91 protein-coding genes, 6 tRNA genes, 3 rRNA genes and 1 other RNA gene (1 of these 101 only partly in view) are annotated in these 100109 nt (G+C 38.9%); 40 read left to right on the forward strand and 61 right to left on the reverse strand.

What is annotated here, in order from left to right; genetic code table 11:
- The 15 genes from qoxC to ABC361_RS20210 form a co-directional block, all read right to left on the reverse strand.
- A protein-coding gene (gene qoxC, locus ABC361_RS20140) for a cytochrome aa3 quinol oxidase subunit III (protein WP_413075608.1) crosses the window boundary here: on the reverse strand, nucleotides 1-518 show its 5' portion. Its footprint begins 85 nt before the window's first position; the window shows 518 of its 603 coding nt (coding positions 1-518); its start codon is at nucleotides 516-518; its stop codon lies beyond the left edge, outside the window.
- A gap of 2 nt (nucleotides 519-520) precedes the next feature.
- Complete coding sequence (qoxB, locus tag ABC361_RS20145) at nucleotides 521-2464, reverse strand: cytochrome aa3 quinol oxidase subunit I (RefSeq protein WP_413075609.1); 1944 nt, start codon at nucleotides 2462-2464, stop codon at nucleotides 521-523.
- Between the two features lie 21 nt (nucleotides 2465-2485).
- Nucleotides 2486-3439 carry a cytochrome aa3 quinol oxidase subunit II gene (gene qoxA, locus ABC361_RS20150; RefSeq protein WP_413075610.1) on the reverse strand — a complete coding sequence of 318 codons (954 nt, stop codon included), beginning with the start codon at nucleotides 3437-3439 and terminating at the stop codon, nucleotides 2486-2488.
- A gap of 207 nt (nucleotides 3440-3646) precedes the next feature.
- Entirely contained in the window at nucleotides 3647-4483 is an 837-nt protein-coding gene (locus ABC361_RS20155) for a Mur ligase family protein (protein ID WP_413075611.1), read from the reverse strand.
- 216 nt (nucleotides 4484-4699) lie between these two features.
- A complete protein-coding gene (locus ABC361_RS20160) occupies nucleotides 4700-6148 on the reverse strand; it encodes a murein hydrolase activator EnvC family protein (RefSeq protein WP_413075612.1) in 1449 nt (482 codons plus the stop codon).
- 199 nt (nucleotides 6149-6347) lie between these two features.
- On the reverse strand, nucleotides 6348-6905 hold the full coding sequence (locus tag ABC361_RS20165) for a copper resistance CopC family protein (RefSeq protein ID WP_413075613.1): 558 nt from the start codon (nucleotides 6903-6905) through the stop codon (nucleotides 6348-6350).
- Between the two features lie 42 nt (nucleotides 6906-6947).
- A complete protein-coding gene (locus ABC361_RS20170; protein ID WP_413075614.1) occupies nucleotides 6948-7562 on the reverse strand; it encodes an SCO family protein in 615 nt (204 codons plus the stop codon).
- Complete coding sequence (locus ABC361_RS20175; protein WP_413075615.1) at nucleotides 7559-8611, reverse strand: flavin-containing monooxygenase; 1053 nt, start codon at nucleotides 8609-8611, stop codon at nucleotides 7559-7561. The genes ABC361_RS20170 and ABC361_RS20175 overlap by 4 nt, the downstream gene beginning before the upstream one ends.
- A gap of 85 nt (nucleotides 8612-8696) precedes the next feature.
- Nucleotides 8697-10844, reverse strand: a complete 2148-nt coding sequence (locus tag ABC361_RS20180) for a heavy metal translocating P-type ATPase (RefSeq protein ID WP_413075616.1) — start codon at nucleotides 10842-10844, stop codon at nucleotides 8697-8699.
- A 161-nt stretch (nucleotides 10845-11005) separates the two neighbouring features.
- Entirely contained in the window at nucleotides 11006-11713 is a 708-nt protein-coding gene (locus ABC361_RS20185; protein ID WP_413075617.1) for a cytochrome c biogenesis CcdA family protein, read from the reverse strand.
- A 12-nt stretch (nucleotides 11714-11725) separates the two neighbouring features.
- Nucleotides 11726-12922, reverse strand: a complete 1197-nt coding sequence (gene ccsB / locus ABC361_RS20190) for a c-type cytochrome biogenesis protein CcsB (RefSeq protein ID WP_413075618.1) — start codon at nucleotides 12920-12922, stop codon at nucleotides 11726-11728.
- On the reverse strand, nucleotides 12906-14570 hold the full coding sequence (gene resB / locus ABC361_RS20195; protein ID WP_413075619.1) for a cytochrome c biogenesis protein ResB: 1665 nt from the start codon (nucleotides 14568-14570) through the stop codon (nucleotides 12906-12908). Before resB ends, ccsB begins: the two co-directional genes overlap by 17 nt.
- Before the next feature lie 11 nt (nucleotides 14571-14581).
- Complete coding sequence (resA, locus tag ABC361_RS20200; protein ID WP_413075620.1) at nucleotides 14582-15106, reverse strand: thiol-disulfide oxidoreductase ResA; 525 nt, start codon at nucleotides 15104-15106, stop codon at nucleotides 14582-14584.
- A gap of 324 nt (nucleotides 15107-15430) precedes the next feature.
- On the reverse strand, nucleotides 15431-16849 hold the full coding sequence (locus tag ABC361_RS20205) for a sensor histidine kinase (protein ID WP_413075621.1): 1419 nt from the start codon (nucleotides 16847-16849) through the stop codon (nucleotides 15431-15433).
- A gap of 9 nt (nucleotides 16850-16858) precedes the next feature.
- Nucleotides 16859-17539 carry a response regulator transcription factor gene (locus ABC361_RS20210; protein WP_413075622.1) on the reverse strand — a complete coding sequence of 227 codons (681 nt, stop codon included), beginning with the start codon at nucleotides 17537-17539 and terminating at the stop codon, nucleotides 16859-16861.
- A 191-nt stretch (nucleotides 17540-17730) separates the two neighbouring features.
- Here ABC361_RS20210 and ABC361_RS20215 point away from each other — a divergent pair, with 191 nt between their 5' ends.
- From ABC361_RS20215 to ABC361_RS20235, 5 genes are read left to right on the forward strand one after another with little or no spacing between them, the layout of a single operon-like run.
- A complete protein-coding gene (locus ABC361_RS20215) occupies nucleotides 17731-18429 on the forward strand; it encodes a DsbA family protein (RefSeq protein WP_413075623.1) in 699 nt (232 codons plus the stop codon).
- The gene (locus ABC361_RS20220) at nucleotides 18426-18857 is read left to right on the forward strand and encodes a disulfide oxidoreductase (RefSeq protein ID WP_413075624.1); all 432 of its coding nucleotides are present in this window, start codon (nucleotides 18426-18428) and stop codon (nucleotides 18855-18857) included. Before ABC361_RS20215 ends, ABC361_RS20220 begins: the two co-directional genes overlap by 4 nt.
- A complete protein-coding gene (locus ABC361_RS20225; protein ID WP_413075625.1) occupies nucleotides 18854-19612 on the forward strand; it encodes a cytochrome c oxidase assembly protein in 759 nt (252 codons plus the stop codon). Before ABC361_RS20220 ends, ABC361_RS20225 begins: the two co-directional genes overlap by 4 nt.
- 35 nt (nucleotides 19613-19647) lie before the next feature.
- On the forward strand, nucleotides 19648-19941 hold the full coding sequence (locus tag ABC361_RS20230) for a hypothetical protein (RefSeq protein ID WP_413075626.1): 294 nt from the start codon (nucleotides 19648-19650) through the stop codon (nucleotides 19939-19941).
- 44 nt (nucleotides 19942-19985) lie between these two features.
- Nucleotides 19986-20864 (forward strand): cation diffusion facilitator family transporter, encoded by an 879-nt coding sequence (locus tag ABC361_RS20235; RefSeq protein WP_413075627.1) that lies wholly within the window; start codon nucleotides 19986-19988, stop codon nucleotides 20862-20864.
- An 853-nt stretch (nucleotides 20865-21717) separates the two neighbouring features.
- Here ABC361_RS20235 and ABC361_RS20240 read toward each other — a convergent pair.
- The 4 genes from ABC361_RS20240 to ABC361_RS20255 form a co-directional block, all read right to left on the reverse strand.
- Complete coding sequence (locus ABC361_RS20240; protein ID WP_413075817.1) at nucleotides 21718-21951, reverse strand: TraX family protein; 234 nt, start codon at nucleotides 21949-21951, stop codon at nucleotides 21718-21720.
- A 403-nt stretch (nucleotides 21952-22354) separates the two neighbouring features.
- Nucleotides 22355-23290: a metal ABC transporter solute-binding protein, Zn/Mn family gene (locus ABC361_RS20245; protein ID WP_413075628.1), complete on the reverse strand. Its 936-nt coding sequence runs from the start codon at nucleotides 23288-23290 to the stop codon at nucleotides 22355-22357.
- Nucleotides 23291-23302: 12 nt separating this feature from the next.
- A complete protein-coding gene (locus ABC361_RS20250) occupies nucleotides 23303-24193 on the reverse strand; it encodes a metal ABC transporter permease (protein ID WP_413075629.1) in 891 nt (296 codons plus the stop codon).
- A 4-nt stretch (nucleotides 24194-24197) separates the two neighbouring features.
- Complete coding sequence (locus ABC361_RS20255; RefSeq protein WP_413075630.1) at nucleotides 24198-24932, reverse strand: metal ABC transporter ATP-binding protein; 735 nt, start codon at nucleotides 24930-24932, stop codon at nucleotides 24198-24200.
- 1115 nt (nucleotides 24933-26047) lie between these two features.
- Between ABC361_RS20255 and ABC361_RS20260 the strand changes: the two genes are divergently transcribed.
- A complete protein-coding gene (locus tag ABC361_RS20260; RefSeq protein ID WP_413075818.1) occupies nucleotides 26048-26521 on the forward strand; it encodes a VanZ family protein in 474 nt (157 codons plus the stop codon).
- 520 nt (nucleotides 26522-27041) lie between these two features.
- Nucleotides 27042-27239 carry an NAD(P)H-binding protein gene (locus ABC361_RS20265; RefSeq protein WP_413075631.1) on the forward strand — a complete coding sequence of 66 codons (198 nt, stop codon included), beginning with the start codon at nucleotides 27042-27044 and terminating at the stop codon, nucleotides 27237-27239.
- A 167-nt stretch (nucleotides 27240-27406) separates the two neighbouring features.
- On the opposite strand, the gene ABC361_RS20270 is transcribed toward ABC361_RS20265, so the two are convergent.
- The 25 genes from ABC361_RS20270 to ABC361_RS20390 all read right to left on the reverse strand — a co-directional run bounded on the left by ABC361_RS20270 (nucleotide 27407) and on the right by ABC361_RS20390 (nucleotide 46952).
- Nucleotides 27407-27550, reverse strand: coding sequence for a hypothetical protein (locus tag ABC361_RS20270; RefSeq protein ID WP_413075632.1), 144 nt, complete (start codon nucleotides 27548-27550; stop codon nucleotides 27407-27409).
- A 428-nt stretch (nucleotides 27551-27978) separates the two neighbouring features.
- Nucleotides 27979-28458, reverse strand: a complete 480-nt coding sequence (rlmH, locus tag ABC361_RS20275; RefSeq protein WP_413075633.1) for a 23S rRNA (pseudouridine(1915)-N(3))-methyltransferase RlmH — start codon at nucleotides 28456-28458, stop codon at nucleotides 27979-27981.
- 113 nt (nucleotides 28459-28571) lie between these two features.
- The gene (locus ABC361_RS20280) at nucleotides 28572-28721 is read right to left on the reverse strand and encodes a CxxH/CxxC protein (RefSeq protein WP_413075634.1); all 150 of its coding nucleotides are present in this window, start codon (nucleotides 28719-28721) and stop codon (nucleotides 28572-28574) included.
- 111 nt (nucleotides 28722-28832) lie between these two features.
- A complete protein-coding gene (locus tag ABC361_RS20285) occupies nucleotides 28833-30056 on the reverse strand; it encodes a S1C family serine protease (RefSeq protein ID WP_413075635.1) in 1224 nt (407 codons plus the stop codon).
- A gap of 192 nt (nucleotides 30057-30248) precedes the next feature.
- Complete coding sequence (locus ABC361_RS20290) at nucleotides 30249-31043, reverse strand: MBL fold metallo-hydrolase (RefSeq protein WP_413075636.1); 795 nt, start codon at nucleotides 31041-31043, stop codon at nucleotides 30249-30251.
- A 47-nt stretch (nucleotides 31044-31090) separates the two neighbouring features.
- Entirely contained in the window at nucleotides 31091-31960 is an 870-nt protein-coding gene (locus tag ABC361_RS20295) for a two-component system regulatory protein YycI (RefSeq protein WP_413075637.1), read from the reverse strand.
- Nucleotides 31957-33300: a YycH family regulatory protein gene (locus ABC361_RS20300; RefSeq protein ID WP_413075638.1), complete on the reverse strand. Its 1344-nt coding sequence runs from the start codon at nucleotides 33298-33300 to the stop codon at nucleotides 31957-31959. The genes ABC361_RS20295 and ABC361_RS20300 overlap by 4 nt, the downstream gene beginning before the upstream one ends.
- Nucleotides 33297-35171 carry a cell wall metabolism sensor histidine kinase WalK gene (walK, locus tag ABC361_RS20305; protein WP_413075639.1) on the reverse strand — a complete coding sequence of 625 codons (1875 nt, stop codon included), beginning with the start codon at nucleotides 35169-35171 and terminating at the stop codon, nucleotides 33297-33299. The genes ABC361_RS20300 and walK overlap by 4 nt, the downstream gene beginning before the upstream one ends.
- An 8-nt stretch (nucleotides 35172-35179) precedes the next feature.
- Nucleotides 35180-35887 carry a response regulator YycF gene (gene yycF / locus ABC361_RS20310; RefSeq protein WP_413075640.1) on the reverse strand — a complete coding sequence of 236 codons (708 nt, stop codon included), beginning with the start codon at nucleotides 35885-35887 and terminating at the stop codon, nucleotides 35180-35182.
- A gap of 193 nt (nucleotides 35888-36080) precedes the next feature.
- Nucleotides 36081-36153, reverse strand: a tRNA-Thr gene (locus ABC361_RS20315).
- 3 nt (nucleotides 36154-36156) lie between these two features.
- Nucleotides 36157-36232: transfer RNA gene (locus ABC361_RS20320), tRNA-Phe, on the reverse strand.
- Nucleotides 36233-36275: 43 nt separating this feature from the next.
- A tRNA-Asp gene (locus tag ABC361_RS20325) sits at nucleotides 36276-36352 on the reverse strand.
- 25 nt (nucleotides 36353-36377) lie between these two features.
- Nucleotides 36378-36449, reverse strand: a tRNA-Glu gene (locus ABC361_RS20330).
- Nucleotides 36450-36459: 10 nt separating this feature from the next.
- Nucleotides 36460-36535: transfer RNA gene (locus ABC361_RS20335), tRNA-Lys, on the reverse strand.
- Between the two features lie 212 nt (nucleotides 36536-36747).
- A complete protein-coding gene (locus ABC361_RS20340; protein ID WP_413075641.1) occupies nucleotides 36748-38034 on the reverse strand; it encodes an adenylosuccinate synthase in 1287 nt (428 codons plus the stop codon).
- Between the two features lie 117 nt (nucleotides 38035-38151).
- Nucleotides 38152-39513, reverse strand: coding sequence for a replicative DNA helicase (dnaB, locus tag ABC361_RS20345; protein WP_413075642.1), 1362 nt, complete (start codon nucleotides 39511-39513; stop codon nucleotides 38152-38154).
- Between the two features lie 69 nt (nucleotides 39514-39582).
- The gene (gene rplI / locus ABC361_RS20350) at nucleotides 39583-40026 is read right to left on the reverse strand and encodes a 50S ribosomal protein L9 (protein ID WP_413075643.1); all 444 of its coding nucleotides are present in this window, start codon (nucleotides 40024-40026) and stop codon (nucleotides 39583-39585) included.
- On the reverse strand, nucleotides 40023-41993 hold the full coding sequence (locus ABC361_RS20355; protein WP_413075644.1) for a DHH family phosphoesterase: 1971 nt from the start codon (nucleotides 41991-41993) through the stop codon (nucleotides 40023-40025). The genes rplI and ABC361_RS20355 overlap by 4 nt, the downstream gene beginning before the upstream one ends.
- 33 nt (nucleotides 41994-42026) lie before the next feature.
- On the reverse strand, nucleotides 42027-42962 hold the full coding sequence (locus tag ABC361_RS20360) for a DUF2232 domain-containing protein (protein WP_413075645.1): 936 nt from the start codon (nucleotides 42960-42962) through the stop codon (nucleotides 42027-42029).
- Between the two features lie 164 nt (nucleotides 42963-43126).
- Complete coding sequence (rpsR, locus tag ABC361_RS20365) at nucleotides 43127-43360, reverse strand: 30S ribosomal protein S18 (RefSeq protein ID WP_035396877.1); 234 nt, start codon at nucleotides 43358-43360, stop codon at nucleotides 43127-43129.
- A gap of 25 nt (nucleotides 43361-43385) precedes the next feature.
- Nucleotides 43386-43868, reverse strand: coding sequence for a single-stranded DNA-binding protein (gene ssb / locus ABC361_RS20370; protein WP_099304843.1), 483 nt, complete (start codon nucleotides 43866-43868; stop codon nucleotides 43386-43388).
- Between the two features lie 38 nt (nucleotides 43869-43906).
- Nucleotides 43907-44194 (reverse strand): 30S ribosomal protein S6, encoded by a 288-nt coding sequence (rpsF, locus tag ABC361_RS20375; RefSeq protein ID WP_413075646.1) that lies wholly within the window; start codon nucleotides 44192-44194, stop codon nucleotides 43907-43909.
- Between the two features lie 316 nt (nucleotides 44195-44510).
- Nucleotides 44511-45611 (reverse strand): redox-regulated ATPase YchF, encoded by a 1101-nt coding sequence (ychF, locus tag ABC361_RS20380; protein ID WP_413075647.1) that lies wholly within the window; start codon nucleotides 45609-45611, stop codon nucleotides 44511-44513.
- A gap of 50 nt (nucleotides 45612-45661) precedes the next feature.
- On the reverse strand, nucleotides 45662-45859 hold the full coding sequence (locus tag ABC361_RS20385; RefSeq protein ID WP_099304849.1) for a DUF951 domain-containing protein: 198 nt from the start codon (nucleotides 45857-45859) through the stop codon (nucleotides 45662-45664).
- A 64-nt stretch (nucleotides 45860-45923) separates the two neighbouring features.
- Nucleotides 45924-46952, reverse strand: a complete 1029-nt coding sequence (locus ABC361_RS20390) for a YkvI family membrane protein (RefSeq protein WP_413075819.1) — start codon at nucleotides 46950-46952, stop codon at nucleotides 45924-45926.
- Nucleotides 46953-47036: 84 nt separating this feature from the next.
- Here ABC361_RS20390 and yyaC point away from each other — a divergent pair, with 84 nt between their 5' ends.
- The gene (yyaC, locus tag ABC361_RS20395; RefSeq protein WP_413075648.1) at nucleotides 47037-47666 is read left to right on the forward strand and encodes a spore protease YyaC; all 630 of its coding nucleotides are present in this window, start codon (nucleotides 47037-47039) and stop codon (nucleotides 47664-47666) included.
- Between the two features lie 2 nt (nucleotides 47667-47668).
- Here the strand turns inward: yyaC and ABC361_RS20400 are convergent, their stop codons facing one another.
- From ABC361_RS20400 to rpmH, 11 genes are all read right to left on the reverse strand, one after another.
- Complete coding sequence (locus ABC361_RS20400) at nucleotides 47669-48811, reverse strand: aminotransferase class V-fold PLP-dependent enzyme (RefSeq protein WP_413075649.1); 1143 nt, start codon at nucleotides 48809-48811, stop codon at nucleotides 47669-47671.
- A 46-nt stretch (nucleotides 48812-48857) separates the two neighbouring features.
- On the reverse strand, nucleotides 48858-49724 hold the full coding sequence (locus ABC361_RS20405) for a ParB/RepB/Spo0J family partition protein (RefSeq protein ID WP_413075650.1): 867 nt from the start codon (nucleotides 49722-49724) through the stop codon (nucleotides 48858-48860).
- Nucleotides 49717-50478 (reverse strand): ParA family protein, encoded by a 762-nt coding sequence (locus tag ABC361_RS20410; protein ID WP_413075651.1) that lies wholly within the window; start codon nucleotides 50476-50478, stop codon nucleotides 49717-49719. The genes ABC361_RS20405 and ABC361_RS20410 overlap by 8 nt, the downstream gene beginning before the upstream one ends.
- 124 nt (nucleotides 50479-50602) lie before the next feature.
- Entirely contained in the window at nucleotides 50603-51460 is an 858-nt protein-coding gene (noc, locus tag ABC361_RS20415; RefSeq protein ID WP_413075652.1) for a nucleoid occlusion protein, read from the reverse strand.
- A gap of 120 nt (nucleotides 51461-51580) precedes the next feature.
- Nucleotides 51581-52294 (reverse strand): 16S rRNA (guanine(527)-N(7))-methyltransferase RsmG, encoded by a 714-nt coding sequence (gene rsmG / locus ABC361_RS20420; RefSeq protein ID WP_413075653.1) that lies wholly within the window; start codon nucleotides 52292-52294, stop codon nucleotides 51581-51583.
- Between the two features lie 10 nt (nucleotides 52295-52304).
- Entirely contained in the window at nucleotides 52305-54194 is a 1890-nt protein-coding gene (gene mnmG / locus ABC361_RS20425) for a tRNA uridine-5-carboxymethylaminomethyl(34) synthesis enzyme MnmG (RefSeq protein WP_413075654.1), read from the reverse strand.
- A gap of 49 nt (nucleotides 54195-54243) precedes the next feature.
- A complete protein-coding gene (mnmE, locus tag ABC361_RS20430) occupies nucleotides 54244-55614 on the reverse strand; it encodes a tRNA uridine-5-carboxymethylaminomethyl(34) synthesis GTPase MnmE (RefSeq protein ID WP_099304926.1) in 1371 nt (456 codons plus the stop codon).
- Between the two features lie 131 nt (nucleotides 55615-55745).
- Nucleotides 55746-56378, reverse strand: coding sequence for an RNA-binding cell elongation regulator Jag/EloR (gene jag, locus ABC361_RS20435; RefSeq protein ID WP_413075655.1), 633 nt, complete (start codon nucleotides 56376-56378; stop codon nucleotides 55746-55748).
- Nucleotides 56379-56392: 14 nt separating this feature from the next.
- A complete protein-coding gene (yidC, locus tag ABC361_RS20440) occupies nucleotides 56393-57211 on the reverse strand; it encodes a membrane protein insertase YidC (protein ID WP_413075820.1) in 819 nt (272 codons plus the stop codon).
- Between the two features lie 49 nt (nucleotides 57212-57260).
- Nucleotides 57261-57623, reverse strand: a complete 363-nt coding sequence (gene rnpA, locus ABC361_RS20445; RefSeq protein WP_413075656.1) for a ribonuclease P protein component — start codon at nucleotides 57621-57623, stop codon at nucleotides 57261-57263.
- A 65-nt stretch (nucleotides 57624-57688) separates the two neighbouring features.
- Complete coding sequence (rpmH, locus tag ABC361_RS20450) at nucleotides 57689-57826, reverse strand: 50S ribosomal protein L34 (RefSeq protein WP_035396906.1); 138 nt, start codon at nucleotides 57824-57826, stop codon at nucleotides 57689-57691.
- A gap of 547 nt (nucleotides 57827-58373) precedes the next feature.
- On the opposite strand from rpmH, the gene dnaA reads away from it, so the two are divergent.
- From dnaA to gyrA, 7 genes are all read left to right on the forward strand, one after another.
- Nucleotides 58374-59726, forward strand: a complete 1353-nt coding sequence (gene dnaA / locus ABC361_RS20455; RefSeq protein ID WP_413075657.1) for a chromosomal replication initiator protein DnaA — start codon at nucleotides 58374-58376, stop codon at nucleotides 59724-59726.
- A gap of 177 nt (nucleotides 59727-59903) precedes the next feature.
- On the forward strand, nucleotides 59904-61046 hold the full coding sequence (gene dnaN / locus ABC361_RS20460; RefSeq protein WP_099304874.1) for a DNA polymerase III subunit beta: 1143 nt from the start codon (nucleotides 59904-59906) through the stop codon (nucleotides 61044-61046).
- A gap of 163 nt (nucleotides 61047-61209) precedes the next feature.
- On the forward strand, nucleotides 61210-61428 hold the full coding sequence (yaaA, locus tag ABC361_RS20465; protein WP_413075658.1) for a S4 domain-containing protein YaaA: 219 nt from the start codon (nucleotides 61210-61212) through the stop codon (nucleotides 61426-61428).
- 2 nt (nucleotides 61429-61430) lie between these two features.
- Nucleotides 61431-62549: a DNA replication/repair protein RecF gene (gene recF / locus ABC361_RS20470; protein ID WP_413075659.1), complete on the forward strand. Its 1119-nt coding sequence runs from the start codon at nucleotides 61431-61433 to the stop codon at nucleotides 62547-62549.
- Between the two features lie 3 nt (nucleotides 62550-62552).
- Nucleotides 62553-62834 carry an extracellular matrix regulator RemB gene (gene remB, locus ABC361_RS20475; protein ID WP_413075660.1) on the forward strand — a complete coding sequence of 94 codons (282 nt, stop codon included), beginning with the start codon at nucleotides 62553-62555 and terminating at the stop codon, nucleotides 62832-62834.
- Nucleotides 62835-62861: 27 nt separating this feature from the next.
- Nucleotides 62862-64784, forward strand: a complete 1923-nt coding sequence (gene gyrB, locus ABC361_RS20480) for a DNA topoisomerase (ATP-hydrolyzing) subunit B (RefSeq protein ID WP_413075661.1) — start codon at nucleotides 62862-62864, stop codon at nucleotides 64782-64784.
- Between the two features lie 45 nt (nucleotides 64785-64829).
- Entirely contained in the window at nucleotides 64830-67331 is a 2502-nt protein-coding gene (gene gyrA / locus ABC361_RS20485; RefSeq protein WP_413075662.1) for a DNA gyrase subunit A, read from the forward strand.
- Nucleotides 67332-67367: 36 nt separating this feature from the next.
- Here gyrA and ABC361_RS20490 read toward each other — a convergent pair whose 3' ends face one another.
- Entirely contained in the window at nucleotides 67368-67532 is a 165-nt protein-coding gene (locus ABC361_RS20490; protein WP_413075663.1) for a hypothetical protein, read from the reverse strand.
- Between the two features lie 123 nt (nucleotides 67533-67655).
- On the opposite strand from ABC361_RS20490, the gene ABC361_RS20495 reads away from it, so the two are divergent.
- From ABC361_RS20495 to rrf, 4 genes are all read left to right on the forward strand, one after another.
- Nucleotides 67656-68627 carry an SDR family oxidoreductase gene (locus ABC361_RS20495; RefSeq protein ID WP_413075664.1) on the forward strand — a complete coding sequence of 324 codons (972 nt, stop codon included), beginning with the start codon at nucleotides 67656-67658 and terminating at the stop codon, nucleotides 68625-68627.
- Between the two features lie 355 nt (nucleotides 68628-68982).
- Nucleotides 68983-70530, forward strand: a 16S ribosomal RNA gene (locus ABC361_RS20500).
- Between the two features lie 281 nt (nucleotides 70531-70811).
- A 23S ribosomal RNA gene (locus tag ABC361_RS20505) occupies nucleotides 70812-73764 on the forward strand.
- 67 nt (nucleotides 73765-73831) lie between these two features.
- A 5S ribosomal RNA gene (gene rrf, locus ABC361_RS20510) occupies nucleotides 73832-73947 on the forward strand.
- The 16S, 23S and 5S rRNA genes sit together here, the layout of an rRNA operon.
- A 200-nt stretch (nucleotides 73948-74147) precedes the next feature.
- Here the strand turns inward: rrf and ABC361_RS20515 are convergent.
- Nucleotides 74148-75080 (reverse strand): YaaC family protein, encoded by a 933-nt coding sequence (locus tag ABC361_RS20515; protein ID WP_413075665.1) that lies wholly within the window; start codon nucleotides 75078-75080, stop codon nucleotides 74148-74150.
- 126 nt (nucleotides 75081-75206) lie between these two features.
- Between ABC361_RS20515 and guaB the strand changes: the two genes are divergently transcribed.
- The 12 genes from guaB (at nucleotide 75207) to ABC361_RS20575 (ending at nucleotide 89437) form a co-directional block, all read left to right on the forward strand.
- Nucleotides 75207-76664 carry an IMP dehydrogenase gene (guaB, locus tag ABC361_RS20520; protein ID WP_413075666.1) on the forward strand — a complete coding sequence of 486 codons (1458 nt, stop codon included), beginning with the start codon at nucleotides 75207-75209 and terminating at the stop codon, nucleotides 76662-76664.
- A 102-nt stretch (nucleotides 76665-76766) separates the two neighbouring features.
- Nucleotides 76767-78104, forward strand: a complete 1338-nt coding sequence (locus ABC361_RS20525; RefSeq protein ID WP_413075667.1) for a D-alanyl-D-alanine carboxypeptidase family protein — start codon at nucleotides 76767-76769, stop codon at nucleotides 78102-78104.
- 87 nt (nucleotides 78105-78191) lie between these two features.
- Nucleotides 78192-78974, forward strand: coding sequence for a carbon-nitrogen family hydrolase (locus ABC361_RS20530; protein ID WP_413075668.1), 783 nt, complete (start codon nucleotides 78192-78194; stop codon nucleotides 78972-78974).
- A 29-nt stretch (nucleotides 78975-79003) separates the two neighbouring features.
- Nucleotides 79004-80689, forward strand: coding sequence for a PucR family transcriptional regulator (locus tag ABC361_RS20535; protein WP_413075669.1), 1686 nt, complete (start codon nucleotides 79004-79006; stop codon nucleotides 80687-80689).
- Nucleotides 80690-80875: 186 nt separating this feature from the next.
- Nucleotides 80876-82066, forward strand: coding sequence for a M24 family metallopeptidase (locus ABC361_RS20540; protein WP_413075670.1), 1191 nt, complete (start codon nucleotides 80876-80878; stop codon nucleotides 82064-82066).
- 22 nt (nucleotides 82067-82088) lie between these two features.
- A complete protein-coding gene (locus ABC361_RS20545) occupies nucleotides 82089-83288 on the forward strand; it encodes a cystathionine gamma-synthase family protein (protein WP_413075671.1) in 1200 nt (399 codons plus the stop codon).
- Between the two features lies 1 nt (nucleotide 83289).
- Nucleotides 83290-84483 (forward strand): M20 metallopeptidase family protein, encoded by a 1194-nt coding sequence (locus ABC361_RS20550; protein ID WP_413075672.1) that lies wholly within the window; start codon nucleotides 83290-83292, stop codon nucleotides 84481-84483.
- Nucleotides 84480-85550: a homoserine dehydrogenase gene (locus ABC361_RS20555; RefSeq protein WP_413075673.1), complete on the forward strand. Its 1071-nt coding sequence runs from the start codon at nucleotides 84480-84482 to the stop codon at nucleotides 85548-85550. Before ABC361_RS20550 ends, ABC361_RS20555 begins: the two co-directional genes overlap by 4 nt.
- A gap of 13 nt (nucleotides 85551-85563) precedes the next feature.
- Nucleotides 85564-87000 (forward strand): aldehyde dehydrogenase family protein, encoded by a 1437-nt coding sequence (locus ABC361_RS20560; RefSeq protein ID WP_413075674.1) that lies wholly within the window; start codon nucleotides 85564-85566, stop codon nucleotides 86998-87000.
- A 212-nt stretch (nucleotides 87001-87212) separates the two neighbouring features.
- Complete coding sequence (locus ABC361_RS20565) at nucleotides 87213-88019, forward strand: transporter substrate-binding domain-containing protein (protein WP_413075675.1); 807 nt, start codon at nucleotides 87213-87215, stop codon at nucleotides 88017-88019.
- Nucleotides 88020-88079: 60 nt separating this feature from the next.
- Complete coding sequence (locus ABC361_RS20570) at nucleotides 88080-88715, forward strand: amino acid ABC transporter permease (RefSeq protein ID WP_413075676.1); 636 nt, start codon at nucleotides 88080-88082, stop codon at nucleotides 88713-88715.
- Entirely contained in the window at nucleotides 88715-89437 is a 723-nt protein-coding gene (locus ABC361_RS20575) for an amino acid ABC transporter ATP-binding protein (protein ID WP_413075677.1), read from the forward strand. The genes ABC361_RS20570 and ABC361_RS20575 overlap by 1 nt, the downstream gene beginning before the upstream one ends.
- Nucleotides 89438-89473: 36 nt before the next feature.
- On the opposite strand, the gene ABC361_RS20580 is transcribed toward ABC361_RS20575, so the two are convergent.
- The 4 genes from ABC361_RS20580 to ABC361_RS20595 are packed head-to-tail and all read right to left on the reverse strand — an operon-like array spanning nucleotide 89474 to nucleotide 93383.
- Nucleotides 89474-90493 (reverse strand): ABC transporter ATP-binding protein, encoded by a 1020-nt coding sequence (locus ABC361_RS20580; RefSeq protein WP_413075678.1) that lies wholly within the window; start codon nucleotides 90491-90493, stop codon nucleotides 89474-89476.
- Nucleotides 90459-91484, reverse strand: coding sequence for an ABC transporter ATP-binding protein (locus ABC361_RS20585; protein WP_255224318.1), 1026 nt, complete (start codon nucleotides 91482-91484; stop codon nucleotides 90459-90461). Before ABC361_RS20585 ends, ABC361_RS20580 begins: the two co-directional genes overlap by 35 nt.
- 30 nt (nucleotides 91485-91514) lie before the next feature.
- Nucleotides 91515-92465 (reverse strand): ABC transporter permease, encoded by a 951-nt coding sequence (locus ABC361_RS20590; RefSeq protein ID WP_413075679.1) that lies wholly within the window; start codon nucleotides 92463-92465, stop codon nucleotides 91515-91517.
- A gap of 21 nt (nucleotides 92466-92486) precedes the next feature.
- Nucleotides 92487-93383, reverse strand: a complete 897-nt coding sequence (locus ABC361_RS20595; protein WP_413075680.1) for an ABC transporter permease — start codon at nucleotides 93381-93383, stop codon at nucleotides 92487-92489.
- 438 nt (nucleotides 93384-93821) lie between these two features.
- On the opposite strand from ABC361_RS20595, the gene ABC361_RS20600 reads away from it, so the two are divergent.
- The 9 genes from ABC361_RS20600 to ABC361_RS20640 all read left to right on the forward strand — a co-directional run bounded on the left by ABC361_RS20600 (nucleotide 93822) and on the right by ABC361_RS20640 (nucleotide 99894).
- Nucleotides 93822-95444, forward strand: a complete 1623-nt coding sequence (locus tag ABC361_RS20600; RefSeq protein ID WP_413075681.1) for a glutathione ABC transporter substrate-binding protein — start codon at nucleotides 93822-93824, stop codon at nucleotides 95442-95444.
- Between the two features lie 90 nt (nucleotides 95445-95534).
- Nucleotides 95535-95627 (forward strand) — tRNA-Ser (locus tag ABC361_RS20605).
- Nucleotides 95628-95701: 74 nt separating this feature from the next.
- On the forward strand, nucleotides 95702-96187 hold the full coding sequence (gene tadA / locus ABC361_RS20610) for a tRNA adenosine(34) deaminase TadA (protein WP_413075821.1): 486 nt from the start codon (nucleotides 95702-95704) through the stop codon (nucleotides 96185-96187).
- A gap of 81 nt (nucleotides 96188-96268) precedes the next feature.
- An RNA gene (ffs, locus tag ABC361_RS20615) (signal recognition particle sRNA large type) lies at nucleotides 96269-96535 on the forward strand.
- A gap of 149 nt (nucleotides 96536-96684) precedes the next feature.
- Complete coding sequence (gene dnaX / locus ABC361_RS20620) at nucleotides 96685-98361, forward strand: DNA polymerase III subunit gamma/tau (RefSeq protein ID WP_413075682.1); 1677 nt, start codon at nucleotides 96685-96687, stop codon at nucleotides 98359-98361.
- 12 nt (nucleotides 98362-98373) lie between these two features.
- On the forward strand, nucleotides 98374-98685 hold the full coding sequence (locus ABC361_RS20625; RefSeq protein ID WP_413075683.1) for a YbaB/EbfC family nucleoid-associated protein: 312 nt from the start codon (nucleotides 98374-98376) through the stop codon (nucleotides 98683-98685).
- Nucleotides 98686-98697: 12 nt separating this feature from the next.
- Nucleotides 98698-99297, forward strand: coding sequence for a recombination mediator RecR (gene recR, locus ABC361_RS20630; RefSeq protein ID WP_099305837.1), 600 nt, complete (start codon nucleotides 98698-98700; stop codon nucleotides 99295-99297).
- 10 nt (nucleotides 99298-99307) lie between these two features.
- On the forward strand, nucleotides 99308-99532 hold the full coding sequence (locus tag ABC361_RS20635) for a YaaL family protein (protein WP_413075684.1): 225 nt from the start codon (nucleotides 99308-99310) through the stop codon (nucleotides 99530-99532).
- A gap of 101 nt (nucleotides 99533-99633) precedes the next feature.
- Complete coding sequence (locus tag ABC361_RS20640; RefSeq protein ID WP_413075685.1) at nucleotides 99634-99894, forward strand: pro-sigmaK processing inhibitor BofA family protein; 261 nt, start codon at nucleotides 99634-99636, stop codon at nucleotides 99892-99894.
- Nucleotides 99895-100109 lie beyond the last annotated feature (215 nt).

The raw sequence follows: 100109 nt of genomic DNA on the forward strand, positions 1-100109 counted from the left end.
AAAAACTTAGATGTCGTTTTAGGGTTTAAACCATGCTTTATTAATTGATAAGCCAATACCATCATCCATATAATTCCGAACAAAACATGGAGTCCATGCGTGCCTAATAATACAAAAAAAGCAGACCAGAACGCACTTGTTGAAATTGTTGCTCCTTCATGAACATATTCAAAAAACTCGTAGATTTCTAATCCGATAAACCCTAATCCTAATAACAGCGTTATGCCAATCCACCAAAGCGTTCGTTTTAAACGCCCTGCTCTCATCTCATGAATAGCGAGGCCACATGTAAACGAACTTGTAAGCAGTATAAAAGTCATCACAAGTACAAGTGGTAGAGAAAATAAATCAGCTCCACCTATATCTCCTGCCGTACGATCTATGAGAACGAAGTAAGCAGCAAAAAGAGTGGAAAATAAAGCAAACTCAGCACCTATAAATATCCAAAATCCTAAGATGTTATTCCGCCCTTCGGCAGATTGATACTCAAGTGGTTTTTGTTCAGTGTCTTGCGTCATTATTACACTTCCTTCGCTTTTCTTTCAGTCTCTTCAATCTCTTCAATGCTCACATAATAACCATCACTCTGATCTAGAGAGCGGATAATCATAAGAACACCAATCCCTATACCTCCAGCAATTGCTAAGTAGTACCATTCAAAAATGAGAGCAAAACAAGAAACAAACATAAAGAAACTCATAACTGGAGACACCCATGTATTACTCGGCATATGAATTTTTTCATAATGAGTATTTGAATTAGGGTCTATATTATTCTCTTTTAAATTCCAGAATGCATCTCGATCGCGTACCTCAGGCACTTTGGCAAAATTATAATGAGGCGGTACTGCCGAAGACGTTGCCCATTCCAATGTGCGACCATTCCATGGATCACCAGTTGTTTCTCTCTTGCTATACCGATAACTATAATAAATGTTATAAACAAAGATCATAAAGGCAATTCCCATTAAATAAGCACCTACTGTTGAAATTGCATTCAAAGTGAACCAACCTTCCTCAGGCAGGTAAGTGTAAATTCTTCGCGGCATTCCGTCTAAACCTAAGAAGTACTGCGGAAAGAAACAAACATTAAAACCAATCGTAAATATCCAAAAAACCCACTTACCAATTCGTTCATTTAATCGGTGACCAAACATCTTTGGATACCAATATATCAAACCAGCAAAACAAGAAAAAACAGTTCCTGCAATTAACACGTAATGGAAATGAGAAACTAAGAAGTACGTATTGTGATATTGATAGTCCGCAGCTGCCATCGCCAACATAACACCTGTAACACCACCAATAACAAAGTTAGGAATAAATCCGACGGCCCACAACATTGGTACAGTAAACCTTATTTTTCCTTTATGCATAGTAAACAGCCAGTTAAATATTTTAACTCCCGTAGGAATTGAAATTGCCATAGTTGTTATAGAGAAGAATGAATTTACCATTGGACTATTACCCATTGTGAAGAAATGGTGTACCCATACTAAAAAGCTCAAAAAAGATATAACAACAATTGATAAGACCATAGCATTGTAGCCAAAAAGACGTTTTCTCGAGAAAGTAGCAATAATTTCTGAGAAAATACCGAAAGCGGGTAATGCAACAATGTATACCTCGGGATGGCCCCATATCCAGAAGAAGTTAGCCCATAGCATATCCAAGCCTTCACCTTGCAAGGTGAAGAAGTGTGAGCCAAACAATAGATCAAATGTCATCATGGCTAAAGCAACCGTTAAAACTGGAAACGCGAGAACAATGATAAAAGAAGTGACGAAAACAGTCCAAGTAAACATTGGCATCATCATCAAAGTCATACCTTTAGCACGCATACGCATAATTGTTACAATGAAATTAATCCCTGTAGCCAAGGTTCCTATACCAGACAATTGCAAGGACAGCGCATAGAAATTTTGTCCTGGACCTGGACTGAAATCATTTGAAGCTAACGGAAAATAACTTGTCCACCCTGCAGATGGTGATCCTCCCACTACAAAAGCGATGTTAAACAAGACCATACCAAAAAAGAATGTCCAGAAACTTAAGTTGTTTAGAAATGGAAAGGCCACATCTCTAGCCCCTATTTGCAATGGAACAACGACATTCATTAGTCCAATTAAAAAAGGCATGGCCATGAAAATAATCATGATTGTTCCGTGTGTTGTAAACACTTCATTGTACTTAATGCCTTCTAAAAATGTCATCTGAGGCGCGGCAAGCTGTGTCCGAATCATTAAAGCGTCAAGACCTCCGCGAAACAGCATTAGAAGCGCACATAAAAGATACATGATGCCTATTTTTTTATGGTCAACAGTTGTTATCCAATCTCTCCAAAGCCAACCCCATTTTTTAAAATAGGTTAAAGCAATTAATGCTAAAATTGTAGTTAATCCGATAGATATCTGGGCACCAAGAATTAATGGATCCCCAGTAACGATAAATTCATTCCATTTCAACGAAAACCCGCCTCTGTTTTTTTATTTATTTACTTCATACGTCCTTGTAGTATCAATTGGTTGTTCAAGATAGGGCAGTTCCTGAAGTTTCCCCTCTTTTGAATTCGGATTTAAAGCCTTATAACCTAGTTCCTCCCTTGCATCAAGAGCATATTCTGGGTCCCGTGCATGGTTAACAAAACGTAGATGCGTAGTTGAAAAGGTCATTTCACTGGCATGACCCGGAACCATTAAATGCTTGTATTCTTCTTCTGATAAAGAAGGTGCATTTTGTTGTACTTCTTGAACCCAATCATCATACTGGTTGACTGTAATCGCATTAACATCGAAACGTTGATCTGTGAATCCCTCGCCTGTAAAATTAGCATTTCTTCCTTTGTAAATCCCTTCATAGTCAGCTAAAAGATACAGCTGTGTTTCCATTCCTGACATTGCATATTTTTGTCCACCTAATTGAGGAACCCAAAATGACGCCATTGAATCCGCCGAAGTTAATTTAAATTCAATTGGCCGACCAACGGGTATATTTACGTAGTTGACGGTTTCAATCCCCTCTTCAGGATAGCTAAAGATCCATTTCCAATTAGCAGCAGTTGCATGAATGACAAGCGGTTCTTCTTGGACATCCTCTGCAGTAACTTCTGGTATTTCTTCTAAATTGTATATTGTCACGATCGTCGGAACCGAAAGAATGGTTACAATAACAATGGGGATAATGGTCCAAATTAACTCTAATTTATGACTCCCCTCAATGGTAGGATCATAATTATCATTGTTTTCACGATCACGATACTTAACTAAAATAATGGTTAATAGAACAAATACAACCAAGACAATTGCAAGCATAAACACAATCGATAAGTTAATAAGATCAGTTTGCTGACTTGCTACGGGTCCTTTCGGATCAAGTACAGCTAAGTTACATCCACTTAGAATAAAAACTAACGCTATAACACTCAGCGCTTTTATAAACATACGCATCCTTCTATTCCTTTCTTCTGTCAAGGTTTTCTCTTTCTTAAAACTTGCTTAATCCTACCAACGTAATGTGGAGATTATAAGGAGGAAGAAAGAATTAAATATGAGTTCGCTTTTTCGACAAAAAAATTAGAAGATTTCTTTACGTTTCATAAAAAAAAGACACGGCATCCACCGTCTCTTTTCTATTCACTGTCCCAGTAACTAAAATCTTTCTAAGACTGGTACAATATGCTCCGCTTTTATATTAAGAGATCTAGCAATTAAAAAAGCCAATGCCGCATTTATGACGTTGTGCTGCCCACGAAGGTAACGAAAATTCAAATGATACTTTATTGCCCCATCATAGAGAGAAACAGACAGATTCTTTTTTATGTGAACATCCGTAATTTTAGCCGCTGAATCTATTTCACCTAAGGTGTAAATTAATTTTCGCCCTTGAATTTTTAATTGTTTCAATAATTCCCTTCCCCATTGATCATAAGTGTTTACAATTGCTATTCCGCGAGGTCTTAATTGGTCAAATAAACTGTAGTACGCAGTTACCAAACTTGTATCACTTCGAACTGACTGTTTCATTGACGTAAAAAGACAATAATCAAGCTCAAGTAATTTATAATAACCTTTTTCAATACTCTCAGGTTTTATCTCTATGATTACATACGAGTCCTTACTCAGGGATAATTGTTTTTTCAGATAAGAAGCATTTACTTGGGATTTGATATTAGAAGAATAATCCCCATTAATGAAGCTGTAATCATCACCTATTATCGAACATCTTTTTCCAAAACTCTCTAGAATATGCTTAATCATATAAGCTGTAATCGTTTTCCCTTCAGCTCCAGTAATTCCGATAATAACCTTATCGTTTAACTGAGTAGCAAAGATGTCTTTTGATAGCAAATAAAATAGTTTATCGTCGTTCATACTTTTTTTATTAGCGGGTAAGGGAAAAAGCTCATATTCCGATTCAATTTTTTCAACTCCAGAAGATATCGGTGAAAGATTTTTATTATTAAAAGCAGTTAATTTTTTTTTCATTCTACTACCTCGTTTCTATTTAATAACTATCATAATTAAAAGGATAGTTATTAAGATTGTAGTAAATATGAAGTTCATTTTTATTGCATAATAGTCGTTAATTTGCGCTGCTTATTCCTATCTATTTCATAAACTAATTGAGTTAATTAACGTAATCCATATAAAAAATAGAGAAGCCCTTATGGCTTCTCTATTTTTTATATGGATTATTGGCATTTATATATATTTGTTAGGATTGACTGCATTACTCCTTGACCAGTTAAATGAACCTTCATGAACTTCGAAATGCAGATGCGGCCCAGTAGAATCGCCTGTATTACCCATGATGCCCATGCTTTCTCCTCGAGCTACCTTTTGACCCGCTTTTACATCTAATCGATCTAAATGTGCATACACGGTGGTCACTTGTTTTCCGTCAATTTGATGAGATACTAAAATCCAATTTCCGAAACTAGGATGATACTCTGCCGAAACGACTGTTCCTTCGTATGCTGCAACAATTGGGATATCTCCACTTCTTCCATTCTTCCCTATATCCATCCCCCAATGCATTCTTCCCCATCTCTGTCCATATTCAGATGTCATTCTTCCTGTAGTTGGACGAACAAATGAAGTTGAATTTACAGTTTCTTGTGCAGGCGCTTGTGCGCTTTCATTTTTTGCTGATGGGGTTTCTTTAGCTGGCTTAACTATATCCTCTTTAGGAGGTTGAGTCTGAGAATTTTCAGTTCTTTTTTGTTTCACTGGTTCACTATTTTGATTTGAATTTTGTTTATTTTCTTCATCAACCTTCTTTTCAGCGGCAATTCTTTCTTGTTCTTGTCTTTCTAGTCGTTCTTCTCGTTCCTCCTTTTCTTTCCTTTCTTGTTCCTCTTTCGCTATTCTTTCCTTCTCTTGTTCTTCAAATTCAATTATTTGCTCATTAAGAGTAACTTCCTGTTTTCTTAATAGCTCTTCATCTGAAACAATCTCATTTAGCTTTTCAATCAATTTACTTTCTTTATCTCTTAAATTTTCATTTATATTGTTAATTTGATTTATTTGATTCGCTATTTCTCTTTCAATTTCTTCTAGGGACACTTTTTTTGTTTCCAACTCGCTTTTATTTAGTTCTAATTCTTTTTCATTACTAATTAATTTCTCTTGATCTTCAATTTGCTCATCGATGATTTCTTGATCGCTTTGAGCAATGGTGTTAATGACACTGACTCTTTCAATGAAGTCTCCAAAACTTTTTGACCCTAATAAAACCTCTAAATAACTAATGCCACCATCTGACTCATATGAGGCTATAGCTCGATCTTTTAAAATTTCCGTACGTTCTTTTATTCTTTCACTCAGTAAATTAATTTCGTCTTGCAGTCTAGAAATATCATCTTCAAGCTCTAAAATTTCTGTTTTATTCTTCTCAATATCTTCGCTATTTTTATCTCTTTCGTCCGACACAGTAGCTAGCTCATTTTGAAGAATGCTAAGTTGTTCTTCCAATTCTTCAATTGCTGAAGTTGTTTCACTGTTTAGAAATTGATTTTCCTCTTGTTTTTCACGAACTTGGTCAAGCCGGTTTTTCAGTTCATTATTTGCTGAACTTGATTGCGTACCTGTTACAAAAAGGAGGGAAACTAACAGTGTAGATACTGTTAATTTAAACGTATATTTTTTCATAAATAACCTGCTTTCTAAATTTTAAAAGGCTACTATATTTGCTTTCGCCACTTCTCAACTATTTGTAATTTTATTGTGCAGTTGTGTGCAAATTATGTAGAAAAACAGGTTTAACAGATCAGAAACAACCTTGTAATGCAAACGTAATAGAATAGATTAAAAAAACCTGCTACACGTAACGTAGCAGATTCCTTATTAGTCAGGGTGAATTTCGCTTCTTTTTAATAAATAAAATCAATCCAGCTATTAAAGCTAAAAAAAGGACGATGCTAAAAGCTAGAATAATTGTTGCATTACTAGTGTCAGAAGATTCTTCTGTTTGATTATCCTCTTCAATTACATCTTCAATTGTCTCATTACTTATTTGCTCATCCGAACTCTCGTTATCACTTGTTTCTTGATTCTGTATTGTAAAGCCAATTGAGTCTTCTATTGGGTGCCCATCAGCACCAATAATTTTCCATGATACTCTATAAACTCCGTTTTGTAGTGTTTCTGGTACCGTAATTAACATCTTATCATCATTTACTTCTGTTCTAATTTCAATTTCGTTCCCATTCTCTTCGGAGATTAGCTCCGCTATACTTTGTTCCGCTACTGCTGTATTAAATGCAATTTCAATTTCATTTGGTGATTCTTCTAGAACAGCTCCATCAGATGGAGTAGAGGATTCAATAGCGGTATGCGCCTTTGCAAATTCGACATTAAGTGTAACTGTTAAAATGACGATAAGTGTTAATAATAAAATACGTTTCATATTTTCCTCCAATTCTGTGGTGCATAGTGTGCATTCTTTGTTTTATTCAGCTTCTTTAACTGTCGCAACCATGTCTTCTTTCACTTCGGTTAAATCATTCTCCATGCCGTTGTACATACGAACGATTTGTCCATCTTCATTTATTAAAAAGAATCTTGTGCTATGAATAAAATCATCCTCTACTTTTTGTACAGGAGAAAGAAATGATTCTTCTGCGAATCGAGTTATTTCTTCTAAATCATAGCCAGTTAAAAAATACCAGTAATCATCATTTACACCTATATTCTCTGTGTATCTTTTCAAATGATCTACAGTATCATTTTCTGGATCAACCGTAAAAGATACAAACTTCATGTTCAATTTTTCGTTTATAGCTGTGTCATGCAGTTCTTTCATATTTGGTGTCATTATAGGGCAAACAGTAGGACAACTTGTGAACACCATGTCCGCTAACCAGTAGTTTCCTTTTAAATCGGTTAATTGGACAGTTTCGTTATTTTGATTTACATATTCAAATTCCTTTACGTACATGTTTGCTTGGCTAGCATCAAATTCAAGGTTATCATTCTCCGATTTACCAAGTTCGTATATCCAAGAACAAGAAGCAAGTAGGAATCCTGTAGACATTAATAATGCCACCTTCCAAATTCTCTTCATTTATTTCTCCTAGTATTTAAGTTTTTGTCAATGTGTTTAGCAATAAATTCAGCATCTTCTGTTACCCCGTGAATCAGACCAGATGCTCGATTTCTCTGCCAACTAAGTCCTATGTAGTACAAACCAGAAATTGAAGATATACCTTGATGGTGATTTGGTTTCTGATCTATATCTAAAGCGTTCTCAACTTTAATCCAAGAATAATCATTTTTATAACCAGTAGCCCAGATAACCGCATCAGGTTCTAGAGAACTCTTACCTTTAAAGTAAGCAACCTTATTGCTAATTTCTTCTAACTTGCCATGTATTGAAACTGAGTTTAGCACCGTAACAAAATCATGTCCTATCAATGGTTCAGCTTTTCTAAGTTTTTCTCCTAATATGGTATTCGGTTTTAGTTTAAGAATCTGCAACTTGTCAAACCACCAAAATATGCTCTTACCAAGCAGAGTAGTAGATATCCTTTTTGGTTCCTTGCTGATTGAAAGATGAACTTCATGTGTAGAACTTAGTTCAGCAGCAATTTGTACTCCTGTATTCCCTCCCCCAACTATTAGAATTTTTCCTTCGGGAATCTGGTTTGCATTCCTGTAATTAGCAGAGTGTAACGTAATGGGTATTGATGCATCGTGTATGTCGGGTATAAATGGTGTATAAAAAGCTCCTGTAGCAACAATTACCTGATGAGCTTCTATGGTAGAATTATGCGTTACAATTGTGTAATTTCTATTTGCTTTTTGTGAAACTTTTATGACTTTCTCCCCATACATTACTTTTAGATTCTTCGATTTTTTAAATTCTTTTAGATAAAGTGCTACATCATTCTTTGTTGGAAATTCCCTTTCATCTCCTACATAATTGTGTTCGTATAATCGACTATACGCTTTAGGAGTAAACAGTTCCAAAGAGTCATATCTGTTTCTCCAAGAGTATCCCGTCTCCGAGTTTTCGTCTAGAATAATACAATCTAAGTTTATTCGTTTTAAAGCGTACGCCATAGCTAAACCAGCTTGGCCACCTCCAACAATTACAATATCAATATATTTCATTCAACCTCATCTCCTTTAAATTATAAAAATAACGAAACTCTCATTGGAAAAAAGGTATTCAGACCCCTGAACACCTTTTAACGTTTTAACTCTTATCCTTAACGCGCAACAACCTTAACCCGTTCGCTGTAACCAGCAATGTCGCTCCGACATCAGCAAGAATAGCAATCCACAATGTTAACCATCCTGGGACAACTAAAACTAACGCTAACAACTTGATTCCTAATGAAAACGTGATATTTTGCTTAATTATCCATAAAGCCTTTCGACTAAGTTTCATTGTATAAGGTAGTTTTTTGAGATCGTCTGCCATTAACGCAATGTCTGCCGTTTCTAGTGCCGTATCTGTTCCTGCACCACCCATTGCAATCCCAACAGTCGATGCTGCTAGTGCCGGAGCATCATTAACACCATCTCCAACCATTGCAACACGGCCGTATTTTTCTTGATAACTCTTAACAAAATTCATTTTATCTTCTGGCATAAGTTCAGCTGCAACATCTTTTACTCCTGTCAGATTACCTATCGCCATTGCTGTACTTTGATTATCACCTGTTAACATGATGGTTTCTTTAATTCCCAAATCGTGAAGCTGTTGAATGACTTGATTGCTATTTTCTCTAATCTGGTCCGCAACCGCGATTAGCCCCATTATCTCTTTACTATTTCCAATAATTAAAACTGTTTTACCTTGATTCTGCAATGTATTAATTTGCTGTGTAACAGTATCATCAACCTGCTTAGTATAAAGATTTTCAAACATTCTAAGATTCCCAATTTGATAAAGTTGATCTTCTATTACTCCCTTAATACCTTGGCCAGTTACTGAAGAGAATTCTTGTACGTTAGATTTTTTATAATTAATCTGTTTATTCTCCGCTTCTTTTAAAACAGCTGATGCTAGTGGATGTTGTGAGTAAGATTCAAGTGTGGCGGCTATATAGATTAATTCGCCATCATTTAAATCGTTATAGGAAACTACATCCGTAATCTCAGGAATACCTTTTGTTAAAGTTCCAGTCTTATCAAACGCTACAGCTTTTAATCGCCCAGCTTCTTCTAAATAAACTCCCCCTTTTATGAGCACACCGTTTTTAGCAGCATTTCCAATTGCAGTAACAATAGAGACAGGAGTAGATATGACAAGAGCGCAAGGGCAACCAACTACTAATACAGCGAGACCTTGATAAATTGAAGCTTCCCAAGGGGCATCAAAAAAAAGTGGCGGTAGTGTTGCCACAAAAAAAGCAACAATCATTATTGCAGGTGTATAGTACTTTGCAAATCGATCAATGAATGCCTGTGATGGCGCCTTTACAGCTTGAGCGTCTTCAACAAGTTGTATTACTTTTGCAAGCGTTGTATCATGTACTAATTTGGTGACTTTTACTTCTAGATAACCTTCTTCATTTAGCGTTCCGGCATATACAGAATCGTCTATTACCTTCTCAACAGGTATTGATTCTCCTGTTACAGCAGATTGATTGATAGAAGAATGTCCTTTTATAACAACACCGTCCATTGCTAACTTTTGGCCGGGTTTTACAATCATAATATCTCCTATTTGAATATCATCTACTGCGATTAGTTGCTCTCGATTATCTCTTCGAATTAAAGCCTCGTCGGGGGCAATATCCATTAGAGATTTTATTGAATTTCTCGCTTTATCCATTGAGAATCGTTCTAAAGCTTCACTGATTGCAAACAGAATGACTACAATTGAGCCTTCTAACCATTCACCAATAATAGCTGCTCCAATTACAGCAACTGTCATCAAAGTTTTCATATCAAATCGCAATTTTAGTAAATTCATAAATCCAATTTTGAACAGTTCATGACCGCCAATAACCATAGAAGTTGCAAAAGATAGTCCAGTTATTACATTATCTTCACCGTTAATATACAAAGACAATAACCCAAAAGACAAGAAAATTAATGCTCCAAAAACATTTTGATGCTTACGAAAAAACGACTCTGTTGGCCTAGAGTCAATCATTTTTTTCTTTTTTTCATGATCAGGTCTTACTTTAAGTTTTTCAAACGCTCCAGCTTTTTCTAACTCATTAACACTTGTTGAACCATAGACAGTTATTTTTGAAGCTCCAAAATTTACTTCAGCTGACTCAACCCCGGATAGATCTTTTACGTTCCTTTCAAATGTTTGTGCACAACTTGCACAAGAAAAACCTTCAACTCGAAATACTTGTTTATTGTCATTCTTAGGTGTACTCATAAGAACTTCCCTTCTCCCTGTAAGAATTCAAAACAAATACAATTAGACATTATTATATTCAAACGATCGTTTGATTATTATATTAATGTCACTGCTACATTATGTCAATAGACATTCAAACGTTCATTTGAATATCTATTGATTATTTCTTAGCATTCTCTTTAAAAACCCATAAAACCGTTAAAAACGTTATTTACAAGAAAGGATGTTAATCGAGTTAAGCCATCAAAATACAACAACACGCCAAAAAGAATCATCATGAATCCACCAATACGCATAATACTAGCTGAGTGTTTTGATAGCCAAGATACCCTGTTAATAAACAAAGTCATGATGATAAACGGAACGGAGAAACCTATAGAGTAGACAAACATATAAAATACGCCTGATTGGGGACTGCTAAGACTCAAGGCAATTACTGAAGCTAATATAGGACCGATACATGGCGTCCATCCTGCTGCAAAAGCCAGGCCAATTAAATAAGTCCCTACATACCCACTCGGGCGGCTACTCAAGGATAATTGTTTTGTTTTCATCATGAAGGTTGGTTTAACCAGCCCTATCGTTACTAATCCAAAGACAAGAATTATTACTGCTCCTATTTTTCTTATCAAATTATTATAATTAATAAACCACTCTGCAAAGAGAGTGGTCGACAGCCCAAGAACGACGAAAATGGTTGAAAACCCAGTAATAAAAACAAATGTGTGTAACAAAGCACCACTGGTTAGACCCTTTTTTTTCTTAATATCTGAAATTGAAATTCCGGTTATATAGGATATGAACATCGGATACAAAGGCAAATTACAAGGAGATAGAAATGACAGTATTCCTGCACCAAGAACAAAAATTAAATTAACATCTACCATATTAAAGACCCTTTATGCATAAGAGTGTAGTCCAGCAATTACTAAATTGACAACTAGCAGATTAAACATGATAATGCCAAATCCAATTACGAGGAGCCATGCGGATTTAGAGCCATGCCAACCTCGAGCTAAACGGAGGTGCAAGTATGCAGCATAAAATAAAAACGTGATGAGTGCCCATACTTCTTTTGGATCCCACCCCCAAAACCTTGTCCATGCAATCTGCGCCCAAATCATGGCAAAGACAAGACCACCTAGCGCAAAGATAGGAAAACCAATCAAGATTGATCGATAGCTAATCTCATCAAATAAAGCAGGGTTTACATTTTTTAAAAGAGGTTGAATACGGCTTGCTAATCGTTTACGCAATATCAACCTTAACCCTGAATAAAGAACAACACCCGATAAAACAGACCATAGAAACGTATTTAATTTACGAGGAGCTTCTACTCCATTCATCCATGAGGGTGCTTTAACTAAAGGTCCAAATTTGTCTTGATCCTCATTTAACACTTCGCCCTCATTGGGTGCAACTAATACAGGAAGCTCATACGTTAATTCGGCATCTACGTTTTGTTCATTCGTCCAGGAATACGTTACTTGATAATTTTGAGACGAGAAGATGCCAACTGCAATAGCTATTCCTATTGCAGCTAGAAGACTGAAGAGTATCGTTTCTAGCCAAAAAGTTTGTTTAGACCGTTTTGATTGATCAACTACTCGAATTAAATAAATCAGCCCTGCTATAAATCCTATACCTAATATACCTTGGCCGATTGCAGTTGTAATTACGTGTATATGAAGCCAGTATGATTGTAGTGCAGGAATTAAAGGAGATACCTCAGTCGGGAAAACGGAGGCATATGCAATTAACACAATGACAATTGGTAAAGTAAAAATACCTAATATCGATTTCCGATAAATTAAGTACAGGATTAGAAACGCTAAAACAATTGTCATGCCTAAGAACGTCAAATATTCGAACATGTTGCTAACTGGTGGATGTCCCGCGACATACCACCTTATACTAAAGAAACCCAATTGTAGAAGAAAACCTACAATCGGTAAAGTTAACCCGATTTTCCCCCAAATTTTTGTTGCTCTAATATTTTTTTTATTTTCATAAGACAACGTAATAAATAACGCAACAAATGAAATAATATATACAAAGAATGCTGCTAATAATAAATTACTACTCAATTGTACCATCCGTATTATCCCTTCTTTTCTCCGATTCAGCCCTATCATTAAGATCATTTAAATTTATTTCAGTAATCAACTGATCCACTTCTTTTTTAAAACTAAACCCATTCTTATTTGTATGGGCAGCTATTAAAGTAGACTGTTGGCATGTTGATTTAATCCAAATCCTACGATGAGTCCAATAACTCCCCTGTAACAAACCAACCATAAAAATGATTGCACCACCGATTAATATTGATAAGGTGTAATCTTTTCTGACTGTGAGATTAGATACATGCCTAGTTTCTACACCTATAAGGTTATACACATATTGGTTTGAGTCATTAATACTGTTTGAAGTTGCTACTCCCGACCAGAAACTAACTTCATTTTCCAATTCGCCAGGGCGAACTAATTCAAAAACAAACGCTGGATTATCAGGTATCGTTGACCTTGTGCTTGGAATACCCTCATTCAAATAAAAATTCGGGAAATAGTCCGTCACGTTAAGAATGTAGCCATTTTCAAGTTCGTAAGAAGCTTCTAAGTTGAAGAGATCTATATCAACGTACTCTAGAGAATTACCAGTTTGACTATCAACTAACTCAAACCTCATTTTACTCAATTCATTTAAGCGATAACTTACTTGATATAACGAGAATCCTGAAAAAGTTAAAGGATCATTAACCTGGATTTTATAATCTTGGACCTTCTCTAAATTAGGCTCTAAAGCACTTGTAATTACTAAATCATCTTTCTTAAATAAAGTTACAGAAGTTTCAAATGTCTTAATTACTTCTCCGCCTGACCGGGCAATGGCCTCTTGAAAAACGGCATCTTCCTCATCTTCCTCATCATATAGTTCCACTAAAAATTGGTCACTTTTCAAATAGTACTCACCATTTGTTCCCGGTACCGGCATCGTATCGCCATCTCTAATCCATAAAGATTCATCGACAAACATGCCTGGGACAAAACGAAGCATTCCACCAATAAGGAACAGAATTAGACCGATATGGTTTATATAAGGACCCCACCGACTAAATCTTCCTTTTTCAGCTAGAATGGCTTGCCCATCTGAACGAATTTTGTACTTTTTTTTCTTTAATGAATCAATTAAATCTTCTCTAACTAATTCCAATTCTACATTGGTCTCGCTTACAAAACGTTGCCTTTTCATAAAGTGATCATGCTTAACAACAGATTGATTTTTAAGAGATCGATATAAAGGGAAGAAACGATCAATGCTTGCAATAAGCAATGAGATTGTAAGAGCAGCTAACAACAGTAAGTACCACCAGGATGAATACAGATTATGGAAACCGAAGTTGTAATAGATTTTTCCTAACTGCCCGTATTCTTGTTGATAGTGCTGTGCTGGATTAACATTGTTAGGTATGTACATTTCTTGAGGAAAGATTGTACCAATTGCAGAAGCAATAACTAGAATAATTATGATGCTAACTCCAATTTTAACGGACGAGAAAAAGTTCCAAATCTTATCGACAATAGTTTTCTTATATTTCTGAGACCGACGAGCAGCACCTTCATACCGCATGTTTAAGATATTTTGCTGCTTCATATCCTCATCTAACGGTTTCCCGCATTTCCTACACAATAACGTTCCTTCACGGTTCTCGTTTGCACAGGAACTACAAACAATATTTTCATTCATTTAAATCACCTCTATGGCTTAATGCTCTCCATATATTTTTCTATATCTTCCTCTGTCATTGTTCCTGTAATCACCTGAGTTACAATCCCTTCTGAATTAATAAGGAATGTTGTTGGTAGTGGTATGACACCGTAGCGTTGAACAAGCTCTCCATCTGGATCCATAGGAATTGGAAACGATAAATCATACCGTTCAACAAACCTTTTTACCGGCAAATTTGTTTCTCTTACATTTACCGCCAAGATCTCAACTCCTTGATCTTTAAATATGTTATATTGATTTTCCATGTAAGGCATTTCTTTTTCACATGGAGGGCAATAGGTACCCCAAAAATTAAGGAATACACCCTTACCTTTTAAATCAGCTAACTCAATTTGATTTCCTTCTAAGTCATTTACAATAAAGTTAGGTGCTGTGTCCCCCACTCCAATAGCAGAATTCCCTTCACTAGTGAGGCTATATATTAGAAGTGCACTAACCATTGCGAGAATTGCCACCAAGATAGCACTACGCATAATAAGTCGTTTCGCTTTCATTCTTAATCTCCTTTCCATGCCATATAATCCTTACTGTATATAAAAAGTTTGTGTTAAATATGAATAAGAACAAAAAAAACAGACATTCAACTGTCTGTTTTATCTTTAATAAGCATTTGATTTAACTTCACATTTTTGCTTAATCTTTTTTTTATACCAAAAACTAAGTATGTTACAACTGCTAGTAGAATAGGTATAAATGTAATTAAACATATCTGGAAAAACAAAATTGTTACATGAGGGTGTTCACTAGTTGTCAACCAATGTGCCGATAAGGTTAAGCAAAGCAACCCTGCTACCACAAATAAAGTTACTATAATCCAGTCAATTTTCCTCATCTTCATATCGACTCAACCCTTTTTTTTCGTTTGGTAGCATAATACTAACAGAAGTTCCTATATCACGCTGGCTTTCAATACTAATTTGACCGTTATGCAACTGGACAAGCTGTTTAGTAATAGCAAGACCTAAACCGCTCCCTCCATAAGCTCTTGAGCGCGATTTTTCTACCCGAAAAAATCGTTCATAAATTTGATCCAAATGCTCTTTCTCCATACCTATCCCTGTATCAGAAACTTCAATTTTAATTAGATTAGCTTGTCCACTTAGGAATACATCAATAGTCCCATTCTTGGTATACCTTATAGCATTTTCTATTACATTAAGCAGCATTTGTTCAATTCGCAACTCATCGCCATTAAGAGTTACTTGATTCGGTAATTTATTGTGGAAGGAAATATTATTTCCATTTTGCTTTGCACGAATTCCTGCTTTTTCAACCAGTCTTTCTATAAGTTGTGCGATGTTCACTTTTCCAATTTGAAGTCTAAACTGTCCCTCATCCATTTTTGCTAAATCAAAAAGATCATTTATGAGTGTCGACAAACGGTCTGATTCTTCTTCTATGATTAATAAATAGCGATCTCTTTCTATCTCGTCATTCCATAATTTATTTCGTATTACTTTCGCATAACCTTTTAAATAGGTAATAGGTGTTTGCAATTCATGTGAGACGCTTGCCAAAAACTCTCTCCGTTGTTGATTAGCACGGTTTAAATCTGTCTGTAAATCATTTATAGCAGCAGCAAGAGAACCAAGTTGATCATTTGAGGTTATTGGAATTTTTACCCCCGCCTCGCCTTTAGCAATTCTCCTCGCGGCTTTCTCCATGGAGATTAATGGCATAGTAAACATTCTTGATAAGAAATAAGCCAAGCCAATTCCTAATAACATTGCTCCTACTATAGAAATAAGAATAAGTATTTGAGCTGTTTCTCTTGATTGTACAAGTACATCAAGAGACCTAAACATAATGATATGTCCACTTGCATTATTAGTGTCAATAGCTGCAGCACTTGCAAGTAATGTACTTCCATTGGAAACCTCTAATGAACTGCTTAAGTAATGATGGTCGGTTTGAGTATCTAGTAGCGTTCTGATATTATCAATATCATCTTGTGTCAAATCTATATTTACATAAGAAAGCAAGTTAACATTCTCATCCAAAATAAGCATCTGTTGATTGGCTATTCTTGCTGAAGCTTCTACAATCGACATGCTATTTTCTACATTATCATCGTTTATAATTGAGGCATACTGATTTGAAAGATCAATTGCTTCCTTCTGCAATTGTTGTACATGGAAACTAGAAAAAATCTGATTAAATACATAGCCTAAAGGTAGCAATATAATGACAACTAACAAAATCATTGATGCTCCTAACTTAAAATCAATACGGTTCATAAATTCTCCTTATACAAATTTATATCCCACACCCCAAACGGTCTCTATACGGTTACTTTTTAATCCTGCGTCAATTAATTTAGAGCGTATGTTTTTGACATGGCTATCAACCGTACGCAGGGCACCTACGTACTCTATTCCCCAGATAAGTTGCAATAAATCGTCTCGAGTAAAGACACGATTAGGAGCTGAAGCTAATTTGTAGAGTAAATCAAACTCTTTGAAAGTGAACTCAACCGAGTTACCTTTAACTGAAACAGTTCTCAATTTTAAACGGATTGCTAGCTCTTCAAAAACAAGATCCCCTTTTCTAAACTCATTTTCTGACCTTCTAATCAACGCATTTATTCGAGCGGTTAGCTCTTCCGGTTCAAAAGGCTTAACTAAATAATCATCCGCTCCTAAATTCAAGCCCTCTACACGATCCTGCCAATCTTTTCGAGCAGACAATATTAAAATAGGAATATCATAATTCTCTCTTACCATTTTACAAACATCATACCCATCCATTTCCGGCATCATTAGATCCAATAAAAGGAGATCACATTTCTCCCTGTTTATTGTTTCAAGAGCTTCTTTTCCATTTTTTGCTTCTATTACATCATAGCTATTATTCTGAAGATATATTTTTATTAAATTACGCATTGTCCACTCGTCGTCTACTATTAATATCTTTTTTCTATCACTCATTAGTTGCCCTCCCTTTTTTCATCATAAAACATTCAATCATAATGTAGTCAGGTTATCAAAAAAATGTGTAGATGCTATGAAGCCAAATATAAATAGTAGATAATTTTATCTTTCTCCATTATTTCTTCACAATTCTACGTCATTCTAATAATACTTTTAGGATAATTAAAATTTCTTAAGGAGCATAAAATATGAGCAAAAATACACGTAAAACAAACAGCAATTTAGTTCTAATTGTTTTTGGCGGAACGATTCTTGTTTCAATCATTGCTGGGTTTATCATTTTTAATCAAAGTAATGATGCAGAGGACTTAGCAAACGATAAACTCGAATCCCCTAGTATCACAAACCAACCGACACTAGGGGACTCGTCAGCACCTGTCCAACTTGTTGAGTTTGGTGATTTTAAATGCCCATCGTGTAAATACTGGGATGAGGTCATATTTCCTGTATTAGAAGAAGAATTTATAAGCGAAGGGAAAATTCAATATTCATACATTAACACTCCATTTCATGGAGAAGAGTCTACTTTAGCTGCACTCGCTAGCGAAGCCATTTGGAATAAAACCCCTGATCAATACTGGGCATTTCATCATGAATTATTTGCCCAACAACCTCCCGCCTCAAACCATGACGATGAGTGGATTACAATGGATAAAGTTATTGAGGTTGCAAATAATGTTGAACTTGAATTAGATCTAGATGGTTTGCGAGAGGATATTGAAAGCGCAACGTTTCAAGATGAGTTAAATTCTGATTTACGACAAGTCGAAGTTTTTAATGTATCTGCCACTCCTACAATTATGATTAACAATAATGTACTTGAAGATCCTTTTGACCTTGACATTATTAGAGAAATTATTGCAACCGAACTGGAGAATGCGGAATGATAAAAGAAACGAAAAACCAATTTTTGCTTTATTTCGCGTGGCTAGTATCCTTAATTGCCACTATGGGAAGTCTTTATTTTAGTGAAATAAGAGAGTTTATTCCTTGTGAAATGTGCTGGTATCAACGAATTCTTATGTATCCATTGGTTATTATACTAGGATTATCTATTTTGTATAAAGATGTAAAGATAAGAAGATATGTATTGCCAATATCGCTACTAGGAATAGCAACATCTTCTTATCACTACGCTCTCCAAAAATTCCCATCTCTCTTCCCTGTATCTCCTTGTCAAGAAGGCGTGCCTTGCAATATTGCATACATTAACTGGTTTGGTTTTGTGACAATTCCATTCCTTGCACTGACAGGGTTTACTCTCATCACGATTTTTCTCTTAACTATACAGGAAAAAAAGAGGGGAACTAAATGAATATAATCCTTGATGTAACCATAGTAAGTTCCATATTATATGTTATCTTTATTTATTTAAAAAATTCTCAAAATCATGAAAACCTTTCAATTGCAAAGAAGTTAGCTTTTATTATCGGTATTGTGTTTTTTGCTATTGCAAACATCAGCATCATAAGATCTTACGGAAACCAGTTTTTTTCTGTTTTTACGATGCAACAAACACTTTTGTATTTTGTTGTCCCTCCACTTATTTTTACAGGTTTAAACGATCAACTTTTAAAACCTCTTTATTCCAATAAATGGGTTAAACCAATTTTAAATCGTATGAGTAAACCAACATTGGCCATCATTGGTTTTAACCTAATATTTGTACTGCAATTCATTCCAATTATTTTTAATTTTATTTATGGAAATTCCTTTTTACAGTTCTTAATGATGTTGATACTCCTTCCATTGGCTTTTCTAATGTGGTGGCCAGTAATCTCACCTGCAACTAAGTTTCAAACCTTACAACCCTTTGCAAAGATTATTTATGTCATTGGTTTAGCTGTCATTATGACACCTTTAGTCGCTTTTTTCGTTATATCAACAACTGTGCTTTACGCCCCTTTTATTGAATTTCATTCTGAATCAATTGTTGTTTTAGACCAACAAACTGCTGGCGTTACAATGAAAATGGCACAAATTATAGTCTATTCAGCCGTAATTGGACATGCGTTTGTAGAAGCTAAAAGACTAGATGATTTACAAACCGAGAAAGATCATTTTTTATAGAAACTTCGTATATTTTTTAAAGAAAAGGAGATCATATGAAACGTTATAGATGGATGTTTGGTGTTTTAATAAGTATCATTATTGTATTAGCAGGATTTATTATTCCCATTACAGACGGTCCATCAAATGAAGAACGTGTCGTCATAGATTATACATTGAACTTGTATAGCTCAGCTGCATGCTTTGATACTGCTGGATTCACCAATAATATTGATGAATCCACTTACGGTGAAGTTAAGGATCACAATCAATTCCTCCCTGAGTCTTCGTGTACCGCAGTCGAATTCAAAAGCGTACTTGCACCTTTGTGGTTTGCATGGTTTTTATGAACTACTTATTATGATTAAAATGGTAATTAAGGAGAGACTGTAGTATGCAAAGCCACCAAGATGCTTCAAATCATACAAATAAAAAGAACCTAATTATTGCCATGATTATAATTGGGAGTTGGATGTTTATTCAACTAATTGGAGGGTTATGGACAGGTAGTTTGGCTTTACTTGCAGATGCCGTGCATATGTTGAATGATTTTGCAAATCTTGGGATTAGCTTAATTGCCTTAATAATTGCCAGAAAAGCCGCTTCTAAACATAGAACCTTTGGAAATTACCGATATGAAATTTTATCATCAGTCTTAAATAGTTTAGCTTTACTTGTTATATCATTTTTTATTCTCAAAGAAGCAATAGCTCGCATAACAGATCCTCAACCCGTATTAGGCGGATATATGATTATTATTGCTTTTATTGGGCTAATAGCTAATTTAGCTGCAATATATGTGTTAGTAAAAAGTGACGTTAAAGGAAATCTAAACATGCGGGGCGCCTACCTGCATGTTTTAAGTGATACATTAGGTTCTGTTGTTGCAGTAGGAGCAGGTATTATAATACTTCTAACAGGGTGGTATCTCGCCGATCCAATATTGAGTATTTTAATTGCAATTCTAATTTTAATATCAGCTATTCGACTATTAAAAGATACTTTACATGTCTTGATGGAAGCTGTCCCAAGAGAAATTAATATTGACGAAGTTAAATTAAGACTTAAAGACTTTAATGAAGTTATCGATGTTGATAATCTGCACATTTGGAGTTTAACGTCTGGTATTAACGGCATGAATGTACAACTGTTTGTCAGTAAACAAGTTACCATTTATAAGCAAATAAACTTGAAACAAGAAGTACGCCAATATGTAAGAGAGAATCTTAATGTTACTTTTTTGACAATTGAAATAGAATTTGTAGACTTATAATGAGAAAACAAACATAGGTGAAACAGCAATTAGAAAAACACGATTTTTTCTAATTGCTGTTTCAAAATCATGGGGTAATTATAATTTTGACTCTTTGATGTAACTGTCTCAGTAAAGACGGCCGAACTAGCGCTCAAATCATGTATTTCCGTGGGCATTCGATGTTCTGTGTAAGAGGTAATCTTATTTATTTTAAAATCACTCTTGAATGAGATCTGCAACATATGATTTTAATGCAAATTCTCATGTAATGACAACGGAACGGAGGTATATCCAGTCGCACCATATTGGTAACTCAAATTCACCATCATAATACCTTAAGTTCTAATTTAATAAATCAGGATTTAATTCTAAGTTTTTATTTATTTAGATGAGACATGTGAAGCATATAACAAAACTTTATTCTCTGGGGAAATGTTAATTACAGTTAAAGCTATTAGATACAAACACATTGCAAATAGTATTAAATTAATACACTTGTTCTTTATAGATAATTTCATCAAGAATGATTTTTTACCTTTTTCACCGTTATACATAATGAGTAATGGAATCACCAATAGAATTCCTAAACGAAATAAAGATTCCAAACCGTTATCATTGAAGCCTGGTATTATATAAAACACCAAACCGAAAATGGTAAAAACAATCATTTATTGTTTTTAATTATTTCTAAATAATTAAAATTTAAATACCCATAATACACCTATAAAATTTAAATCCGCTGTTCAGGCCAATAAACAACAGTAGAATAAGGGAGAGCTTAAAGAACCATGGTATAGATTTAGATTGGTTAATTGTCAAAGCCACTAACCCCATAAATAAATTCCAGAGCACGCTTGTGCCTTGCCACCATTCAATACCGAGATACAAAACAAACGGAAAAAGTGGAGTTCAATGCGGAAATGAATAATCTTTTGAGATACTTAGTATTGTTTGATGTGTGAAAGTAACCTTCAGCAATAAGATAGCACATAATTGGTGCTGCTAATCTACCGAAAGAGTGTAAAACACTGTCCAAAGTTGTCCCCTCAGAAACTATCCAAATGGACGTGTGATCAACTACCATTGCAAGTATGGCAACTATTATTCAGATTTAGATAAGTGATAGTATTATTAGTACTACTATTCTTGTGAAAAGTATGGAGTTGCTATTTTACTTATGTTTTACCAATAGGTGTTTAAAATCATTTCATCTTGTTCATCTAATTTTTAAGGTCTTATTTATCTTAATCTTAGAAAAGTAAACAAATAAAAAAAGCCACCTTTCTGCTTTCCTTGTGTTTATTCTCTTTAACACTACAAATTTTGTCTTAAAAATCTATTATCATCAAGTTCTTAAACAAGCAGGTACTTCTCTAATCAGCAATCTTCCATAGGAAATGATATCAGGTAGAATTACTTTATTCGTTTATTCAACTTTTTTTATTAAAAAACATAAAAGACCGCACGCGTTGAGCGAGAGGTCTTTAAGTGAAAGGGTTAGGTAACTGCTAATTACCTAACCCTTCTATGATTTTTTTAGTATTAAACTCCATCATCTTTAAATAAGTATCACCATCTGTACCTTCTTTACCTAACGAATCAGTGTAAATTGTATCAAAAATTGGAACACCTGTTTCGTTGGATAAAGTCTCCATGCTACGTGTATCAATACTCGTTTCTACAAAAAGTACAGGTACATTGTTATCTTGAATATAATTAATTGCATTTTTCATCTGTTGGGGTGAGCCTTGATTTTCCGAGTTAATTTCCCATATATATCCTTCTTGAATATCATATGCTTTTGCAAAATATTTAAAAGCTCCTTCGCTTGTTACAAGGTGTCGACTTTCTTCATCCAGAGCAGCAAATTCTTCCAAAGTACGTTGGTGTAAGTTCTCTAAATCGGTTATATAATTCTCAGCATTTTCTATATATATTCCCTCGTTTTGAGGGTCTATATTTATTAATGCATCACGAATATTCTCCGCATAAATTACTCCATTCTGTAAATCTAGCCAAGCATGTGGATCTTCTTCTTGTTCTAACCCTTGAGTTTCTAAATAGATCGGTTCAACTCTTTCACTTACACGAAAAACAGGTTGATTATCCCCTTCTTTACCAGCTACCTCAATTAATTTTGCAAACCAACTATTACCTTCTTCAAGATTTAATCCATTATAGAAAACTACATCCGCATCCGTCATTTTCTTTACATCCTCTGGTAGCGGGTCATATTCGTGTGGATCGGAACCAATAGGAGCTAAATTATAGATATTAGCATCATCAGTAGCTATGTTTCGTGTAATATCATAAATGATAGAGTATGTTGTGATAATTTCTAGACCGTCCCCTAAATCTAACTCATTCGTTTGACCGGAATCCCCACAAGCAACAAGAGTAAATGCGATAATTGGGGAACCTATTAGAAAAGTTATTTTTCTCACCTTAAATCCTCCTTACGATTGTTTTTTGGAATGTGAATGTAGTAATTTTGTTCTTTTTTTTCTAGCTCTTATTGTCCGCCATATTAGACCTTGCTTAGGGGATAAAAAGAAAGTTAATGCAAAAAGTACACTTGCCACAACAACAATAGTTGGACCAGATGCTAAGTTGTAAGTAAAACTAAAATATAATCCTGTCACTGAAGAAATTATTCCAACACCCGCTGAAAGGTAAATCATTACCCATAATCTATTTGTAAGTAGATAAGCAGTTGCAGCAGGGGTTATTAGCATAGCTACAACTAATACGATTCCAACGGTTTGTAATGATGCGACTGTAGACATAGTAAGTAAGATCATCAAGACGTAATGAATAAATTTATTTGGCAATCCATATGCAGCTGACATTGTTGGATCAAATGTTGTAATTAAGAGTTCTTTGAAAAATAGATAGACAGTCACCAATACAATAACTGCTACAATTAATGTCATAAACATTTCAGATCTAGGAACAGCTAATACGTTTCCAAATAAAATATGATAGAGATCTGAACTACTTTGCATAAGCGTAATAACAATAATTCCAACGGCAAAAGCAGCAGTAAACATTATCCCAATGGAAGTATCACTTTTTATACGACTATTTTGAGTAATATATCCTATCCCTAAAGCAGTTACCATCCCTGTGAGTACTGCTCCATAAAAAATATTAATACCAAACATGTAGGATATGGCTACGCCTGGTAATACAGCATGGGAAATTGCATCACCCATAAGCGACATTCCTCTTAAGATTATAAAGCAACCAATAACTCCACAAATGACTCCCACGATAATAGACGTAATTAGCGCTCTTTGTAAAAATTCATACTGTAGAACAGATTCGTAAAAATTAATTAATTCCATCGTTCTATTCCGCCCCCTCTAAAAAAGATAATTGACCTTGATAAGCTTTCTTCATTACTTCAGGTCTACATACTTCTCTTGGAGATCCAAATTTAATTAATTCTTTATTTAATAACAATACTTCATCAAAATATTCCATAGCTTTACTCAGATCGTGGTGAACAATAAGTATAGTTTTTCCTAGGTCCCGTTGTTTCCTTAGAATATTTATAATAAGTTCCTCACTTGTAACATCAATACCTACAAAGGGTTCATCTAGGAAAAATAAATCAGGGTTCTGGGCTAAGGCTCTAGCTACAAAAATTCGTTGTTGCTGGCCACCAGATAGTTCACTTATTTGACGGTTTTTAAAGTCCTCCATCCTTACTTGCTTCAAACATTCTAATGCCCATTGTCTATGTTCTTTTTGTGGTCTTCTAAAAAGAGATAAGTTTGGGAAACTGCCCATGAGAACTGTATCTATTACTGTTATTGGAAAATCCCAATCAATACTACTTCTCTGAGGAACATAGGCAATTTTTTTTCGAATTTTACTAATTGAATTTCCATTAATTTTTATAGTGCCCTTGTCTATCGTTTGGAGATTGAGTATAGATTTTAATAAAGTTGATTTCCCCGCTCCGTTAGGGCCAATCACTCCGATTATACACCCATAATTCGTAGTAAAAGATACGTCATGTAAGGCTTCATTACCGTGGTAAGAAACGTATAAATTTTCAACTGCGATACCATTAACCATAAAATCAACTCCATCTATTTTTTTGCTACAGTTAAAAAAATTTTCCTAAACTTATTTTTTTTCCTTAGTGCAACTTTTTAATAATCCTATGCTAGAATTTTTATTTTGTCAACATCAAATAATGTGACAAGAACTTGTCATTAATAAAACGTCCTGTATGTACAGGACGTTTTGCATTTATCAAAATAATTTATTATACATGAAGTTTTTTTGGATCGTAACCTTTCGTTATTTAGGTTGGCTTACACACCTTCTCTGGCAAAGCTTTTCATAAGTTACGCACATCGTTACATAGTGCTCAAAGGTTAACTTATTAATCAAGCTTTTGTACTACGAATATTTCGAATAAACATGGTTAAGTTTCTTTATATTTAATTTTGCTCAACATTGTAAATCCGTATTTTCCTGACGCTCCCCCACTTAGCAACTGCCATCATCACAATTAACTCTCAGGCCAGCGAATTTTGTAACGCTTTATTTTGAGCCGTTTCCACAGCTCTAATAAAAAAAAACCTTCAGCAAGAGCCGGAGGTTCTTTTGTATTCGTCCTATATTCTATGCACTTAAACAACTATTGTGACAATAAAGTCCAACGATTAACCTGTGCCAAAGAAAACAAGTTTAACATCAATTCTTTTAGCGAAGTGAAGAGAACGACAATAAATAACTAACGATTTAAGGTAGTCATCGACTGCCTTCTTTAAGTTATGCATGTTTTTCATAAATCGTTCTACAATCAGATCAATTAGGTTCGCTAATGGATAATGCAAATCAGTTACACTATGTTTATTGATATATTGAAGTACTTCTTTTAATTGGTTCTTTCGTACAAGCAGATCTATTTCTGTGAGTGGAAGTTATGGAAATCAAGCTGCTGGGACATATTACATTGAGGCCTCAACAATTAATGCAGATGGTCATACGAAGGTATCAAGTGGTACACTTACAACTAGATAAATATTAATAGAGCCACTTAGGTGGCTCTATTAGATTACGAGGTGCTTCTTTTTGGCTATAACGTCTTCATTCATACCGATGTGGATTTTTTTGGATTGATAGGTTTTTTAATTGCACTGTATTTAAGAAGGAAAAAAAACAAAGATTATACATACCTAATGTTCTTTTCTATTTTTTACATCTACTTACTATATGTGTTTCGTTTTACCCAATTACCTATATTCATAGAAACGAACTCCGAATTTCTAATGAGTTACAGCGAAATATTTCAATATAATCTAATTTATATGCCAAGCATATATGAAATGACTAGCCCGGCTGGTATTTTAAATATACTTCTTTTTAATCCTTTTGGATTTGGATTGGGATTTTTAATAAAGGTCAATTTTAAAAAAATTATATTCTTAGGTTTTTCACTTAGTTTATTAATAGAACTGCTCCAATTTCTAAATATGATGCTTACAAGACTTTCATATAGAACTGTGAATGTAAATGACTTGATTAATAATACGCTAGGAGCAGTGATTGGATTCATACTCTTTATTATTTTTATTAAGATATTTAAGAAGATTGTTGTTAAACATGAAATACCATTAGGACGGATAACAAAACATATTTATGAAGCAAAATAGTTTTTACACCAAAAAAAAACTATTTCCTTTTTAAAATTTTCCATAGATATTCATTTGTACTGGCTTTTTTTGGATTAATGTTTGTCATGCAAAGACAATCCAACTGTTTTCCCTTTAAAAGAGTGTTATTTATAGTGTTTAGCTTAGTCGCGTCGCACAAAGAGTTGCATTCTTTCATAGGGTGCAACTTTATGCTTTTATCCACTATTATCATATCAATTCTTATATATAGGGAAGTAAATCGTTCATATGTGTTGTACCTGATAATTTACAATGAACGTTTTTAACCTTTTTTCACAATTTAATTAGTTGTGACTGTTAATGCGCGACAAAAGCTCTCTGCATTTACCTTCCCTATTAACGGTTAAACGGGTACAATTGGACAAGCTATACTCTCAATCTCTTGCTGGGACTCTTTCAAATCCGCTTCTATCGCTTTTTCATACGTTATATCTTTTTGAACGCCAAAGAAAAAGAATTTCTGCTCTTTTTTAATATATAGATGATTGACAGTGAAAAAATGAAACCATATGCCGTGGCAAAAAACATGTCTGATCACTATATTGAAAAAAGCGATCTCAACTATTCTATTGTTAGACCCGGTCCGATGAACAATGATGGACCTATAAGTAAAATTGAGTTACATCAAACAACACGAAAAGACCATTCTAATTATAAGAGAAGATGTTGCCAATGTTCTTGTCAGTACGTTAGGTAGAGAAAACCTGTTTAAAATTATTAGTTAATTTAATTACTTATATGATAGTTCTTATTTTTATAATAAGTTATTATTCTTATCAGTATTCATAAACTGAGCGGTAAAAAAGGGCAATAGAAAAACCCTAATGAGGGTTAGGGGCATTTCTCTTTTATATTCCAATGATTCTAAATATCAACTTCTCGCAAAAGCATGCCATTCAATTTTTTTGCCATCAATTCAGCTTCATCTAATGTATTGAAATGCATTGGATATTTGCCACTCATAAGAGTATGAGTAATATCATCTACGTTACGGATGAGAACAAACATGTGATCCCTCCTATGCATTTATTTTGTCACATTATCGTGATAAAGGATAGGTCAAGAATTGGTATATAAAGATAATTTGATTCACAGTATGGCCATACTGTACGACAGAGTCCTTACTATAATGGCGGTAAGTGAAATCTAAACATCCACTTCCCTTTCCATAGCTAAAAATTAAATTTTTACTCTTATCAAATATTAGCGAAGGTGTAAATGGAACATATATTTCCTCAGATTACCTTTACCCTAATATCCCTCTATTTTTGCATAGAGAATATACATCTAGTAAACATAGTCGGTACTGAATTAAACTGTTTTCTGAACTACCTGTGCTATTTATTAAATTTATAAAACTAGCAAAATAGACGGCCCTCTATAATATAAAAAAGCACAATACATTGCGTTGTGCTTTTCCTTCCCCACAACCTCATTTACTTATGGTACGGTTCACCTCTATTAATTCGAAAACTTCGATATACCTGCTCCAATAAAACAAGCTTCATTAACTGATGAGGAAATGTCATTTTTGAAAATGAGAGCAACTCATCCGCACGGACATAGACATCATCAGAAAGTCCGAGCGACCCTCCTATAATAAAAGCAATTTTGCTTTTTCCATACGTACCTAGCTGTTCAATCGATTTTGCTAGCTGCTCACTCGTTTTCATTTTTCCTTCGATTGCTAGCGCAATCACATAGGTATCTGAACTTAGTTTTGCGAGGATGCGGTCGCCTTCTTTCTTTTTGACAATATTCATATCTTCTTCGCTCAAATTTTCAGGTGCTTTTTCGTCTGCCACTTCAATCTCTTGAATCTTCGCATATGCGCTTAGTCGCTTCTTATATTCATCTATTCCTGCTCGTAAGTATTTTTCTTTTAGTTTCCCTACGGTAATGATGCTAATGTTCACTTGTGAATAACGTCCTTCCGCTTTCGGTTTATCCGCATGTGTATAACTGTTTTTGCAACAAGAATCACCTTATCCACATAAGTTATCCACATATCAACAGTGTGAGTATCTGATTATTTCGTAACTGTGTATATTGCTTGTTGCTCACAGAATTGGCAAGTGACTACCTCTTTTGCTGTTTCAACGATTGGTGCTGCTTCCCATTCATCCACAGCCACATCTAATGCTAGTTCTATATGTTCTTCACACGCTGCTATCATCATGCACGTCCTTCCATTTCTCATTTTCCAAGTATACCATTATGTTATCCACAGACCAAAGGCTTCTCACAAAAAAAAGAACCTCTTTCTTGTTGAAAGAGATCCTTCAGATACTTAAAGGTCTGGTTGTTCGTTTAATGTTACATCTACCGTTTCTTCCGTTCCACCTCGATACAGCGTAACAGAAATTGTATCGCCAATTGAATTTTCTCGATACAGCATATGTCTTAAATCTTGTGCATTTGTAATGTCTTCACCATCGATGCCTACGATGACATCTTGCTCTTGAATACCTGCATTTGCAGCTGGGCTTCCTCCAGCAACGTTCACTACGAGAATCCCTTCTGTTACATCTTCAGGTAGTCCGAGGGATTCTTGAAGTGCGGCTGTTGGTAGCTCATTCAAGTTTCGTAAGGTAATGCCTAATGAGGGTCTACGAACTTCCCCAGTTGTTTCTAGTTCTTCAATTACAGGCTGAACAATTGCCGCTGGAATCGCAAAGCCTAACCCCTCTGCAATTCCAGAGATCTTCATTGAGTTAATGCCAATGACTTCACCATTTATATTAATTAATGCACCACCGCTGTTACCAGGATTAATCGCTGCATCTGTTTGTAATACTTCTGCGTTCCAATCTGCTTGACCGTTTCCGGTCGTATCAATTGGAATGCTTCTTTCTGTTGCACTTATAATTCCTTGTGTCACACTACCAGCAAATTCAAGTCCTAATGGATTTCCGATTGCAATGGCAGGTTCTCCCACGCTTAGTGAATCAGAATCCCCGAATGATGCAACGGTATCAACATGTTCCGAGCTAATGCGTAGAACAGCTAAATCCGTTAATTCGTCTTCTCCAATCACTTCAGCTTCCACTCTTGTTCCATCTGTTAACGCAACTTCAACTTCAGATGCACCGTCAATCACGTGTTGGTTCGTCACGATATGGGCTGAGTCACCCTCAGACTTATAAATAACGCCGGAACCTGTTCCGCTCTCACTTGCATCGCTCTCACCAAACAAATCGGTTTGTTGCAAGTTAATCACGCCAACTACGGCATCGGAAACCTCGTTAACAATATCTGTTGTAGCCGAATTTACATCTAAATTAATGACATTAGAATCCGCTTGCTCTGTTTGTGGTTCAGCAGCTGTTGTTTCTCCTGAATCTTCAACACTATCATCAAATAAAGCTAGATTAGACAATAACGGAGATGCAACTAATACAAGTACTGCACCGATAATTGCTCCACCAAAAGCAGATAAACCAGCGACTTTTCCATTGCTCGCTCCTTGCTTAGGTTCTTTATAACGAGAATCATTTCCATCGTAATAGCCCATTACCTTAACCCCTTCCATGTCTCTACTCATTTTCCTACATTATACCCATTTAGATTCATTGTTCTAGGTTAGAGCAATGATTTAAATGATTTTTGTAGTTCTTTAAACAATTATTTAGAAAGAGAGACCAATCATGAGAAAAAAACAAATTTTACAGGTCTACTACCTATTTATTTACGTTTTTCTCAGCTTTTAAACCACAGATAATGCGGTGGGGGAATAAGGGTCGGTATCATGAAGATGGATTGAGCTTCCGACTTGATGCCCTTCTTGCTCCAATACTTGTTTCACCGTCATTCGCGCCAGATCCTTCATGTTATTATCTAAGCTTAGATGCGCTAGGTAAACATGGCTTTTTGTATCGCCGACCACGTCATGAAGTGCCAGTGCTGCATCCTCATTGGAGACATGGCCCATATCACTTAAAATTCGTCTTTTTACGTTCCATGGATATCTACCAACACGTAGCATGTTTAAATCATGATTGGATTCAAACACATAAGCATTTGCACCAACAATGGTTTTTTTAATCCGCTCGCTAACATAGCCCATATCTGTTGCAATCACAAGCTTTCTTCCCTCATGTCGGAAACAATAAAACATGGGGTCAACTGCATCATGCGACACACCAAAAGATTCAATTTCAAGGTCCCCAAATTGTTTAACCGTTTCTTGATTAAAGTGGAATTTCTGATCGGTCGTTAACTGACCAAGCTGCTTCTCCATGACGTTCCACGTTTTTTCATTGGCGTAAATGGGGAGATTGTGCTTTCGCGCAAAAATCCCCACACCTTTTATATGATCGCTATGTTCATGGGTCACAAGTAAGGCATCAATCTGCTTAGGATCACGGTCAATCTTTTTAAAAAGCTCGTCCATTTTTTTCCCAGTTAAACCTGCATCAACTAAAATTCTTTGCGATGGTGTTTCTACATACATCGCATTTCCGGTACTTCCGCTCGCAAGTACACTGAAACGCATAGCCATCTTCAGTCCTCCTTGATTATCCACTCCCTCATCATGAGGATCGTTCATTACTCATCTGTATTTAACTCATCGTCAATCTCATCATCTGATTGTGACTCGTCCGGATACCATTGATGTTGCTCTAGCAGCAATGCATTTACGAGGTAGACGCGCATATCTTTCTCTTCTGCATCTGCACTTGACCGATCAACCGTTACAGCCCACATCGGTGAGAAAAAGCGTGGAGTTTGATCTGATAGGCTATAGTAGCCAAACTCAATTTTTTCGACACTATTATTCATAGATAGATAGTGGTTATCCAATAGTACTCTTAACGCGTCCATATATGGAATAATATCTCGCTCATCTCGGTTCTCGTCAAAGCTATAGCGCTGTTGCTCATAGGCAACCACTTCATCATCATCATTTAACTCTAATGTAAGTGCTTCGTCATTATCAATGAATGTGTCAACCTGATTATACGTTTGATTGAAGTGTAACAAATCGTCCTCTCTTTTTGAGAACACGTATTGATCACTATATAAAACGTTCTCCGCAAGAAAAGGGGCGAATCCTTCATCTGTACTTGTACTCAGTGCTGAATGAATATCTATTGGCTCACTCAGTTCAACTCGAATTTCATTAGGCGTTTGCCCTTGCGCTTCTACTGAATGTCCTTCATCTTCAAGTTGTTCAATTTCTTCGCTTGTAAAACTGGTTCTAGAACCCTCTAACACAACGCCTCGCGCATCTGATGTATTTACATTCCCATCAGGCAACGTAATATTGTTGTCATTTAATCGTTCAACGATTTCAGGGGCTTGCTCAATACTTTGAAGCTGACCTTCCATCACACGATCAACAAACTGCCAACCTAAAAAGACATTCAACAGGAGAAAAACGACAATAAAAATCGATTTGGTTCGATTCCAATTCATCCTGGTAACTCCTCGTCCGGTTTTTCAATTGGTTTCCAATCTCCATTTGCTTTATAAAACCACGCAGGACTTAACTCAGCTCGATTTCTACTGGTCATTGTTGCTTTATAGCCTAAACGAACATCTTTAACGTCTTCCCAAAGAACCGATGAGCTACTTTTCAACAATTCCACTGCATCTACACCTGAAGAGACTTCTCTCTCTTGATGCGTATATGAATCTTGGAGTTGGAATAATGGTCGACCCATGCTTATCACTTGTGTCCCTGCACGGGTAATGTACATTTTCATTCGATCTTGATCGCTACTTGCCGTTGTTAAACGATGCTCATGAACAGGAAGATGATTCACATGTAAACGAAATTCAATTTGACCGGTCGAATCTTTTTTATTTATTTGATCAACTGCATATTGATCCGTCCAGCCACCAGTTGCGTTAATAAATTCCTGTCCAACTTCTAAAATATGGCGGCTGCTCTCTTCTTGGCTATCTGTAGAATACGGATACGAGTAATTTAAATACGATATCGTACTATCATGAGTCACGGTTCGACTTCCGTCCGTAAATAAATATTCTCCATTTAATTGATTCGCTCTTGGCACATCCGTTCCACTAAATAAACGTTGGTTAATCAACATGGGCATGTCACTATCCATGTTAAGCGTATAATCATATAAACGCACAACTTGCTTCTCTGTCGGAACGTAAATATCATTTCGGAGCAATAAATAATCAGAGTCGTTTTCTTTGACGACTTCAGTTTCTAACTCTGCCTCTGTGTCATTCGCGTAAATTAAATTTTTCAGTTCGCTCGCTGGCATTGACGAACGCATCGACATGAAATCTTCTTTTTCCGTTGACGCAAAGGTTAAATTAACATGCTCATCCTCAGCTACATAAATGAGCAAGCGATCGACTTCTCGATTCGTATTCATTTGATCATAGTCTTCATCAAAAAAGGCGAGAAGCGATTGAAGTGGGATCTCATCAGGGAAACGCAACTCAATACCTTGTGCACTTGTCTGGACAGGATCGGCTGATATGGCATGCTCTAATCCGTGACTTCTTAAGCTCCCCAGTGTCTCTTCAAATCGATTATCTACACGATTCATTAATGCATATCCCTGTTCATCTTTGTGTAGAATCATTGAACTTGGCTGAATAAGCTCTGTCACTGCTCGCTCTTCACCTATCATGGAATTCGCATAACTTTCACTTACATCAGATTCACTTTCTAGTGCTTGCATACTTGGTTGATACGTCCATAATTGATAAGTAAAAAACAAACTTAAGCAAATTAAAGCAACTAAAGTGACAGTTTTAAACTGTTCGTATTTCACACTTTACCTCCTTTAAACGTTGAATAAGGCAATGTTATATAGATGGTCGTTCCTTCATTGTATTCACTATTAACCCAAATTTCTCCTTCGTGGGCAAGCACATATTCTTTTGCGATCGCTAGACCAAGTCCAGTCCCGCCAACATTACGTGCTCTTGCTTTATCTACTCGATAAAACCGTTCAAAAATCTTATCCTGCGATTCAGCCGGAATTCCCATTCCTTCATCAGAAATGCTTATTCTTGCTTTATTTCCTTGATGCAGAAGCGTAATCGTCACATTTCCGCCTTCTGGAGAATACTTAATCGCATTAGACACAATATTGTCTAGAACTTGTGTCAACTTATCTTCATCGATTTTTGCAAACGTAGGCTGCTTCACAATATGACGATGAAATTCAATATCTTTATCTTTCACAATCATTTCAAATCGTTCGATGATACTGTGTAAAAACGAACCTAATTCAACCCATTGTAAATCCATCTCGTAATCTTGTGAATCAATTCGTGATAGCTGCAGCAAATCATTCACTAAACGAATCATTCGATCTGTTTCTTTTTGGGTGACGTTTAGGAAATGCGGTGCAATTTCTTTGTCTTCTATAGCTCCATCCGCTAACGCTTCAAGATAACTCTTCATCGTAGTCAAAGGTGTTCTTAGCTCATGGGATACATTCGCCACGAACTCACGACGTTCCCCTTCAATCTTCTCTTTTTCCGTAACATCATGAAGAACTGTAATGAGGCCATTCATAGGACCTTCATCTTCTTGAATCGCTGAAAAATTTGCCTCTAATAAAACAAGCTTATCGCCATAACTAAAGTCTAGCAATACCGACTCATTCTTCTCGTAAAGATCATAAATACTTTGCGTTTCATCCATATTTAAAACTTCAATAATCGGTTGCCTAAGTACGTGTTTCAGCGAAATGCCTAGCAATTCTTCAGCTCGTCGGTTCATTAGAATAATTAAACCACTTTGGTCGGTCGCTACTACCCCATCCGTCATGTGCGCAAGAACAGAACGAAGCCGCTTCTGCTCACGGTCTCTCATTAAAGTCGTATCGTGGAGCTTATTCGTCAACTCGTTAAATGACATCGCTAGCTGACCAAGCTCATCTGATCCATACACTTTTACTTGTCTAGAAAAGTCCCCGTGCCCCATCCGTAAAGCTTGTCTTCTCATATCAAGGATTGGTGCCGTAATTGTCCGCGCTACTAAAATAATGACGAAAAACGTAATTAACAAAGCAATCGTTGATGCGACAATAAAAATTTGGTTAATAGACTGCGCTTGATCTGTCACTTCTTCTATTGACGCTTCTACATAGACAGCACCTTGAATTTCACTTGCTTCAGGGCTTTCTCCATCAATAGAAGCACTCGAAAAATCCTCATTCGGACGGATTGGCTGGGCTTTAACAAAATAGCGCTCTTGGTTCTGTTCGTTAATTCGTTGATCGCTTAGGGACGAACCACCAGTAATCGCTCTTCTTACAATAGTTTGTTCTGTTAATTGCCCAATTCTACTTTGATCACTTGGATCAGAGCTAGCTAGCAAAACAAAATCATTTCCGATAATTTGTGCTTTCCCAAACCGAATATTATCGTCTGTCTGCGGAAATGTTTCGTTTAAAAGTGTATTTAAATTTTCCTGTGTGTCTGAATCCTCGTCAATTAATTCTCTTGCCGCGCTCACGGTCAATAAATTAACCCGGTCACTAATTACCGTTTCATAGTTATCCATTAAGCTTCTCTCAAGTGAATTTGAGAAATAAAAACCAACAATTTGCATGGCCAGTACAATAAGAAGCATGTAGATAATAATGAGCTTAAACCGTATCGATTTGAAGAAACCTACGTTTCGATCCATTTACACCATTACTCCTGATTATCCTGCGACGCAAGGAAGTACCCGACACCTCGGCGGGTCATAATCCACGTAGGATAGCTTGGATTATCTTCAACTTTCTCTCTTAACCGTCTTACCGTTACATCGACTGTACGCACGTCACCAAAGTAATCATAGCCCCATACCGCTTGTAATAAATGCTCACGGGTCATGACTTGTCCAAGATGCTTTCCAAGATAATGAATCAACTCAAACTCCCTATGCGTTAAGTCAACCGCCTCTCCACGTTTACGAACTTGATAGGCGTCTGGATGAATTGATAGATCGCCAATATGCATTTCTTTTGAAGACGAGCCAGTATCTTCCGCTGCGGCTTGCTGCCTTCTTAAATTTGCTTTTACTCGCGCTAATAGTTCGCGTGTACTAAACGGTTTCGTTACATAGTCATCCGCGCCTAGCTCTAAACCTAGAACTTTATCAATTTCTGAGTCTTTTGCAGTGAGCATAATAATCGGTAAATCGTATTGCTTCCGCACTTCGCGACATACTTCCATTCCATCCTTATAGGGAAGCATAATATCCAGTAGCATTAAATCTGGTTTACGCTCGTTCACTTTTTCCAATGCTTCATTTCCATCATATGCACAATCAACGCTAAATCCTTCTTTTTCCAAGTTAAATTTCAATATATCTGCAATTGGTTTCTCATCATCTACAACTAATATATATTTATCCATTATTTTTTCCTCCTGAAACGTAAATCAATCTTAAATCATCACGTATAAGAACTGTTTACTTAAACAAAACACCAGCGCCTGCTGATGTTTTTCCACAAAAAAATTGCCTGGGGAATAATATGTCCCTCGTACTAGTTTAACATATCTATCAAAAACAAAAAGAACTTTATGCATACACATAAAGTTCTTTCGATGCCGGCCAGAGGACTTGAACCCCCAACCTACTGATTACAAGTCAGTTGCTCTACCAATTGAGCTAGACCGGCAAGTGGTGGCTCAGGACGGAATCGAACCGCCGACACACGGATTTTCAGTCCGTTGCTCTACCAACTGAGCTACTGAGCCTTACTATAACATCATGATTATTTTAAAAATTACTAAGAAAAAATGGCGGTCCGGACGGGACTCGAACCCGCGACCTCCTGCGTGACAGGCAGGCATTCTAACCAACTGAACTACCGGACCATTTGTGTATGTATTTATATAAAAGTGACCCGTACGGGATTCGAACCCGTGTTACCGCCGTGAAAGGGCGGTGTCTTAACCGCTTGACCAACGGGCCACTGTAGAAATGGTGAGCCATGAAGGATTCGAACCTTCGACCCTCTGATTAAAAGTCAGATGCTCTACCAACTGAGCTAATGGCTCAAATATTAAAACTGAGCAGACGGTGCAATAAGCAAGCCGTGTTTCGTCATATCCTCTCGACGACAAGATTTATAATATCATACATAAATCATCTGCGCAACACTTTTTAAAAACTTTTTTAAAAAAACTTGTTTGACCACGAAAGTCAGTCTTAAGCATACTGAAATTAAAGGGAAAACGCAAGCTTTTCCTTACGTTTTCCACACGTTCAATTATGCAAATACACCACGAACCGTATTCGTTTGATTTCGATCTGGGCCAACAGAAAAAACGGTTAATGGAATTCCTGTTAATTGACTTACACGCTCAATATAATGACGTGCATTTTCAGGCAGATCTTCCAATGTTTTTGCACCGGTAATATCTTCTTCCCAACCAGGAAGTTCTTCATAGACCGGTTCACATTCTGCTAAAACATTTAAACTTGCAGGGAACTCTTCCATCACTTCACCCTTGTACTGATAGCTTGTACAAATTTTCAACGTTTTAATCCCTGTTAATACGTCAATTGAGTTTAATGAAAGATCAGTAATGCCACTTACACGTCTTGCATGACGCACAACAACACTGTCAAACCAGCCAACACGTCTTGCACGTCCGGTAGTTGTTCCGTATTCTCTTCCAACTTCACGGATTTGGTCACCAATTTCATCATGGAGCTCAGTAGGGAATGGTCCATCACCTACTCGAGTTGTGTACGCTTTAGAGACACCTACCACATGATGAATTTTAGAAGGACCTACGCCAGAACCGATTGTAACACCGCCGGCAATTGGATTTGAAGACGTAACAAACGGATAGGTTCCTTGATCGATATCAAGCATAACGCCTTGTGCACCTTCAAAAAGAACACGACGTCCTTCGTCAAGAGCGTCATTTAAAACAACCGATGTATCAACAACGTACTTCGCAATTTGCTGTCCATATTCAAAGTATTCTTCAACGATCTCATCAGCAGAAAATCCTTCTGTTTCATAATACTTTTCAAATAAGCGGTTTTTCTCTTTAAGAACAGATGCGACTTTGCTTGCAAACGTATCTTTTTCTAGCAAATCAGCAATACGAATACCAATTCGTGCTGCTTTATCCATATAAGCTGGACCAATTCCTTTTTTCGTGGTCCCGATCTTATTTGCACCTTTGCGTTCTTCCTCTACTACATCTAATTTTATATGATAAGGTAAAATCACATGCGCGCGATTTGAAATACGTAAGTTACTCGTATCGACATCTCGCTCATGCAAATAAGCAAGTTCCTCTACAAGCGCCTTTGGATCAATCACCATGCCATTTCCAATTACACATGTTTTATCTTTATAAAAAATACCTGAAGGAATTAAGTGAAGCTTATACTTCTTTCCACCGAAAACAATTGTATGTCCTGCATTGTTCCCACCTTGATAACGAGCAACAACCTCGGCTTTTTCGGATAAATAATCCGTAATTTTCCCTTTACCTTCATCGCCCCATTGTGTTCCTACAACAACAACTGAAGACATGTCAACACCTCCACGCTCATTAAAAACCATTGTAAGTATAGCAGTTCCATCCATGAGCGTCAATTAAATCCGAACATTTATAGATTTATTATTATTATCATTCGTTTAAAAGTCTTATTACATTGGTGGCATATCGCTTTCATCGTGTCTTCGATCTAGATTCACGAATTTGTTGTATTCTTTAACGAACGCAAGCTCAACCGTTCCCACTGGACCATTCCGTTGTTTAGCGATGATAATCTCAATGGTATTTTTATTTTCCGTTTCTTTATCGTAGTAATCATCACGATAGAGGAACGCAACAATATCTGCATCTTGCTCAATACTCCCTGATTCACGAATATCGGACATCATTGGTCGCTTATCTTGTCGTGACTCTACACCTCGAGAAAGCTGTGACAGGGCAATAACAGGCACTTCAAGCTCACGTGCGATTGCCTTTAATGTTCGTGAAATCTCCGATACTTCCTGTTGGCGATTTTCACCACCTCTACCGTTTCCTTGAATCAGCTGTAAATAGTCAATTAGAATCATTCCAAGGCCACTCTCTTGCTTCAATCGGCGACACTTGGCACGGATCTCACCGACTTTCACTCCCGGTGTATCATCAATGTAAATACCTGCTTTTGATAAAGAACCCATTGCCATGGATAGTTTATGCCAATCCTCTTCTTCTAGCGCGCCTGTCCGCATTCGCTGGGCGTCAATATTGCCTTCTGCACACAACATCCGTGTAACAAGCTGACTCGCCCCCATCTCCAATGAAAATATGGCCACATTCTCTTCTGTTTTTGTTGCCACATTCTGAGCGATATTTAATGCAAATGCGGTTTTCCCGACAGAAGGACGTGCGGCAACGATAATTAAGTCATTTCGCTGAAAACCCGCTGTCATTGTATCTAGCTCAGAGAATCCTGTTGCAATTCCTGTAATATCTCCGCGTGATTGTTGCAATACTTCTATTTGATCGTACGTTTCAAGTAAAACATCTTTAATTTGTACGAAGTTTGTAGAGTTTTTCTGCTGAGCTACTTCAAGAATCGTTTTTTCAGCATGGTCCAGTATGGCACCTACTTCATCTTCACTTGCATAGCCATCTTTAACAATATCAGAAGCTGCACGAATTAAACGACGAAGGAGCGATTTCTCCTCTACAATTCGGCTGTAATAATCAACGTTGGTCGCTGTTGGAACAGTTTCAGCAATATCTGTTAAATATGGAACACCACCAACATCATCCAGCCATTGCCTTCCTTGGAGCTCAGCAGTCAATGTCACTAAATCAACAGGATCACCTTTTTCACTAATATCCAGCATGGCTTCATAAATTCGCTGATGACTTGCTCGATAAAAGTCTTGAGGAAGGAGCCGTTCGCTCGCCGTAGTTAATGCATTTTCTTCTATTAAGATAGAGCCAAGAACGGCTTGTTCGGCTTCAATATTCTGCGGTGGAGTCCGATCATTTAGAAGATCACTCATAGTGTATACCCCTTCTATAGTAGTAACGGAAATGAAGCTGACTCGCTTTGAGTCAGCTTCTATCCTTCCTTATACTTCCTTTACGTGAACATTTAATACAGCAGTTACTTCTGGATGAATCTTAATTGGTACTTTCGTGTATCCGAGGGTACGAATAGGATCATCTAATTGAATTTTACGCTTATCAATTTTCTTGACTTCTTTTTGAAGTGCTTCAGCAATTTGTTTTGTTGAAACAGCTCCAAATAAGCGACCACCCTCACCTGCTTTTGCAGGAATGGTGATGGTTAATTCTTCAAGTTTCTGCTTAAATGCTTGCGCTTCTTCTAATTCAGCTTGAACTTTCTTTTCCTGACTCTTCTGTTGCGCTTCAAGATCTTTCATATTACCAGAAGTCGCTTCCTTGGCTAAGTGGTTTGGTAGCAAATAGTTTCTTGCATAGCCTTCTGCAACATCCTTCGTCTCACCTTTTTTTCCTTTTCCTTTAACATCTTTTAAGAAAATAACTTTCATCGTTCGGTACCTCCTTCAAATCCATCATCAATCGCCTGTTCTAGCCTAACTTTAACTTCTTCCCGTGTGGTCTCTTCTAATTGCGTTGCCGCATTGGAAAGATGCCCACCACCACCAAGGCGCTCCATAATGACTTGAACATTAATATCGCCTAATGAGCGAGCGCTAATTCCGACACGACCATCGCCTCGCTTACAAACGACGAAGGATGCGCGCACACCACTCATCGTTAACAGTGTATCGGCAGCTTGAGCAATAATAATTTGATCGTATGGTTCATCATCTTTTGCCATCGCAATTGCATACCCGTCGCGATAGACATATGCATTTTCCATCAACTTTGCACGACGTACATAGCTTCCTAGATCTTCTTTTAACAACTTCTGAACGAGTGCTGTATCAGCTCCGTTAGCCCTTAAAAAGGATGCAGCATCAAACGTTCTTGCACCTGTCCGTACAGCAAAACTTTTCGTATCTACCGTAATTCCTGCCAGAAGCGCTGTTGCTTCTAATCGATCCATCTTAAACTGCATCGGTTGATATTCGAGCAGCTCTGTTACAAGCTCTGCTGTTGAAGAGGCGTAGGGTTCCATATAAACAAGAACGGGATCATGAACAAAATCTTCACTTCTTCTATGGTGGTCAAGAACAATAATGCGATCAACCATCTGTAGAAGTTTCGGTTCAATAACCATAGAAGGTTTATGCGTATCTACAATAACGAGCAACGTTTCTTTGTCTGCAATTTGGATCGCTTCTTCCGGAGAAACAAATTGATTCCATAAATGTTCTTGTTGCTTCACTTCATCCAGCAAGCGCTGAACATCTGCATTTGTATCTTCTTCATCTAAGACAATAAAGCCTTCACGATCATTTAAATCGGCTAACTTTAACACGCCAATAGACGCGCCAATCGCATCCATATCAGGACGATTATGCCCCATCACAATGACTTTTTCGCTTTCTTTAACAAAATCACGCAAAGCATGGGAAATCACTCTCGCACGGACCCGCGTTCGTTTCTCAACAGCGTTTGTTTTTCCTCCGTAAAAGCGAACACGACCATTTTTCTTTTTAATCGCTACTTGATCTCCTCCTCGACCTAATGCAAGGTCCAGGCTAGATTGCGCTAAAACACCAAGTTGCTTCAATGACGCTTCTTCCGTACCAACACCGATACTTAATGTGATAGGTGCTTTTTCTTTTGCGGTAATCTCACGAATCTCGTCAAGAAGTTCAAACCGATTTTCTTCTAACAACAACAAAGTCTTGTGATTCATCACCGCTAAAAAACGATCTGAAGACGTTCGGCGCAAATAAATATCATAGTCATTCGCCCAATTGTTTAGCGCTGTTGTGACTTGAGCCAATAAGCGGCTTCGAATTTGGTCGTCCATGCTTTGTGTTACTTCATCATAGTTATCCAAATAGATATGAGCGATTAACGGTAGCATATGGTCGTACCGCTTCTGCGTCGTCTCTTTCTCTGTTACATCAACAACATAAATAAGTCTTTCGTTTTGTTCAAAGGTAAAGTGGTAATAACCTGAATCAAACTGAATGGTTTCTTCCTTCGTTTCATCTTGGATAAATTGCTGTAAATCCTCATGAATAACTGTTACATCCATTCCATTTAACCCTGTACCAAAACGTTCTTGAATAAATGGATTTGTCCACTGAATTGTTCCATTCTCATTATAAAGCACAATTCCGACTGGAAGCTTGGTTATTGCTTCATCACTTGCTTTATTTACTCGATACGATAAGGTCGATATATACGTATCAAGATAATGATCGTCTTTCTTCTTTGCACGAAAATAGAAGAACAACCACACAAGCAACAGCACCGTTACGAGTAAACCAGCTTCCCAACGATTAAACATAAGCCAGATCGTTAAAAACAAAACAAGGACAAACAATGTGATGACATACGTGTGCTGCCACCACGGCTTGTTCCAATTAGGCATGAATGTCATCTCCTACTCATTACTACCAAATAATTATTCCTTAAATCGATCTCTTATACGAAGCATCATATCAAACATTCCGATAATCCTTACAAAAAACACAGCTAGCGAGATCAACAGCATACATAAAACAATTCCAATTGTCACCATGATCATCGAAGCTTTGGATGCCTTTTTATAATACATATAGGTTTGAATAAAAGAAAGCCCTTGTAAGACAAGGAAGATACTAAAAATATTAAACCCGATGAGTGAGACGCTCGCCATAAAAGATCCCTGTTCAAAAGGAAATAATCCTAAGACTAGAAAAATAAAGTAGAAAACAATAAAGTACCTAGGAAATTCCCAATCTCTAAATGGAGGAAGTTTATTATACGTGATGCCTACACGCTTAAACATCAGCGTAGATAGTCCATAAACAATAAAGCCGTATATGGCACCAAAAACAAGCAATAGAAACGGCATCATATCACGTAACATTTGAATATACGATTCAATAAAGGCATCATCATAAACATCCACTGCAAAGGTTTCTGCAAGATTTTGCGTTTCGTACATTGTATCGCGAACAGCTCCTAAAATGGAAATGCCATACAAGCCTTCGATCACAACATAGATAATCGCTGAAAATAAAAAGGGAGCAATGATGAACACACTAAGCCTTTCTACAGCCGATTTTCTCATGTATTGGTAATAACCACCAAGTACACCTATCAACGCAAATCCAATTGGTAACAGAATAATGCTTGTAAAGATAAGCGATATGAGTATAGCAACGATACTCGACAGACTTCCTGTAAGAATTCCCGTTTTCAAGCCATATACAGAAGTCATATAGAGAAGCGGTAACGGAAGTGCAATAAATGCAAGTATATTTATTAATGGAATGCCCGTAACAAGCAAACTATATAACAGCACAAAAAGTAAGCCGTTCATAATCCCTCTTGTTACTACTTTCTTGTCTTCCAATTCGTCACCTCTTTTAACGTACATGCTGTAATCATTTCACAGCCTTTATCTATTTTATCGTACTTACTTCCAAAGTAAAAGCGACGAAATTTGAAATTAAAAAAAGAGAGCAACTAAGTTGGCTTTCAAGAAACCAGCTTAATCCACCCTCTTTTATAGCAAAATTAATTTACTTCGTTTACATATGGAAGTAAAGCAATTTGACGACTGCGCTTAATAGCAACAGTTAATTTACGTTGATATTTTGCAGATGTTCCAGTTACGCGACGTGGAAGAATTTTTCCACGCTCAGAGATGAAACGCTTAAGCAAATCAACATCTTTATAGTCAATATGCGTGATTTTGTTTGCTGTAAAGAAACAAACCTTTCTACGCTTTGGACGACCGCGACGTGCCATAATACATTCTCCTTTCTATCAACCATTAAAATGGTAAGTCATCATCGGAAATATCGATTGAGCCATCATTTGAAAACGGATCATTGTCATAACCGTTTGAACGGTTTCCACCTGAACCTGAATTTCCTGATCCTGAACCATAGTTTCCTTGAGAACCACCAGCGTTTTGGTTTTGATTGTTTTGGCTATTACGAGGTTCAAGGAATTGAACGCTCTCGGCCACAATTTCAGTTACAAATACCCGTTTGCCTTCGTTATTATCATAACTACGCGTTTGAACTCGTCCATCAACGCCTGCTAAACTTCCTTTTTTTAAGAAGTTTGCTACGTTTTCGGCTGGTTTTCTCCAAACAACACAGTTAATGAAGTCCGCTTCTCTCTCCCCTTGTTGGTTTGAGAATGGTCGGTTGACTGCGAGCGTAAAGTTCGCAACAGCCACGCCATTTGGTGTAAAACGAAGCTCAGGGTCACGGGTTAGTCGGCCTACAAGAACAACACGGTTTAACAATGCGATCCCTCCAGCCTAGCTCGTTTATTTTATCGTAATTATTGTTCGTCTTTTGTAACAAGCACACGGATTACATTATCATTGATTTTAATCAGACGATTAAATTCATTGATTGCTTCAGTGTTTGCTTGAAGATTAATAAGAACGTAATAGCCATCTTTGAAATCATTGATTTCATAAGCTAAACGTTTTTTACCGATCTCTTCTACCTTTTCGATTTCAGCACCGTTATCAGTGAGCACTTTACTGTAACGCTCAACGATTTCCTTGTTTGCTGCATCTTCTAGGTTTGGAGCGATAATGTACATAATTTCATACTTACGCATTCCATTCACCTCCTCTTGGTCTAAACGGCTCTGTTTCGACACAGAGCAAGGAGCAAAAATCAATTCACTCACATTTCACGATTATAGCATTTCATCTATGATTGAGCAAGCTTCAAATAAAAAATCACCTGCCTTTAAATAAGAGTTTTGAAAAATAGGGAAAATAGGTGTTGGAGTGTTGCGATGGGTTCTAAGGGGTTACCTACTCATTACGTCATTTCTCTTTGTTTTCCTTCTATGGAAAAAAGATATTTTTCGACATATAAGTTTTGCACAGTAAAAAGGTCCGGATTACTCCGCACCTTTAAAAATTCTTTTATACATTAAAGCGGAAGTGAATGACATCTCCATCTTTAACAATGTAATCTTTCCCTTCAAGACGCACTTTTCCACGTTCCTTCGCTACGCTCATGTTCTCAGCATCAACTAAATCATCATAGGATACGGTTTCCGCACGAATAAAGCCACGTTCGAAGTCTGTATGAATAATTCCTGCGGCTTGAGGCGCTTTGGTTCCATTGCGGAAAGTCCACGCTCTTACCTCTTGCTCCCCTGCTGTGAAATAGGTCTCAAGACCAAGTAAGGAGTAAGCTGCACGAATCAACTGATCTAAACCAGACTCTTCAATCCCTAGCTCTTCAAGGAACATTTCCTTCTCTTCGCCTTCAAGCTCTGCAATTTCAGATTCAATCTTCGCACATACAACAATCACATTGCTGCTTTCCTGGGAAGCGAATTCTTTTACTTGTTTCACATACTCATTGTCTTCGTCCGCTATAAGATCTTCTTCAGAGACATTCGCCACGTATAAAACTGGCTTACTTGTTAAAAGGTGAAGCTGTTTTACAATTTTTTGCTGATCTTCATCAAACTCAATGCTACGAGCAGGCTTTTCAACCTCAAATGCTTCTTTCAACATTTCCAGTACAGCAAGCTCTGCAACCGCCTCTTTATCTTTTGTTCTTGCTAACTTTGCTACACGCGTTAATCGTTTATCAACAGACTCTAGGTCAGCTAAGATTAACTCTAAGTTGATGACTTCAATATCCCTTAACGGATTAACGCCACCTGATACGTGCGTAATATTCTCATCAGCAAAACATCGTACAACGTGGGAAATCGCGTCTACTTGGCGAATATGTGATAAGAACTTGTTTCCTAATCCTTCTCCCTTGCTTGCCCCTTCAACAATTCCTGCGATATCTGTAAATTCAAATGCCGTTGGAATGGTTTTTTTCGGTTTAACAAGCTCAGTCAGTTTATTTAAACGATCGTCCGGTACTTCAACAATTCCCACATTCGGGTCAATTGTACAAAACGGATAGTTTGCTGATTCAGCACCAGCTTGAGTAATTGCATTAAATAACGTTGATTTTCCAACATTTGGTAGACCAACAATTCCTGTCGTTAAAGCCACTTCCGTCACGTCCTTTTTATTTATCGATTCTCAAATCCGAATGTTAATGGTTACTCTTTCTCAGATTCGATCACTTTTTTTAGTTTTTTTGAGAAATCCCGACGTGGTAGCATGACACTATGTTGACAACCTAAGCATTTTATACGCACATCCATCCCCATGCGAATGATCTTCCATCGATTCTCTCCACAAGGATGCTGTTTTTTCATCTCTACGACATCATGTAACGCAAATTCCTTATCTGCCACTGTTCTTTCCTCCTTCGGGTATTTCTGCTTGTATTATACACGAAGGAATGCTCCCTTTGTAGTGTCAGCGTTTCTTTTTTGTAGCTGGGTGCCGCAAAATTGGATAGATTAAGAGCGCAGCAAGGATATACAAATTCAAAATACCGTATAAAGGATATAAAATGGAAATCAATGTTGAAAAGCCAAAAAGAGTTAACGGTGCCATCATCGCTACCAGTAACATCGCAATCAACCATGGTTCTCCTTGTACTCTTACTCGTAAACGAGAAATTAATCCTAACACGCCAGAAGTAGCCGTTGTATAAATCGCTAACCATAGAACAAGAGATATGGCTAGTACCATAACAGATGGATAATGTTTCAAAATCACAAATAACGGAATCTCATAAAAAATGATTTCTTGTGCAACAGTTAATAATGATTCATTATAAATATAAGAGACAGAACCTAAAATTAATCCACTCCCGATACTAGCGATATAAATTTCTCCCCGGTGCTTCACCTGATGCCCTACTGCTCCTAGCACAGCAATAATTGGTAAAATATTTAATGAAGTGAACGTTAACGCAGATGGCCAGTTACGCTGCTCATTTAATTGAAACGAAAATGAAAATCCTACTGATTCTTGATAAACGATTAAGACCGTCATTAAACAAGCAATTAGAATAGGAATTAAAATAGCGTTTATTTTTGTCATTCCACTTGTCCCTTTTATGAACATAAGAACTACTAAAACACCATTTAATACAATTCCTAACCAAAAAGGAATATGATACACTTCAAGCGTTGCACCTGCCCCAGCCAGCATAATAACTGTTACCGAAAACAAATACAACACAATCATGACATCGTACGCCTTCGCTAAACGCTTCCCTAAAATTTTTTCCAGCACGGGTAAATAATGTGTCGTCTTTTCTTTTTTTGAGACGGTTAATATGACCGCACAACATATAGAAAAAAGGATTGAAAATATGATGATAGCTAGTCCGCTTTCAGCACCAAAAAACTCCCATAATTCTCTACCTGATGCATAACCTGCACCAATAATTGTCCCTACTATTAAAAACATCCATTTTAGTCCATTGCCCCACAAAGCCCTCACCCTCGCCATCATTCAATGTATAGATTTTTGACAAATCTACTATACTGTTACTAGTATGGCGAAGGAGTTAAAAATATGAGTACAAACCTCTGGCCTTTTAAAAAAAGAGTATTTTCCCAACGAATGCATATTGATGAACAAGATTTCACAGAAGAATTAGGGAACGCTCTCTTATCCCAATGTCAACGAGCCCCTTCAAAAGAACTCGTTGTCGCTTGTATTGGAACAGATCGATCCACAGGAGATGCTCTAGGGCCCATATTAGGATCGATGCTTATCGAGCAAAACTTACACCATTTTACCGTATATGGTACACTCGCTGAACCTCTGCATGCTGTAAATTTAGAAACTCGATTAGGCATCATCCACCTGGCGCATCCAAATGCATTTTTAATTGCCGTTGATGCGTGTTTAGGAAGACAAATGAACGTCGGCTCTATCACTCTCTCTAATCGAACGTTAAAGCCAGGAGCTGCAATGGGGAAGACGTTGCCTGAAGTTGGAGACTGTTCTCTGACAGGTGTTGTGAACGTGTCTGGTTTAATGGATTTTCATACGTTACAAAGCACAAGGCTCCATGAGGTCATGTGTATGGCCGAAAAAATGAGTACGCTCTTTACATTTGCTGATCGACATCTTCAACAGGAACAAGTCCCTTTAAAAAAACACACCTCTCTTTTTAAAAAGAAAGGCATGTCATTTTGAATTTACATGGCATCAGAAATGTCTTGAATGGCTTGTATGAGCAAATCAACCTCATCTTTGGTCGTGTAAGGTCCAAAACTTACACGTACAAGCCCCTCATCAATTGACCCATACCATTCATGTAACTTAGGCGCACAATGAAGACCAGCCCGGACTGCAATTTGATAGTGTTGATCAAGAATAATTGCTATTTCCTGACTGCTCATATCAGGTATGCCAAATGAGACAACAGCTAACCGCCCTTTTGTGGAATGACTGCCCACTAGAGTCACATTCGTTTCCTTTAATCCAGTAAGAAACTGTTCTAATCGTTCCCCTTCATGTTTGTAAATGGCTTCAGTACCGCCTAAACGCTCTATTTCATTTAAACCAGCACCTAGTCCAGCAAGTGCAGGCGTATTTAATGTTCCTGCCTCATATCGTTCTGGCCACGTGTGTGGCTGATCTTTACTTTCAGACGTATGGCCTGTCCCACCGTACGTTAACGGCTTTAGTTGATAATCATTTTTTGATATAAGCATCCCTGAACCTTGTGGACCAAGTAAGCCTTTATGACCTGGACAAGCTAGTAAATCAATTCCGTCTCTATCCATATCAATATCAATAATTCCAGCTGTTTGTGATGCATCCACACACAATAGAGCACCTACAGCTTTTGCTTTTTGAGCGATCATGGACAGGGGTACAATTTCTCCCGTCACATTTGAAGCATGATTAATGACGACAAGCCTCGTTCGCTCTGTAATGATTTCAACAATGGCCTCAGCCGTCTGCTCCCCTGTTTTCCCACCAGCAAAGTTTAGCTTAACCCCTTTGTTCTCCAGCGTATAAAGAGGCCTTAAAACGGAATTATGTTCAAAATAGGATGTAACCACTTCATCCCCTTCATCAAAAGGAAACCCTAAAATTGCTTGATTAAGCGCATACGTAGCGTTAGCATAAAACCAAACATGTTCTGCTGCCGGAGCATGAAAAAAAGCTGCTATTTTCCCCCTTGTCTCTTGAACAATGTCAGCTGCTTGCCTTGATAGTAAATGCCCACTCCTTCCTGGATTTGCACCATAGTGTTCCATTGTGTTTGCAACTGCTTCAATAACCGCTTTAGGTTTCGGGAACGATGTTGCTGCATGATCAAAATAATACATTCCTTACTCCTTTCAAAAAAAAAGCTGCCCAATTCAGGCTAGCTTCTTATTCTTTCGTTTGAATGAGGATCTCTAATATTCTTTCTAAATCGTCTTCAGAAAAGTAGTCAATCTCGATTTTCCCTTTTTTCTTACCAGGTTTAATCATAACCGACGTACCTAATGAATCACGTAACCGCTCCTGATGATCTTTAAGAAACGGAGACAATTTCACTTTTACTTCCTTCGTTTCACGTGGAACATGCTCGTTTATTTGTTGAACGAGTTTCTCCACTTCACGTACGCTTAATTTTTCCTGCAAAACACTTTCAAGTACTTGCGACAATTTATCTTTATTTTGTAAGCCTAAAAGAGCTCGTCCATGCCCCATACTTAATTTACCAACAGAGATAAACTCTTGTACGACTTTCGGTAACTGCAATAGACGCATATGGTTTGCAATATGTGGTCTACTTTTTCCTAAACGCTTTGCAACTTGCTCTTGCGTACTTTTCGTATGAGTCATTAATTTTTCATAAGCAATGGCTTCTTCAATCGGGTTTAAATCTTCTCGCTGCAAATTTTCAATCAAGGCAATTTCCATCATCTTATTTTCATCTAAATCTTGAATGATAACAGGAATTTGCTCTAATCCAGCTTGTTTTGCTGCACGAACACGACGTTCTCCCATTACAATTTCATAATCTTTAATTGATTTTCTCACTGTAATTGGTTGTAAAATCCCGTGTTCTTTAATGGAATCACTTAATTCTTTCAATGATTCTTCAGAAAAAGTCTTTCTCGGCTGGTATGGATTTGGTCTAACTTCAGACACTGAGATAAGTGTAATTTGCTCCTGATTGATGTTTTTTTCGTTTGGGAAAAAAGCTTCTAATCCTTTACCTAGTCCCTTCTTTCCAACCGATTTAACCATTCGCAACCACTTCCTTTGCTAAGTCTATGTACACTTCTGCTCCACGCGACTTGGCATCGTATTCAATAATTGGCTTACCATGACTTGGGGCTTCACCTAAGCGAATTGTTCTTGGAATAATCGTGTCGAATACTTTATCACGGAAATATTTTTTCACTTCTTCAATGACTTGAATGCCAAGATTCGTACGTGCATCCAGCATTGTTAAAAGTACTCCCTCAATAGCCAAAGACGTGTTCAAATGCTTTTGTACTAAACGGACCGTATTTAAAAGTTGGCTTAACCCTTCTAACGCATAATATTCACATTGTACTGGAATAATAACAGAATCTGAAGCAGTTAAAGCATTAATCGTTAGCAACCCAAGTGAAGGTGGACAGTCAATAAAGATATAATCGTACGTCTCTCTTAAAGGCGTTAATGCTTTTTTCAATCGAACTTCTCTTGAAATTGTTGGAACAAGTTCAATTTCTGCTCCAGATAATTGAATCGTTGCTGGAATCACATCTAAATTGCTTACATCCGTGGAAAAAATGACGTTTTCTGCTGGTACATCTTCAATAAGGACATCATAAATACATTCATCAACATCCCCTTTTTCAACACCAACCCCACTTGTTGCATTTCCCTGCGGATCTATATCGACTAACAGAACTCTTTTACCTAAATGTGCTAAACATGCTGCTAAGTTCACTGAAGAAGTTGTTTTTCCTACGCCGCCTTTTTGATTTGCGACAGCGATAATCTTTGACACTTGGACACCTACTTTCCTTCGTTGCAAAAACTTTCTATACGTAAAACAAATAGATTACCTTTATTTTAGCATAGATTCTTCATAATCCTATTAAAAAAAAGACCTATCTTTTGTAATAGATAGATCACTTTTTAGGTATTCTGATGGTAAATTGATAGAAATCATCGTTATCTTCTTCATCTGTATCGACTTTCAAACCTGTCTTCATCACCATGTCAACGGATTGGCGAATCGTATTCATTGCAATTCGCATATCTTTTGGGTATGACTTTCGGGTCGATTTTTTCTTCTTAACTTCTTCCTGTTCTTCTACTTCAGGGTACAGGAAACGTTGAACTAGTTCTTCTGTTTGTTTTACATTAAGTTGATTTGCAACAACTTGTTCTAAAATCATCTCTTGTGCTTCGTGGTTATCTTTTAATCCAATAAGTGCTCGTGCATGTCTTTCAGAAATAGAGCGGTTTAAAATGGCGTCCTGTACTTTTTCTGGCAAATTCAATAAACGTAATTTGTTTGCAATCGTTGACTGGCCTTTACCTAATCGTTGCGCAAGGCTTTCTTGTGTTAATTGATGAATTTCAATTAATTTAGCATAAGCGACTGCTTCTTCAATTGCAGTTAAGCCTTCTCGTTGTAAATTTTCTATAAGGGCGATCGATGCTGTTTGTGAGTCATTAAACTCTTTTATAATTGCAGGTATGGTTTCCCAGCCTAAAGAAGAAACAGCTCTAAATCGGCGCTCCCCTGCAATAATTTCGTATTTTTCTTCTCTAATACGGACAACAATTGGTTGAATGACACCATGTGTACGAATTGTTTGTGCTAACTCCGTGATTCGCTCTTCATCAAAAACCGTTCTTGGCTGAAAGCGATTTGGTACAATGTCTTGAATTGGAATTTGTTTTACTTCCTCATTCTCAATGAGATCAGCATCGTCATTTTTATCATTAAAGCCAAATAGGCGTGAAAACGATTGCTTCATCGCCTCAGACACCACCTTTTATTAAATAACCATCATTTGTATTTCGACACCTATAAAAGTCATTCCTTTATTGAAATGAATGTGTTTCACGTGAAACAGCTGTATCCTGCATCTACCTACTTAAACAATTGGCTGCTTATTAGGCGTTCCAGGCTTTCTAGGATACTTTTTCGGCGTTGATTTTATTTTTTTTATCGTTACGATATGACGGTCACTTTTTTCAACTGGTAAAGAAAAGAAATGATTATGTTCAATTTGTCCACCTAATGTTTTAATTGCTTTTTCTCCATCATTAAGCTCTTGATTCGTACCTGCAGCTTTTAAAGCAATAAAAGATCCATCTACTTTCGTAAAAGGCAAGCATAGTTCTGCAAGAACTGACATTCGTGCAACTGCTCTAGCCGTCACAATATCATATTTTTCTCTATGCAAGCTGCTTTTACCTGCTATTTCTGCACGATCATGGTAAAAAGACACGTTTGTGAGCCCTAACTCATCTGCTAAAAATGTCAAAAATCCAATTCTTTTATTTAAGGAATCAATAATGGATACCTGTAAATCAGGATAAAGAATTTTTAATGGTAAACTTGGAAAACCTGCGCCTGCGCCTATATCTAAAATAGACTGATTCGTAAACGGGAAATAAAAACTAGGTGTAATAGAATCATAAAAGTGTTTCAAATACACGTCATCTTTAGCAACAATTGCCGTTAAATTAATATTTTCGTTCCACTCAACGAGCAGTTCGAAATAACGATTGAACTGCTCTTTTTGAGTAGAAGAAAGAATAATATTTTTTTCAGCAAGTAATTCTGGAAACTTCTCGTAACTCATATAAACAACCTCACGATGATGTTTTGGCAAGACGTCCTTGCTCTAAATACACGAGCAAAATTGATACATCTGCAGGATTCACACCAGAGACACGAGAAGCCTGTCCTACAGATAATGGTCTAACCAGTTTTAATTTTTGGCGAGCTTCCGTCGCTAGGCCTTGTATGGCATCATAATCAAGGTCTTCAGGAATTTGTTTACGTTCCATTTTCTTTAATCGATCAACTTGCTGCCATTGTTTTTCGATATATCCTTCATACTTGACTTGGATTTCTACTTGTTCACATACTTCGTCATCAAGTTCCTGTTCTGGCTGAGGGATCACTTTTAATAAATCCTTATAGGTCATTTCTGGACGTTTTAACATGGCTTCTGCTTTTAATGCTTCGTTCATTTTATTGGAGCCCACTTGTTCCAACAGCTCATTAACGTCTTCTGATGGCTTAACAATTAGACCTTTAATGCGTCCAATTTCTTCTTCAACAGCTTGTTTCTTATGCAAAAAACGTGCATAGCGTGCTTCAGAAATCAAGCCAAGCTCAAACCCTTTTTCGGTCAAACGCAAATCTGCATTATCGTGACGTAAAATTAAGCGAAATTCTGCTCTAGACGTTAATAACCGATAAGGTTCATTCGTCCCTTTTGTCACTAAATCATCAATCATGACGCCAATATAAGCATCAGAACGGTCTAAAATAAGCGGTTCCTTGCCTGAAACTTTTCTAGCAGCGTTAATGCCTGCAACAACACCTTGACCAGCTGCTTCCTCGTAACCAGACGTTCCGTTAATTTGACCAGCTGTAAATAGGCCTGGAACTGCTTTTGTTTCTAATGTTGGCCAAAGTTGAGTTGGAACAATCGCATCATATTCAATTGCATATCCAGGACGCATCATTTTTACCGCTTCAAGTCCAGGAATTGTTTTCAACATAGATAGTTGAACATCTTCAGGTAAACTAGTAGAAAGTCCTTGTACGTATACCTCTGTCGTGTTTCGACCTTCTGGCTCAAGGAAAATTTGATGTCGTGGCTTATCGTTAAAGCGGACAATCTTGTCTTCAATAGATGGGCAATACCTTGGTCCTGTTCCTTCTATCATACCTGAATACATCGGGGAACGTCCAAGATTTTCACCGATAACTTCATGTGTTTCTGAGCCAGTGTACGTTAGCCAGCAAGGTAGCTGATCCGTAATATACTTTGTAGTCTCATACGAAAAGGCTCTTGGCGTCTCATCACCAGGCTGAATTTCTGTTTTTGTATAATCAATCGTATTCCCGTTCACTCTAGGTGGGGTACCGGTTTTAAACCGAACGATATCAAAACCTAGCTCTTTTAAATGGTCGGATAATTTAATAGAAGGCTGCATATTATTTGGACCAGACTCATAAGAAAGTTCACCTAAAATGATTTTCCCCTTTAAATAGGTTCCAGTTGTAATCACAACAGCTTTTGACCGGTATTCAGCGCCAGTGTTCGTAATTACACCACGACACTCACCCTCTTCAATGATTAGGCGGTCAACCATCCCTTGACGCACTAAGAGATTTTCTTGCTCTTCAAGGGTTTTTTTCATCTCATGTTGGTACTGAAATTTATCTGCTTGTGCGCGTAACGCGCGAACTGCAGGACCTTTTCCCGTATTCAACATACGCATTTGAATGTGCGTTTTATCAATATTACGAGCCATTTCGCCGCCTAGTGCATCAACCTCTCGGACAACGATTCCTTTGGCAGGACCACCTACTGATGGGTTACATGGCATATACGCAATGGCGTCCAAATTTAGCGTAAGCATAAGGGTATTTGAACCCATTCTTGCGGCAGCAAGTCCGGCTTCTACACCTGCATGACCAGCGCCAATGACAATTACGTCAAATGAATCGGCTTGGTAATTCATGTTTATTTCGACTAGGTTTATCCTAGTCTCCCTTCCTTTCATAAGAAATTTATTTTCCTAAGCAAAACTGAGAAAACAATTGATCAATTAAGCTATCTTGTATATCTTCTCCAATAATTTCACCTAATAATTCCCATGTGCGCGTGACATCAATTTGAATCAAATCAACCGGTACATCGGCTTCTGTCGCTTGTAAAGCTTCTTCCGCTCGACGTTTGGCTTCATTTAAAAGACCAATATGCCTTGCATTCGACACATACGTAAGATCTTGTCCTTCAATATCGCCAGCAAAGAATAATTGATTAATGGCTTCTTCCAATTGATCAACGCCTTCGTCATGAATTAAAGAAGTTGTCACAACAGGGCGACCGTTAGCATATTGATAGACTTTTTCTAAGTCAATTGCTTGTTTTTGATCCGTTTTATTTACAATGATCACAACATCCATATCCATAACAGCTTCAAAAAGTGCTTCATCTTCAATCGTTAACGCTTCACTATTATTTAATACAAGCAAGATTAATTCAGCTTCTTTTAATGCTTTTCTGGAACGTTCAACACCTATTTTTTCGACAATGTCTTCCGTTTCACGTATGCCAGCTGTATCTATTAGCCTAAGGGGCACACCACGTACATTGACATACTCTTCTAGTGTGTCTCGCGTTGTTCCTGGAATATCTGTCACAATCGCTTTTGATTCATGAACAAGGCTATTCATTAACGATGACTTCCCTACATTTGGCCGGCCAATAATCGCCGTAGCAAGTCCTTCACGTAAGACTTTTCCCTGTTTAGCTGTGACAAGCAATTTATTTATCTCTTCTATGACAGGCACCATCTTTTCTTGAATAATGGCTTGAGTCATCGTTTCCGCATCATATTCGGGGTAATCAATGTTTACTTCCACCGCAGCAACTGTTTCAAGTAATTGCTGTCGCAGTTGCTGGATTTTTCCCGATAATCGCCCTTCCACTTGGCGCATTGCCACGTTCATGGCTTGATCCGATTTAGATCGAATTAAATCCATGACACCTTCTGCTTGCGACAAATCAATTCTACCATTTAAGAAGGCACGTTTTGTGAATTCTCCCGGCTCAGCCAATCGAGCTCCATGTGCTAACGCTGCTTGCAAAACACGGTTAACCGAAACCAACCCACCATGACAGTTGATCTCAACAATGTTTTCGCGTGTGTAGGTCTTAGGTCCATGCATCACCGTAACCATGGCCTCTTCTATCACATCATTTCCTTCTACCAAATGTCCATAAGTAATGGTGTGTGTGTTCACTTCATTTAGTTTTGATGTGCCTTTAAAAAGTTTATCACTAATATCTATAGCTTGATCTCCGCTGAGCCGGACAATCCCGATTGCTCCTTCACCAAGTGCTGTTGATATTGCTGCGATCGTATCCACATTAATCACCTCCGTAAATTACAGCTTCAACTAATAAGAATAGCATACGCATAGTTGAAAAGCCATTGCTTGACTGTGAACTTTCTTTTCCAGATTTTTATTTCGAAAAAAATAAGAAGTGCATCAAGTTGCACTCCTTATTTCTTAGGTTCAATGACAACATGTCTCTTCGAACCGTTGCCTTTTGATTCAGTTGTAACGTCCTTGCTATTCGCTAGCGTTGTATGAATAACTTTCCGCTCTCTAGCAGGCATTGGTTCTAACACTACTTTTTCGTTCGTAGACGTTGCCTTTTTACTCACACGCAACGCTAGTTGTTTTAGCGTTTCTTCTCGCTTTTCACGATAGCCTCCAGCATTCAAGCGAATACGTGAACCATCAGCTGTTTGTTTAGTAGAAACAACGAGGTTTGTCAGATGTTCCAAAGAATCTAAGGTTTGACCTTTTTTTCCAATTAACTTGCCTTGGCCATCGGTTTCTGTGGCTACTAAATCAACGGATAGATGTTTACCATCCTTTTGATGAGTAACCTTCGCATTGATCCCCATCAGTTCCGTTGTTTTTAATAGAAAGGATTCAGCAACATCCACGGTCTTTGGTTTTAAACGAACTTCAATCACTGCCGGTTTTCCACCAAATAACCCTAAGAACCCTTTTTGCGGTTCTTCAATCACGTCATAAATTAATTGATCTTTTTCTGCATTCAATTCTATTAACGCTTTATGAACAGCTTCATCTACAGTTCGACCTTTCACCGTTTTTGTTGCCATAGTTTGCCCCTTTCTTATTTCCGTTTTTTCTTTTTACTTTTTTTCTTCTTTGTTGAGCTCTTAGATTGATTACTTGATGATTTATTACCCTTTTGAGCGCCTTGATTAACCCCTACCGTCGATTCAAGTCCTCTTTTTCCAGCATTCGGACCTGTCACAAAGTAGGTTTGCAGGATCATAAAGACGTTCCCGACTACCCAGTATAAAATAACTGCGGCTGGCAAAAAGACCCCGATGATTAAAATCATAAATGGCATTAAGTATAGTAAGATCTTAGCTTGTGGATTATTTTGCACCATCATCATACGTTGCTGAACAAACGTTAAGACAAACGCTAACAGCGGCAAGATGAAGAATGGATCAGGATCACTTAATTGAAACCATGCAAAAGACTCTCCTTGAAAATTCTCAGTTCGCATAATCGCATGATAAATCGCCAGGAAGATTGGCATTTGAATCAAAATTGGTAAACACCCTGCAAAAGGATTCACTTTATGGGCTGCAAATAACTTTTGCATCTCTTCATTAAGCTTTAACCGTGTGTTTTGATCTTTCGCACTATAGCTCTCTCTTAATTTCTGCATTTCCGGCTGTAGCTGTTGCATCGCCTTCATGCTTCTTGTTTGTTTTAACATCAATGGTAATAAAATCAGACGAAAAAGAATTGTTACAAGTATAATCGCAAAACCATAGCTGCTTACCCATTCTGCAATAAGAATAATGAGCTGTGATAACGGATACACAAAGAACGAATTCCAAATCCCTGAACTATCAGAGGTAATAGGTTGATCGATACTAAAACAACCAGATAATAAAAGGAGCATGCTCGCCATAATTACGAGCCAGCTAATTCGTTTCACTTTCTTTGCTTCCTCCTAGCTGTTACGTTTCTTTATTTTTTTGTGAACGTACAATCATTTTTGATTTCTTTAATACGTGTTCTAGACTACTTTTAATTTCATGATAGTTCATATCTTTAGCAGGATTACGTGCAATAACCACATAATCATAATTTTGCTTTATTTCCCCTTGGACCTGCGTAAAAACTTCACGAACAAATCGTTTAATGCGATTACGACAGACAGCATTCCCTACTCGTTTTGAGACCGATAATCCAAGACGCAATGAATCTTGTCCCTCTTTTGGGAGAATATAAAGAACAAATTGTCGGTTGGCCATTGAAGATCCTTTATTGAACACAGCCGAAAACTCTTCATTTTTTTTTATTCGTTGCTCTTTTTTCATACGTCACACGACCCTCTTGGCTCATTTGATGTATATACCTGAAAAAGACCACTGATGTCAGTGGTCTATGCAGACAATACTTTTCTTCCTTTTTGACGACGACGAGAAAGTACTTTACGTCCGTTCTTCGTTGCCATTCTAGCACGGAAGCCGTGATTTTTTTTACGTTTACGGTTATTTGGTTGGAACGTTGGTTTACCCATGTATTCCACCTCCTTCGAGGATTTAAATCTTCAGGCACTCCCAAAAATTATATAGAGATTTAACCGTTTATGTCAAGCCTTATTAAAAACTTTCTTTTTTTCTTAAACAATTCTTCTTTTCCTTCTTTTTAACAGCTCGCTCTTTTTAATTGTGGACATTATTTTTACCTCTAATACATTATCTACACGTTATCGACAACGATTTACACATATCTTGTATTGTGGACAACCGAAAACCACTACATCCTGTATTTTGTGGATAAGTTCATTCATCCATTGCGACTACAGCTTCTTTTTGATATGATATAAGAGATTTCTTTCGTGGACAATGTGATTACTAAAAGAACCTGTCCACAGCCTGTGGGTAAGGTTGTGGACAGGTTCTTTGTTTCTGTTTATTTGTTATCCACAGTTTGTTGAAGACATTGATTTTCTCCTCAACATCCTATATTATGAAAACTTCGCTATATTTATTCATACGTATATTTATACCTTAACTTATACAAAAGTTGTACAGTGCAGAAACGTCGCAAAAGGAGGGGCTTTTTTGGAAAATATCCATGACCTTTGGAATAAGGTTCTTGAAGAAATGAAACAAAGAGTGAGCAAACCAAGCTACGAAACGTGGTTGAAGTCAACGACCGCAACTGCTCTTCAAAATGATGTCATCACCATAACAGCACCAAATGAGTTTGCAAGAGATTGGCTTGAGGATCATTATTCTAGCTTAGCAGCAGATATTATTGAACATTTAACTGGAGCAAGATTAAATCCAAAGTTTGTTATCCCGCAGCATGAGCAAGAGGAAGAAGTCATTCAAGAACAACCTACTCCAGCTGCGACAGACGTTAATTTAGCTGCTCAAAACGACACAAATCGTTCGATGTTGAACGACAAATATACATTTAACACATTTGTTATCGGATCCGGGAACCGATTTGCTCACGCTGCATCACTTGCTGTTGCTGAAGCTCCGGCAAGAGCGTATAACCCTCTCTTTATTTATGGTGGTGTTGGATTAGGAAAAACCCACTTAATGCATGCGATTGGCCATTATGTAATGGAACATAATCCAAATGCTAAAGTCGTTTATCTCTCTTCAGAAAAATTTACGAACGAATTTATCAATGCGATTCGCGACAACAAAGCTGTTCATTTTCGCAATAAATACCGCAACGTAGATGTTCTCTTAATTGATGATATTCAGTTTATTGCTGGTAAAATTCAAACACAGGAAGAGTTTTTCCATACATTTAATGCCTTACATGAAGAATCTAAGCAGATTGTTATCTCTAGTGACCGCCCTCCTAAAGAGATACCGACTTTAGAAGATCGCCTTCGTTCGAGATTTGAATGGGGCTTGATTACAGATATAACACCACCGGATCTAGAGACACGAATTGCAATCCTAAGAAAAAAAGCAAAAGCAGAGAATCTTGATATTCCAAATGAAGTTATGCTCTATATCGCGAACCAAATTGATACGAATATCCGAGAATTAGAAGGGGCGTTAATTCGTGTCGTTGCGTATTCTTCTCTCATTAATCAAGACATGAATGCTGATTTGGCCGCGGAAGCACTGAAAGATATTATTCCAAACGCGCTACCAAAGACTCTTAGCATTTTAGATATTCAAAAGCTTGTTGGTGATCATTACCAAGTGAAACTTGAAGATTTTAAAGCTAAAAAACGAACAAAGTCTGTTGCGTTTCCAAGGCAAATCGCCATGTATTTATCTCGAGAAATGACAGATGCCTCACTACCGAAAATCGGAAGTGAATTTGGTGGACGTGATCATACGACCGTTATTCACGCACACGAAAAAATTTCAAAATTACTTGTTACGGATCAAGATTTACAACAAAAAGTTCAAATGATTACGGAGCAGCTTCGACAATAGCTGTGAATAATGTGTATAATTGGAACAAGCCTATCCACAATTTACCCACATGTGAATAGGCTATCTATTTACGCATTTTTTTAGTTATCCACAAACTCACAAGCCCTATTACTATTACTACGACTTTTTTAATAAAAAAAGAATAATATATATGTTTATGAAAAGGAGTATCAACGTATGCATGTCATTATTGATCGGAATCGAATGGTTCACGATGTTCAACACGTAGCAAAAGCTGTATCTTCTAGAACAACAATCCCTATACTTACAGGAATAAAAATCGTTGCCACGAAAAATGGCTTAACATTAACTGGTAGTGATTCTGATTTATCAATCGAAGCCTTTATTCCTACCGTTGAAAACGAACAAGAACTTGTTGAAATTGAACAAGAAGGTAGTATTGTTCTTCAGTCAAAATATTTTACTGAAATAGTAAAGAAATTACCTGGTGAATCAATTGATATTACAGTTCATGATCAATTTGCAGCAACCATTCGTTCTGGTTCGTCTGTCTTTACCCTAAATGGACTTGATCCAGATGAATACCCGCGCCTTCCACAATTGAAAGAAGATCTGATTTTTAGTATGCCGCAAGACATGCTTCGAAATGTTATTCGCCAAACTGTATTTGCGGTGTCCACTCAGGAAACACGTCCAGTATTGACAGGTGTAAACATTGAGACGGAAGAAGATGGATTAATCTGTACTGCAACAGATAGTCATCGATTAGCGATGCGTCGTGCGAAAGTAGAGGCAGAGAATCAAGAGTTGCGTTTTCAAAATGTTGTAATCCCAGGGAAAAGCTTGCAAGAATTGAGCAAAATCATTGAGGATACATCAGATGCTGTTGATATTGTTGTAACGGAAAATCAAATTCTGTTTAAACTGGGTAATATTTTATTTTTCTCAAGGTTGTTAGAAGGGAAGTATCCCGTTACATCAAGTATGATTCCGAATCAATCAAGAACGAGCTTTATTTTAAAAACAAAACCACTTCTTCAAACATTAGAGAGAGCCTTGCTTTTATCACGAGAAGCTAAGAATAATGTAATTAACATGAAAACACTTGGAGAAGAAGAGATTGAAATATCATCAACTTCACAAGAGGTAGGAAAAGTAACGGAGCAAATGGCTGTTGAGAGATTCGAAGGAGAAGAATTAAGAATTTCGTTTAACGGTAAAAATATTATTGATGCGCTTAAAGTCATTGATAGTGAGGAAATCCATCTTATGTTCACTGGCGCGATGAGTCCATTTGTTATACGTCCAATTGAATCAGATCGTTATTTACACCTCTTTTCGCCGGTAAGAACATATTAATACCGATATATGAAAAAAGGTTGGCTAGATTCAATTCGTTTAGTACAATAGAGAAAGAGATTATTTTAGAGCGAACAATACGATACAGCTAACAAATTTAGAGACAGCATTCATTTGACGTGTGCTGTCTTCCCTTCGTCTAGCAGATGGTGAGGTGCACGGAATGGAACAAATAGAGATTCAATCAGAATTTATTACGCTTGGTCAATTATTAAAAGAGACAGGCGCTATTGATACAGGTGGCATGGCAAAATGGTATTTAAGTGAGTATGTTGTGTACGTAAATGGTGAACCGGAAAATCGTCGTGGGAAAAAGTTGCGCCATGATGATCAAATTGATTTAGAGGACGGACAAACCTATTTAATCGTTTCTAAGGTGTAGAGATGTTAATTAAAAAAATTGAATTAACATCGTATCGAAATTACGAACACACGACACTATCGTTTGGCGAAAAAGTTAATGTCTTTATCGGTGAAAATGCACAAGGGAAAACCAATTTGCTTGAGGCAATTTACGTTACAGCACTTGCGAAATCACATCGGTCAAATAAAGACAAAGAACTGATTCGTTTTGATAAAGACTTTTCACGGGTCCATGTAGAAGCTGAAAATCGGACAGGACAAGTTGAGCTTGATTTTATTATTTCGCAAAAAGGAAAGCGCGGAAAAATTAATGGACTTGAACAAAAGAGGCTAAGTGACTATGTAGGAACGATTAATGTTGTGATGTTTGCGCCAGAAGATTTAGAGCTTGTGAAAGGGAGCCCTCAAATAAGACGACGGTTCATCGATATTGAACTTGGACAAATTAGTCCAGTTTATCTTTATGAGCTTTCTCACTATGGGAAAATTATTAAGCAACGAAACGTCTTGCTTAAAGATATGCAATTAAAGAGATCAACAGATTTTACGATGCTTGATATTCTTACGGATCAAATGATTGAGCGGGCAGCTTTTATTACAAAGAAGCGAGCCGAGTTTACAACACAGCTTGAAAAGTGGGCTGTTCCAATCCATCACTCCATTAGTCGAGGAAAAGAGGCGCTTCGCCTGGAATATATCCCGTCTTTAGAGGTATCAGACAAAGGAAATCTGTCGAAAATAAAAGTAGATATGCAAACGAAGTACGAAACGAAAAAAGCAGAAGAGGTTAGAAGAGGAACGACTTTGTTCGGCCCGCACCGAGATGACTTGGCTTTTACGATAAACGATCTTGATGTGCAGAAGTATGGGTCACAAGGACAGCAACGAACAACGGCGTTATCTCTTAAATTAGCAGAGATCGACTTAATCCATGATGAAGTAGGCGAATTCCCTATTCTTTTACTGGATGACGTGCTATCAGAACTAGACGATTATCGACAGTCCCATTTACTAGAAACGATTCAAAATCGAGTACAGACGTTTGTAACAACAACGTCAATTAGTGGGCTACATGAACGTGTACGTGAAGAGGCGTGCATTTTTACTGTAAATCAAGGCGAAGTCAAACGAATGGAGTAAGCGATGTATATTCATGTAGGTGGAGATATTCTTTTACCAATTAACCGTGTTGTTGGTATTTTTCCATATGAAGAAGAAGCGTTACCGAAAGATACGCTCGCTTTTCTTGAAAATCAAACCATACAGAAAACATGCATTGGAAATGTTACAGACGCCATTAAGAGTGTAGTTGTGACAAATCATCATGTGTATTATTCCCCAGTTTCCACTCAAACCCTCTATAAACGCTCAAATGAGAATGTCTTAGATCGTTTAGCTGAGGATGAAGAAGGATCAATTGGTTAAGGACCCCTAATGAGAAGGTGAAAAATTTTGGAAAATGAACAAAATCAAACGTATGATGAAAGTCAGATACAAGTACTTGAAGGATTAGAAGCTGTAAGAAAGCGTCCGGGTATGTACATCGGCTCAACAAGTCAAAAAGGATTACACCACCTTGTGTGGGAAATTGTTGACAATAGTATTGATGAGGCGATGGCTGGTTACTGTGATACGATTTCTTTAACGATTGAGAAAGATAACTCAATAACGGTTGAAGACAATGGTCGTGGTATACCTGTTGGAATCCAAGAAAAGATGGGTCGACCTGCAGTAGAAGTTATTATGACTGTGCTTCACGCTGGCGGAAAGTTTGGCGGAGGCGGATATAAAGTCTCTGGTGGATTGCATGGTGTAGGTGCCTCTGTTGTTAATGCGTTATCCACGTACTTAGAAGTAAACGTCCATTTAGACGGTAAAATTCATAAACAATCTTACTCTAGAGGGGTTCCTCAAGAAGATCTTAACGTGATTGGCGAAACTGAAAAGACTGGTACAGTTATTACATTTAAGCCAGATGGTGATATTTTCAAGGAAACGCTAGAGTTTGATTTCGACACCCTCTCCACGCGAGTGCGAGAACTTGCCTTTTTAAATAAAGGATTAACGATTCAAATTTCGGATAAACGAGTTGAAGAAGAAAAACAAGCGACGTTTTATTACGAAGGCGGAATTTCTTCTTTTGTCACGCATTTAAACCGCACAAAAGAAGCGCTACATGAAGAACCGATTCATGTAGAAGGGGAAAAAGAAGGCCTTACCGTGGAAGTAGCTGTGCAATATAATGATGGCTATACAAGCAGTATTTATTCATTTGCAAACAACATTAATACTCACGAAGGTGGCACCCATGAGTCCGGATTTAAAACCGGTTTAACCAGAGTGATTAATGATTATGCACGAAAAAACAGCTTGTTTAAGGAGAATGACCCTAACCTTAGTGGTGAAGATGTCCGTGAAGGCTTAACGGCCATTATTTCTGTTAAAATCCCAGAACCACAATTTGAAGGTCAAACCAAAACGAAGCTTGGAAATAGTGAAGCAAGAACGATTACTGATTCTCTTTTTTCCGAAAGTTTTTCACGTTTTATGGCAGAAAACCCTACTGTAGCAAGAAAAATTGTTGATAAAGGTTTAATGGCTTCAAGAGCTCGAGAAGCAGCAAAGAAAGCAAGAGAGTTAACACGTAGAAAAAGTGCGTTAGAAGTAAGTTCACTTCCTGGAAAATTAACGGACTGTTCATCGAAGGATGCTTCCAAAAGCGAATTATTTATTGTAGAGGGTGACTCTGCAGGTGGTTCTGCTAAAGGTGGACGTGATCCGCATATTCAAGCAATCCTCCCGCTACGAGGAAAAATCTTAAATGTCGAGAAGGCACGCCTTGATAAAATTCTAGCAAATAACGAAATTCGAATGATTATTACCGCGATTGGTACCGGAATTGGTGAAGAGTTTGATATCGAAAAAGCTCGTTATCATAAAGTCGTTATTATGACTGATGCGGACGTAGATGGTGCGCACATCCGGACATTGATCCTTACGTTTTTCTATCGCTACATGCGTGAGCTTCTTGAACAAGGCTATGTATACATTGCGCAGCCACCACTATATAAGATCGAACAAGGTAGAAATAACGTAACGTATGTGTATTCTGATCGTGAATTAGACGCACATCTTGCAACGATTGAAGATCGATCTAAGGTTGGGATTCAGCGTTATAAAGGACTTGGAGAAATGGACGCGACGCAATTATGGGAAACGACCATGGATCCTGACACGAGAAATATGCTGCAAGTGACGCTTGCTGACGCAATCAAAGCAGATGAGATTTTTGAAATATTAATGGGCGATCGAGTAGAGCCGAGAAGAGATTTCATTCAAGAAAATGCGCAGTACGTTAAGAACTTGGATGTTTAAGAGGAAGACTAAGTGTTTCGCTTAGTTTAATGCGGAGGTTTTTATATGGCTGAAGAAGATGTATCTAGACTTAGAGAACGATTGATTGACGAGGAAATGAGAGAATCATTCATGGACTATGCCATGAGTGTTATTGTAAGTCGTGCGTTACCTGATGCACGGGATGGAATGAAGCCTGTACACCGCCGTATTTTATATGCAATGTTTGAATTAGGGATGACCCCGGATAAACCATTTAAAAAATCGGCAAGGATTGTAGGGGAAGTTTTAGGTAAGTACCACCCACATGGTGACTCTTCCGTATACGACACAATGGTGCGGATGGCACAAGATTTTAGCTATCGCTATATGCTCGTTAATGGACATGGGAATTTTGGGTCTATTGACGGTGATTCTGCTGCGGCCATGCGTTATACCGAGTCAAAAATGTCTAAGATCTCAATGGAACTTGTTCGTGATCTAAATAAAGATACGGTTGATTTTGATGACAACTACGACGGCACCGAGAGAGAGCCAAGAGTACTGCCATCAAGATTTCCAAACCTTTTAGTGAATGGAACATCCGGGATTGCGGTTGGAATGGCAACGAATATTCCGCCCCATCAATTAGGGGAAGTGATTGATGGTGTCTTAGCACTATCGCGGGACCCAGAAATTACGATTCCTGATTTAATGGAACACATTCCTGGACCAGATTTTCCTACTGGAGGGGAAATCCTAGGTCGCTCAGGTATTCGAAAGGCTTACACCACAGGGCGAGGCTCTATAATGGTTCGAGCAAAAACGGATATTGAAGAAAATAAAGGCAAGCAGTCCATTATTGTGACAGAATTGCCTTACCAAGTGAATAAAGCACGTTTAATAGAGAAAATTGCTGAACTTGTTCGAGACAAAAAGATTGATGGGATCAGTGAGTTAAGAGACTCTTCCGATCGAAATGGGATGAGAATTGTCATTGATCTTCGTCGTGATGCGAATGCAAATGTCATTTTAAACAATCTTTATAAACAAACAGCGTTACAAACTAGCTTTGGTATCAATATGCTAGCACTTGTAAATGGCAAGCCTGAAGTATTAAACATTAAACAAGCATTAGAACATTATTTAAAACACCAAGTAGAAGTTATTCGCAGACGTACTCAATTTGATTTAAATAAAGCTGAAGCGCGTGCTCATATTTTAGAAGGTTTACGAATTGCACTTGATCACATTGATGAAATCATTGCTTTAATACGTGGTTCGGAAACAGCTGAAATCGCTCGAAACAGTTTAATTGAGCGCTTTGAGCTTAGCTACGATCAAGCACAAGCCATTTTAGATATGCGTTTACAGCGACTAACTGGACTTGAGCGCGATAAATTAGAGCAAGAGTATCAAGAGATTATGGCTCGTATTGCTGAACTTAAAGCAATTTTAGCAAGCGAAGAACGCGTGTTAGAAGTGATACGTGAAGAGCTAGAATTAGTAAAGCAAAAATTTAACGATGAACGTAGAACAGTCATTTCAATGAATGAAGAGCATCTCGAAGATGAAGACCTGATTCCTCGTCAAAACATTGTCATTACGATTACACACAATGGCTATGTCAAACGACTTCCAGTGTCTACGTATCGTGCACAGAAACGTGGCGGTAAAGGGATTCAAGGAATGGGAACAAATGATGATGACTTTGTTCAACATCTATTTGTAACAAATACGCACCATACGATCCTTTTCTTTACAAATAAAGGGAAAGTGTACCGTTTAAAAGGATACGAAATCCCTGAGTTAGGACGTACTGCAAAAGGAATTCCAGCTATTAACTTACTTCAAATTGATCCAGGCGAAACAATAAGTACAGTCATTCCAATTGAGGATTTCGACGATAATTCTTATTTATTCTTCCTGACAGAGCATGGGATTGCTAAGCGTACAAAGCTATCTGCATTTGCGAATATCCGTAAAGGTGGTTTATTCGCCATTAATTTACGAGAAGATGATTCCTTGCACGGAGTCCGTCTTACAGATGGAGACCGTGAGATGATGATTGGTACGAGACAAGGTATGGCAATTCGTTTTTCTGAGCGTGATGTTCGAGATATGGGACGAACTGCCGGTGGCGTAAAAGGGATCTCCCTTTCAACCAACGACGGTGTTGTTGGTATGGATGTTATTAGTGAAGATCAAAAAGTCCTTGTCGTAACAGAAAAAGGCTATGGAAAACGAACGGAACTTGAAGAATACCGCGTTCAAAGTAGAGGCGGTAAAGGAATTAAGACATGTAACGTAACGGATAAAAATGGTCCACTTGTGTCTCTTAAGATGGTAGGAGAAGACGATGATATTATGATCGTTACAGCGAATGGTATTATTATTCGTACGACCGTCGAAGGAATCTCAACAACCGGAAGAAATACTCAAGGGGTAACATTAATTCGTGTTAAAGAAGGCGAAGAGGTTGCGACTGTAGCCCGAGTCAATATTAACGATGAAGATATGGAAGACCTTGAAGACGGTGATGAAGCAGCAGAAGTTGTTGAAGAAACAAATGAGCAGACCGAAGAATAATAAAAAACCTGTCCTTTAAGGACAGGTTTTTTATTTTTATATAAGCGGATAATGAGGTTCAATCCGAGGATGCGCATAATATGGAGGTCGGGGTCCAATCTTCGGGACAAGCCAAGAGTCTCCTAAGTAATACACCCGTTCTTTATCTGAGTGATCATTAAATGTTAGTAAAGTGATTTCAGGATAAAACGTACTGTTCATTTTTTTATTCCTCCTTTTTACACTACTTTACGCAATTAACGTCGTGATGCGCTTGTCTTTGATGAAAAAGACGTGCACTTAGGTAATTGCCTATTCATACGATAGGCGTATTGAGGTGATGGAATGAGTAATGAACAAGGAAAAGACCATGAAATAAAACAGTTACAAAAATGGTACGAAGACAATAAAAAAGAAGGTTCCTACCCCCTTTATCCCTTCTATGGAAAAATCACTCGTTACGAAGACGTAAACGTAACGGCACCAGAGCAAAGACAGCTAGATCATCCAGGCGTAGAATCAATAATGGTACCAAAACCCATTATTGAGAATGAATATTATAAAGGTAGCGGTAAATTAAAGGGGAAAGTAGCTATTATTTCAGGTGGAGATAGTGGAATAGGTGCTGCGGCAGCCATAGCTTTTGCAAAAGAAGGAGCGGATTGTGTGATTAGTTACTTAAATGAGCACGAAGACGCCTATCGTACTAAAGCGAGAATAGAAGAACTAGGGACTCGATGTGTTCTAATATCAGGGGATGTTTCAAAAAGAGAAAAAAATGAAGAGATTGTAAAGCAGGCCATTCATACATTTGGAAAAATAGACATTCTCGTAAACAATGTAGGTGTTCAATTTCCTCAGCATTCAATCACAGATATTACTGATGAGCAATTTGATCATACTTTTAAAGTGAATGTTTACGCTCATTTCTACTTAACGAGAGCGGCGATGCCGTATTTAAATCCTGGAAGCTCTATTATTATGACTTCTTCTGTCGTTACGTATGTTGGAGAGCAGCAATTAGTAGACTATACAGCAACGAAGGGAGCAAATGTTGGTTGGACGCGTGCTTTAGCAAAGCAAGTAGGTGAAAAAGGCATTCGGGTTAACGCAGTTGCTCCGGGGAAAATTTGGACTCCTCTTATTCCTGCCAGTTTTCCTGCTGATGACAATGCACTTCCTGTTGATAATATGTATGGAAGAGTTGGACAGCCGTTTGAACTTGCTCCTACTTATGTATATTTGGCTTCTGACGATTCGAGATTTGTTACCGGTCAAGTCCTCCACGTTGATGGAGGTCAATCCACAAGTAGTTGAGTTATAGAGCGAATTGCACGCGGATGCAAAACGCTCTTTTTTTCTGGGAAAATACTAAAATAGAAATCTATAAAAAAAGTTTAATAAAGATGTTGACGATTTATGAATACCATGATATATTATTACATGTCCTGTTGAGAGACGGACAAACAATTAAAACTTTTTCTTTTAAAAAAAGTTGTTGACTTTATACGAGAGAAAATGGTATATTAATTGAGTCGCCAAGAGAGATCGAGGCGCAAGCGAGTTCTTTGAAAACTGAACAAAAGCCAAGCGTAAAAGAGATACAAGGTATCTCGTCAATGAAGTTAGACACAACTTCTAAAAAATGTGCAAATGAGCAAGTCAAACACTTTTAACGGAGAGTTTGATCCTGGCTCAGGACGAACGCTGGCGGCGTGCCTAATACATGCAAGTCGAGCGGACAGAAGGGAGCTTGCTCCCGGAAGTTAGCGGCGGACGGGTGAGTAACACGTAGGTAACCTGCCCCTTAGACTGGGATAACTCCGGGAAACCGGAGCTAATACGGGATAATAAAGAGAATCGCCTGATTTTCTTTTGAAAGACGGTTTCGGCTGTCACTAAGGGATGGACCTGCGGCGCATTAGCTAGTTGGTAAGGTAACGGCTTACCAAGGCGACGATGCGTAGCCGACCTGAGAGGGTGATCGGCCACACTGGGACTGAGACACGGCCCAGACTCCTACGGGAGGCAGCAGTAGGGAATCTTCCGCAATGGACGAAAGTCTGACGGAGCAACGCCGCGTGAGTGAGGAAGGCCTTCGGGTCGTAAAGCTCTGTTGTGAGGGAAGAACAAGTGCCGGCGTAACTACCGGCACCTTGACGGTACCTCACCAGAAAGCCACGGCTAACTACGTGCCAGCAGCCGCGGTAATACGTAGGTGGCAAGCGTTGTCCGGAATTATTGGGCGTAAAGCGCGCGCAGGCGGCTTCTTAAGTCTGATGTGAAATCTCGGGGCTCAACCCCGAGCGGCCATTGGAAACTGGGGAGCTTGAGTGCAGAAGAGGAGAGTGGAATTCCACGTGTAGCGGTGAAATGCGTAGATATGTGGAGGAACACCAGTGGCGAAGGCGACTCTCTGGTCTGTAACTGACGCTGAGGCGCGAAAGCGTGGGGAGCAAACAGGATTAGATACCCTGGTAGTCCACGCCGTAAACGATGAGTGCTAGGTGTTAGGGGTTTCGATGCCCGTAGTGCCGAAGTAAACACATTAAGCACTCCGCCTGGGGAGTACGGCCGCAAGGCTGAAACTCAAAGGAATTGACGGGGACCCGCACAAGCAGTGGAGCATGTGGTTTAATTCGAAGCAACGCGAAGAACCTTACCAGGTCTTGACATCCTTTGACCACTCTGGAGACAGAGCTTCCCCTTCGGGGGCAAAGTGACAGGTGGTGCATGGTTGTCGTCAGCTCGTGTCGTGAGATGTTGGGTTAAGTCCCGCAACGAGCGCAACCCTTGATCTTAGTTGCCAGCATTTAGTTGGGCACTCTAAGGTGACTGCCGGTGACAAACCGGAGGAAGGTGGGGACGACGTCAAATCATCATGCCCCTTATGACCTGGGCTACACACGTGCTACAATGGATGGTACAAAGGGCAGCGAAGCCGTGAGGTGGAGCCAATCCCATAAAGCCATTCTCAGTTCGGATTGCAGGCTGCAACTCGCCTGCATGAAGCCGGAATTGCTAGTAATCGCGGATCAGCATGCCGCGGTGAATACGTTCCCGGGTCTTGTACACACCGCCCGTCACACCACGAGAGTTTGTAACACCCGAAGTCGGTGAGGTAACCTTTTGGAGCCAGCCGCCTAAGGTGGGACAAATGATTGGGGTGAAGTCGTAACAAGGTAGCCGTATCGGAAGGTGCGGCTGGATCACCTCCTTTCTATGGAGTATTTACTCTAGTCGATATATGACCGTTGGTCATATAACGCTTCGGATCTTTTGTTCAGTTTTGAATGAACTCAAATTCATTCATCTATAGCCTAATAGGGTATGGAACCAAGCTAAATGCGTGGTACCGACCTTCATGTAGGCAGGTTCTTTGAAAACTAAATCTAAAATCAACTCAAATAAAGTTTTGTTCATCGGTTTTAAACTGTTTGAACGAGACGTCAAGAATTCATAAACCTTTTAGGTTAACCAATTACTTTTTAAAAGTAAAATGGATAAGTTAGAAAGGGCGCACGGTGAATGCCTTGGCACTAGGAGCCGATGAAGGACGCGACGAACAGCGATATGCTTCGGGGAGCTGTAAGTAAGCTTTGATCCGGAGATTTCCGAATGGGGGAACCCACCATCCGTAATGGGATGGTACTCCTACCTGAACACATAGGGTAGGTAGAGGCAGACCCGGGGAACTGAAACATCTAAGTACCCGGAGGAAGAGAAAGCAAATGCGATTTCCTGAGTAGCGGCGAGCGAAACGGAATCAGCCCAAACCAAGAGGCTTGCCTCTTGGGGTTGTAGGACACTCTATACGGAGTTACAAAGAAACGGAGTAGGTGAACTGTCTGGAAAGACAGGCCGAAGAAGGTAACAGCCCTGTAGCTGAAACTTCGTTTCCTCCAGAGTGGATCCTGAGTACGGCGGGACACGTGAAACCCCGTCGGAATCCGGGAGGACCATCTCCCAAGGCTAAATACTCCCTAGTGACCGATAGTGAACCAGTACCGTGAGGGAAAGGTGAAAAGCACCCCGGAAGGGGAGTGAAAGAGATCCTGAAACCGTGTGCCTACAACTAGTCAGAGCCCGTTAATGGGTGATGGCGTGCCTTTTGTAGAATGAACCGGCGAGTTACGATAACGTGCAAGGTTAAGCTGATGAGGCGGAGCCGCAGCGAAAGCGAGTCTGAATAGGGCGAGTGAGTACGTTGTCGTAGACCCGAAACCGGGTGATCTACCCATGTCCAGGGTGAAGGTCGGGTAACACCGACTGGAGGCCCGAACCCACGCATGTTGAAAAATGCGGGGATGAGGTGTGGGTAGGGGTGAAATGCCAATCGAACTCGGAAATAGCTGGTTCTCCCCGAAATAGCTTTAGGGCTAGCCTCGAGTGATGAGTTTTGGAGGTAGAGCACTGATTGGACGAGGGGTCCCCACAGGATTACCGAATTCAGTCAAACTCCGAATGCCAAAAACTTTAACTCGGGAGTCAGACTGCGAGTGCTAAGATCCGTAGTCAAGAGGGAAACAGCCCAGACCATCAGCTAAGGTCCCCAAGTATACGTTAAGTGGAAAAGGATGTGGAGTTGCTTAGACAACCAGGATGTTGGCTTAGAAGCAGCCATCATTGAAAGAGTGCGTAATAGCTCACTGGTCGAGTGACTCTGCGCCGAAAATGTACCGGGGCTAAACGTATCACCGAAGCTATGGCAATCCCAGTAGGGATTGGGTAGGGGAGCGTTCCAAGGACTGTGAAGCTAGATCGTGAGGACTAGTGGAGTGCTTGGAAGTGAGAATGCCGGTATGAGTAGCGAAAAGAGGGGTGAGAATCCCCTCCGTCGAAAGCCCAAGGTTTCCTGAGGAAGGCTCGTCCGCTCAGGGTTAGTCGGGACCTAAGCCGAGGCTGAAAAGCGTAGGCGATGGACAACAGGTTGATATTCCTGTACCACCTCGTATTTGTTTGAACGATGGGGGGACGCAGAAAGGTAGGGTGAGCGCGCCGCTGGCTGTGCGCGTCGAAGCATGCAAGGCTGGAACATAGGCAAATCCGTGTTCCGTGAAGGCTGAGCTGTGACCGTGAAGGACCCAAGGGTCCGAAATCCCTGATCCTCCGCTGCCGAGAAAAGCCTCTAGTTAGAATACAGGTGCCCGTACCGCAAACCGACACAGGTAGGCGAGAAGAGAATTCTAAGACGCTCGGGAGAACTCTCGTTAAGGAACTCGGCAAAATGACCCCGTAACTTCGGGAGAAGGGGTGCTCTATTAAGGTGAATAGCCTGAGAGAGCCGCAGTGAATAGATCCAAGCGACTGTTTAGCAAAAACACAGGTCTCTGCCAAGCCGCAAGGCGAAGTATAGGGGCTGACACCTGCCCGGTGCTGGAAGGTTAAGAGGAGGGGTTATCCCGTAAGGGAGAAGCTCTGAATTGAAGCCCCAGTAAACGGCGGCCGTAACTATAACGGTCCTAAGGTAGCGAAATTCCTTGTCGGGTAAGTTCCGACCCGCACGAATGGTGCAACGACTTGGATACTGTCTCAACGAGAGACCCGGTGAAATTATAGTACCTGTGAAGATGCAGGTTACCCGCGACAGGACGGAAAGACCCCATGGAGCTTTACTGTAGCTTGATAGTGAGTGTTGGTACCATTTGTACAGGATAGGTAGGAGCCTAGGAAACCGGAGCGCTAGCTTCGGTGGAGGCGTCGGTGGGATACTACCCTGATGGTGCTGACATTCTAACCTCGACCCGTGATCCGGGTCAGGGACATTGTCAGGTGGGCAGTTTGACTGGGGCGGTCGCCTCCTAAACAGTAACGGAGGCGCCCAAAGGTTCCCTCAGAATGGTTGGAAATCATTCGTAGAGTGCAAAGGCATAAGGGAGCTTGACTGCGAGACCTACAAGTCGAGCAGGGACGAAAGTCGAGCAGGGACGAAAGTCGGGCTTAGTGATCCGGCGGTGCCGTATGGAAGGGCCGTCGCTCAACGGATAAAAGCTACCCTGGGGATAACAGGCTTATCTCCCCCAAGAGTCCACATCGACGGGGAGGTTTGGCACCTCGATGTCGGCTCGTCGCATCCTGGGGCTGAAGTAGGTCCCAAGGGTTGGGCTGTTCGCCCATTAAAGCGGCACGCGAGCTGGGTTCAGAACGTCGTGAGACAGTTCGGTCCCTATCCGTCGCGGGCGTAGGAAATTTGAGAGGAGCTGTCCTTAGTACGAGAGGACCGGGATGGACATACCGCTGGTGTACCAGTTGTTCCGCCAGGAGCATCGCTGGGTAGCTACGTATGGACGGGATAAGTGCTGAAAGCATCTAAGCATGAAGCCCCCCTCAAGATGAGATTTCCCATGGCGTAAGCCAGTAAGACCCCTTAGAGATGATGAGGTTGATAGGTCAGAAGTGGAAGTGTGGCGACACATGGAGCGGACTGATACTAATCGGTCGAGGGCTTATCCTAATTTTTTTCTTGACTTGAGTTTGATTTCTAGATTTAGTTTTGAAAGAATCAACGATTCTTTTCATAGTCTGGTGGCAATAGCAAAGAGGTCACACCCGTTCCCATGCCGAACACGGTCGTTAAGCTCTTTTGCGCCGATGGTAGTTGGGGGCTTCCCCCTGTGAGAGTAGGACGTTGCCAGGCAAGCAGAAAGACACCTGAATAGGTGTCTTTTTTTGTGTGTAAAGAGACGCTAAAGAGCTATGCTTCTATAAAGAAAGCATCCTTAGATGAATCAATATGAAAAGAAGTAGAAGCATGTTAGGTCGAAAATTAGTTAGCCTAGAAACATTCCTAAGAATGGAGAGTGTATGAAACGATTGTCGCAAGTGAAATAGGCTAAGCTAGTTTTGAAGCAGTTTTCTTAATACAGCTTTTTGGCTATCATGTTCAACAATCTCTAAGAAGTGCTTAATAAATGGCATTTCGTCACAATCCAGTGTATGGAGTCTCTCTCCCCACCATTCGGTTTCATAGCGACAAATCATACTTAAATTATATAGTACTAAGTAGTAAACCATTAAGTCGGGCAGTTTAAGATAATCATCTTTTTGAGAATGAATGAAGACATGATCGTTGAAATAGAATATGGGATTAACGTCATTGACTGTTGAAACGACGTTCCTAATAGAAAGGGTATCCTTGCTCTCTACAACGTTTATTTTGTGAGACACTCCATGGGCTACTAAATATTCCGCAAATCGTTCAGCGGTCATGTGATAAGAATCTAACAAGGTAGCAGGGAACGTAATGATTTGATTATTTAATCTGCCTGAGAAAAACGGATATACTGACAGCAGAGAGTCAAAGGCGCTCTTTAATCCAGGAAGTTGCTTAAAAAGAAGAGACATCGAATATTTGTCAGAATATTGATTTGGTTTCATGTGAAACATTTTTATCATGAAATGAGGAAATAAACCATCCCGCTGAACTTTTACTTCATCTGCTAAAAAAGAGTATCCTTGTTTTTTTCGCTTTCGTGTTGAAACGCCATGGGACAACACAGACGATTTAGATGGGTAGTCGGGGTCATATTTTAGAATACACGCTTTTAAAAGTTGAGACAGCCCGTAAAAGAGTAGCATAGGCTTAATAGCGACGGGAGCTAGTTTAGCTTGTTGATAGTAAAGTTGTCCATGTTGAATATGATACATGAATCGATAGGAGTTCATATAACTTTTTGATGAGGCTTGTTCTTTTGTTTCTAACGTTAGGTAATGTTTGTGTAAAAAATTCTTGGTAAAACTTGCTGATTCAAAAAATGTAAAATCGTTCATACGGTCAACCATCCTTATGTACAATGAATTCAGAAAAGTGCTACTTAAACCCTTGTCTTGACAGTAGTTTGCCCAGTTGATAAGCTACTAATAATATTTTCTGGCTTTTTTAAGGGGGCAAACACAATGTGGGATGACAAATTTCAAAAAGAAGGCTTAACGTTTGATGATGTGTTACTTTTACCAGCTAAATCTGAAATTCTTCCTAGAGATGTTTCAGTAGCAACAAAGCTTAGTGAACATGTAAAGCTCAACATACCGATTCTTAGTGCAGGAATGGATACCGTAACAGAATCTGAAATGGCCATTGCAATTGCACGTGAAGGCGGAATGGGGATTATTCATAAGAATATGTCCATTGAAGAGCAAGCGGATCAAATTGATAAAGTGAAACGTTCAGAGAGTGGAGTCATTACGGATCCGTTCTTCTTAACGCCTGATCGCCAAGTGTTTGACGCAGAACATTTAATGGGCAAATACCGTATTTCAGGTGTACCGATTGTAAACGACGAACAGCATTTAGTAGGGATATTAACAAATCGCGACTTACGCTTTATTGAAGATTATTCAATAAAAATTGATGATGTGATGACAAAAGAAGGTTTAGTTACAGCATCTGTTGGAACAACGTTAGAAGAAGCAGAGAAAATTCTACAGAAGTATAAGATTGAAAAGCTACCTCTTGTTGATAACGAAGGTGTATTAAAAGGGTTAATTACAATTAAGGATATTGAAAAAGTGATTGAATTCCCTAATTCCGCAAAAGACAAGCAAGGACGTCTTCTAGTTGGGGCAGCAATAGGCGTTTCTGCAGATGCAGACGTTCGAATTGAAGCAGTTGTAAAGGCTGGGGCTGATGCAATCGTTATTGATACAGCACACGGTCATTCGCAAGGTGTGTTAAACAAAGTAGCCGATGTGAGAGCGAAATACCCTGACCTTACTATTATCGCTGGAAACGTAGCTACAGCATCAGGAACAAAAGCATTAATAGAAGCTGGTGTTAGTGTTGTAAAAGTAGGGATTGGTCCAGGTTCTATTTGTACGACACGTGTAGTAGCAGGAATTGGTGTACCTCAAATTACAGCGGTCTACGATTGTGCAACTGAAGCGAGAAAACATGGCGTACCGATTATTGCTGATGGTGGGATTAAATACTCCGGAGATATTACGAAAGCATTAGCTGCAGGTGGACACGCTGTTATGCTTGGTAGCTTGCTTGCAGGTGTAGCTGAGAGTCCTGGCGAGACAGAAATTTACCAAGGACGTCAGTATAAAGTTTATCGTGGTATGGGCTCATTAGGAGCGATGGAGAAGGGAAGTAAAGATCGTTACTTCCAAGAAAACAATCAAAAGCTAGTTCCAGAAGGAATTGAGGGGCGTACGTCGTTTAAAGGTCCGTTAGCGGATACGGTTCACCAACTTGTTGGAGGAATTCGCGCTGGTATGGGATACTGTGGTACAGCTTCACTAGAAAACCTTAGAGATGAGGGCCAGTTTATTCGCATTACTGGGGCAGGCTTAAAAGAGAGTCATCCACATGATGTACAAATTACAAAAGAAGCGCCAAATTATTCATTATAATTGACAAACTTTTGACGAATAGATAGGGACTTCCCTATCTATTTTTTTGGATGTTCACATGATACAATAGGGGACATGTGTAGAAATAGTGGAGGTGTAATTTTGAAAAGAAATAACCGAGCGAAGTGGGCAAAAGTATCGGTCTTGTTCACGTTAATTTTAGCTCTAGTAACATTACCTTATCAACAAGCAGATGCGAACACAGTTAATGTTGATGCATCAGCAGCGATTATGATTAATGGAGATACAGGGCAAATCCTTTATGAAGATAACATAGATGAACAATTAGCGATTGCAAGTATGACAAAGATGATGACAGAGTACTTATTATTTGAAGCGATTGAAGAAGGACAAGTTGCCTGGGATGATACGGTAGTAATAGAAGATCATCTCTACCCTTTATCACATCAAAGTGGTCTATCTAACGTACCGCTTCGATCTGATTATGACTATACGGTCGAAGAATTATACGAATCCATGGCTATTTACTCAGCGAATGCTTCAACGATGGCACTTGCTGCTCATATTGCTGGATCGGAAACGGCGTTTGTTGAACAAATGAATGAAAAAGCAGGGGAATTAGGCTTAGATCAGTATGATTTTGTTAATTCAAGTGGCTTAAACAATTCTAGCTTAGATGGATTTCACCCAGAAGGTACACCAGCTGATGGTGAGACTACCATGTCTGCTCGTTCTGTTGCCCAATTGGCTTATCACCTTTTAAATGATTACCCTGAAGTATTAGAAACGGCAAGTGTCCCGTTTGCTGAATTTCAGGCTGGACCGGATGAAACAGTTAATATGCCAAACTGGAATCAAATGTTGCCAGGAATGAGCCATGAATATGAAGGCGCGGATGGTCTAAAAACAGGTACGACAGACGCTGCGGGGAACAGTTTTACAGGAACAGCGTTACAAGATGGCACGCGTTTAATTACGGTTGTCATGAATGCAGGAAATCCTCAAGTTCGCACTGAACGTTTTGATGAAACTGAAAAGTTATTTGATCATGGGTTTGATAATTTTGAGGAAATTACAGTTGTAGAAGAAGGTCAAGAACCTGAAGACAATATGATCTCAGTAAATGGTGGAAAAGAGACAGAGGTCCCAGTTGTGACTTCTGAAAACTTAAAGATTTCTACACCTCAAAATGCAGAACAAGAGTATTCATTAGAAGTAGCAATTGATGAAGACCGTATGAATGAAGATGGAGAACTCGTTGCGCCGATCACTGCAGGTGAGCGAATTGGAACATTAAAAGTAAACTTTGATGACCCCACGGAGTACATTCAAGGAATACAATCAAGTGGGGTAGCTCTTGTTGCAACAGAAGATATCGAAGAAGCGGGCTGGTTCACCATGTCAATGAGAGGAATTGGTTCATTTTTCTCTGGTATGTGGACAAGCATTACAGATACGGTAACGGGCTGGTTTAGTTAATAACGTACGAAAAAGAAGCAAGAGGTTGCCCTCTGCTTCTTTTTTTGCAATTCGGGTACACAATGAGCATAAGGGAGCTGATCTAAAATGAATATTTCTATTTTTCAACAAGATGTGTTATTGGGGGATGTAAAAAAGAATCGAGAAAACGTGACAACATGGATTGATAAAGTAGGTCAAGATAAACATATCGATAGTGTGTTTTTACCAGAACTATGGTCATCTGGCTATGCGTTTCAAGACCTAAAACGGATTGCGGATGAAGCAGAGGAAACAAATGCGGTTTTTGCAGAAAAAGCTAAACAATATAATCTTCATGTTTTTGGAGGATCAATTGTCACAAATAGAGAAAATAAATACTATAATACAGCCCATATTTTTAATAAAGAAGGGGCGCTCGTTCATAAATATGATAAAACACATCTTGTTCCGATGCTTGATGAACCAACGTATTTCCAGCAGGGGGATCACGCACCTCATACATTTACCTTAGATAACTTAAACTTTGGATTAATTGTATGCTATGACTTGCGCTTTCCTGAATTAGCAAGAATGTTAACGCTTCAAGGTGCAGAGGTGTTAGTCGTACCTGCCGCTTGGCCTAAAGCAAGGACATCGGTTTGGCTACATCTACTTCAAGCAAGGGCCATTGAGAACCAAGTGTATGTGATTGGAATTAATCGAGTTGGTGGAGATGATCAAACGGAATATGGTGGTCACTCCGTTATTATTGATCCTCGGGGAGACATTCTATTAGAAGCTCAAGGGTCTGAAGCGACGATAACTGCACAACTAAAGCGAGAGGATGTGTACCGTATACGAGAAGATGTTCCTTCTTTAAAGAATCGAAGACCAGAACTATATGAGTAAATGTAGCAGAACAGACGATGGGGTGCAAAATGATGTTGAACTTAGAAGAAATTATGAAGCTCGAGATTATGAAACCTGCAACCGTAAAAACAGCATCGCGTTATATTGTGGATAAACAAGTGGAGTGGGTATCCATTACAGAGGCACCCGTTGAAAATTTCATACGTAAACACGAGCTTGTTTTAACGACAGGAATTGGGTACGGGCATGATCCAAAGCAATTTTTTGAATTTGTATCTGATGTCATTAAGTCTGAAGCAGCTGCATTGGCTATAGCGACTGGACGCTATATTTTTGAACTATATGAAGACGCTAAAACGTTGGCAGAAGAACATCAGCTTCCCATTATTTTTCTACCGTGGGAAATTCGCTTTGCTGATTTAACGCAAGCTGTGACGGCACGCTTAATGGATCAAAAGCAAGCCGGTATTCGTTTTACTCAAGGCATTCAACAAGAACTCTTAACGTTAACGCTTGCAGGTGAGCGGCTGTCAACGATCATTAGCCATGTGTCCGATTGTTTATCTGTGCCCCTTGTGATAACGGATCATCTAGGCGTCATAAAAGGGAAGAGTAACCTTAGTACAGCTAATTTTGAAAATCACGTGCGGGTCGCATTAAAAAATATAAAATCTTTTGATTATATAAGTGAACATCATCCTTTAGAAAGCAAGCTGCAAGAAGTATGTTTAGAAGAAGAGACCATTTATGTGTTACCGATTATCCAAACGAATAACCATATACAAGGTTATTTGTTTACAAAGCCATTGGAAAAACAAGACCAGGTGGATGAGCAGGGATTTTTAATTATTTTAGAACATACGGTAACTGCCGCAGCTTTCTGGTTTTTGCAAGAAAATGCTGTACAGGAGGCCGAGGCAAGGATTCGAGATAACTTTGTCGCTGATCTTGCAAACGGGATGCAGACAAAACTGTTAAAAACAAAGGCTCAAGCGATGGGGTACAATTTAAACCTTCCGTACCTTGCCATTGTCGGGGCTCCTCACAACTTTGAAGAACTTTTTAGAGAAGGAAACCAATCGGCAACCTTCGATGAATGGCTTCATAGTATGGTTCATTATATCGAAGAAGAAATTTATTTTGCTGGATCTACGATTGAACGAGCGTGCATGTCAACCTTCTTAGAAGGACAGATTGTCATCTTCCTTGAAGTTTCGGCAGATGATTATAAAGCAACCGTAAATAGCTTTTTAGATTTGTTGTATCGAAGACTTGATCACTTGTTACCTGATGTTGAACTTACGTGGGCAGTTGGTGATGCCGTAATAGAACCTTCAGAGTTTGAAGAGCGTTATAAAGAAGCAAAACAAGCACTTTTATTAGGATTTGGTCGATTAGGTAAAGGAAGCCGCATTTATTACTCTGATACAAAAATTGATCGAGTTTTGCATAAAATTGGTGAGGTTGATGAATTAAAAGCTTTAATTGAAGGATATGTCACCCCTCTTATTGACTACTCTACTTTAAGAGAGATTGATTTGATTGGAACCTTTATTGCATATCAGCGAAACCAAAATAAAGTTTCGCAAACGGCTAGAGTCTTACATTTGCATCGACAATCTCTCTTGTATCGCTTACGAAAAATTGAATCGATCACCGGTTTATCCTTAGCAAACCCTGATAACTTATTTTTACTTGATTTAAGCATTCGAACCTATCAAATTAGCGAAAACATGGAAACACCTCACTCGTAGGTGTTTTTCGTTTGTTAGATCCGTTAACATCTAAAGCCCTTGTCAAACAAGGAAAAAAGAGTGTGCATTTCAAACTGTCTAATAAATTAACCTAATTTTCATACATTTTTTACATTACGTTTAGACAGCTGACTTTATATAATGTCCATATAGAATCATTTGGATATTTAAGGAGGCAAGGTGATTATGTTTCCATTTACATTAGAGGAGTTTCAAGCTCGGATTGCGAATACGAAAAAGAAAATGGCTCAGCAGGGAGTCGACGTCTTATTAATAACAGATCCAGCAAATATGAATTATCTATCCGGATTTAACGGTTGGTCCTTTTATGTTCATCAAATGTTAGTCATCTTAATTGATGAAGAGCAGCCCATATGGCTTGGTCGAAGTATGGATGCCAATGTAGCTAAGCAGACAACATGGTTAATGCACGAGCGAATTATTTCGTACCCTGATTACTACGTGCAATCAGAAGAACAGCATCCGATGGATTTTATTGGTAAAGTTCTAGCGGATATCGGTCAATCAAATCGTGCAATCGGTGTGGAAATGGATACGTACTACTATACGGCTCAAGCCCATCATCGTTTAAAACGAGCGTTACCGAATGCGTCGTTTGTAGATGCAACGAATTTAGTCAATTGGGTCAGAATTATTAAATCTGAACAAGAAATTCATTATATGAAGCAGGCAGGAAAAATTGCTTCAAAAGCGATGTATGCAGGTATGAATGCCATCCAAGCTGGTGCAAGAGAATGCGATGTGGTCGCAGATATTTATCATGCGCAAATTTCAGGGACAGAAGAAAGTGGGGGCGACTATCCAGCGATTGTCCCACTCTTACCTGCAGGGATTAAAACAAGCGCACCTCACATTACCTGGAACGATCAACGCTACCCAAATGAGGAAACGGTCATCATTGAACTTGCAGGCTGTCATCAGCGTTATCATGCCCCTTTGGCAAGAACGATTACGATTGGGAAGCCGCAACAACGGGTTTCGGACGTGGCAGATATTGTGGTGGAAGGGTTAAATGAAGTGATGGGTTTCATTAAGCCAGGTGTAACATGTGAGCAAGTGGAAGCAGTTTGGCAAAAAACCATTAATCGTTATGGGTTAAATAAAAAATCACGATTAGGCTATTCAACAGGATTAAATTATCCACCTGATTGGGGCGAGCACACTGCAAGCTTACGAAAAGGGGATCAAACGATCATTCGAGAAAACATGGCTTTCCACGTAATCCCAGGCATGTGGTATGAAGACTTTGGCGTAGAAATAAGCGAATCAATACGCGTGACAAAAGATAGTTGCGAGCTCTTATGTAATTTTCCAAGACAATTGTTATCAAACACATCAATCCATTCAGCATCGTAAACAAAGATAGGGGATGAATCACATGACAGAAATGAATGAAGTAAAGTTAGCAACGAAAGCCGTATGGGCTGGCGAGAAAGACTATTTAGTGCACGGAGCCACACAAGTACCCGTCATTCCGAGTGTAGCGTTTGGCTACGATGATATGGATGAGTGGTATGAAGTAGCGATTGGTCGGAAGAAAGGTCATATTTATGGTCGTAATACGAATCCAACGGTGCAAGCGTTTGAAGATAAAGTGAAGGTATTGGAGGGAGCGAACGCAGCAACGAGTTTCTCTACCGGCATGGCTGCGATTTCAAATTCACTTTATACGTTCCTCCGTCCTGGGGATCGTGTCGTAACGATTAAAGATACGTACGGGGGCACGAATAAAATTTTTACTGAGTTTTTGCCAAACATGAATGTAGAGGTTCAGTTCTGCGAAACAGGGAACCATGAGCAAATATTAGAGGAAACAGCAAAAGGATGTAAGATCTTATATCTTGAGACACCAACCAATCCAACAGTCAAGATTACTGATATTAAAAAGTGTGCAGAAGCAGGTCATGAGGCAGGAGCGCTAGTCATTGTCGATAATACATTTGCTACTCCTGTTAATCAAAATCCATTAAAGCTCGGTGCAGATCTCGTTATTCACAGCGCAACAAAGTTCTTAGGTGGTCATGCTGATGCGTTAGGAGGCGTGGTTGTTGGCTATGACCATTCATTGGTGGACGCAATTTATCATTATCGCGAAATTAATGGTGCGACAATGGATCCATGGGCTGCTTATTTACTCCTGCGTGGCATGAAAACACTCGACCTGCGGGTAAAACGCCAAGCCGAGAATGCGATGAAGCTTGCGACATTTCTTAAAGAAGTAGAGGGTGTAGAGCAAGTCTTTTATCCAGGGCTTGAAGATCACCCAAACCATGCCATTGCGAAAGAACAAATGTCTGGCTTTGGCGGCATGTTGAGCTTTGCCGTTGCAGGGGGAGTCGATACAGTCCGTCATCTTTTGCCGAAGTTACAGTATGCCAATCGTGCTGCCAACTTAGGAGCTGTTGAGACAACGGTTGGACCTGCAAGAACAACAAGCCACGTTGAATGTACACCTGAAGAGCGTGCTGCAATGGGCATTCCTGAAGGACTCATTCGTGTGTCGTGCGGAATTGAAGATATCGAAGACATTATTAACGACTTTAAGCAAGCGTTCGAGGCTGCTAAAGTAGGCGTTTAAGATGGAGGAATTAAAAAAACGAGCGCTGGAGCTCGAAGACAAAATCATAAAATGGCGGCGTCACCTTCATCAATATCCCGAATGTAGCTTTCAAGAAAAGGAGACGTCCACTTTTGTTAAAATGCAACTTGAACAAATACCAGGGGTGCAGGTTCGCCAATCTAAACGTGGATACGGCGTGATCGGAACATTATCAAGTGGAACAGGGCCGACAGTTGCTTTACGTGCTGATATGGACGCATTACCGATTGAAGAGGAGGCAGATGTCTCCTTTTCGAGTCAGAATCCAGGTGTGATGCACGCGTGCGGACATGATGCACATACAGCCATTCTTCTAGGGACAGCTACACTGCTTTCAGAGCAATTTAAAAATGAATCGATACGTGGCACCGTTCATTTTGTTTTTCAACCAGCTGAGGAAGCGACCGACGAGCATAACAAGTCAGGTGGCATGTACTTAATCGAGGAGGGTATCTATGATGAGGTCGATCTGGCGTTTGCGCTCCACATGTGTCCATGGCTGACACCTGATGCCATTCAGGTTCATAAAGGACCTTCTATGGGAAGTCTTGACGTTTTTAAAGGTACCATTAAAGGAACTGGTGGGCATGGAGCGTATCCTCACCTAGGTAAAGATTCAGTATGGCTACTGTCCCAAGTTCTACCGGCGCTTTATAGCCTGCAAGGAAGGCTTGTTTCACCATTGGAATCAGCTGTTTTGAGTGTAGGGATGATTCAAGGTGGCGCAGCAAATAATGTCATTCCTTCTGAAGTCTATGTAGAAGGAACATTGAGGTGTTATACGGCTTCTACGAGAGCATTTTTACTTGGAGAAATAAAGAATGCGTTTAGCCTTGCTAATGTCTTTGGTGGGGAGGGCTCGTGTGTGATTGAACCTGGTGAACCTCCGCTTGAGAATCATAGTGAAGCGATTGATCTTGTCGTGCAGTCGGCGATGCTGCTCTATCCAAACGATGCGATTATTGATGAACCTTTTGGAATGGGAAGTGAAGATTTCGCTTATACGGCTGAAAAAACAAAAGCAGCAATGTTTTTCTTAGGATGCAAACCAACAAATGGACAATTTGATTTGCATACTCCACATTTTCAAATTGATGAATCATGTTTAAAAAAGGGCGCCAGTATGATGGCTGTGACGGCACTAGCTGCATTAAACAGGGGGAATGAGAAGTGAGGCTTAAATTAGCATTACTTGGATTTGGTGTTGTCGGTCAAGGTCTAGTCGATCACTTAATTCATAACAGTGAAAAAGCAAAAGTAGAGGTAGGATTTGATCCTATTGTTGTGGCGATCTCTGATTTTAGGAAAGGATCAATTTATGATCCAAATGGTCTTAATTTAAAGCTTGTTCTCGAAACACTAGAAGAAACCGGCTCTCTAGATACGTACCCAGGTTCTAATGAATTAGTGCGAGGGCTTGATGCGATCGCAACAATTATTGAAAGCAATGCAGATGCTGTGGTTGAAGCAACCTATACAAACGTTAAAACGGGAGAGCCGGCGATCACCCATTGCAAGACAGCTTTTGAACATAAGAAAAGTGTCGTCATGACAAATAAGGGGCCAATTGCGCTCGCATTAAAAGAGCTGGAGCAATTAGCAAAAGAAAACAGCGTTTTTTTAGGCTATGAAGGAACCGTTATGAGTGGAACACCAGCATTACGACTGCCAAAAACGACTTTGATTGGCAACAACATCACAAAGATTAGTGGAATTTTAAACGGAACAACCAATTATATGATCACTCAAATGGAAACTGGCAAATCATACGAAGCAGCTTTAAAAGAAGCACAGGAAAAAGGATATGCGGAGGCTGATCCAACGAGTGATGTAGAGGGTTATGACGCGATGTATAAAGTCGTCATCTTAGCCAATGCCATAATGGGCAAACACATAACGGTGGATCAAGTAGAATGCAGAGGATTAAATACGTTATCACGTGAAGCGATAGTGGCTGCTAAAGCGAATCAACGATGTTGGAAAATGCTTGGAACGGTGGAAGAGCTGCCAAATGGAGATATTCGTGCGTCTGTCAAACCGGTGGAAGTTGCGATGGATCATCCTTTAGCAAGTATTGGCGGTGCAACGAATGCCGTGACGTATACATGCAATATGTCAGGTGAGATTACGTTAACAGGAGCTGGAGCAGGTAAAAGCGAAACCGGCTTCGCGTTGTTGATTGATTTAATTTACTGTCATCTGCATGTTCAAAAACAAGCCAATATGACATTGATGAATTAGGGAGGTTATTCCTATGAAATTAGATTTGAAACGTCAAAAGATGTATGTTGCTGGTGAATGGGTGGAAAGAGAGCAAGTGCTAGAAGTTCGTAACCCTGAAGACGATGATCTGATTGCAGTCGTTCCAAGAGCGTCACAAAACGATATGGCTCATGCAATTGAATTAGCAAAGAAAGGTGCAAAAGAGTCTGCTGTTCTACCTGTCTACAAACGAATGGAGATTCTGAATAAAGCAGCGGACTATGTAGAGACACATAAAGAAGCGTTTGCTCGAACCATTGCTAAAGAGGGTAGCAAAACGATTAAAGAAGCGCGAAAAGAAGCAGGCAGATGTGTGGAGACCTTGCGTCTCTCTGCAGAAGAAGCCCGTAGAGTCACTGGGGAAACCATTCCTTTTGATCAGTCGCAAGGGGGAGTTGGCCGGTTTGGCTACTATGAACGAGTACCGCTTGGAATTATTGGCGCCATCACCCCTTTTAATGATCCATTAAATTTAGTGGCTCATAAGATTGGTCCTGCTATTGCAGCAGGTAATGCAATAGTCGTAAAGCCAGCTACAGCTACTCCTCTTAGCGCACTCTTTTTAGCAGAAGCGTTTGATTATGCGGAACTGCCTAAAGGGATACTATCTGTCATTACGGGGGTCGGATCTGAAATAGGAGAGATCTTGATGACACACCCTGACGTACGAATGATCTCTTTTACAGGTGGAATGGAGGCTGGCTTAAAAATTGCCAATCAAGCTGGTTTAAAAAAGAAAAGCATGGAGCTCGGCTCTAATTCACCTGTTATTGTTCTAGATGATGCTTCGTTAGAAGAAGCGGTGCCTGCATGTGTAAGTGGTGCATTTTGGGCTGCAGGTCAAAACTGCATTGGTGTGCAGCGGATCTACGTAGACGAAACAATTTATGGAACGTTTAAAGAAAAATTTATATCAGAAGCAAAAACGTATCGATTAGGGTCAAAGCTTGATGAAACAACAGATATGGGTCCATTAATTAATGAAAAAGAAGCAAAGCGTGTTGCTTTTATGGTTGAAGATGCGGTTCGGTCAGGTGCAACCATTTTAACAGGTGGGAGCCGAGACGGGGCTTATTACGAACCAACCGTTCTAGAAGATGTACCAGATGATTGCCATCTTGGTAGGGAAGAAGTGTTTGGACCTGTTGTTTTGCTTTATCCGTATTCGAACCTTGATGAAGCGGTTGAAAAAGCAAATCAAACAGAGTATGGTTTGCAGGCAGGTCTATTTACAAAAGATCTTCAACGCGCGTTTACACTAATTAAAGAGCTCCACGTCGGAGGCGTCATGATTAATGATAGCACTGATTTTCGGATTGATGCTATGCCATTTGGTGGAACGAAGCAATCTGGTATCGGGAGAGAAGGAGTTAAATTTTCCATTAATGAAATGACCGAAGAGAAGGTTGTTTGTTTTAAATTGGCATAAAGTGAAACAAGGATTGGAGAACCTCACTCCAATCCTCTTTTTTGTGAAAACGATACATAATCCAAAAATTACGAATGAGGGAGGCATGCTCCTTTAAGACCGTTATACAACCGTACTTGCAAGAATAAGGGCCTATATGATTTTTGTCTTTAGAAATAGAATATGCTAAACTGTTTAAATTAACTGAAATAAAAGATAAAAGGGGAGATTTTATGCAAAAGCGATTAGCTTTTACCATCGCAGGAACGTTCTTACTTTTAGTAGCTTGTGGCAGTGACGATACGTCTGGTCAAGATACAACTTCTGGTGAGGATGGCAATCAGGATTCCGAAACGATTACATATGATGTTGCGACAGACAACAATTTTGTCCCGTTTGAGTTTATTGACCTAGAAACAAATGAGCTAATTGGCTTTGATATTGAGCTGATGGAAGCTATTGCAGATGAAGTAGGCTTTGAAGTTGTTTTTCACCAAATGGATTTTACCGGTGCCCTTTCTGGCATTGAACAAGGTTCTTATGATGCAGCCATTAATGGAATGACCATTACAGAGGAGCGTAAAGAAAACATCGATTTCTCAGACCCCTACTATGAATCTGGCTTAATTTTAGCAGTAGCTGAGGATAACGACACAATTGAGTCTATCGATGATTTAAATGAATCTCATACCGTATCGACGAGATTATCTTCAACAAGTCAAACATACCTTGAGGAAAATACAGATGCGGCATCGGATGCTTATCCGGAGATTACTGAAGCCTATCAAGCGTTACTTACTGGCCATGTAGATGCTGCACTTTATGACATGCCTAACGTACAATACTTCATGCAGCAGCAAGGAGAAGGCTCCATGAAAATTGTAGGTGACATGTTAACTGGTGAAGAGTATGGGATCGCTTTTCCAAAAGGTTCGGATTTAGTAGAGGATGTTAATGAGGCATTATCAACTTTAATGGATAACGGTACGTACGGTGACATCTATGAAGAGTACTTTGGCGAACGACCAGAAGGCATGTAAATGAATGGAGTTGCTTGTTCTTAATGAATGAGCAACTCTATTAATGAAAGGAGAAATAGAATGGATTTTGGTGCATTTCCATTTTTAGTAGAAGGCTTAAAGCTAACCATTATTATTACGATTGTTGGTGTATTTCTCGGGAGCCTTATCGGAACCATAGTAGGCTTAATGAAGCTTTCTCAATTTCATCTATTAAAAGCAATTGCTGTTATTTTTGTAGAGATCATTCGGGGAACACCACTGCTTGCACAAATTTTCTTTATTCATTTTGGTATACCTGGAATCTTTGGGATGCGGTTTGATCCGTTATACACAGGAATTTTTGTAATTGCGATAAATTCAGGGGCATATATTGCGGAAATTGTAAGAGGCGCTGTACAATCAATAGATAGAGGGCAAATGGAAGCAGGGCGTTCGCTAGGGCTAACAAGTGGTCAAACGATGCGTCATATTGTTTGGCCACAGGCAGTAAAGGTTATGATTCCACCGTTTGGAAATCAGTTTGTCATTAGTTTAAAAGATACTTCACTTTTGTCGACGATTGCTGTCGCTGATTTAATGTATCAAAGCCGAACGTATACAGGGATTTCCGCCTCCTATTTCGATACATATTTATTAGTTTGTTTATTTTATCTATCGATCACGATACCAGCTTCAATCTTATTAAGGTATATAGAACGGAGACTTGATCACTAATGATTACCGTAAAAGATTTGCATAAATCATTTGGAGAAAATGAAGTATTAAAGGGAATTTCAACGAAAATTAATGAAAAAGAAGTGGTTTGTGTGATTGGCCCTTCTGGTTCAGGAAAAAGCACATTTTTACGTTGTTTAAATCGTCTTGAGCATATTACATCAGGGGATGTATACATTGAAGATGTGAATATAGCGGATCCAAAGACAGATTTAAACCGCATTCGTCAAGATGTCGGAATGGTGTTCCAGCACTTTAATTTATTTCCTCATAAAACAGTTCTAGAAAATATTACGCTCGCGCCAATGAAAATAAAAAAACTAGACAAAGAGGAAGCCAAAAAAAAATCAATGGCTCTCCTTGAAAAAGTTGGTTTAAGTGATAAAGCCAACGACTATCCCGCTAGTTTATCTGGTGGACAAAAACAACGTGTAGCAATAGCACGTGCGTTGTCTATGAATCCAAAGATTATGTTATTTGATGAACCTACATCCGCTCTTGACCCAGAACTTGTAGGGGATGTATTAAACGTAATGAAAGACCTTGCCCTTGATGGAATGACAATGGTCGTGGTTACGCATGAGATGGGCTTTGCTCGAGAAGTAGGCGACCGTGTGTTTTTTATGGATCAAGGCAAAATCGTGGAAGAGGGTACACCCGAACAATTATTTGATGAAACAAAGCACGAGCGAACAAAGGCATTCTTAAGTAAAGTATTATAAAAAAACCAGTTAGCTGCTACAGCTAACTGGTTTTTCTTATGAATAAGCAGGCTCCATTTTTCCAGCCGTAATCTCTTCCATATAGTGACACGCACCTCTGTGCCCTTCCTTCATATCATCTGTTGTACGAAGTTCTGGGTTTTCCGTACGACACTTATCAGTCGCAAATGGACAACGCGTATGGAAACGACAGCCATTCGGTGGATCAATAGGAGATGGTACGTCACCTTGAAGAATAATACGTTCTTTCTTCACAATCGGGTCAGGACTTGGAATCGCCGATAGCAATGCTTTTGTATACGGGTGTTGAGGATTATCAAAAACCGATTTTTTGTCGCCGATTTCAACAATCTTACCCAAGTACATAACAATTACGCGATCGGAGATATGACGAACAACACCAAGATCATGAGAGATAAATAAATACGTTAATTTACGCTCACGCTGTAGCTTTTTCAACAAGTTGATAACCTGTGCTTGAATGGATACGTCTAATGCAGACACCGCTTCATCACAGATAATTAATTTCGGGTTAACGGCTAATGCACGAGCAATTCCTACACGCTGACGTTGACCACCGCTAAATTCATGTGGGAACCGATCAATTTGGTGCTCACCAAGACCAACGGTTTTCATTAGTTCACGAATGATGCCATCATGTTCTTTAGCAGGCGCTACCTTTTGAATCGTCAGTGCTTCTGATAACACTTGTCTAACTGTTTGTCTAGGGTTAATAGACGCGTAAGGATCTTGGAAGATAATTTGCATATCATCACGTTTTTTACGCATTTTTCCTCGACTTAATGACAGAAGGTCTTCTCCTTGGAATTCAACAGAGCCTTCAGTCGGCTCATCTAGACGAAGGATGGCGCGTCCAGTTGTGGATTTCCCGCAACCAGACTCCCCCACGATTGAAACCGTTTCGCCTTCATTTAGTTCAAATGATATGTCGTCAACCGCTTTAACATGGTTTACTGTACGACCTATGAAGCCACCTTTTATAGGAAAGTATTGTTTTAAATTAGCTACTTTTAGTAACGTATTCGGCACGAACATTCACCTCCGGACCATCCCATTGATCTGTATAAATCCAACAACGTACTTGTCTACCGTCTTCTTCAGTTTGTAATTCAGGTAGCTCTTTACAAATCTCGCTCGCAAACGGACAACGTGGAGCAAAACGACAGCCTTTTGGCATGTCTGCAGGTGCTGGCACAGACCCTTTAATAATGGTTAAATCACCTTCAACATCTTCATCGTGCTTTGGTAATGAATTCATTAAACCAACCGTGTAAGGATGCCTTGGATTCTTAAATAAATCATTAATCGGTGCGTACTCGACAACTTGTCCACCATACATAACCGCAACATTGTCACACGTCTCCGCAACAACACCTAAATCATGTGTAATCATAATAACGGACATGCCTAACGTACGTTGTAATTCTCTTATTAATTCTAAGATTTGAGCTTGAATGGTAACATCTAATGCTGTTGTTGGTTCATCAGCTATTAATAATTCAGGTTGACACGCGAGAGCTATGGCGATCATCACACGTTGACGCATTCCACCAGATAATTCAAATGGATATTGGTCAATTCGCTTTTCAGGTGATGGAATACCAACTAGCTTTAACATTTCAATAGAACGTTTTCTAGCATCCTTTTTTGATAAACCTTCGTGAATTTGAAAGGACTCACTAATTTGTCTACCAACTGTAAAAGTAGGATTCAATGATGTCATCGGCTCTTGGAAGATCATTGAAATTTCGTTTCCGCGAATCTTCCTCATTTGTGCTGGTGTCTTTTTCGACAGGTCTTCCCCTTTGAAAAGGATCTCGCCCCCAACAATTTTCCCTGGATGAGAAAGCAAGTTTAATATAGATAGAGAAGTGATACTTTTACCAGAACCAGATTCTCCGACAATCCCAATCGTTTTTCCTTTTTCAACATCAAATGTAACGCCATCGACAGCTTTTACTTCTAATTGTTTAGTGAAAAAGGATGTACGAAGATCGCGAATTTGCAGGATAGCATCTTTACTCAATCATCTCACACCTTTCTACGATAAATTCCATTATTCTGCCTCTACTCGTTTATTTACAAGTCGATAAGCGATGTCTACTAAGAACATGACAAGAACAAATAATAAGGATGCGACAAGAATTCCACCTTGCATGACAGGGAAGTCACGAGTACTAATTGCATCAATAATCATTCTGCCCATACCGTTAATCGCAAAGACACTTTCTGCTAACACCGCTCCACCTAATAGACTACCAAAACTTAAGCCCGTTACAGTAATAACTGGGATTAACGCATTTTTTAAGGCATGTTGGTAAATAACGACTCGTTCCTTAACGCCTTTCGCACGTGCTGTACGGATGTAATCTTGGTGAATAACCTCGAGCATACTAGACCGTGTCATACGAGCAATAATCGCTGCACCGGAAATACCTAACATAAAGACTGGCAAGACAATTTGGCTGAAGCTGCCCCAACCTGTCGGGCTAAACCATTCAAAGTTTAACCAGTTTCCTAGTATCGGTACATTTCCAAGTACAAACCATTGAATTAACACAAGTCCAAGCCAAAAGTTTGGCATCGACATTCCAAACAGGGCAACGACCATAATGGCAGAGTCGCGGAATGAACCATGTTTTGTAGCAGCTAAAACGCCTGCAATAATTCCTAAGAAAATACTTAGTATGGTACTATAAAAAGCTAGTTCGACGGTCACCCATATCCGATCCCCAATCATCTCTGATACAGGTAAGCCACTTCTTAACGAATTCCCTAAGTCAAATTGAACAAGATTAGACATATAGCGAAAATATTGAACCGGGTAAGGGTCATTTAAACCTAATCGCTCATTTACCGCTTCAATTTGTTGCGGTGTAGCAGATTCACCAGCAAGCACTTGTGCTGGATCACCCGGAATAAAATGCATTAATGAAAAAACGAGTAACGTAACCCCGATTAAAACAGGTACTAGTTGTATTAGCCGACGTACAATAAATTTAAGCATTCTTACACCTCTTTTCTTAGCTTATTTTGTTGATTTTGGATCAAGCGCATCGCGTAATCCATCACCAAATACGTTAAATGCAAGTACAAAGACAACAATGGCTAAACCAGGAGCATACGTTAAATGTGGTGCTTGGAACATATACTCTCTACCCGTGTTTAGCATCGCGCCCCATTCAGGTGATGGCGGTGGTGATCCTAAGCCTAAAAAGGATAAACCCGCAGCAGACAGCACGCCGGTAGCTATGGATAAAGTAGTTTGTACAATTAAAGGTGACATTGTATTCGGTAAAATATGTTTAAAGATAATTCTAGAGTCTGATGCTCCCAGTGCACGAACAGCGTCAATATATTCTAACTTCTTAACAGCCAACGTTGATCCTCGTGCGATTTTTGCGAAAACTGGAAATGCACTAACTGAGATTGCTAAAATGATATTATCAATACCAGGTCCTAATGTTGCAACAATTGCTAGAGCAAGAACAATACTTGGAAATGCAATTAACACATCCATAATACGCATAATAACAGTATCAATAAATCCACCATAGTAAGCAGAAACAATTCCAATGATCGTTCCAACTGTACCAGCTATTGCAACTGAAACAAAACCAATTTGAAACGTGATACTCATCCCGTGGAGAATCCTAGAAAAAACATCACGACCATGATGATCCGTCCCGAACCAATAATCAGCAGATGGACCCTGCAGACGAACAGCATAATCCTTGTCATCAATTCCGTATGGAGCTAACAGCGGTCCGATAATTGCAATAATGGCCAAGATAATAATGAGTGATCCACCAAAAACTGCAGATTTATTTGACAATAACCGACCTAAAAATGCTTTCCAGTTACGTACCCAAGGTCTCTGTGGTTTTGCTGGAGTTTGCACTTGGCTTTTCGTTTCCTGAGACATGTCCAACTTCCTTTCTTTCTAAGCGTTATTCGCATCGTCTGATTATACACTAGCCCAAATTAGAAAAACAATGAGATTTTATAATCTTAATATAGTATTTTATAGGAAGAATCTAAAATCTTCAAAGGGAATTTTTAGATTTTGTCTAATCGAATCGACGTAGTAGGGAAGTTTACTTGAATCTTGGCTATATTCCGATTAAAAGTTGTTAAATTAAGTTATTTCTGATAATTTAACTGAGAACTTTTCTCGTTATTTAGCAGTCTTTAAATAGGATGAAAGATGGAAAATAGTTCAAACTATGAATCTAGACATACGACCTTGTTACTTAATTGTTTAAAAATTTTGTTGATATTCTTGTATAATAGTGTAATATATTATATAGTTTAGCTTGTTTTACAGAAAACTCACACTAGTAACAAAGGGAGGATACATCTTATGAAAAGAAACAAAGCACCTTTTTATGCAGTATTAGCTCTTACAGCTACTCTTGGTCTTGCAGCTTGTGCCGATGATGGACAAGGAGACAGCGGCAGCGATAATGGAAATGGCGACGGTGGGGAGTCATCAGGGGAAGCAGTTGAAGGTGGAGATTTGGTACTTTCTACTCAATCTGACATTGTTGGTCTTGATCCTCATCAAGTAAATGATGTGCCATCTGGTCAAGTTCAAGGACAAGTCTATGAAGGTTTACTTGAATTTGATGAAAATATGGAGTTACAGAATGTCTTAGCAGAAGATTATAGCTGGAATGACGAGGGAGATGTCTTAACATTCCAACTTAAAGAAGGCGTGACGTTCCATGATGGAACAGCATTTAACGCAGATGCAGTTAAAGCGAATATCGACCGTATCACTGACGAAGATGTTGGCTCACAACGTGCGTTTCTTTTTGAAGGAATCTCTGAAATCAATGTTCTAGGTGATTACGAGATTGAATTTGTATTAGAAGAGCCAGATGTAGCGTTCTTATTTAGCTTTGCTCATGGTGGTGGCTACATGATTAGCCCAGACGTTATTGAAGCAGATTATGCTGCAATGGAAGATGGGGAACAACCATATACAGCGGTTAACGATAACCCTGCGGGAACTGGTTACTTCTCATACCAGAGCGGTACTGTAGGTAGTTCTGAGCTAGTGTTTGAGCGTTATGATGACCACTGGAGTGGCGAGCCCGCTATTTTAGATACTGTTACGTTCAAAACAGTTCCTGATGCATCTGCTCGTCTGGCAGAATTAACAACAGGAGATTCTCACTTCATTACAGTTGATGCAGCTGGTTTAGCTCAACTTGAAGGCATTGAAGATGCAAGCTTAAATGTGACAGATAGTATTTCTGGATCTTATTTCGGATTTAATACAGAAGTAGAGCCATTTGATGATGTTCGTGTACGTCAAGCAATTGCGATGGCTGTAGATAAAAATGTTGTAATTGATAATTTACTAGAAGGTTATGGTTTTCCGGCTGAAACGCCTGTAGCACCTGGCGTTATCGGACACGATGAAAATGCAGAAGCGCTACCTTATGATGTAGAAGCTGCACAAGAATTGTTGGCAGAAGCTGGTTACGAAGATGGCTTCTCTACTAGCATCATGACAAATGATTCACCAGCTCGTATTCAGATGGCAGAGTACATGCAGTCTGCACTGTCTGATTTGAACATTGAGCTTGAAGTAGATGTTGTTGAATGGGCTACGTACTTAGAAGATACAGGTGAAGGCGACCATGAAATGTTTATCCTTGGCTGGAGCTCAGCAACTGGTGACGCTGACTATGCGTTAGCACCGCTTTACCATACGGATAACTTCGGTGCTGCAGGTAACCGTGCATTCTATTCAAACCCTGATCTAGATGCGATTCTTGATGAAGCAGTTGCAGAAGTAGATGAAGCAAACCGTATGGATCTTTATGCTCAAGCACAAGAAATTGCAAATGAAGAAGTTCCATTAGTGTTCACGCACTATACGCAATATCTACACGGAATTAAAGACAACGTTGAAGGAATCATTGTTACACCAACGGATGATTGGTTCTTACATGAAGCTCATTTCGTAGAGTAATCATTATATAGAAGGAACTGTCGAATTTTCGGCAGTTTTTTCTTGCGTTTTTTTAGTAGGTGTTGTATGATTATTTTTGTCAGTTGATACGGAGGAATACCCAAGTCCGGCTGAAGGGATCGGTCTTGAAAACCGACAGGGGTGTCAAAGCCCGCGGGGGTTCGAATCCCTCTTCCTCCGCCATATTTTTTAAGAGTACACGACCCTAGAAGAGCGGTCGTTTTTTTGTATACATATAAGGGGCTGAAGATGTGGACATTCAAAACGATGAACAGTGGATGAACTGTGCGCTAACAGAGGCTAGAAAAGCACTTACGTTCGACGAAGTGCCGATCGGTGCTGTTGTTGTGAAAGACAATGAAATCATTGCTTCAGCCTATAATTTACGAGAGACAAATCAATTATCGACTGCTCATGCGGAAATTCTTGCGATTGAAAAAGCTTGCGAAGTCCTTGGTACATGGCGACTTGAAGACTGTACCTTGTATGTGACGTTAGAGCCTTGCCCGATGTGCGCAGGTGCGATTGTCCAGGCCCGGGTCCCAAAAGTTGTCTACGGTGCGGCTGATTATAAAGCGGGATGTGCAGGAACGTTGATGAATTTACTTCAGGAGCCACGCTTTAATCACCGTTGCGATGTACAGGAAGGTGTATTAAAGGAAGAGTGCGGACAGTTGCTTTCAACGTTTTTTAAGAACATACGTGATCAGAAAAAACGTTTAAAGAAAGAATTAGAGGAGTAAGGGATTGCGTTTTCGATTTGGATCACGTATACTTAGATTTGCGCTATTTTAATAGTGCAACTGATGATTGTTTACACTTTGCCGTGCTAGACGGGGAGGTAGCGGTGCCCTGTAACTCGCAATCCGCTGTAGCGAGGTTGAATTCCTTTTTGAGGTAACTTCTTTGTAAGGTCTGCCCTAAGTAAGTGGTGTTGACGTTTGGGTTCTGCGCAACGGAAACCCATGAACCCTGTCAGGTCCGGAAGGAAGCAGCAGTAAGTGGATCCTTTCGTGTGCCGCAGAGGTGCCTGGATCGAGCTAACTGCTTAGGTAACGCTTATGAAGTTGTTATCGAGGAAAGGTGCACGGTATTATTTATAGAATGTCCAAAAGCTCGCTAGGAATAGCGGGCTTTTTTTCTGTTACGATATAGATAGGAGAAAAACGGCGCTAACGCTTTATTCGATCATAAGGAAACGATATAATAAAGATACGACTGTGAAAGGTTGGATGAATACATGAGCTATCAAGCCCTTTATCGTGTGTGGCGACCACAGCTGTTAGAAGACGTTGTTGGTCAAGTTCATATAACGAAAACGTTACAAAATGCATTGCTCCAACAGAAAATGGCGCACGCTTATTTATTCTCTGGTCCTAGAGGTACAGGGAAAACAAGTGCGGCTAAAATTGTAGCGAAGGCAATTAACTGTGAACATGCACCGGTTGCAGAACCGTGTAATGAATGCAGTCGCTGCATTGGGATAACAAATGGTTCCATTATTGATGTGATGGAAATAGATGCCGCTTCTAATAACGGTGTGGATGAGATTCGAGACATACGAGAGAAGGTAAAATACGCACCTACGGAAACCTCTTATAAAGTCTACATTATTGACGAGGTTCATATGCTTTCTACAGGTGCATTTAATGCTCTTTTAAAGACGTTAGAAGAACCCCCTGCACATGTAATTTTTATTTTAGCAACGACTGAACCTCATAAAATACCCTTAACGATTCTTTCTCGCTGCCAACGATTTGATTTTAAACCAATAACAAACGAAGAATTAGTGCTGCGCATGAAACGAATTCTTGAGCATAATGAACAAGGCTATGAGGAAGATGCAATTGAATTAATTGCACAATCAGCTGATGGTGGAATGAGGGATGCCTTAAGTTTACTTGATCAAGCCATTTCTTTCTCAGGTGAACGGGTACGTTTATCCGATGTACTTGTAATAACTGGATCGGTTTCAAGAGAGGCACTTAATAACCTTATTGGTGCGTTAGCTCAAGAGAATTCTCGTCTGGCGTTAGAGACGGTTGATGAGACATTGCGAAATGGAAAAGACCCTAAACGTTTAATGGAAGATCTTATTTTATATTTTAGGGACTTACTTCTATATAAAACGGCTCCCGAAGCCAACTATTTATTAGAAAGAGCGAAAGTGGATGAACCCTTTATTGAATTATCACAGCAATTTAATGTAGGAACGCTTCATAGGATCATTCAAAAATTAACGGATAGCCAACAAGATATTAAATGGGCGCTAAAGCCAAAAATCATTTTGGAAATGGCTGTTATTAAGGTAATGGAAGTTGGAGATGCACCTCAAGTTTCGCAACAAAGCAATGAGTTGGAAGGATTAAAGCAGCAATTGAATAAACTGCAAACGCAGTTGCAGCAAAGACCGACTCAACAACCGGTAAGTGAGGAACAAGCGCCAGCTCGTAAAGCACCACCACGCGCAAGACCTGCAACGAACGGAAAAGGGAAGACTGGGATCTCAGCGCAAGTAAAGGAAGTTGTTGCTTCAGCCGATAAAACCCAGCTTCAAGATACAGTAAATAAATGGGCAAATGTAAAAGAGCAAGTTAAATCGCTAAGCGTTCCTGCTCATGCTTGGTTAAATGATTGTAAACCCGTTGCTGCATCCTCAGCAAAAATACTGTTGGCGTTTCAAAATGAAATGCATCGTGATATGATGGATACAAAGTTTCGAGACGTGCTTATCCAAGTACTTCAACAAGTATTTGGAGAACGTTCTGATTTCTCTACGTTGTTACAAACGCAGTGGGAACAGGTGAAGGTAGATTATATGAAAGACAAAGATAGCGACAAGCCACAAAGCGATCCGTTCATGGATGAAGCTGTAAAGCTTGTTGGTGAAGATTTAATAGAAGTAATTGATTCTTAAGGAGCTGATTTTATGAAGAACATGGGTAATATGATGAAGCAAATGCAAAAGATGCAGAAGCAAATGGCAGAAGCGCAGGAAAAACTAAAGGAAAAAACAGTTGAAGCAACAGTGGGCGGTGGCATGGTTACTGTTATCGCTTCAGGAGATAAGCGAATTCTAGAAGTGAAAGTCTCTGAAGATGTAGTTGATCCTGATGATATTGAAATGCTACAAGATTTAATTGTCGCCGCAACAAATGAAGCGTTGAAACAAGTAGACGAGCTAGTAGAGCAAGACATGGGCAAGTTTACTAAAGGCTTAAATATTCCAGGAATGTTCTAGGAGGCAGGTTGATTGCAATATCCAAGACCTATAGCTAAATTAATTGAAGGATTTTCTCGTTTGCCGGGAATTGGTCCAAAAACAGCAAGTCGTTTAGCCTTTTATGTATTAGATATGAAAGAAGACGATGTTCTTGATTTTGCAAAAGCGCTTGTTCATGCAAAACGAGATTTAACGTACTGCTCTTTTTGCCATAGCATTACGGATTCCGATCCTTGTCAAATTTGCGATGATTCTCATCGAGATCAAACGGCTATTTGTGTCGTGCAAGAATCACGTGACGTCATTGCAATGGAAAAGATGCGGGAATATACCGGTTTATATCATGTATTGCACGGTTCGATTTCGCCAATGGACGGTGTTGGGCCTGAAGATATTAAGGTAGCAGAGTTAATTAAGAGGCTACAAGAGAACGGTCAGGTAGAAGAAGTGATTATTGCAACGAATCCAACCATTGAAGGTGAAGCGACCGCTATGTATATCTCTCGCTTAATTAAACCCACAGGGATAAAGGTTACAAGACTTGCCCATGGTTTACCTGTCGGTGGAGACCTGGAATACGCAGATGAAGTGACCCTATCAAAAGCAATTGAAGGTCGACGTGAGTTGTAGGTGATAAAAAATGATTGGAATACGAAAAAAAGGGTTGTTATGGAAGGAAGAGGATCAACGGCTTTACGAATACGTTGATTCACTGAAAGAGCAATTGGACTATAAACGTGGGTTGCTTGATCACAGCTTAGATGCGTCTGACGATATGCATGCAGAAGTTCAGCGCGCTGAGGTGCTTTATTCTTTTTTGCTTAGAGAAGCGCGGATTCGCTATGAACGTAAAAGGAAACATTAGTAAGGAGCTTCTATTAATATAGAGGCTTCTTTTTATGTTCTATTTCTTTTCGGCTGACATATAGTGAAGTAAGACGAGCTGTTTGCTAGGAGGGAAATATGTTGGGTGATTGGGTTTTACTTTTGTTAGGTGCTTTAGTTATTCTTCTATTATTAGTTGGGGCTTCAGCAAAACCATTCCGATTTCTTGGTCGCTTAGGTGTTAAGTTTATCATTGCTGCACTAGTTTTATTTTTATTTAATTCGTTAACGACTGTGACAGGATTATTTATACCGATTAATCTAATGACTGCTAGCGTAATAGCGCTGTTGGGAGTACCAGGGATGGCCTTATTAGTAGCGGTACAGCATTTTATTTTGTGAGCAGGATTAATTTCAACTACGAATAAAAATTTTGAAAAAAAAGACATTAAAAACAACTAAATTTTTAGTTGTTTATTTTGTTTGAGCATGATACATTATTACATGTCCTCTTGAGAGACGGACAAACAATTAAAACTTTTTCTTTTAAAAAAAGTTGTTGACTTTATACGAGAGAAAATGGTATATTAATTGAGTCGCCAAGAGAGATCGAGGCG

Source organism: Shouchella phoenicis, from assembly GCF_047238345.1.
Classification (GTDB): Bacteria; Bacillota; Bacilli; order Bacillales; family Bacillaceae_D; genus Shouchella.

Coding starts and splice junctions, on each gene's coding strand:
- ABC361_RS20270 (WP_413075632.1), bottom strand. CDS start 27,550: ATGTTTGTTCTCATCCGTAACGTAGATGATATTACTCATACTCTTATG.
- ABC361_RS20220 (WP_413075624.1), top strand. CDS start 18,426: ATGATAAAAGAAACGAAAAACCAATTTTTGCTTTATTTCGCGTGGCTA.
- ABC361_RS20260 (WP_413075818.1), top strand. CDS start 26,048: ATGTTCTTTTCTATTTTTTACATCTACTTACTATATGTGTTTCGTTTT.
- ABC361_RS20170 (WP_413075614.1), bottom strand. CDS start 7,562: ATGAAGAGAATTTGGAAGGTGGCATTATTAATGTCTACAGGATTCCTA.
- ABC361_RS20185 (WP_413075617.1), bottom strand. CDS start 11,713: ATGGTAGATGTTAATTTAATTTTTGTTCTTGGTGCAGGAATACTGTCA.
- ABC361_RS20635 (WP_413075684.1), top strand. CDS start 99,308: ATGATTGGAATACGAAAAAAAGGGTTGTTATGGAAGGAAGAGGATCAA.
- ABC361_RS20180 (WP_413075616.1), bottom strand. CDS start 10,844: ATGAGTACACCTAAGAATGACAATAAACAAGTATTTCGAGTTGAAGGT.
- dnaN (WP_099304874.1), top strand. CDS start 59,904: ATGCATGTCATTATTGATCGGAATCGAATGGTTCACGATGTTCAACAC.
- noc (WP_413075652.1), bottom strand. CDS start 51,460: ATGAAGCAATCGTTTTCACGCCTATTTGGCTTTAATGATAAAAATGAC.
- ABC361_RS20355 (WP_413075644.1), bottom strand. CDS start 41,993: ATGCCTAATTGGAACAAGCCGTGGTGGCAGCACACGTATGTCATCACA.
- gyrA (WP_413075662.1), top strand. CDS start 64,830: ATGGCTGAAGAAGATGTATCTAGACTTAGAGAACGATTGATTGACGAG.
- recF (WP_413075659.1), top strand. CDS start 61,431: ATGTTAATTAAAAAAATTGAATTAACATCGTATCGAAATTACGAACAC.
- ABC361_RS20340 (WP_413075641.1), bottom strand. CDS start 38,034: ATGTCTTCAGTTGTTGTTGTAGGAACACAATGGGGCGATGAAGGTAAA.
- dnaB (WP_413075642.1), bottom strand. CDS start 39,513: ATGAGTGATCTTCTAAATGATCGGACTCCACCGCAGAATATTGAAGCC.
- ABC361_RS20285 (WP_413075635.1), bottom strand. CDS start 30,056: ATGGGCTATTACGATGGAAATGATTCTCGTTATAAAGAACCTAAGCAA.
- ccsB (WP_413075618.1), bottom strand. CDS start 12,922: ATGGTACAATTGAGTAGTAATTTATTATTAGCAGCATTCTTTGTATAT.
- dnaX (WP_413075682.1), top strand. CDS start 96,685: ATGAGCTATCAAGCCCTTTATCGTGTGTGGCGACCACAGCTGTTAGAA.
- yyaC (WP_413075648.1), top strand. CDS start 47,037: ATGAGTACAAACCTCTGGCCTTTTAAAAAAAGAGTATTTTCCCAACGA.
- ABC361_RS20235 (WP_413075627.1), top strand. CDS start 19,986: ATGCAAAGCCACCAAGATGCTTCAAATCATACAAATAAAAAGAACCTA.
- rpmH (WP_035396906.1), bottom strand. CDS start 57,826: ATGGGTAAACCAACGTTCCAACCAAATAACCGTAAACGTAAAAAAAAT.
- rpsR (WP_035396877.1), bottom strand. CDS start 43,360: ATGGCACGTCGCGGTCGTCCAAAGCGTAGAAAGGTTTGTTTCTTTACA.
- jag (WP_413075655.1), bottom strand. CDS start 56,378: ATGGCAACAAAAACGGTGAAAGGTCGAACTGTAGATGAAGCTGTTCAT.
- ABC361_RS20560 (WP_413075674.1), top strand. CDS start 85,564: ATGAAATTAGATTTGAAACGTCAAAAGATGTATGTTGCTGGTGAATGG.
- ABC361_RS20540 (WP_413075670.1), top strand. CDS start 80,876: ATGTTTCCATTTACATTAGAGGAGTTTCAAGCTCGGATTGCGAATACG.
- ABC361_RS20255 (WP_413075630.1), bottom strand. CDS start 24,932: ATGGTTAATGGTATCGCAGTTGAAAATTTATACGTTTCTTACCACGGT.
- ABC361_RS20175 (WP_413075615.1), bottom strand. CDS start 8,611: ATGAAATATATTGATATTGTAATTGTTGGAGGTGGCCAAGCTGGTTTA.
- ABC361_RS20490 (WP_413075663.1), bottom strand. CDS start 67,532: ATGAACAGTACGTTTTATCCTGAAATCACTTTACTAACATTTAATGAT.
- yaaA (WP_413075658.1), top strand. CDS start 61,210: ATGGAACAAATAGAGATTCAATCAGAATTTATTACGCTTGGTCAATTA.
- ABC361_RS20600 (WP_413075681.1), top strand. CDS start 93,822: ATGAAAAGAAACAAAGCACCTTTTTATGCAGTATTAGCTCTTACAGCT.
- ABC361_RS20545 (WP_413075671.1), top strand. CDS start 82,089: ATGACAGAAATGAATGAAGTAAAGTTAGCAACGAAAGCCGTATGGGCT.
- ABC361_RS20155 (WP_413075611.1), bottom strand. CDS start 4,483: ATGAAAAAAAAATTAACTGCTTTTAATAATAAAAATCTTTCACCGATA.
- yidC (WP_413075820.1), bottom strand. CDS start 57,211: ATGGCGAGCATGCTCCTTTTATTATCTGGTTGTTTTAGTATCGATCAA.
- resB (WP_413075619.1), bottom strand. CDS start 14,570: ATGAATGAAAATATTGTTTGTAGTTCCTGTGCAAACGAGAACCGTGAA.
- ABC361_RS20550 (WP_413075672.1), top strand. CDS start 83,290: ATGGAGGAATTAAAAAAACGAGCGCTGGAGCTCGAAGACAAAATCATA.
- walK (WP_413075639.1), bottom strand. CDS start 35,171: ATGGATCGAAACGTAGGTTTCTTCAAATCGATACGGTTTAAGCTCATT.
- ABC361_RS20530 (WP_413075668.1), top strand. CDS start 78,192: ATGAATATTTCTATTTTTCAACAAGATGTGTTATTGGGGGATGTAAAA.
- rsmG (WP_413075653.1), bottom strand. CDS start 52,294: ATGAGTTACGAGAAGTTTCCAGAATTACTTGCTGAAAAAAATATTATT.
- ABC361_RS20590 (WP_413075679.1), bottom strand. CDS start 92,465: ATGCTTAAATTTATTGTACGTCGGCTAATACAACTAGTACCTGTTTTA.
- ABC361_RS20625 (WP_413075683.1), top strand. CDS start 98,374: ATGAAGAACATGGGTAATATGATGAAGCAAATGCAAAAGATGCAGAAG.
- ABC361_RS20280 (WP_413075634.1), bottom strand. CDS start 28,721: ATGATGATAGCAGCGTGTGAAGAACATATAGAACTAGCATTAGATGTG.
- ABC361_RS20165 (WP_413075613.1), bottom strand. CDS start 6,905: ATGAAACGTATTTTATTATTAACACTTATCGTCATTTTAACAGTTACA.
- ABC361_RS20400 (WP_413075649.1), bottom strand. CDS start 48,811: ATGTATTATTTTGATCATGCAGCAACATCGTTCCCGAAACCTAAAGCG.
- ABC361_RS20495 (WP_413075664.1), top strand. CDS start 67,656: ATGAGTAATGAACAAGGAAAAGACCATGAAATAAAACAGTTACAAAAA.
- resA (WP_413075620.1), bottom strand. CDS start 15,106: ATGAAAGCGAAACGACTTATTATGCGTAGTGCTATCTTGGTGGCAATT.
- ABC361_RS20230 (WP_413075626.1), top strand. CDS start 19,648: ATGAAACGTTATAGATGGATGTTTGGTGTTTTAATAAGTATCATTATT.
- rplI (WP_413075643.1), bottom strand. CDS start 40,026: ATGAAAGTTATTTTCTTAAAAGATGTTAAAGGAAAAGGAAAAAAAGGT.
- mnmG (WP_413075654.1), bottom strand. CDS start 54,194: ATGAATTACCAAGCCGATTCATTTGACGTAATTGTCATTGGCGCTGGT.
- ABC361_RS20535 (WP_413075669.1), top strand. CDS start 79,004: ATGATGTTGAACTTAGAAGAAATTATGAAGCTCGAGATTATGAAACCT.
- guaB (WP_413075666.1), top strand. CDS start 75,207: ATGTGGGATGACAAATTTCAAAAAGAAGGCTTAACGTTTGATGATGTG.
- ABC361_RS20570 (WP_413075676.1), top strand. CDS start 88,080: ATGGATTTTGGTGCATTTCCATTTTTAGTAGAAGGCTTAAAGCTAACC.
- ABC361_RS20295 (WP_413075637.1), bottom strand. CDS start 31,960: ATGAATTGGAATCGAACCAAATCGATTTTTATTGTCGTTTTTCTCCTG.
- ABC361_RS20405 (WP_413075650.1), bottom strand. CDS start 49,724: ATGGTTAAATCGGTTGGAAAGAAGGGACTAGGTAAAGGATTAGAAGCT.
- ABC361_RS20575 (WP_413075677.1), top strand. CDS start 88,715: ATGATTACCGTAAAAGATTTGCATAAATCATTTGGAGAAAATGAAGTA.
- ABC361_RS20250 (WP_413075629.1), bottom strand. CDS start 24,193: ATGGAATTAATTAATTTTTACGAATCTGTTCTACAGTATGAATTTTTA.
- qoxA (WP_413075610.1), bottom strand. CDS start 3,439: ATGTTTATAAAAGCGCTGAGTGTTATAGCGTTAGTTTTTATTCTAAGT.
- ABC361_RS20290 (WP_413075636.1), bottom strand. CDS start 31,043: ATGGCTATGCGTTTCAGTGTACTTGCGAGCGGAAGTACCGGAAATGCG.
- yycF (WP_413075640.1), bottom strand. CDS start 35,887: ATGGATAAATATATATTAGTTGTAGATGATGAGAAACCAATTGCAGAT.
- ABC361_RS20215 (WP_413075623.1), top strand. CDS start 17,731: ATGAGCAAAAATACACGTAAAACAAACAGCAATTTAGTTCTAATTGTT.
- ABC361_RS20565 (WP_413075675.1), top strand. CDS start 87,213: ATGCAAAAGCGATTAGCTTTTACCATCGCAGGAACGTTCTTACTTTTA.
- ABC361_RS20580 (WP_413075678.1), bottom strand. CDS start 90,493: ATGTTCGTGCCGAATACGTTACTAAAAGTAGCTAATTTAAAACAATAC.
- remB (WP_413075660.1), top strand. CDS start 62,553: ATGTATATTCATGTAGGTGGAGATATTCTTTTACCAATTAACCGTGTT.
- ABC361_RS20595 (WP_413075680.1), bottom strand. CDS start 93,383: ATGTCTCAGGAAACGAAAAGCCAAGTGCAAACTCCAGCAAAACCACAG.
- ABC361_RS20265 (WP_413075631.1), top strand. CDS start 27,042: ATGAAACCATATGCCGTGGCAAAAAACATGTCTGATCACTATATTGAA.
- ABC361_RS20210 (WP_413075622.1), bottom strand. CDS start 17,539: ATGAGTGATAGAAAAAAGATATTAATAGTAGACGACGAGTGGACAATG.
- ABC361_RS20205 (WP_413075621.1), bottom strand. CDS start 16,849: ATGAACCGTATTGATTTTAAGTTAGGAGCATCAATGATTTTGTTAGTT.
- ABC361_RS20160 (WP_413075612.1), bottom strand. CDS start 6,148: ATGAAAAAATATACGTTTAAATTAACAGTATCTACACTGTTAGTTTCC.
- ABC361_RS20225 (WP_413075625.1), top strand. CDS start 18,854: ATGAATATAATCCTTGATGTAACCATAGTAAGTTCCATATTATATGTT.
- rpsF (WP_413075646.1), bottom strand. CDS start 44,194: ATGCGTAAGTATGAAATTATGTACATTATCGCTCCAAACCTAGAAGAT.
- rnpA (WP_413075656.1), bottom strand. CDS start 57,623: ATGAAAAAAGAGCAACGAATAAAAAAAAATGAAGAGTTTTCGGCTGTG.
- ABC361_RS20515 (WP_413075665.1), bottom strand. CDS start 75,080: ATGAACGATTTTACATTTTTTGAATCAGCAAGTTTTACCAAGAATTTT.